Raw genomic sequence first — 114,806 nt, 5'->3', positions numbered from 1 at the left:
CGGCGGGGCGCCGGTCGCCCCGGCACGCGAGGTGTGGCGGGCGCTCTGCAGCCGCTGGCACCTGTTCGCCGGCACGGCCTCCGGGTACTGGCTGCGCAGCGAGCTGGCCGAGCTGTTCGGGATCGCCGAGGAGCCGAGTGCGGCGAACGCCGACGAGCTGTTCGACCGCGTCCAGGCCATCCTCGCCACCGACGGGTTCCGCCCGCGCGCGCTGTTCGAGCGGTTCGGGATCGAGGTGCTCGCCACGACGGACGACCCCATGGACGACCTCGCCCACCACGAGACGCTCGCGGCGGACCCGGCCTTCCCAGGGCGCGTGGTCCCGACCTTCCGGCCGGACGCCTACCTCAACCCGCACGCGCCCGGATTCGCGGGCCGGGTCGAGCGGCTCGCGTCGTGGAACGGCTCCGCGCCGTCCAGCTTCGCCGGCTACCTCGACGCGCTCGCCGGACGCCGGCGCTTCTTCGTCGATCACGGCGCGGTGTCCGCCGACCACGGCGTCCTCCAGCCGCTGACGGTCGACCTGGAGGCCGCGGAGGCGGCTGCGCTGTTCGAGCGCGCGCTGCGCGGCGACCTCAGCCCGGCCGAGGCGGCGGTCTTCCAGGGCCACATGCTGCTGCAGATGGCCCGGATGAGCGTGGAGGACGGGATGGTCATGACCGTTCACCCCGGCGTCTTCCGCAACCACCACACCGCGACCTTCGCCGGGTTCGGACCGGACACCGGGCACGACATCCCCGTCGCGACGCGGTACACGGAGGGGCTGCGGCCGCTGCTGGAGAAGTACGGCGACGACCCGGACTTCCACCTCGTGCTGTTCACGGTGGACGAGTCGACCGCTTCCCGCGAGCTGGCGCCGCTCGCCGGCTTCTACCCGAGCGTGTACATCGGCGCCCCGTGGTGGTTCCTCGACGCGCCGGACGCCGTGCTGCGGTTCCGCGCGGCGACGACGGAGACGGCCGGCTTCTACCGCGGGTCCGGCTTCATCGACGACACCCGCGCGTTCCTCTCCATCCCGGCGCGGCACGACATGTCGCGCCGGCTGGACGCGGCGTTCCTCGGCCGGCTGGTGCGCGAGGGCCGCGTCGAGCGCGCGGCCGCCGAGCGCATCATCGTGGACCTGGTGACGACGATCCCACGACGGGTGTTCAAGCTGTGAGCATGTACTCTGGCACGCTGACCCGCCTCTCCCGCGCGGCGCTGGACGGGGCGGACGGGGTGGTGCGCCCGAAGCCGGAGGTGCGCATCGTGCACCTCGGGCTCGGCGCCTTCCACCGTGCCCACCAGGCCTGGTACACCGCGGCGGTCGACCCGGCGGGCGAGTGGGGCATCGCCGCGTTCACCGGCCGGACCCCGGACGCGGCGCTCGAGCTTGCGCCGCAGGACGGGCTCTTCACGCTGGTGGTTCGCTCGCCGGCCGAGGACGAGGTCTCGGTCGTGCGGAGCATCGCCGAGGCCTCGGACGGGGCGGACCTCGCCCGGCTCGTGGCGCGCGTCCGCGCCCCGCGTACTGCGGTCGTCACGCTCACCATCACCGAGCCCGGCTACCGGCTGACGCCGGACGGACGCCCGCGTCTCGACGACGGCGCGGTGGTAGCCGACATCGAGCGCCTGCGGCAGGCGTTCGCGTCCGCCGACGACCTCGCCCGCACGGTCGACGGACCCGTCACCGCGCTCGGCCGGCTCCTGCTGGCCCTCGAAGCCCGCCGGCGTGCGGGATCGGGCCCGCTCGCCGTGGTCCCGTGCGACAACATCCCCGGCAACGGCCGGTTCGTCGCGCGCGGCCTGGACGGGCTCGCCCGCCAGGTGAGCGACGAGACCGCGGACTGGATCGCCGCCACGGTGTCGTTCGTGTCGACGTCGGTCGACCGGATCACGCCGCGGACCACCGAGGACGACATCCGGGGCGCCGCACGACTCACCGGCTGGGACGACCACGCCGTCGTCGTGACCGAGCCGTTCACGGACTGGGTGCTGTGCGGCGACTTCCCGGCCGGCCGGCCCGCCTGGGAGGACGCCGGCGCGCGGTTCGTGGCCGACATCGAGCCGTTCGAGCAGCGGAAGCTGCGCCTGCTGAACGGAGCGCACAGCCTGCTCGCGTACGCGGGCCTCTCCCGCGGGTATCGCACGGTCGCCCAGGCGGTTGCCGATCCGGCGCTGCGTGCCAGGGTGGAGGCGTACTGGAACGAGTCCGTGCGGCACCTGCCCGCCGAGGGCCTGGACCTCCGCGGCTACCGGGACGCGCTGATCGAGCGGTTCGCGAACGCCCGTATCGAGCACAACCTCGAGCAGATCGCCGCCGAGGCGGTGGCGAAGCTGCGGGTGCGCATCGTGGGCACCCTGCTCGCCGAGCGCGCGGCGGGCCGCAGCGGCTCCGCGTGCGTGTACGCGCTCGCGGCTTGGGTCGCGCTCGTCCGCTCCGGTCGCGCGCTGGTCGACGCGGAGTCCGCGGCGATCTCCGAGGCCCGCGCGAGCGCCGACGCGACCTCCCGCCTGCTCGCCCTGATCGACCCGCGACTGGCGGCCGATCCCGACATCGTGGCCGCGGTGGACGCCGCCAGAGCCGCATCTTTCCATCGAGGAGCACACCTATGAGAATCACCGATGCGGACGTCCTGGTCTCCAGCCCCGGCCGCAACTTCGTCACCCTGCGGATCACGACCGAGGACGGGTACACCGGCCTCGGCGACGCGACCCTGAACGGGCGGGAGCTCGCGGTCGCCGCCTATCTGAGCGAGCACGTGGTGCCGTTGCTGATCGGCCGGGACGCGCACGCGATCGAGGACACCTGGCAGTACCTGTACCGCGGCGCGTACTGGCGGCGCGGGCCGGTGACCATGGCCTCCATCGCAGCCGTGGACACCGCGCTGTGGGACATCAAGGCCAAGGTGGCCGGGCTCCCGCTCTACCAGCTCCTCGGCGGGAGGAGCCGGGTCGGGACGCTCTGCTATGGGCACGCGTCCGGTGCCGAGCTGCCCGAGCTGTTCGACTCCATCCGCGCGCACCTGGAGCAGGGCTACCGCGCCATCCGCATCCAGACCGGCATCCCCGGACTGTCGTCGGTCTACGGCGTGGCGTCGTCCGCGAACGCGGGCGCCGGCGCCGGCGGCACGACCTCCCGCTACGACCACGAGCCCGCGCGCCGCAGCGCCGTTCCGGTGGAGGAGCAGTGGGACACCCGCGCCTACCTGCGCCACATTCCCGGTGTCTTCGAGGCGGTGCGGAACGAGTTCGGGCCGGAGCTGCCGCTGCTGCACGACGCGCACCACCGGTTGACGCCGATCCAGGCGGCGAAGCTGGGCAAGTCGCTGGAGCCGTACGACCTGTTCTGGCTGGAGGACGTCACGCCGGCCGAGAACCAGGCGGTGCTGCGCCGGGTCCGCGAGCACACCACGACGCCGCTGGCGATCGGCGAGGTGTTCAACACGATCTGGGACTACCGCGAGCTGTTCGAGGAGCAGCTGATCGACTACGTCCGTTCTCCAGTCACCCACGCCGGCGGGATCACCGGCCTGCGGCGGATCTTCGACTACGCGGCCGTCTATCAGATCAAGTCCGGTGTGCACGGCCCGACCGACGTGTCCCCGGTCGGTCTGGCGGCGGCGGTGCACCTGGGCGTCGCCATCCCGAACTTCGGCATCCAGGAGTACATGAAGCACAGTGCCGACACGCACGAGGTCTTCCGCCCCACCTACGCGTTCGAGGACGGCATGCTCATCCCCGGCGAGACCCCCGGCCTCGGCGTCGACTACGACGACCTCGTCGCGGACTCCTTCCCGTACCAGCCCGCCTACCTCCCGGTGAACCGCCTCCTCGACGGCTCCATGCACGACTGGTGACCGCCAGCAGCCATCGCTTCCTCACTTTCTCCCGCTCTTACCCGGCGTGTTGCGGGAGAAACTGAGGAACGGATGGCTGGTCAGGGGGTGAGGGTGCCGGGGGAGAGGGCGAGCGTCCATTCGACGACGTCGGCGACGAAGCGTGCTTGCGCGGGGTTGCTGAGGTCGCCGGTGCTGTTGACGTAGGAGCCGCTTCCGTCGACGGCGATCAGGATGCGGATGCTCGCCCACTCGGGGTCGACCTCGGCGAACACGCCGGCGTCGATCCCTTCCTGCACGATGGCGCGCAACCGGGAGCGGTCGAGGGCGTCCTGCTCCTGGAGGGTCGCCTCCAGGGACGGCGTGAAACGCGAGAGGTGGCGCGCGTTCAGCCACAAGCGGGCCAGCGGCCAGGAGGCCCCGGACTCGATGTGCTGCACGAAGTGCGCGAGCCGCTCCAGTGGGGGGCCCTCGGTCGGGAAGAAGCGCTCGCGCTCGATAGTGGCCGCGCGCGCGAAGGCCTCGTCCACGAGGTCCTCGGCGGCGGGGAAGTAGTGCGAGATCAGGCCGGGCCGCACGCCGAGCCGGGCCGCGACGGCGCGGAGGGTGATCCGCTCCAGGCCCTCCTCGATCGCGATCTCGGCCGCTGCTCCGAGGATCTCCTCGCGGCGCTCCTCGGCGGGTTTGCGCGAGCGGGGACTCGTGGCCGCCTGCTGTGCTCCCGGCTGCGAGGGTGCCTTCTCGGACGTCGCTCTTGACTCCATGTCTCCCATGCTATTGAATGACTGACCAATAGCCAATTGGGCACATGACCAATAGCAATGGAGCTGAGTCGAGAGGAACGCCATGACCGGAGAACGGATCGGCGCCGAAGAATTCGTGGATGTGTCCACCCAACCCGAGACCCGCGGGATCGAGGTGATCGGCGACGCCGACCGGCACGGCCGGGCCCGCGACCTGTTCTGGGTCTGGGCGGCGCCGGGCGTGAGCATCCTCAACTTCACGATCGGCGCGACGCTGATCCTTCTCGGCCTGGAGATCTGGCAGGCCGTCCTCGTGATCCTGGTCGCCGCGCTGCTCTGGGTGTTCCCGGGCATCATCGCGGCGAGCGGCCCGGCCTCCGGCACCTCGGGCTCGGTGGTGACCCGCGCCATGTACGGGATCATCGGCAACAAGCTGTTCGTCGCCTTCGTCGGCTGGTTCATCGGCGCGGTCTTCCTCGCGCTGACCTGGCTGGCGTCCTCCTTCATGGGCGCGGACCTGCTGCGGAGGGTCGGGCTGAGCGACCCTGTCTGGGTGCCGATCGGCGTGACGATCGTGGTCTCCGCGGTGACGATCGCCGTCGCGATCTTCGGGCACGCGCTCATCCTGCGCATCTACCCCGTCATGGCGGTGCTGTTGTTCGTGATCTTCGTGGGCGTCTCGCTGTTCATCCTGCCGACGGTGAACTGGGGCTACACGGCCGCGCACCCGTTGAGCGGGATCGCGCTCTGGTCGGCGATCACCGTCGGGTTCACGATCCTCGCCTCCTCGCCGCTGTCGTTCATCAACAGCCCGGACCTCGCCCGCTACCTGCCGCGGTCGACCAAGGCGTCGCACATCGCCGCGGCGACAGCGCTCGGCGGCGCCCTCCCGTTCGTGGTGTTCACGATCGTCGGCGTCCTGCTGGCGACCGGGCTGAAGTCGGGCGCCTTCGACGCCGGGATCGACGTCGCGCTGTTCGACCTGCTCCCGGGCTGGATGGGGCCGCTGCTGGTCATCGGCGTGATCGTGAACACGATCGCGCTCAACGCGATGACCGCCTACTCGTCGAGCATGTCGCTGCAGGCGATCGGGTTCAAACTCAAGCGCATCCCGGCCGCGATCATCGTCGGCGTCGTCGGGACGGCGCTGACCATCTACCTGGTGCTGTCGTCCAGCCTGCTGGAGGCCGCCAACCTGCTCCTGCAGTTCCTGGTCGTGGTCTCGGGACCGGCAATGGCGATCTTCGTGGTCGATGTGATCCGCCGCCGTAACGTCTACGACGGCCTCGACCTGTTCGACGACCGGCGCGGAGGGCGGTTCTGGTACACCGGCGGCTGGAGCGTCCCGGGCATCGCCGCGCTGGTGTTCGGCGGGATCGCGACGGCGCTGTGCCTGTCGACCGACGTCTGGACGGGCGCCGTCTCAGGCGCCATCGGCCATATCGACCTGTCGGTTCCTGTCGGGATGACCGTGAGCGCTGTGATCTACGCACTGTTGAGCCGCACCCGGCTCGGAGAGGAGGGCCGGCTGTGACCGACCAGACCCTGACCACGCTGTACCGCAACGGCCGCGTCTTCACCGCGGACGCGGACCCGGACTCCGCCTGGGCGAACGCATTCGCCGTGACCGGCGACACGATCACCTGGGTGGGGGAGGACTCCGCCGTTCCCACCGCCGACCGGACGGTCGACCTCCAGGGCCGCCTCGTTCTCCCCGGGATCACCGACGCCCACACCCACCTGCTGATGATGGGAGCCGCGCTCGGCGAGGTCTACCTGACTGGCGCGCGCGACCTCGACGGCATCCTGCGGCTGCTGGTGGAGGCCCGCGCGGCCCAGCCCGACGCGACGGTCCTTCGCGGGCGGGGCTGGCTGTTCGACGCGATCCCGGACGGGGCGCCGACCGCGGCGATGATCGACGCGGTCCTGCCGGACATCCCCGTGTATCTGGACGCCAACGACTACCACTCGTGCTGGGTGAACACCGCGGCGCTCGCGGAGCTCGGCATCACGCGCGACACCCCCGATCCGATCGGCGGCGAGATCGTGCGCGACGCGGACGGCGAGCCGACCGGCCTCCTGCTGGAGACGGCCGCGACGCAGTACGCCTGGGCGCAGCGCGACGAGGCCACCACCGACGCCGACCGCGACGAGCACGTCGAGCGCACGATCGACGCCTACCTCGCGACCGGGGTCGCCGGGGTGGTCGACATGGCGTTCGACGAGTTCGGCCTGGCCGCGCTGAAGCGCGCGCAGGAGCGGCGCGGCGGAGAGCTCCCGCTGCGGGTCGCCGCGCACTGGCTGATCACGAACACCGGCGACGACGCGGCGAACCTCGCGCAGGTCGAGCGCGCCGCGCAACTCGCCGCCGAGCCCGCGACGCCGTGGCTGCGCGTGGTCGGCATCAAGCTCATCCTGGACGGCGTGATCGACGCCTGCACCGCGGCGATGCGGCAGCCGTACGCGGACGGGAGCAACGCCGACCCGATCTGGCCGCTGGAGCGGCTCGCGCCGGTCGTCGCGGCGGCGGACGCGGCCGGCCTCCAGATCGCCCAGCACGCGATCGGCGACTACGCGAGCCAGCTCGCGCTCGACGCGCTGGAGAAGGCCGTCGCGGCCAACGGCGACCGTCCGCGCCGGCACCGCATCGAGCACCTCGAGTACGCGGCGCCGGGGACGGCGGAGCGGATGGCGCGTCTCGGTGTCACGGCGTCGATGCAGCCGGTGCACTCCGACCCCGCGATCTTCGCGAACTGGGCCGAGATGCTGGGCGACGAGCGGATCGACCGCGCCTTTCCGTGGCCGGAGTACGAGGAGGCGGGCGCGCTGCTGGCGTTCTCGACCGACTCGCCAACGGCGCCGCACCAGGCGCTCGCGAACCTCTACGTGGCCTCCACCCGCGCATCCGCGCTGGATCCGTCCGTCCCTGCGGTGCACCCGCAGTACGCGCTGCCGCTGGCGCGCGCGGTCGCCCACGCGACCCGGGACGCCGCGGCCTCGGTGGGTGACGGCGAGTGGCGCGGGCGGATCGCGCCGGGGTACGCGGCCGACCTCGCCGTCCTCGACTCGGACGTGTTCGCGGAGGGCCCCGCATCGCTGCTCCGGGCCCGTGTCGTCGAGACGATCGTGGCGGGACGGACGGTGTTCGCGGCCTAGTGGGCCGCCCGTTCGAGAGACGGTCACTTGCCTTTTCCGCTCCCGGGCGGAGAATCGCGGCATGACGAGCGAACACGACAAGCGCACCCAGGGTGCGGGTCTGCAGGACGAGGCCGTGGCACTCGAGCACGCCGCCGAGCGGCTCAGCGACCGATTCCCGGAGGTTCCCAAGGAGGAGATCGACCAGTTGGTCGAGGAGCGCTACGAGCAGTACGAGGACGCGCCGATCCGCGACTTCGTGCCCGTGCTGGTCGAGCACGACGTCCGCACGGAGCTGGTCGCGGAGACCGGCGAGGTCGACTAGCGGCGGTCGGGTCTTGCCGCGTGCGGTGAGGGGGTTTCAGGATGGCGGCGTCCGACCCACTCACTGACACGAAGGAAGAGCAATGGCCGCACAACGCACGATCGTCCTCGTTCACGGTGCCTTCGCCGACGCGTCCGGATTCGCCGGGCTGATCGGCGACCTGGAGGCGTCCGGCCACACGGTGGTCGCACCGCCGAACCCGCTCCGCAGCCTCCTCATCGACTCGGACACCCTCGCCCGTGTCGTCGGAGCGATCGACGGGCCCGTCGTGCTCGTCGGCCACTCCTACGGCGGCGCCGTGATCTCGCAGGCGTCGGCCGGCCTGAGCAACGTGGAGGCGCTCGTCTACCTGGCCGCCTTCGCCCTCGACGCCGGCGAGAGCTGCGTGAGCGCGCAGGAGCCGTTCCCGGCGCCGCTGCTCGCGACCGAGAACCAGCCGACCCCGTACGACGCGGTCGGCTCGCCCGGCGGACCGGAGGTCTACGTGAAGAAGGAGCGCTTCCGCGAGGTCTTCTGCGGCGACTCCTCGGAGGAGGCCGCGGCCGTGATGTACGCCACCCAGCGCCCGCTCGCCGTCGCCTCGCTCACCCAGAACGCGACCGCCGCCGGCTGGAAGAACATCCCGAGCTGGTTCGTGGTGTCCGACCACGACAACGCCATCTCGCCGAAGGCGGAGGAGTTCTACGCCGAGCGGATGAAGGCGACGACCTCGCACGTCGACGGGTCGCACACGGCGTTCATCCCGAGGCACGCCGAGATCGCGGAGGTGATCCGGGCGGCCGCGGCGAGCTGAGCGCCGCGCTCAGATCTCGACGTCGCTGCCCATCGTGACCGTCCGCAGCGCCGGCAGCCCGAACCGGGCTGCCGGGTTGGCGGCGTTGTGGGCGAGCGCGATGAACAGCGAGCGCCGCCACGGCACCATGTTGTCCTTCCGGGTGATCCGGATCGCCCCGCGTGAGATGAAGTACGAGGCCTGCTTGAAGTTCGCGGAGTCGAGCGGCAGGACGCCCTCCCTGACCGCGGCGCGGAGGGCGCGCGGGATGTCGGGGTCGTCGGAGAAGCCGAACGTGATGTGGAGGAACTCGACGCCGTCGTCGGCGTAGCCGAGCGGGTCGTACTCGAAGGCGTCCGCCGGCGGCACGTGCGGCACCTGCGCGGTGCTCACCCCCACGATGATGACGTGTTCGTGGAGCACGTGGTTGTGCTTGACGTTGGCCCGCAGCGCCAGCGGGGTCGTGGCCTTGTTCGGGTGCGGGAAGATCGCGATGCCCGGCACCCGCGGCAGGTTCTTCTTGCGGATCTCCTCGATGAACTCCGCCATTGAGCCCTCTTTCCTCAGCCGGTCGGCCTGGACGAGCTGACGTCCGCGCCGCCAGGTCGTCATCACGAGGATGACGACGCCGGCGATCAGCAGCGGCACCCAGCCGCCGTTGATGATCTTGGAGAGGTTGCCGGCCAGGAAGCTGACCTCCAGTCCGCCGAAGGCGACGGCCGCGAGCACGATCTTCCACGGCGCCCAGTGCCAGAGCGGCCGGGCCACGAGCAGCAGCAGCACCGTGTCCACGACCAGCGCGCCGGTCACCGAGATGCCGTACGCCGTCGACAGCCGGTCGGACGAGCCGAACGAGAGCATGACCGCCATGACGCCGATGAACAGCAGGAGGTTGACGGCCGGCAGGTAGATCTGGCCGCCCTCGTGCTGGGAGGTCTGCTTGACGGTCAGCGGCGGCAGGAGGCCGAGCTGCACGGCCTGGCGGGAGAGCGAGTACGCGCCCGAGATGACCGCCTGGCTCGCGATCACCGTCGCCGCGGTTGCCAGGATGACGACGGGGAGCCGGCCCCACTCCGGGATGAGCAGGAAGAACGGGTTCGCCCGCGCCGCCGGATCGTGCAGCACCAGGGCGGCCTGGCCGAGATAGTTGAGGGTGAGCGCGGGGAACACCAGGAAGAACCACGCCCGGCTGATCGGCGCTCGCCCGAAGTGGCCCATGTCGGCGTAGAGGGCCTCCGCGCCGGTGATGACGAGGACCACCGCGCCGAGCGCGACGAACGCGACGAGCGGCTTGCTGACCAGGAAGGCGATGGCGTAGGTCGGCGAGAGGCCGAGCAGCACGGCCGGGTACTGGATGACCATCGCGAGCCCGGCCACACCGATGACGGCGAACCACAGCACCATGACCGGGCCGAACAGCACGCCGACCCTCCCGGTGCCGAACTTCTGCACCACGAACAGCGCGATCAGGATCACGGCGGCGATCGGGATCACCAGGTGCGAGATCGCCGGTACGGTGACGTGGAGGCCCTCCACTGCGGACAGCACCGAGATCGCGGGGGTGATGATCGAGTCCCCATAGAAGAGGGAGACGCCGACGATGCCGACCACGAGGAGGGTGCCGGCCTTGCCCGCGTTGCTCGCATAGAGGCGCTGCGCCAGCGCGGCCAGGGCCATCACGCCGCCCTCGCCATCGTTGTCGGCGCGCATCAGGATGCCGATGTACTTGATCGAGACGATGATCGTCACGCTCCAGAAGATGAGCGAGATGACCCCGAAGACATCGTCCTGCTGCGCGCGGACCGCGCCGTTGTCGAGCAGGAAGACCGTTTTCAGCGCGTAGAGCGGACTCGTTCCGATGTCGCCGAAGACGACGCCGAGCGCGGCAAGCGCCGCCCCGAACACGAGCCGTTGACGGTGGTCGGGCCGGGCGGGCGGAGGAGTCCGCTCAGCCAGCTTCTGCGCTGAATGCTCGTGGTTCTGGTGCACGCCGGTCACGCTACCCCCGTTGCGTCGCGCAGTGACCAGCCGACTCGCTGGGGGTTCCGATGCCGCGCGAGTGGTTGTCTGAGAGAGTTCGCAGAAAGCGTTCATCGAGTGGTCGGCGGCGGTTCACCGCGGGGATGCCCGGTGCTTCGAGGCTCTCCCCTGTCCGGGGGCCGACTCGGCGATAACAGGAGGATCTCGATGCGCTCCAGAACCCGAAAGCTCTCTCTGATCGCCGTCGGCGTCGTCGCCGCGACGTTCCTCGGCACAGCCGCCGCCGTCGCCGCGCCCGCCATCGACGACGGCTGGCCGTACGGCTCAGCCGGCGCAGCCAAGCACGACAACACATACACGCTCGCCGCCGTGGGCGATATCGCGTGCGAGCCGAACGACAGCGACAACGCGGCCAACCCGGCCGGCCTCAAGTGCGGCAGCCCGAGCCTCGGCGGCTACGCCGCGGAGTTCGCCACCGCGAAGCAGGCGGACGCGATGAAGCCGGACGCCGTGGCCCTCCTCGGCGACGAGCAGTACCAGGTGGGCAAGCTCAGCGACTTCGAGGGCTCCTTCGAGCAGGCCTGGGGCGGCCTGAAGTTCCTGGAGAAGCCTGCGCCCGGCAACCACGAGTACTACTCGTACACGAAGAAGGGCGACAACGAGCCCGGCCAGAACGGCAACGGCTACTTCGCCTACTTCAACGGCCACGACCAGACCGGCGCCCCGAACACCTCGGGCCAGGCCGGCGCCGACACCGCCGCGAACCAGGGCTGGTACTCGTACAACCTCGGCAACTGGCACATCGTCTCGCTGAACGTCGAGTGCAACTCCCCGGCGTTCGGCAACGACTGCTCGACCACCGACGGCGGCCTCCTCGCCCAGGAGACCACCTGGCTGGCGAGCGACCTGAAGAGCAACCAGCAGCAGTGCACGATCGCCTACTGGCACCAGCCGACGTTCAGCGCGACCACGGCCTCCACCGCCACAGTCGGCGCCTCGGACCCGGGGGCGGGAGGCCAGGAGGGCCTGGTCGCCGACACCTGGTGGAAGCTGCTCTACGCCGACCACGCCACCCTGGTGCTGAACGGCCACGAGCACGCCTACGCCCACCTCAAGCCGATGAACCCGGCCGGCCAGTACGACCCGAAGCGCGGCATCCCGGAGTTCATCGTCGGCACCGGCGGCGAGGCGCTCGACACCCTGGCGAAGAACGCGGACGGCAGCTACGCCAACGCGAACGTGCTCACCGGCTTCGACCAGGGTTACGGCACGCTGAAGCTCACGCTCAAGCAGCACGGCTACTCGTACTCTTACGCGCCTGCGCTCGCGGGTGCGGGCCAGCCGGCGTCGGCGCTGAACTACTCCGACAGTGGGGCGGGGGAGTGCAACCGCTGACGGTGCTCCTTCCTTCGATTCTCAAAGACGGCTTCTGAAAGAACCCTCAGACAGCCCGTTCTATCCCTGAGTGCGGGGTGGGGAATAGGTTTTCACTCGGGCCGTCGCGACGGAGCGGCGGCGGGACAAGGGAGCACCATGAAACGTTCGTCGTTCGTCTCACTCAGCCTCGCTATCGCCGGAGCCGCAGCGCTCGCGGTGGCAGTGACGGCACCGGCGTCCGCGGCCACACCCAGTGCCGCAACCCCCGACACCAGCGGCGTCTACAGCGTCCACCCGATCGTCGAGAAGGCCGGACTCTCCACCAGCGCCGTCACACCCTCTCTGACGCCGGCCCAGTGCCTGGCGCAGACCGCCGGTCGGGTCGCCTGCCAGACCCCGAGCAGCATCCGGGCCGCGTACGACATCCCGGCCACGATCAACGGCGTCCCCGCGGGCACCGGGCAGACCGTGGTCATCGTCGACGCGTTCGGCAGCCCGACGGTCCAGTCGGACCTCGCGACCTTCTCCGGCGCGTTCGGGCTCCCGACGCCGAACCTGACGGTCTACTACCCGGGCGGCAAGCCGACCTGGACCGGCAAGAAGACGCAGACGGGCTGGGCGGAGGAGACCTCCCTCGACGTCCAGTGGGCGCACGCGGTGGCGCCGGGCGCGAACATCGCGCTCGTGGTGGCGGCGAACGACCGTGGGGCGACGATCGACAACGCGATCAAGTACGCCGTGGACAACAAGCTCGGCAACGTGCTCTCGATGAGTTTCGGCAACGCCGACAACCTGATCGCGTCGCCGAACGCCAATAACGGCCAGAGCAGCCAGGGCGCGAAGGCGTTCGCCGCGGGTGCGGCGCAAGGGATGTCGCTCTTCGCCTCCTCCGGCGACACCGGCTCAGACAACGGCGCCGGCTTCGCGAACTACGCGTTCCCGGCCTCCGACCCGAACGTGACCTCGGTCGGCGGCACCAACCTGTGGGTGGGCAGCGGGCTGAACCAGCCGCGCGAGACGGTCTGGGGCGACTACGCGAACTGCCCGCTGACCTGCGCCTTCGGCGTGGTCGGTGAGACCGGCGGCGCGCCGAGCCTGTTCACGGCGAAGGGCGGCTCCGACGTGGCGTACAACGCCAGCGTCTACACCGGAGTGCTCACGTACCTCGGGTTCCTGGGCGGCGCGAACAACGGCCTCTACTTCTTCGGAGGCACGTCGGCGGGCTCGCCGCAGTGGGCTGCCCTGACGGCGGACACCATCCAGGCGGTCGGCCACACGGTCGGCAACGTCGGCCAGCAGGCGCAGAGCTGGGCGTCGAAGGGCCTGCTCCACGACGTGACGGTCGGCGCCAACACGACCCCGACGTACAGCGGCGGCTACTCGGCGACGACGGGCTGGGACCGCCCGACCGGCTGGGGCACGCCCGACGTGAACGGGATCATCGCGGCGCTCAAGTGAGAGGGTGACCTGCGCGCCTGGCGCGTGACGGCGGCCCCGGTGTCCAGTGGATGCCGGGGCCGTCGCACGCGATCACGCGTGGGCCAGCGCATACCACGGTCATTGCTGGAGGCCAACGGTCTTCCTGCCGACCGGGTGCCGACGTACCGTCTACACCGATTGGCGCGAACCGCGCCGGAGACGGAGCCCCCCATGAACGACGACCTGACGTCCGACCCGCAGCCGCTCTCCGCGGAGGAGCTCGCAGCAGAAGCAGCGACGCCCCTTCCCGACAAGGAGGTGGCCTCCATCCTCGACCTGAACGCCGACCTGAACCTCGGGCTCGGCCTGGTCGCCCCGGTCGACCTGGGCGTGGCGGCCAACGCCAACGTCGCGGCACCCATCGAGGCATCGGCCGGCGCCAACGTGCTGTCCGCCGGCTCGACGGCCGTCGCGGGCGCCGACCAGAGCGCCGGCATCCACCAGGGCATCGCCGCGGACGCGGTCGCCAACTCGCACCAGGTGAGCAACATGGCTCCGTCGGCCGACACGGCGACGCCGACGCCGACCCCGGCCGCGACGCCTGGCTCGATCACCGACGGCAACCTTCTCAACGTGAACATCAACGCGGCCGCCGACGCCCACATCGCCGCCCCGATCAACGGTGCGGTCGCCGCGAACGCGAACGTCGCGGCTCCGATCGACGCGAGCGTGTCGGCGAACATCGGCTCGATCGACAGCCAGGCGGCCGCCGTCTCGCACCAGGACGCCGCGATCGACCAGAACATCACCGGCTCGGCGGATGCCACCGCGGGGCAGCAGTCGAACATCGGACAGTCTCCGACGCAGCCGTAACGCACTGTCGTGACGATCGCATCGAAGCCGACGGCCGAACACGACGGGCCGGCGCAGCAGGACACTCCTGCTGCGCCGGCGACCGCCGACCGCTCCACCGAGGTGCTGGCGCGCGCCCAGGGCGTCCAGCTCATCGGCGCCATGCGCGGGTCGGGGTACCGCGAGCCGCCCTCGCTCGCCCGCCGCGGCGACGGTCAGGTGCTGCAGCTCACGCCGCTGCTCTTCGCGATCCTCGACGAGGTGGACGGCACGCGTGACATCGGTGCGATCGCGGATCGCGTCAGCGAGCGCATCGGCCGGGCCATCCGGCCGGAGGATGTCGCGCAGCTGGTCGACTCCTCGCTGCGCCCGCTGGGCCTCCTCACCCGGGCGGACGGCGGCGAGCCGGAGGTCAAGCGGTCGTCACCCCTGCTCGGCCTGCGGCTGCGGAAGGAGATCACCGATCCCGACCGCACCCGGCGCCTGACTGCGCCGTTCGCGCGACTGTTCCATCCGCTCGTCGTCGTGCCCGTGATCTGCCTGTTCGTGGCGGCGTGCTGGTGGCTGCTGATGGTGCAGGGGCTGGCAGCGGCGACGTACCACGCGTTCCAGGACCCCGGGGTCCTCCTGCTGATCGTCGCCGTCACCGTGCTCTCGGCCGGCTTCCACGAGTTCGGCCACGCCGCCGCGGCACGCTACGGCGGCGCGACGCCCGGCCGGATGGGGATGGGTCTGTACCTGTTCTGGCCGGCGTTCTTCACCGACGTCACCGACTCGTACCGGCTCGGCCGCGTCGGCCGCGTCCGCACCGACCTCGGCGGCCTGTACTTCAACGCGATCGTCGCCGTCGCCATCGTGGGCGTCTGGTTCGCGACGCGCTGGGATGCGCTGCTGCTCGTGGTGCTCACCCAGCTCCTCCAGATGGTCCACCAGCTCCTTCCGACCGTGCGGTTCGACGGCTACCACGTCCTGGCGGATCTGACCGGTGTGCCGGACCTCTTCCAGCGCATCGGCCCGACCCTGCTCGGCCTTCTGCCCTGGCGCTGGCGGCTTCCGGAGTCGCGGACGCTTCGGCCGTGGGCCCGCGCGGTCGTCAGCGTCTGGGTGCTCGTCGTCGTCCCGATGCTGCTGTTCTCGCTGGTGGCGATGGTGCTCACGCTTCCCCGGGTGATCGGCACCGCGTGGGCCGCCCTGACGGAGCGCGGCCACGCGCTCGCGCTGGAGTTCGGCCGCGGCGACGTCGCGGCCGGGGCGGCGCAGCTCGTGCTCATGCTCGCCACGGCTCTGCCGATCCTCGGCACCCTCTACATCCTGTTCCGGCTCGCCCGGACCGGCCTCGTGAAGCTCTGGACGGGCACGCGCGGGCGGCCGGTGCGCCGCGGCGTCGCGGCCGCGCTGGTGCTGGCGATGGTCGGCGGCCTCGCCTTCGCCTGGTGGCCGGCGCCGCAGTCCTACCGGCCCATCCAGCCCTACGAGCGCGGAACGCTGAGCGACATCCTCGCACCCGCCACGTTCCAATCCGGCCTCCCGTCCGGGCAGCTCTCCGCCGGGTCGACGGGCGCCGTGCAGACGATCTGGCCGGGCGGCGGCGCGAAACCGACCGCCGACCACCCGCAGCTCGCGATGGTCCTGGTCCCGCGCGACGGCCGGTCGCCGTCCTGGGTCTTCCCGTTCAACAAGCCCACCCCGCCGCGGCCCGGCGACAACCAGGCTCTGGCGGTGAACACGACCAACGGCTCAACCCTGTACGACGTGGCCTTCGCGCTGGTCTGGGTGACCGGCGGCCAGTCGGCCCTGAACACCAACTCGGCGTACGCCTTCGCGCACTGCTCCGGCTGCACGACCGTCGCCGTGGCCTTCCAGGTGGTGATGATCGTCGGGGAGACGCACGTGGTGGTCCCGCAGAACCTGTCGGTGGCCGCGAACTACGGGTGTATCGATTGCGTGACCGCCGCCCTGGCGAACCAGCTCGTGCTCACCGTGGGAAGCCAGCCCGACGCCGCGACGATGAGCAAGATCGCCGCGCTCTGGGCGAAGATCATGGCCTTCTCGCACAACCTCCAGGGGCTCGGGCTGGACCAGGTGCAATCGCAACTGCTCGTGTTCGAGCAGGAGCTGAAGGACATCGTCGCGCACGATCCGGCCGCCGTTCACGTCCCGAGCGGTGGGGCGACCTCCCTGCCGACGCCGGTTCCGGTGCCCGTGCCCACCGGCTCGGACGCGCCGGGGAGCACCCCCGGCCCGACCGTGAACCCCGTGCCCGCCCCGGCACCGGCACCCGCGCCGACGGGCACGCCGGCGCCTCAGCCGACGGACACGCCGACGCCGACGCCGACGCCGGTCCCGACCGCCACGCCCTGAGGCGCGACCGGTCCGGACCGGTCGGCACGAATCGCAGCTCCGTTCTTAGGTTGAAAAGAGACGTAAGTTTGTCTTAGACTAACCATGACGTCGGGGCCTCGCGCCCGTTCCTCCCCGTAAAGCTGCGGGCGAGGGCACAAACCGTCGCGTCGATCACCCGATCGTTCGGGTCTCGCGTATGCCGCTCTCGCCACTGAGGTTCCGCCTCCTCGTCACCTCCCTCCTCGCCGTGTCCTTCCTCGGGGCGCTCGACAACACCGTCGTGAGCACCGCGATCGCGACGGTCGCCGGTCAGCTCGGGGCGCTCGAGCACATGAGCTGGATCGTCGTCGGCTACACGCTCGCCAGCACGGTCCTGCTGCCGATCCTCGGCAAGCTCGGCGACCGGATCGGGCCGCGCGCGGTCTTCCTCGGCTCGGTGACCGTGTTCGTCCTCGCGTCGGTGGCGTGCGGCTTCGCGAACGGCATCGTCTGGCTGATCGTCGCCCGCGTCGTCCAGGGGATGAGCTCGGCCGGCCTCCAGCTCATGTCGCAGACGATCATCGCGGAGACCACGACCCCGCGACAGCGGCCGAAATTCATGGCGATCATCGGGGCCGCCTTCCCGATCGCGATCCTCATCGGACCGGTGCTCGGCGGCATCATCACCGACACCTGGGGCTGGCCGTGGGTGTTCTGGATCAACGCCCCGGTCGGCATCACCGCGCTCGCCCTCGCGATCGTCGCCATCCCGCACCTCGAGCCTGTGCGGCGGGGAGGCTTCGACATCGCCGGGTCGATCGCGCTCACCGTCGGGCTGGTGGCGCTCGTGCTCGCCGTCACCTGGGTGGGCGATCCGGCGCAGGCGACGTCGGCGTTCATCGCCTTCGTCGTCGCTGCCGTCGCGCTCGCCGTGTTCTTCGTCGTCGAGCTCCGGGCCGCCGAACCGCTCGTGGACCTCTCCCACTTCGCCGACCGCACGGTCGCCGCGGGCACCGTCATCTCGGCCATCGTCGGCATCGGGCTGTTCTCGATCACCTCCTACCTGCCCACCTACTTCCAGATGGCGTACCGGACGAGCGCGACGGTCTCCGGGCTGGTGCCGATCGCGACGGTGTTCGGGATGCTGGTGAGCAACCTCGCATCCGGCTGGATGGTCAGCCGCACCGGCCACTACCGGGTGTACCCGCTGGCCGGCACGGCGCTCGGCGCGGCCGGCCTCGGCGCGATGGCGCTGCTGCCGGCCGGTGCGCCGCTCTGGGCGCCCACCCTCGCGATGGCGGTCGTCGGCCTCGGGACGGGCTCCTTCATGAGCCTCATCGTCGCGGTCGTGCAGAGCGCGGTGCCGCGCGCGGAGACCGGCTCGATCACGGCGAGCGTGAACCTCGTGCGCCAGGTCGGCGCGACGGTCGCGACGGCGTTGATCGGCGGCCTCATCGGCGCCGGCGTGGCCGCGATGCTGCCGGCCGGGCTCGACGCCGCGACCCTGACACCCGCCATCGCCCACGCGCACAGCCCCGGCCTCCAGCAGGGGATCGCCCGGGTCTACCACAGCGTCTTCGTCCCGATCTTCGTGGCGCTCGCCGCGACCTACCTCCTCGGAGTGGTCGCGTCGATCCTGCTGCCGAACCGCCGACTGTCCGACGACCCCGGCGCGCTGCGCGGCGCCGCGACCGAGTCCATCCCCGCCGGAACCACCTGAGAGACCGCAGGAGAGCACCATGACCCCCTCCCCGACGAACACCGTCCCCACCATCGCCGTCGTCGGCAGCGGCCCGATCGGCTCCGCGTACGCGCGGCTGCTGCTCGAAACCGTCCCGGACGCCCGCGTCGTCATGTTCGAGGCCGGCCCGCAGCTCACCGCGGTCGCGGGCGAGAACGTGCGCAACATCCCGGACCCGCTGGAGAAGGAGCGCGCCCGCGAGCTGTCGCAGGGGCCCCAGGCCGGAGCTTTCCGCGCGTCGCTCGGCATCCCGTCGTCCGTGGTCGTGGAGGGCATGTTCACCGCGCGCGGCGGGACGCACCTGCTCGACTTCGGCGGCGAGGGCTCGGCGCACACGCCGAGCTTCCCGGCCGCGGCGGCCTCCACCAACGTCGGCGGCATGGGCGCGCACTGGACGTGCGCGACGCCGAGCCCGTCGTTCAGCGAGCGCATCCCGTTCATCCCCGACGCGGAGTGGGAGGAGCTGATCGCGGAGGCCGCCCGGCTGCTGCACGTGCAGACCGCCGCCTTCGCCGACTCGGAGATCGGCGCGGCGATCCGCTCGCTGCTGGCGGAGGAGTTCGGCGACGAGCTGCCGGAGGGCTACGGCCCGAGCACGCTCCCGGTCTCGGGCGACCCGCAGCCGGACGGGACGATGCGCTGGGCCGGAGCCGACGTCGTGCTCGGCCCGCTGCTCGACCCGGAGAGCGGCCTGGCCGACCGGTTCGAGCTGCGCGACCTCTCGCTCGTCCGTCGCGTCGACCATGAGGGCGGCCGCGTCACCGGCGTCACCGTGGAAGACCTGCGCAGCCACGAGGTCTACACGGTGGAGGCCGACCTCGTCGTCGTGGCGGCCGACGCCTTCCGCTCGCCGCAACTGCTCTGGGCGTCCGGCATCCGCCCGCGCGCGCTCGGGCACTACCTGACCGAGCACCCGGTCGTGATCTCGACCGTCGCCCTCGACCCCGCCGGCATGGCCCGGTATGCGACGGAGGAGGACCTCGACCGCGAGCTCGCCCGCCGCGCGCTCAACCCGGCCGACCCGGTCGCCGCCGTGAACCGCATCCCGTTCTCCGAACCCGGCCACCCGTTCTCGCTGCAGGTGATGTACGCGGAGAACCCGCCGTTCCAGCTCGACCCCGAGCACCCGGCCGCGGGCAACCGCTGGGGCTACGTGAACATGGGCTACGGGATGCGCAAGCAGCCGCGGTTCGAGGACGCCGTGACCTTCGACGACGCCGAGCCCGACTACCGCGGTTTCCCGAACCTGACGATCGACTACGCCCTCACCGACGGCGAGCAGGCCGAGATCGCGGATGCGACCGAACGCCTGCGCCGCGCCGGGAACGCGCTGGGCACGTTCATCGCGGAGCCGCGCCTGCTGCCGAACGGGTCCAGCCTCCACTACCAGGGCACCATGCGGATGGGCGCGGAGGACGACGGCACCTCGGTGGCCGACCCGTACTCCCGGGTGTGGGGCTACCAGAACCTCGTCGTCGGCGGCAACGCGCTGATCCCCACCGCCACGACCATGAATCCCACCCTGATGAGCGTCGCCATCGCCGTCCGCGGCGCACGGGAGGCCGCAGCGCGGCTCACCGCGGAGGCGTCCGCGGAGGCGGCGCGGAACTGACCGGACCCAGCACCACCGAAACGAGGATCGAATGCTCGAAGAACAGTTGATACAGACCTCCGGCTTCCGCAACGTCGGGCCGGAGGGTGCGCGCACCGGATTCCAGCTCCGCGTCCGCAGCCCCTACTACCGCGGGCTCTGGGCGAACCTCATCGAGAAGCCGACGGTGACCGTCGACGGCGAGCGGTTCGGCGGCGACGACATCCGCTGGACGCTGCCGACCGGCCACGACAGTGTGGCGGAGTTCTCGTTCGCCGAGCTGCAGGAGTCGCCCGACGCCCGCTGGCCGCTCGGCCACGCCGCGGTGCTGACCGTCCCGCGCGCGGGCGGGCTCGCCCGTGGCATCCACGACGTCGCCCTCGAACTCCGGCTGCGGATGTCGTACATCCCGGAGGAACTGCAGCCCTCGATCTGGACCGCGTCGCGGAAGGCGGTGATCGTGCTGTGACCACCGACGATCTGCCCTTCGGCCTCGGCGTCTCGCTGTACTCGTACACCGACGACATCGGCGTGACCATGACCGTCGAGGAGTGCATCGAGGACGTCGCCGACCTCGGCGCGACCGGCCTCGAGATCCTCGGCGAGGGCCACGTCGAGGACTACCCGAACCCGTCCACCGCCTGGATCGACGCCTGGTTCGCCCGCAACGAGCGGCTCGGGCTCACGCCGACGCTGTACGGCTCGTGGCTCGACACCCGGCGCTTCCCGGGCCGCGGCATGACGGTCCAGGAAGGCGCGGCGCAGCTCGAACTCGACCTCCGCCTCGCCTCCACCCTCGGCTTCTCGTTCGTGCGCCCGAAGATCGGCGTCATCTCCGAGGACCTGCGGGTCGACCCGATCTGGCAGGAGGCCGTGGAGCGCAACCTCCAACTCGCCGCCGACCTCGACATCGTGATCTGCCCGGAGATCCACTGGCCGACCATCATCAAATCGCCCGTCGTGGAGGAGTACATCGCCTTCAAGGAGCGCACCGGCTCGGAGCACTTCGGCCTCCTCATCGACACCGGCGTGTTCGAGCTGTCGCCGTACCCGCGCCGGGGCGGGAGCGCGTCCTTCCGGATGGGCGACGGCACGGCCCGGCCGCCGGTGGTGCCGTTCGTTCCGGTCTCCGACCTGGCCGATGTGATGGAGCACACGGTGTACTTCCAGGCCAAGTTCTACGAGGTGGACGACGACCTGGTCGACCACTACATCCCCTGGCGGGAGATCCTCGACGTGGTCGTGGACTCCGGCTACAGCGGCTGGCTGTCCAGCGAGTACGAGGGCCACCACGAGCCCTATCGCGCGCCCGACCAGCTCCGCCGCCAGCACGCCCTCCTCCGTACCATCGCCGCCGAACGCGCGGCCGCCGCCGACCCGGCGCTCGCAGACAGGAACTGACCATGCCCAACGGACTCATCGACGACGCGAGCCTGCGCATCCACCCCGAAGGCCTCGCGCTCGCCCTCACCATCCCCTGGTACCGCAGCCTGTGGCTCTCGTCGGTCAGCACGCTCCGGCTGACGCTCGACGGTGCGGAGGTGCCGGAGGAGGACCTGACGTTCGAGCTGGACGGCGTGCGCTACGCGATCGCCGACCTGCCGCAGCAGAGCGACGTGCTCTGGTACCTGCAGTCGCACCCGCTGCTGATCGTGCGGCGCGAGGCGGCCGTCGCCCTCGGCGAGACGCACGAGGTCGAGCTGCACGGCGAGCTGCGCCTGCCGTACATGCAGATCGCGCCGGGCCAGGACGGCGGCCCGGGCGTCTACGTGCCCAACGTCGTCCACCAGCGGCTGACGCTCACCGCGACCGACCACGACGCCGAGCCGCCCGCACTCGTCACCGACGTGCCGCGCGCGCCGGAGGCCACCGACGCCGACCCCTTCCAGCTCGGGCTCACGCTGTACTCCGCGAGCGCCGAGTTCCGCGCCGGCTGGTTCGACTTCGACGGGCTGCTCGACCGGGTGGCGGAGCTGGGGATCGGCCCCGGCATCGAGATCGTGGCCTCCCAGGTGCTGCCGACCTACCCGGCGGTCTCGGACGCGTTCGTCGCGACCTGGCGGGAGGCCTTCGACCGCCATGGCTTCGACGCCAGCTCGTTCGGGGCGAACCTCGACATGGGCCGGCGCCGCGACCGCGACATGACGCCGGACGAGGAGTTCGAGTTCAGCGACCTGCTGTTCCGCGGCGCCAAGAAGCTCGGCTTCCCGCTCGTGCGCATCCAGTCGGCGAAGCCGGACCTGCTGCGCCGCCTGCTGCCGGTCGCGGAAGAGCTCGACCTGAAGTTGGCGTACGAGATCCACGCGCCGATGGGACCGAACTCCCCGGAGATCGTGAGGGTGCGCGACGTCTACGCCGAGCTGGACTCGCCGCTGCTCGGCTTCGTCGCCGACTTCTCCTCCACCATGCACGCCATGTCGCCCACGCTGCTGCGCGCCGTGCGGCGGGCCGGGCTCGGCGACGAGGAAGTGCGGCGCCTCCAGGAGATCTGGGCGACCGACGCCTCCATGCGCGACCGCCAGCAGGAGTTCATCGGCTACCTGAACAGCCGCAGCTTCGACCCGGGACGGCTGGGCTCGTTCGCCCACCTCGCCTTCAACATGCACGGCCACGTCGACCCGCACGAGTGGTCGGACATCATGCCGCAGATCCTGCACGTGCACGCCAAGTTCTACGACATCGACGAACACGGCCAGGAGCCGGCGATCGACTACCCGGAGCTGGTGAAGGTGTTCGTGGAGGGCGGCTACCGCGGCTACTGGTCGAGCGAGTGGGAGGGCCACGCGTTCGCCGAGCTGGGGGAGGTCGACCCGCTGCTGCTCGTCCGCAAACAGCACGACCTCATCCGGTCGAGCATGCGGGCGCTGGCGCCGGCGGCCGGGTAAGGGGTGCGCGTGACGGACACCGAGCCCGACCTCCGCACCCTGCCGCTGCCGGAGGCGCTCGCCTGGCTGCGCGCGCACGGCGAGCCCGCCGACCCGCGAACCGACATCGACACCGCGTCGCTGAAGCGGCGGTTCCCGCGCCTCGCCCACGTGCGGACGCGCGACCTCGTCGTGACGGCGCCGAGCGGCCCGCAGCCGGCCCGCCTCTACCGCGACGACACCGTGCCGCACGCCGGCGCTGCGCTGGTGTGGGTGCACGGTGGCGCCTTCATCGGCGGGTACCTCGACATGCCGGAGTCCAACTGGGTGGCGCTGGAGCTCGCAGCCCGGGGCATCCCGGTGCTCGCGGTCGACTACGTGAAGTGCCTCGGCGACGTGCACTTCCCGGCGCCCTCGGACGACGTGCTCGCCGCGTGGCGGTACGCCCGGGCGAACAGTGCGGAGCTGCTGGGCGTCGAGTCGGGGACCCTGCTGCTCGGCGGCGCGAGCGCGGGAGGCAACCTCGCGGCCGGGGCGGTCGCGCGGCTGCGCGACTCGGGCGCGGCGCTGCCCGCCGGGCTCGTGCTGGTCTATCCGGCGCTCGACCCGGACGGCAGCCATCCCGGCGCCGTGCCCGATCCGACTTCGCCGGCCGCGCAGCTCTCGCTCAACTTCGCGGGTTCGGAGGCGCGGCTGCACGATCCGCACGCGTTCCCCGGCCTCGGCTCGGTCGGCGGCTTCCCGCCGACGCTCGTGGTCGTGTGCGAACAGGACGGGCTCCGGCCGTCCGGTGAGGCGTTCGCCGCGCGGCTGGCGAACGCGGGGCGCGACGCGACGCTCCACGTCGAGCCGGACGCCGACCACGCCCACATCAACGAGCCGTCGCATCCGGGAGCGGCGCGCACCCTCGACGCCATCGCGGGCTGGATCGCCAACCGCTGGTGACCGTGCCCCTCCGCCTCAGCTGTTGTCGCCCGCCCCCACGATGCGCCCGGCCTCCTCGAACAGCGACCGCATCCAGGTGTGCTCCGGGTCGTGGCTGTGCACCGGATGCCACCACAGTGCGTTCACGATCGGGGTCGGCTCGAACGGGAGGCCGACGGTGCGGACGGCGGCCGCGCGCTTCGCGAGGGGGACGAGGGCCGAGTGGATGATGCCGACCCGGCGGGTGCCCGCGATGAAGTGCGGGATGGCGAGGAAGCTCTCGACCACGACCTCCACATTCGGCTCCACCCCGAGTTGCTGCACCTGTCGCTCCGCCGACGTGAAGGCCGACCGGGACTGGTAGTTCATCACCCAGGGGAGCTTCGACATCTCCTCGCGGGACAGGGCGTCGCCGACCTCGTCGTTGCCTTCGGCCACGATCGCGACCCAGTCGTCCTGCCAGAGGTCCACGAACGGCAGCTCGGTGAGGAAGCCGTGCGGGATGACCATGCCGTCCACCGAACGCAGCCGGTTCGTGGCGTCCTCGACCACCGTCGGGTTGTGCAGCATGAACCGGAAGTGCACGCCGGGCGCCTGCGCGGCGGCGAGCTCGGAGACGACCCGGCCGATGGTGGTGAAGCCGTAGTCGGAGCCGTAGATGGAGAACTGGCGAACCGACTCGGACGGGTCCCAGGTCGCCTGGCTCTCGAAGACGCGGCGGGCGGCGTCCAGGGCGATCGTGGTGTGGTCGGCGAGCCGCAGGGCCAGCGGGGTGAGTTCGTACGTGTTGCCGCGACGGGCGAGGATGGGGTCGTTGAAGTGGATCCGCAGCCGGGCGAGCGAGGCGCTGAGGGCGGGCTGGCTGAGCCGCAGCCGCTCGGCGGCACGGGTCACGCTCCGCTCGGTCAGGAGGGCGTCCAGCGCGATCAGCAGGTTGAGGTCGAGGCGCGACATCAACGGGTAATCGGTCACGACGATGTGATCCTTTCCTACGCGGATCCGGGCGATCTCACTATAACCACGCGGACTTCGGGCGGGACCGCGTCGCCCGTCTCGATCGCGTATCGACCGAGCTTATGTCTGGGATAAGCAGAACTACCGTTGTTTATCTGCTATAGCGCTGCGAGACTCGAAAACGCCCCCGAGGCCGACGACACAGCCGAAAGCCTCACCCGACAACGAAGTCTCAGAAGAGGTCAACCCATGACGCAATCACGAGGGAGCCGACGAGTTCGGCTCGCCTGGCTCGCCGTCCCCGTCGCCACCGGACTCCTGCTCGCCGGGTGCTCCAGCACGGGGGCGTCGTCCGGCAAGGAGCCGCAGACCATCACCTTCGCCTACGGCGCGACCAACGACCAGGACAAGGCGGCCTACGACGGCATCGCCAAGTCGTTCGAGAGCCAGAACAAGGGCGTGACGGTCACCACCCAGAACCTCCCGACCGAGAGCTACGCGGCGACGATGGGCACCCGAGTGCAGGGCGGCAACGCGCCCGACACGTTCTACGCCGAGGGCGGCACCGGTCAGGCCGACTCGGTGATCCCGTTCGCCAAGTCCGGTCTCGTGCTCCCGCTCACCGACCCCGGGATCACCTCGAAGATCCCGGACTCGGCCAAGAGCCTGTGGACGTACAACGGCAAGACGTACGGCGTCCCGCTCGGCACGCAGCTCAACGGCGTGATCTACAACGACGAGCTGGCCAAGTCGGTCGGCGTGAACATCGACGCGAACACCAGCCTCGACGACATCATCGCCCAGTGCGGCAAGGCCAGGGCGGCCGGCAAGACCATCTACGGCCTGGCCGGATCGACCTTCGCCAACAACGGCATCCTCGCGGTCGCCCTGGCCACCTCCACCGTCTACGGCCCGAACAAGAACTGGAACGCCGACCGCGCCAAGAACAAGGTGACCTTCGCCGGCACCAAGGGCTGGACCACCGCGCTCGAGTCCATCAAGAAGATGTACGACGCGGGCTGCTTCCAGGACGGCGCGACCAGCGCCGGCTTCGACGCCCTGACCAACGGCGCCTCCTCCGGCAAGATCCTCGGCTTCTTCGCCCCGAGCGCCGCGGCCCAGCAGATCATGCAGGCCGCCGGCGGTCACGTGAAGCTCGTCGCCCTCCCGGTCGGCGCGCCGAAGGGCACCAAGACGTACCTGTCGCTCAGCTCGGACCAGGGCGTCACGGCCAGCGCCAAGACGAAGAGCCCGACCCTCGCGTCGGACTTCCTGAAGTACATCGTCTCGGACAAGGGCCAGGAGGCCTACTCGAAGTCGGTCGGCACCATCCCGGTGAACGTGAGCGCGTCCTCCACCCTGCTGCCGCAGTACGCGGGCATCAAGGACGAGATGGCGAAGAACGACACCCGCGGATACGCTCCGACCGAATGGCCGAACGCCAAGATCTACACCGACCTCGGCAACGGGGTGCAGGGCATCCTGACCGGTCAGATGACCGTCAAGCAGGTGCTCCAGCAGCTGGACACCGACTGGGGTTGATCCACCTGGCGCGGGCGGCCGGTCCCTGAGCACGGGGCCGGCCGCCCGAACCCGGTTGAAAGGAACGAATCGATGACGACGCAGTCAGAGGTGCGGAGAATGACCAAGACGCAGACGAAGGCGCAGAGCCCGAGCCGGAGCGAGAGCCCGGCCCAGGTGCAGGCCCCCCGCCGTGTCCCTGGCGGGAAGTCGTACCGCGTACGGCTCGGGAGCTGGTGGTGGGCGCTCCCCGCCCTGGTGCTGATGCTGGTCGTGATCTACGCGACGACCATCGCGGGAGGCTTCTTCGCCTTCACGAACTGGTCGGGCCTCGGCCCGTTCGACTTCGTCGGCGTGGCGAACTTCGTCAAGATCTTCCAGACCCCCGAGCTGATCGGGTCGCTCTGGAACACGCTGTTCCTGGCGTTCGGCTTCCTGGTCCTCACCAACGTCTTCGGCCTGCTCTTCGCCCTCGCCCTCAACCGCTCGCTGAAGTCCCGCTACGTGCTTCGGACGCTGATCTTCATGCCGGTGGTGGTCAGCCCGATTGCGGTCTCGTACATCTGGAAGTTCATCTTCGACTACAACGGCCCGCTGAACCAGGCGATGACCGCGGTCGGCCTCCCCAAGCAGAACTGGCTCGCCGACCCGGCGCTCGCCATCTGGTGCGTGCTGATCGTGCTGGTCTGGCAGAACATCGGCTTCGTCATGGTGATCTACCTGGCCGGCCTCGCCACCGTCCCCATCGAGATGGAGGAGGCGGCGGCCCTCGACGGCGCCGGCCCGTTCAAGCGGTTCCGGTACGTCGTCCTCCCTCAGATCCAGCCGTCGGTCGCGATCGCGACGACGCTGACGCTCATCCAGGGCCTGCGGGTCTTCGACCAGGTGGTCGCCCTCACCGGCGGCGGACCGGCCGGCGCGACCCAGACTCTGGCGCTGGAGGTCTACCAGACGGCGTTCACGTACCAGCAGTTCGGCTTCGGTGCGGCGCTCGCCCTCGTGCTGAGCCTCCTGATCCTCATCTTCTCCGTCGCGCAGCAGTACCTGACGCGCGATCGCTCCCTCAAGGAGGCGTGACCCGTGTTCCGGTACACCAAGAAGACCCTCACGATCGAGATCATCACCCTGGTCGCCGCGGCGATCATGCTGCTGCCGTTCTGGATCCTGCTCGTTGGCTCGCTGAAGACGCTGCCCGACATCCTCAGCTCGGCCGCCGTCGCGCCGCCGACCAGCCCGACGTTCGACAACTTCATCAAGCTGCTGTCGCCCGACTCGAGCTCGTCGGGGAACATCTGGGCGGGCCTGCTGTCGAGCGTCATCATCACGACGGGCAGCATCATCCTGCTGGTCGGGCTCGGCTCGGTCGCCGCCTACGGGATCGCGCGATCGACGAGCCGGTGGAGCCGTCGCGCGTTCTACCTGTTCCTCGTTGCGATCATCCTGCCCACGCAGCTCGGCACGCTGCCGCTCTACATCGGCGCGCGGACGGTCGGACTGGTCGGCAACCCGTGGGGCATGATCCTCATCTACACCGGGATGCTGCTGCCGCTGTCGGTCTTCCTCTACGCGAACTTCTTCCGCAACCTGACGCCGGAGTACGAGGAGGCCGCGATCATCGACGGCGCGAACCGGTACCAGGTGTTCCGCAAGGTCGTCTTCCCGCTGATGTCCCCGGCGACCGGCACCGTGGCGATCCTCGCCGGGCTCATCGTCTGGAACGACTTCTTCACCTCGCTGATCTTCCTGAACGGCACGCCCTGGCAGACCCTCCCCGTGGTCATGTACAGCTATGTCGGCTCGCTGGTCTCGCAGTGGAACCTGATCTTCGCGATCGTCATCGTGTCGATGATCCCGATCCTCGCCTTCTACGCCTTCGCACAGAAGAAGTTCATCCAGGGCTACGCCGGCGGGCTCAAGGGCTGACACGATGACCGACGCTCCACGGTCCGCCGCCGACCTCGGGGACGGGACCTTCCGCAACCCCGTGCTGCCCGGCGACCGGCCCGATCCCGCGGTCCTCCGCGTCGGCGACCAGTACTACCTGACGTACTCGTCATTCGACGCGTCGCCCGGGCTGACGATCTGGCGCTCGCCGGACCTCGTCAACTGGACGTTCGTGACCTGTGCGCTGGAGCAGCCCCTGACGACCGTGCTCGCACCCGACTTCATCGAGCACGACGGCCGGTTCTCCCTCTACATCCCGTTCATCCCGAGCGCCTGGTCTGACGCGATCGCCGAGCCCCAGATCTGGGTGACCCACGCCGACAGCCCGGAGGGACCGTGGAGCGAGCCGGTCTTCACCGGTGTCTCCGGCGGGATCGACCCCGGGCACGCGGTGGGGGAGGACGGCGAGCGCTACCTCTTCGTCAACGGCATCCGCCGCTGCCGGCTGAGCCCGGACGGCCTGCGCGCCGTGACCCCGCTGGAGCAGGTCTACGACGGCTGGCGGTACCCGGACGAGTGGATCACCGAAGCGTACGCCCTGGAGGGCCCGAAGCTGTTCCGCCGCGGTGACTGGTTCTACCTGGTCAGCGCGGTCGGCGGCACGGGAGGCCCCGCCACCGGCCACATGGTGATCGTCGCGCGGTCGCGCTCCATCCACGGTCCGTGGGAGGACGCCCCGGGCAACCCGATCGCGCGCACCTGGTCGGCCGCGGAGGCGTGGTGGTCGCGCGGGCACGCGACGATCCTCGACGCCCCGGACGGGTCGTGGTGGATGGTGTCGCACGGCTACGCGAACGGCTACCGCACGCTCGGGCGGCAGGCGCTGCTGGAGCCGATCACGTGGACGGAGGACGGCTGGCCCGTGGCCGGCGCCCCCGATCTCGGCGCGCCGCTGGCGAAGCCGGCCGCGGCCTCCCGTCCTGTCGCGGTCCCGGCGCCGTCCGACGACTTCGACGCCCCCGCCTGGGGCGAGCGCTGGGTCTTCGACAACCCGGCCCCCGACGAGCAGGACCGCGCGCGCTTCGCCGACGGCCTCGTGCTCCGCGGGAAAGGCTCGTCGCCCTCCGACAGCTCGCCGCTGACCACCTGGGCGATGGACGAGGCCTACGAGGTCGAGGTGGCGGTCGAGGTGCGTGGCGGGGCGACGGGAGGGCTGCTCCTCTACTTCAACGACCGCCTGTTCTACGGGATGGGCTGGGACGGCGCCGCGCTGCCGAGCTACGCCGGCGGCATCCGCACGCACTGGCGCGAGCCCGTGTCGCCCGGCGAGGTCGTCGAGCTCCGCCTTCGCAACGACCGTCACATCGTGACCGGCTGGCACCGTCGTCCCGGCGAGCAGTGGACGCGGCACGGCGTCCGCTACGACACCTCCGGTGCGCACTCGGCCACGGTCAACGACCTCAAGAGCCTCCGCCCCGCGCTGTTCGCCGCGGGCGACGGGGAGGCCGTCTTCCACCGTTTCCGGTATCGGACGATCGACGGGGAGGCGCGATGACGGTCGATATCGAGTCCCTGATCGCGCGGATGACCTGGGAGCAGAAGCTCCTGCAGCTCCAGATCGTCTGGCGGCCCGACGCTGCCGAACGGGAGGCGCTGCTCCGGCGCGGCATCGGCTCGACGTTCTGGCCGCCGAGCGCTGAGGAGACGAACGCCGCCCAGCGGATCGCGGTGGAGGAGACCGGGCTGGGCATCCCGCTGCTGGTCGGCCTCGACGTCATCCATGGGCAGTTCACGATCTTCCCGACGCCGCTGGCGCAGGCCGCGAGCTTCGACCCGGCGGTCGCCGAGCTCGACGCCCGCGTCTCGGCGACCGAGGCACGCTCGGCCGGAGTGAACTGGACGTTCTCGCCGATGGCCGACGTGACCCGCGACCCGCGCTGGGGGCGCGTGGTCGAGGGCTTCGGCGAAGACCCGTACCTCTCGTCCGTCTTCACCGTCGCGAAAGTGGCCGGCTACCAGGGCCGGGACCTGGCGGCGGGCGACGCGCTCGCCGCCTGCCTCAAGCACTTCGTGGCGTACGGCGCGGCGGAGGCCGGACGGGACTACAACACCACCGACATGTCTGGCCGCCGCCTCCGCGAGACGTATCTCGAGACGTTCCGGGCGGGCGTGGAGGGCGGCGCCGCGACCGTGATGGCGGCCTTCAACGCGCTCAACGGCATCCCGATGCACGCCAACCGGGAGTTGCTGACCGGCATCCTGAAGGACGAGTGGGGCTTCGAGGGCGTGGTCGTGGGCGACGCCGACGGTGTGGCCCAGCTCGTGAACCACGGCACCGTCGCCGACGAGCGCGGCGCGGTGATCGCCGCGATCGAGGCGGGCGTCGACATCGTCATGGGCGGCTCCCTGCTGGTGGACGCCGACGGCGCAGCGCTCGTCGCGCCCGGCGAGCTGTCGGTCGCGCGGGTGGACGACGCGGTGCGCCGGGTGCTCCGTCTCAAGCAGCGGCTCGGGCTGTTCGAGCACCCGTACACTGCGGCCGCGGCGCCCTCGGATGCGTCCGAGCGCTACCGCTCGCTCGCCCGTCAGGCCGCGGAGCGCTGCACCGTCCTGCTGACGAACGGCGGCGCGCTCCCGCTGCCGGCGTCGGGCCGCGTCCTGCTCGCCGGCCCCCACGCGCGCAGCCTCGACCACCTCGGCGCGTGGGTGCAGCACTTCGCCTCGCCCGTGCGGGAGACCCTGGCCGACGCGCTCGCGGCGGAGCTGCCGGGTATCGACTGGGACGCCGTCGACGGCTGCGGGTTCTTCGACGCGACCGAGGACGCGCTCGCGGAGGCCGTGAAGCACGCCGCCGACGCCGACCTGGTCGTCGTCGCCGTGGGCGAGCCGAGCCGCCTCTCCGGCGAGGCGAGCTCGCGCTCCGACATCGCGCTCCCGGAGGCGCAGCGCCGGCTGATCTATGCGCTGGCGGACGCCGGGGCGCGCGTGGTCGTGGTGCTCGCGACCGGCCGTCCGCTGGTCGTCGAGGACTGGGTCGAGCGCGTCGACGCGCTCCTCTGCGTCTGGCACCTCGGCTCGGAGGCGCCTGCGGCGATCGCCGCGACCCTCTCGGGCCGGGTGAACCCCGGCGGGCGCGTGCCGATGACCTTCCCGCGCGCCGTCGGCCAGGTGCCCATCCACTACGACCACGAACGGACCGCCCGGCCGCCGCGGACCGGCGGTGCGCTGCTCGCCGGCGGCCCGATGGCCGAGCTCACCGGACCGAACAACACCGACGACTACTACACGTCCAAGTTCCTCGACCTCCCGCTCGGCCCCCGCTTCGACTTCGGGCACGGCCTCAGCTACACGACCTTCGAGCTCGACGGATTCGCGCTGTCCCGCGCCGTCGTGAGCGCCGACGAGCTGGAGGCCGGGATCGAGGCGAACATCACCGTGCGGAACACGGGCGAGAAGGCCGGCGACGACGTGGTGATGCTGTTCGTCACCGACGAGGTCGCCTCCGTCAGCCAGCCCGTCCGTCGCCTGCGCGGCTTCAGCCGCGTGACGCTGCAGCCGGGGGAGTCCACCCGAGTCGGCTTCCGGATCGACGGCGACGACCTCCGCTTCTGGGCCGACGGCGAGCACCGCGTCCTGGAGCCCGGCGACTTCGCCGTCACCGTCGGCGACGGCACGACCGAGCAGCGGCTGACCCTGCGATTGGAGCACACCGCATGACCCTCGACCGCCTCCGCGACGCCGTCGCCGGCGCCGTCCCCAACGCGATCATGCCGCTGTTCTGGCAGAAGGGCGCACCCGTCGAGGTCGTCCGCGAGGAGATGGAGCGGATCGGCGACGCCGGGATCGGCGCCGTCATCCTGGAGGCGCGCCCGCATCCGGAATTCCTCGGCGACGGCTGGTGGCGCGACGTGGACGCCGTCCTCGAGATCGCACGCCGCCGCGGCATGAAGGTGTGGTTCTTCGACGACGACACCTTCCCGACCGGGCACGCCGGGGGTGCGGTGGAGTCCGCGCCGGCGGAGCTGCGCCGGCGCTTCCTCAGCGAGCGGCACACCGACGCGGTCGGCCCGGCGCGCGGCGCCTCCTTCATCGTGGAGCGGCGCAAGTTCTGGGGACCGGAGGCCGCACAGGAGCCCGGCGAGCTGATCCGCGTGCTGGCCTACCCCCGCGCCGAGGACTCGGACGAACTGATCGGCGACGCTGTCGACCTGACCGACCGGATCGCGGACGGCGTGCTGCACTGGGACATCCCGGACGGCTGGTGGCGCGTCTTCTTCCTGTCGGTCGGCGAGGGCGGCAGCGAGCCGCACGCACACCACATCGACTACCTCGACGGCGCCTCGACGCAGTTGCTCGTGGACACGGTGTACGAGGCCATCCACGCGCGCTACTCCGCCGAGTTCGGCGAGACGATCGCCGGATTCTTCAGCGACGAGCCGGGCCTCTACAACGACCCGGACACCTTCGACTTCGGCTCGGCGCTCGGCAAGGCGGTCCCGCTGCCCTGGAACGAGCTGCTCGCCGAGCGGCTCTCCGGGCGTCTCGGCGCCGACGCCGCCACGCTCCTCCCGCTGCTCTGGTGGCCCGCCCAGGGCCGCGAACGGGAGGTCCGCTACGCGTACATGGACACCGTCTCCCGGCTGTACTCGGAGAACTTCAGCCGGCGCCTCGGCGACTGGTGCCACGACCACGGTGTGGAGTACATCGGCCACGTGATCGAGGACAACGGCGCGCACGCACGCCTCGGGCCGGGCGCCGGGCACTACTTCCGCGCGATGGCCGGGCAGGACATGGCGGGCGTCGACATCATCGGCGGCCAGGTCGTCCCCGGCTTCTCCCGCGGGCCGTTCGGCAACCTGTCCGGCGCGGCAGCGGGGGAGTTCTTCCACTTCGGCCTGGCCAAGCTCGCGTCGTCGGCCGCGCACCTCGACCCGCTCAAGCAGGGCAGGTCGCTGTGCGAGACGATCGGCGCCTACGGCTGGTACGCCGGCCTCCGGCTGTTCACCTGGCTCACCAACCACCTCCTGGTGCGCGGGGTCACGCACGTCGTGCCGCACGCGTTCTCGCCGGCGCCGTTCCCCGACCTGGACTGCCCGCCGCACTTCTACGCGCGGGGCCAGAACCCGCAGTACCCGTACCAGCACCTGCTCAGCGCCTACACGAACCGGCTCAGCCACCTGCTGCAGGGCGGCACGCACGTCGCGCCGTTCGCGGTGCTGTACCACGCCGACGCGGAGTGGCTCGGCGACGCGATGCCCTCCGAGCACCCGCTCCGCCTGCTGATGGAGGCCCAGCTCGACGCCGACATCGTGCCCGCCGACGCGCTCCCCGGCGCCGGCGTGGACGGCTCGAAGCTGGCGCTGGGCGCGGAGACGTACGACGCGCTGATCGTCCCTGGCAGCTCGTTCGTGCCGGAGCACGTCGCGCGCGAGCTGCTGCGGCTGGACGACGCCGGGGTCCCTGTGGTGTTCGTCGGGTCGGTGCCGGAGGTGTCCGGCGGCGGCGATCCCGGCGCGCTGCGGATCCGGTTCCGGCACGTGTCGCAGAAGCGTCTCGTGGACGCGGCGGCCGGGATGACCGACCGCGCCGTGCGGCTCGAGCGGTCCGCGCCCTCGCTGCGCGTGCTGCGCCGCGACCTCGGGGACGCCGACGCGATCATGCTCGTCAACGAGTCCGTGCGGGACACCGTGCGCACGGGAGCCACCCTCCCGCGTGCCGGCGAGGTCGTCGCGTTCGACGCCTTCACCGGGAGACTGATGGCGGTGCCGAGCACGACCGGCCGCGGCGCCACGTGGGTGGACCTCGACCTCGCGCCCGGCGCCGCGACCGTGCTGCTGGTGGGGTCGCCGGCCGCGTGGCAGGGCCTCCCGGTCGAGCCGGCCGGCGAGCGGGGCGCGACGGTGGAGGTCGCGCCCGCCTGGTCGGTCGCGCTCGCGCCCGCCGGTGGGCCCGGGTTCGCCGACTGGCGGACCCTCGGCGACCTGCGGCCGCTGAGCGACCCCGACCTGCTCCCGCGGTTCAGCGGCACGGCCCGCTACACCGCGACGTTCGACGCGGCCGCCGCCGACGGCCCGCACACGCTCGACCTCGGCGCGGTCTTCGAACTGGCGACCGTGCGGCTCAACGGCGTCGACCTCGGCAGTCGGATCGCACCGCCGTACGTCTTCGAGGTGCCGGAGGGCGTGCTCGCCGCGACCAACACCCTGGAGGTGGAGGTGACCGACACGCTGGCCAAAGCCCAGCCCGACTTCTTCTCCGCCTTCGCGCAGCAGGACCCGAGCGGACTGCTCGGGCCGGTCACGCTCGCCTCCCGGAAGGAGCCGGCATGACCGACCGCCGCGTCGCCTTCGAGCACTTCTGCGACATCTTCTACACGCGCAAGCGCGTCGCCGAGGCCTTCGCCTTCCTGGTCGCCGACGACTACCGACAGCACAACCCGAACATCCCGGACGGCCCCGCGGCCGCGGTCGCGGCGCTGACCCCGAAGTTCGACGGCAGCCCGGAGGCGCGCTTCGAGGTCCAGCGGATCCTCGTCGACGGCGACCTCGCGATGGTGCACGTCAAGGCTTCCCGACCCGGCGCTGCGGACGCCGCGGTCGCGGATATCTACCGATTCGAGGGCGACCGGATCGTCGAGCACTGGGACGTGCTGCAGCAGGTCCCCGTGCATGCCGCCCACGACCACCCGATGTTCTGAACAGGAGAACCATGTACCAGCTCGCACCCAACATCGAACTGCTCTTCACCGAGGCCGGCGACTACCACGACCGTGTGCGCGCGGCCGCGGCGGCGGGCTTCACCGCGGTGGAGATGTGGGGCCCGACCGGCGTCGACGCGCCGGCGACGCCGAAGGACCTCCCCGCGCTCAAGGCCGCGCTCGAGGAGACCGGCACGGCCCTCACCGCCCAGCTCGCCGAGCCGCGCACCCAGTTCATGATCCCGCCGTGGGACCACTCCGAGTTCTACCGCAAGCTGGACGAGGGCGTCGCGATCGCGCAGGACCTCGGCTGCCCGCGGATCGTCGTCGGCAGCGGCACGGGCTTCGGCGGCTGGAAGCGCCAGGTGCAGCTCGACAAGCTGATCGAGATCTACCAGAAGGCGATCGCGCAGATCGACGGGTCCGGCATCACGCTGGCACTGGAGCCGGTCAACGTCCGCGTCGACCACCCGGGCTCGCTGCTCGACCGCACGGCGGAGGCCGTCTACGTCGCGCGCGGCGTCGACTCCCCGTTCTTCGGCGTGCTCTACGACATCTACCACTCGGCCGTCGAGGGGGAGGACATGGCGGCGGAGCTGGCGAACGCGGGCGACCTGATCGCCTATGTGCAGCTCGCCGACGCCCCGGGTCGGGGCGAGCCGGGCACGGGCGACCTCGACTGGGCGGAGCGACTGGGCATCCTGCGGGCCTCCGGCTACGACGGCCCGATCGGCCTCGAGTACTACCCGACCCGGGAGTCGGCGGTCTCCGTCGCGCTCATCCGCGAACTGGCGGCGGCGGCATGAGCCGGTATCCCGAGGCGGTCGACGTCGCGATCGTCGGCAGCGGCCCGACCGGCGCGGCCTACGCGCGCATCCTCAGCGAGGAGGCGCCGGGCGCGACGATCGCGCTGTTCGAGGTCGGCCCGACGGTCTCCGACCCGCCGGGCGCGCACGTCAAGAACATCGAGGACGCCGCTGCGCGGGCCGACGCCCAGGAGCGCTCCGAAGGTCCGGGCGCCGGAGCCGACACCGTGAGCTCGCCCGGCGCGGTGACCGCCGGCCAGCGCCGCGCCCGGCCGGGGACCTACCTGCTGGACGAGGGGTTCCAGGAGCCCGGGGAGGACGGCATGCCCGTCGTCGCGTTCTCCAGCAACGTCGGCGGGATGGGCGCGCACTGGACGGGCGCCTGCCCGCGGCCGGGCGACAGCGAGCGGATCGCGTTCCTGCCCGACCTCGACGCTCTCCTGGACGAGGCCGACCGGCTGCTCGGCGTCACCACCGACGCCTTCGACGGCGCGCCCTTCACCGCCCTCGTGCGCGAGCGCCTCGCGGCGGCCGTGGACGACGGGAGGCCGGCCGCCCGGCGCGTGCAGCGGATGCCCCTCGCGGTCCACCGCCGCGGCGACGGCCGCCTGGTGTGGTCCGGGTCGGATGTGGTGTTCGGCGACGCGACCCGCGCCAACGAGCGCTTCACGCTGTACGACGACTCGCTCGTCACCCGGGTGCTGCTGGAGGACGGCCGCGCCGCGGGAGTCGAGGTCCGCGACCGGCGCACCGGCGACCTCCACACCATCCGGGCACGTTTCGTCGTGGTCGCGGCCGACGCGCTCCGCACGCCGCAGGTGCTGTGGGCCAGCGGCATCCGGCCTGCCGCACTCGGCCGGATGCTCAACGACCAGACGCAGATCGTCTACGCCACCCGCATCCGGGACGCCGCGACGGTGGCGGCTGCGGCGGCGGAGGGGACGACCCCCGGCGGCTTCGGAGCGGACGAGATGATCGATGGCTCGATCAGCGAGCAGAGCGGTGTGAGCTGGGTGCCGTACACCGAGGACGTGCCGTTCCACGGCCAGGTCATGCAGCTCGACGCCTCGCCGATTCCGCTCGCCGACGACGACCCGGTCGTGCCGGGCTCGATCGTCGGCCTCGGCCTGTTCTGCGCCAAGGACCTGCAGTGGGACGACCGGGTGGAGTTCCGCGATGACGAGCGCGACTGGTACGGGATGCCCGCGATGCGCATCCACTATCGGCTCACCGACCGCGACCGCGCGGCGATCGAACGCGCGCAGGACGAGATCGTGGCGCTCGCGAAGGCTGTCGGCGACCCGATCGGCGACCGGCCGTTCACCATGCCCCTCGGCGCCTCCCTGCACTACCAGGGCAGCGTGCGGATGGGGGAGACCGACGACGGCCGCAGCGTGTGCGGCCCGGACAGCGAGGTGTGGGACGCCCCCGGCGTCTTCGTCGCGGGCAACGGCGTCATCCCGACCGCCACCGCCTGCAACCCGACGCTGACCTCGGTCGCGCTCGCGGTCAAGGGCGCACGCCGGATCGCCCAGGAGCTCGCCCGCTGATTCCGGCGCAGCTCTTGCCTTACGCAGCAAATCGACATTAGTGTGTAGAAACACGGAATAAGTAGTCAAGGAGGACTTCGTGATCCCCGATCGCATCATCGAGCAGGGAACGCTCAGGACCACCGGCACGCGTGCCGCGGTCGACGTGCGCATCCCCTGGTACCGTGCGCTCCCGGCGTCCTGCATCGCAGGCGCCTCGCTGTCCATCGACGGCGTGCCCGCTCCGGCCGAGACCCTCCGCTGGGAGCTCAACGGCCGCGAGCGCACCTTCGACGAGATGAAGGACGACACCGAGTCCTGGTGGTTCCCGCTCGACTCCGCGGTGCTCTCCGGCGATCTGCCGGTCGCGGCCGACGGCCGCGAGCACGAGGTCTCGGTCGACCTCACCGTGTACATCCCGTACATCGTCATCGGCGACGACGAGGTGCTCCACATCGAGGAGCACGACACCAAGACCATGACGGCGGTGACGGCATGAACGACGCAGCCACGAACCTCGGATCGCCGATCCAAGGAGTGACCCTCTACAGCTTCACGCGCGCCTTCCACGGCCGCGAGTACGACCTCGAGGGCCTGATCCGCAAGGTCGCCGCCGAGGGCTACGGCCCGGGCCTGGAGATCATCGGCTTCTCCAGCTTCCGCGGCTTCCCCGCGATCGACGACGCCTTCGCCGGCCGCTTCCGCGAGCTGGTCGCCGAGCTCGGGCTGGTGACGACCTCCCTCGCGATCAACGCCGACATCGGCATCCACCGCGACCGGCTGCTGAACCAGGACGAGCTGATCGAGTACATGCGCCGCCAGATCGAGGCGGCCGCCAAGCTCGGCTTCCCGATCGCCCGCGTGCAGATCTCGATCACCCCCGACTCGATGGCCGCGCTGGCGCCGATCGCGGAGCAGTACGGAGTAACGCTCGCGCTCGAGGTGCACGCCGACCAGTACGCGTCGCACCCGCGCATCCTGGCCCTCCGCGACCGCTACGAGGAGGTCGGCTCGCCGTTCCTCGGCTTCACCGCCGACTGGGGCGCGACGACCGTCGGCTTCGCGCCGTCGCTGCTGGAGGCCTACCGCCGCCGCGGCGCCACGGACGAGCTGCTCGGCAAGGTCGTCGACCTGTGGAACGAGTTCTACGAGGCCGGCCCGCCCGCGGACCAGGCCGACCACGGCCAGCGCTTCGGCCGCTTCATCGCTCTGGCCGCCCAGAACGGCCGTCCGGACCTCGGCATCGACTTCGGAATCAACGGCACCGGACTGTTCGGCCCGGCGCGCGTGGACGACTGGCTGGAGATCATGCCCTGGATCAAGCACGTGCACGGCAAGTTCTTCGGCATCGACGAACACGGCGAAGAGCCGTCGGTGCCGGTGCGCGACCTCATCGCGCTGCTGGTGCGGAACGGCTACAACGGTGCGATCTCCAGCGAGTACGAGGGCTGGCACTGGAACTACTGGCAGTCGCCGTTCGAGATCATCCGCGACGAGCAGGCCGTGCAGCGCTCGGCCGCGCAGGACGCGGGCAGCCGGATGGTCACCGACGCAGCGGAGGCGCGCCGTCAGCTCGCCCAGTGGCTGCCGAGCACCGAGGGAGCGAAGGCATGAGCGACACGACCAACGACGGCATCGCGGGAACCGGTATCGAGCTGGGCACCACGCTCTACTCGATGACCAGCGAGTTCGCCGCCGGCCTCTACACGCCGGAGACCCTGATCGCGGCGGTGGCCGAGAACGGGATCGGCCCCGGCGTGGAGTTCAACATCGCCCAGCTGCTGCGCACCTACCCCGATGTCGACGCCGAGTTCGTGAAGCTCTGGTTCGACTCCCTCGAGAAGTACGGCCTCGAACCGAGCGCGGTCGGCACCAACCTCGACATGGGCCGCCGCAAGGACCGCGACATTACGCCGGACGAGGAGCACGACTTCCTCGCCCGACAGTTGAAGACCGCGCACACCCTCGGCTTCAAGCGCGTCGTCATCCGCTCCGCCGGCCGCGAGCTGCTGCGCAGCCTCCTGCCGCTCGCCGAGAAGTACGACCAGCGGCTCGGCTACGAGATCCACGCGCCGCAGGGCCCGAACGACCCCAAGGTCGTCGGCATCCGCGAGCTGTACGACGAGCTCGGCAGCGACCGGCTCGGTTTCACCGCCGACTTCTCCTCGACCATGCACAGCCTGTCGCCGACCCTGCTGGCGCAGCTCGCGAAGATGGGGATGGACGAGAAGCACTTCGCGGTCATGGACGAGATCTGGCATGAGCCGACCCCGATGCACGTGCGCAACCAGAAGTTCGAGGACTACCTCACCGGCGAGGGCGTGGACCCGGTCGGCTTCGGCCCCTTCACCCGGTTGGCGTTCAATATGCACGGCCTGGTCCCGCCGGAGGAGTGGCTGGACATCATGCCGCAGATCTTCCATGTGCACGCCAAGTTCTACGACATCGACGCCGACGGGCAGGAGCCGGCGATGGACCTCCCGCGCATCGTGCGCCAGTTCGTCCAGGGCGGCTACCGGGGGTTCCTCTCCAGCGAGTGGGAGGGCCACGCCTTCCAGGACCTCGGCGAGGCCGACCCGATCGACCTCGTGAAGAAGCAGCACGCGCTCATGCGGCGCACGATCGAGGACGCCGTCGCCGGCGTCCCGGCCTGAGCGAGGGAGCCGAGCATCATGTCAGAGACCGTCGCCGAGGTGACTCTCTCGGAGCTCGCCGCCGAGGTCGCACGTCTGCGCGAGGAGGTCGCGGCCGCTCAGCGCCTCGCCCGCCGTGCCGCCGACCGCGGCGAGATCGAGAACCTGTTCGACCGCTACATGTACCTGCACAACGCCTTCCAGGACGAGCGGATCATCCCGCTCTGGGTGAAGGAGGGCACGGAGGGCATCCGCGCCCGGTACACCAACGCCGGCCAGTACACGACCTGGGAGAGTGTCACCCGCTACCACCGCGGCCGTCCGTCGCCCGAGGGCAAGCTCATCCTGCACGCCACGACCACGCCCGTGATCGAAGTCGCGGGCGACGGCGAGACCGCCAAGGGCGTCTGGATCATGTCCGGCACGGAGTCCGGCCTGACCGACCCGGAGGTCGCCAAGGACAGCCCCGACTTCATGTACTCGCCCGGCGAGGTGCAAGGCAAGAAGGTCTGGGCGCACTGGGTCTGGTGCAAGTACGCCATCGACTTCCTGCGCCAGGACGGCGAGTGGAAGATCTGGAAGTTCCGTTGCTACGAGCTCGCCCGCGCGCCGTTCGAGGAGAACTGGGTGAGCTTCGGCGAGAAGAACCAGGCCGCCTTCGACCTCGACCTGATGTACTTCGGCGACGACGGCAAGCCCGTGTTCATGCCGCCGGCGGACGAGCCGGCGCCGAGCGAGAACCACCCGTACAGCCCGTCGACCGTGCAGAAGCTCGAGCCGGAGCCTCCGGCGCCGCACGACACGTTCACCGACACGTTCAAGTAGGAGGACCCGATGGCCACTCACAACTCCCTGTTCTCCGAGAAGGACGTCCGGCGCACCGACGACGGCATCGCGGTCTCGGTCCAGCTCCCCTGGTACCGCAGCCTCTGGCTGTCCGCCGTGGACGACGTCGCGGCGAGCGTCAACGGCGTGCCGATCCCGCGCGACGACCTCCGGTTCGTGCTCAACGGCCGCAGCTACCGTGTCGAGGAACTGCCGCACCAGTCCGAGACACTCTGGTTCGTCGCCGACCGGCCGGACATCGTGATCCCGCTGGGCCACGCGCCCGTGGTGGGCGAGAAGCTGACCGTGGAGGTCGTGCTCACGATGCGCCTGCTCTACATGCAGATCATGCCGGGCGTCGACGGCGGCCCCGGCCGCTACGTGACCAACCGCGTCCCGGTCGAGCGCGAGCTGGTGCTCGCATGACCGCAGGTCATCAGAGCGGGCACCCGTTGCGTGTGGCCATGATCGGCTACGGCTTCATGGGGGCCGCGCACTCGGTCGGCTGGCGGCAGGCGCCGCGCGCGTTCGACCTCCCGGAGGCCGTGGAACTCGCCGTAGTCGTCGGCCGCAACGAGCAGGCGGTCGCTCGCGCCGCTGCAAAGTGGGGTTGGGCCGAGCACGCGACCGACTTGCGCGAGGTGATCGCGCGCGACGACATCGACCTGGTCGACATCGTGACGCCCGGCGACTCGCACGCCGAGATCGCGATCGCGGCGCTGGAGGCCGGCAAGCACGTGCTGTGCGAGAAGCCGCTCGCGAACAGCGTCGAGGAGGCCGAGGCGATGGCGGCCGCAGCCGAGCGGGCGGCCGAGCGCGGCGTTCGCGCGATGGTCGGGTTCACCTACCGGCGCGTGCCGGCGGCCTCGCTGATGCAGGACCTCATCGCGCGCGGCACCATCGGCGAGGTGCGGCAGGTCCGCGCCGCCTACCGCCAGGACTGGCTGGTCGACCCGTCCGTTCCGCTCGGCTGGCGCCTCCAGAAGGAGCACGCCGGATCGGGCGCACTGGGCGACATCGGCGCGCACATCGTGGACTTGACCCAGTTCGTGACCGGGGAGCGCGTGACGCGGGTGTCCGGAACTGTCGAGACGATCGTCCGGCAGCGTCCCGTGCTGGGGGAGCGGTCGGGCTTCACCGGCAGCGCCACCGGGGAGCTCGGCGACGTGACCGTGGACGACGCGGCGATCTTCACCGGCCGGCTCGACGGCGGCGCGCTCGTGTCGTTCGAGGCCACCCGGTTCGCGACCGGCCGCAAGAACGCGCTCACCATCGAGGTCTCCGGCACGGACGGCGCGCTCGCGTTCGATCTGGAACGGCTGAACGAGCTGCGCTACTACGACCGCACGGCGCCCGCCGAGCTGCAGGGCTTCACGACCATCCTGGTCACCGAGCCCGAGCACCCCTACGTGTCGGCCTGGTGGCCGCCCGGGCACATGCTCGGTTACGAGCACGGCTTCTCGCACCAGGTGGTCGATTTCGTGACCGCCATCGCGCACGGCACCGAACTCGACCCGAGCTTCGCCGACGGCCTGGCCGTTCAGCGCGTGCTCGCCGCCGTGGAGCAGAGCGCGGCGAAGGACTCCGCCTGGGTCGCGGTCGGGGCCGGCGCCGCGGTTCCGGCGAGCGTGTAGAGGAGACGACGATGACCCGACCGATCACCCTGTTCACCGGCCAGTGGGCCGACCTGCCGTTCGAGGAGGTGGCCAGGCTCGCCGGCGAGTGGGGCTACGACGGCCTGGAGATCGCCTGCTGGGGCGACCACCTGGACGTCTCGCGCTGGGACGACGCCGACTACGTCCAGTCCCGCCGCGACATCCTGGACCGCAACGGCCTGAAAGTGTGGACCATCTCCAACCACCTCGCCGGCCAGGCCGTCTGCGACGACCCGATCGACGAACGCCACCGCGACATCCTGAACGACCGGGTGTGGGGCGACGGCGACCCCGAGGGCGTGCGACAGCGCGCCGCAGAGGAGCTCAAGCTGACCGCCCGGATGGCCGCCGCCCTCGGCGTGAAGACCGTGACCGGCTTCACCGGTTCGTCCATCTGGAAGGCCGTCGCGATGTTCCCGCCCGCCTCCGACGAGTGGATCGCCGCCGGCTACCGCGACTTCGCCGACCGCTTCCACCCCATCCTCGACGTGTTCGAGGAGGTCGGGGTGCGGTTCGCGCTGGAGGTGCACCCGTCCGAGATCGCCTACGACTACTGGACCGCCAAGGCCACGCTGGAGGCCATCGGCCAACGGGAGAGCTTCGGCATCAACTTCGACCCGTCGCACTTCATGTGGCAGCAGCTCGACCCGGTGGCGTTCGTGCTCGACTTCGCCGACCACATCTTCCACGTGCACGTGAAGGAGTCGGTCACCAACCTCGACGGCCGCAACGGCGTCCTCGGCTCGCACCTGCCGTGGGCGAACCCGCGTCGCGGCTGGACGTTCGTGTCCACCGCGCACGGCGAGGTGCCGTGGGAGCCGATCTTCCGCGCCCTCAACTTCATCGGCTACACCGGCCCGACCTCGGTGGAGTGGGAGGACGCCGGCATGGACCGCCTGCAGGGCGCACCGGAGGCCATCGCGTTCGTGCGCGAGCTCAACGCGATCACCCCGCCCGCGGCGGCCTTCGACGCCGCGTTCTCCACGAAAGCGGACTGATGGCCGAGGTTCCCGCTCCGAACGATCAGCTCGACGTGCTCCTCCTCTCCGGTCACATGACCCGCGAGCACGACAACGAGCACCGCAGCTTCCGCCTCCACAACCAGTGGATCACCACCCTGCTGGAGGACACCGGCCGGTTCCGCGTCCGGGTCGTGGAGGATCCGCGCGGGCTCGGCGCCGGGATCATCGACAAGTACGACGTGGTCGTCGTCGTCTTCGAGGGCCGCGACGGCTACCACGACAAGGCCGTCGGCTTCGGCCCGGAGACCGACGCCGCGCTGCTACGGTTCGTGCACGACCACGGCAAGGGCATCGTCTGGTTCCACGGCTCGGCCGCGCAGGAGGACGACTGGGGCTATCCCGACGAGTACAACACGATGCGCGGCTCGCGCCTGACGGTCGCCGGCGGCCTCCGCCCGCGGCCCTGGGGCGAGGCGCAGCTCGACACGGTCGAGCCGCGGCACGCGATCACCGACGGCATCAGCGCCCGCTGGACGGTCACCGGCGACGACATCCTCACCGGCGTGGAACTCCTCGACGGCGCCCAGGTGCTGCTCACCACCTACGACGACCTGGAGTCGTACGAGAAGGCGCCGGTCTGGCCGATGTCGCACTACCCGGTCGCCATCCCGCCCGAGGGCATCGCCGCCCTCCCCGGCATGAACACGAACCAGCCGATCGCCTGGATCAACGAGTACGGCGCCGGCCGCTCCTTCACCATCACCATCGGCCACGACATCGACACCTTCCGCCGCATCGAATTCATCCGGATGTTCCCGCGGGGGTGGAGTGGGCGGCGACGGGGGAGGTCACGCTGAGCGGGCCGGACCGGAGAGGGGAGCGGCGGTTCCTGCCGTGGCCGTATTACGGCGGGGCGGGGTAGGGCAGCGGCTCCAGAGTTCGAGGAACTCCCATTCCTCGGGCACGCCCAAGGAAGCGACAGTGAGCACCTCCGAACTCGGAAACTCGCTCAGCAGCTCTGCCAGTCTTGCGACCTGCTGGTCCACCGACAGCCACGGCTTGTTGTACGCGACCATGACTCTCCCCCACAAAGAAAATCAGCCCGCGCCTTTCGGCCACGGGCTGATCATGATGAGGCGAGACTAGCACGAAGAGCTGACACCCCCGCGCTACGCGACCCCCTTCACCCGCTCGATCGTCGGCCGCCCGTCCGCGAACCACCGCGGGAACGTCACCTCGAACAGTTCCTCGATCGCCAGTTCCGCGCCGCCGCGCAGCGGCTCCCGCTCGTCGCCGATCGAGCGGACGATCGACAGGTCCCGCGTCGCCAGCGGCAGTGACAGCTCGTACACGCGTTGGCGCACTTCCGCGAGGAAGATCTCGCCCGCCGACGACACGGCGCCGCCGACCACGATCACACCGGGGTTGAACATGTTGACCAGGGCTGCGATGGACTCCCCGATCAGTCGGGCCGAACGCTGCACCAGGGAGATCGCGAGCGCGTCGCCGTCCTGCGCTGCGATCGACACCGCTTCCGGGGTGAGCGCCTCGCCGCGCTCGACCAGGCCGGCGAGGACACCGCCTGCGCCTTCGTCGATCGCGAGCTGCGCGTCGCGCATGATCGCCCAGCCGGAGGCCTCCGCCTCCAGGCAGCCGACCTTGCCGCAGCGGCACACCGCGGTGGAGTCGCGCACGCGCACGTGGCCGATGTCGCCGGCGGCGCCGTTCGCGCCGCGGTGGATGCGGCCGTGCGAGACCAGCCCTGCTCCGATGCCGCTGCCGACCTTGCAGTAGATCAGGTCGACGTTGTCGTCGCGGCGGTGGCTGCGCTCCGTCAAGGCCAGCAGGTTCACGTCGTTGTCCACCCACACCGGGGCCTCGAAGCGCTGCTCGAAGCGGCGGCGCACGTCGAAGCCGTTCCAGCCCGGCATGATGGGCGGCGCGACGGGGGAGCCGGTCTCGAAGTCGACCGGGCCGGGGACGCCGACGGCGACCGCCCAGACCGGGCGCGGCTCCTGCGCCGCCAGGAGCTCGTCGATCATCCCGAGCGCGCGGTCGATCGTCTCCGCGGGGCCGCGGCCGATGTCCCACGCGCAGTGCGCCTCGGCCTGTACCTCGCCGTCGAGGGAGGCCAGGCCGACCCGGATGTGGAGGGCGCCGAGCGCGCAGATCACGATGGTGCCCCGGTCGGAGCGGAAGCGGAGGGTCCGCGGCGCCCGGCCGCCCGAGGAGGGGCCGTAGTCGCCGTCCTCAAGGAAGCCCATCTCGATCGCAGCCTCGACCCGCTGGGCCACGACGCCGCGGCCGAGCCCGGTCAGCCGGCCGATCTCGGGGCGGGTGTCGGCCTCCCCGGTGCGGACGAGGTTGACGACGCGCAGCAGGCTCATGACCTCGTCGGTCTGCGCGCCGAATCGGAGTGCGGAATCCCTAGCCATGCTCGATTCTGACACAAGCTGGGCCTGTGAAGGGTAGAACGCGGGCCTACTTGAGCGCATGCGACCACCGTCTTGCGTCGCACAACGACTGAAGAGCAACCGATGCCGACCTAGGAAATCAGTCTCATCGATTCCCGGCATAGCCGATACGCGGTTCCCTGATGCCGACGCGATCTCGATAGTAGAGACCGGGCAATCACATTCGCCCTGTCTGGAAAGGATCAAGGATGATCAAGCTTCTCTCCCACCTGTCGTATGTGGAGATCACGTCCCCGGATGTCGAGGCGTCCGTGAAGTTCTACGAGGAACACGTCGGGCTCACCGTGGTCGACCGCATCGACGGGTCGGTGTACCTCCGCTGCTGGGGCGACTACTACGCCTACTCGCTCGTCGTCTCGCCCGGCCCGCAGCCGACCCTCGTGACGATGGCCTGGCGCACCTCCAGCCCGGAGGCGCTCGAGGAGGCCGCGGCCCGCGTGGAGGCCGCCGGCGTCCAGGGCGAGTGGATCGACGACCTCCACGCCATCGGCCGGGCCTACCGCTTCACCGGCCCGTGGGGGCACTCGATGACGCTGCACTGGGACGTCACCCGCCACCAGGCGCCCGGCCACGTCGCCTCGATCTACCCGGACCGCCCGGAGAAGCGCAGCAAGGTCGCCGGCGCCCCGCGCCAGCTCGACCACGTGACGATCGCGACCAGCGAGGTGGACGCGTTCGCGCAGTGGTACAACGACGTGCTCGGCTTCCGCATCATGGCCCGCACCGTGCTCGACGAGGCGCCGATCTCGATCTTCTCCGTGCTCACCACGAACGAGAAGTCGCACGACCTCGGCGTCGTCCTCGACGGCTCCACCGCCGCCGGCCGGGTCAACCACTACGCGTTCTGGGTCGACACCTACGAGGAGCTGCTGATCGCCGCAGACACCCTGATGGAGAACGGCGTCCCCATCGAGTACGGCCCCTCCATCCACGGCATCGGCGAGCAGACCTTCCTCTACTACCGCGAGCCGTCCACCCTCCGCATCGAGCTGAACACCGGCGGCTATCGCAACTACGTGCCCGACTGGCAGCCGAACACCTGGAAGCCGTCGCTGGGATCGAGCAACTTCTACCGCAACGGCGCCATGCCGATGTCGATGACGGAGTCCTTCCCGCCCGCGGACGGCCCGAGCGCGACCGAGGAGGGCGTGCCGGACGAGATCAAGGAGGCGCTGCTCAACCCGTACGCCGTGCAGGGTCGCGGCTGAGATGACGGCGCCGAGCGAGCGTCCGGCGGACCTGGACCGGCTCGACCCGGAGGCGGAGATCGCCTCCCGGGCCGAGGCCTACCGCAACTGGGGCCGCTGGGGCGAGGACGACGTGCTGGGCACGCTCAACTTCATCGACGCGTCCACGCGGACGAGGGCGGCCGCTCTCGTCCGCGACGGCGTCACGGTCTCCCTGTCCCAGTCGTTCGACATGAACGGCCCGCAGAAGGGCTGGCGGCGACGCACCAATCCGGTGCACACGATGCTGGACACCGGCACGGACGCCGAGCGCGGCAACCAGGGCTTCCCGCACGGCCTCGGCGGCGCGGACGATGTGATCGCGATGCCGCTGCAGTGCTCCACGCAGTGGGACGGCCTCGGCCACATCTTCGACCACGGCTACGCCTGGAACGGACGCCGCGCGGGCGACGTCGTGACGAGCGACGGCGACCTGGTGACCGGGATCGAGCACGCGGCGGACGTCATCGTGTCGCGAGGCGTACTGCTGGATGTCGGTCGGCACCTCCGACCGGAGACCGGGGAGTTGGAGGACGGCTACGCGATCACCGCCGACGACCTCCGCTCCTGCGTGGAGGCGCAGGGCGCGACAAGCGCGGTGCGCACCGGAGACATCGTCCTGGTGCGCACCGGCCAGCTCGCCCGCGCCCGCCGCGACGGCTGGGGCGAGTACGCGGGCGGCCCGGCTCCGGGCCTCTCCCTGACCACCGCCGGCTGGCTGCACGACACCGAGATCGCTGCGATCGCCACCGACACCTGGGGCTTCGAGGTGCGTCCGAACGAGTTCGACGTCCCGGCCTTCCAGCCGTTGCACCAGGTCGTCATCCCGAACCTGGGGCTCACCATCGGCGAGATGTGGGACCTGGAGGCGCTCGCGGACGAGTGCCTGCGGCTCGGGAGATACGATTTCCTCCTCTCGGCGCCGCCGCTGCCGATCACGGCGGCCGTCGGCTCGCCGGTCAACCCCATCGCGCTGCTGTAGCGTCTCGCCCGCAGCACGCATACGCATCCCGCAGAACAGAGAGGTTCTCCCACATGACCGCTGTCAGCACGGTCGCGATCGCCGGAAGCGGCGTCGCGGGCCTGGCCACCGCCATTCAGCTCGCCAAGGCCGGAGTCCGGGTCGACGTCTTCGAGTCCAAGCCGGAGCTCAGCGCCCTCGGTTCCGGCATCACGCTGCAGGGCAACGCCCTGCGCGCGTTCGGGACGCTCGGCGTCTGGGACGACGTGCAGGCGATGGGCTACTTCTTCGAGGGCCTGACGCTGCGGGCGCCCGGGCCGGACGCCCCGGTCGTGGCCGAGCTGCCGGAAGTGAAGACCGGCGGACCGGACTACCCGGCGACCGGCGGGATGTACCGCCCCGACCTCGCACGCATCCTGCTCGACCACGCGGAGGCGGCGGGCGCGACGGTCCGCTTCGGGGCGAAGGTGACCGGCGTCTCGGAGAACGCCGACGGTGTCGCGGTCGAGGTCGACGGCTCCCCGGTCGGGACCTACGACCTCCTGATCGGCGCCGACGGCCTCAACTCGGCCGTCCGCGAGCTGATCGGCATCGAGACCCGGCCGCAGCCGACCGGCATGGGCATCTGGCGCTCGTTCGTCTCCCGCCCGGCCTCAGTCGAGCGCAGCGAGCTGTACTACGGCGGCCCGGTCTACATCGCGGGCTACACGCCCACCGGTGAGGACACCATGTACGCCTTCCTGGTCGAGCCTGCGCAGGAGCGTGTCGGTCTCACCGACGAGGAGGCGGTCGCGATCATGCTGGAGGAGTCCCAGGCCTACGGCGGCCCCTGGAACGACATCCGCGCCGACCTGAAGGCCGGTGCGCACGTCAACTACACCTGGTTCACGCAGCACGTCGTCCCGGCGCCGTGGAACCGCGGCCGCTCGGTCGTCATCGGCGACGCCGCGCACAGCTGCCCTCCGACCATCGCGCAGGGGGCGGCGCAGGCGCTGGAGGACGCGCTCGTGCTGACCGAGCTGCTACTCGCCGCCGACACCGTCGACGACGCGCTCTGGGACGCGTTCCACGCTCGCCGGGTGCCGCGCGCCCAGGCCGTCGTGGACGCCTCCGTGCAGCTCGGGCAGTGGCAGATCGACCACGACCGGGAGGCCGACGCCCCCGGGCTCATCTTCGGGATCGCCCACCGGATGGCAGAGCCGGCATGAGGATCGCCCGGTGGACCGCCCCGACCGGTGCCGTCGCCGAAGGGTTCGTCGCCGAGGGTTTCGTCATCGGGGACCGGGTGATCCCGTTCCCGGACGGCTTGACCGTCGCCGACGTGCTCGCGCGCGGGCTGGACGAGGCGCACCGACTGTTCGCGACGGTCCGCGACGAGGGCGGCGCGCCGCTCGCCGGCGTGCGTCTGCTCGCGCCGCTCGTGCCCGCGGCGATCCGCGACTTCGTGGCCTTCGAGGAGCACGTGGAGGGCGTCAGCGCGTCGGTCGACGGGAAGAGCGAAGTGGTGCCCGAGTGGTACCAGGCGCCGACGTTCTACTTCACCAACCCGCACACCGTGCTCGGCCCGGGGGAGGCCGTGCGGCCTCCCGTCACGGCCCGGCTCGACTTCGAGCTGGAGGTCGCGGCCGTGGTCGGCGGCGCCGGCGGCGCGAACCTGACCGCTGCCGATGCGGCGTCCGCGATCTTCGGCTACACGATCATGAACGACTGGTCTGCGCGTGACCTGCAGTCGCGCGAGATGAAGGTGCGCCTCGGCCCGGCCAAGGGCAAGGACTTCGGCACCAGCCTCGGGCCGTGGATCGTCACCGCCGACGAGCTCGAGCCGTACCTCGACGACGACGGCTTCCTCGCCGTCCGCGCCGAGGTCTTCGTGAACGACGAGCGGATCGGGCACGACCTCGTGTCGAACATGGGCTGGCCGTTCCCCGAGCTGATCGCCTACGCCTCCCGCAACTCGCGCGTGGTCCCCGGCGACGTCCTCGGCTCGGGGACGACCGGGAACGGCGGCTGCCTGGCCGAGCTGTGGGGGCGCCGCGGAGAGCTCACGCCGCCGCCCCTGACCGAGGGCGACACCGTGCGGATGGTCGTGGAGGGCATCGGCGAGCTGCTCGGGCCGGTCGGGGCCGCCGTCCCCGCGCCCGAGCTGCCGGCTGCGCGCGTGCGCTCCCGCGCCCGGACGCGGCAAGAACGGGTCGCGCTGTGACCTCCGCCGCCGGATGGGGTGCGGGCCTCGACGGGACGACCGTCGTCGTCACCGGCGCGGCCGGCGGCCAGGGCGCGGCGGAGGCCGACCTGTTGGCCGAGCTGGGTGCGACCGTCGTCGCGACCGACGTGGTCGACCCCGACGGCGCGCTCGCCGCGGGGATCGACTTCCGCCGTCTCGACGTGACCGACGAGGGCGCCTGGGCGGAGCTCGCCGCCGACCTCGCGCACACGCTCGCGGGAGCACCTCTGCGCGGCCTCATCAACAACGCCGGCGTCACCCATCGTGCGGGGATCGCCGCGACCGAGCGCGCGGACTGGGATCGCGTCCTCGCCATCAACCTCACCGGTCCGATGCTCGGGATGCGCGCGCTCGCGCCGCTGATGGGTGCCGGCTCGTCCATCGTCAACGTCGGCTCCGTCGCCGGGCTGACCGGGCATTACACCGCCGCCTATACGGCCTCCAAGTGGGGCCTCCGCGGTCTCTCCCGGGTCGCCGCCACCGAGTTCGGGCCGCGCGGCATCCGGGTGAACACCATCCATCCCGGTTTCATCGAGACACCGATGACCGCCAACGCGCCGGACGCGATGCGCGAGGCGCAACTCGACCTCACACCCCTCGAACGCCTCGGCCGGCCCGCCGATGTCGCCGGCGTCGCCGTGTTCCTGCTCTCGGACGCGGCCGCCTATCTGACCGGCGTCGACCTCCCCGTCGACGGAGGGTTCGCCTCCACGGCCGGGGCCAAGCACCTCGCCGACCGCATCGCGAGCGGCGCGACGATCACGACGACCTAAGGAGTCCTCCCGTGTTCATGTACTTCCCCACCAACTACGTCTGGAGTCTCGCGGTCGTCGCGACGCTCAACAACGGCGGCTTCCTCGACGAGGTGGACCGGGCGTGCAAGCCGGTCCTGCTGGCCTCGCAGAACGGCGACGACGCCGGCACCGCGGAGCTCTACGCGGCCTGGGCGGCCGTGGCCGACCGGCTCGTCGCCAAAGCCGCCGCCGACGAGGCCGCCGGCCGCCGGATCGGCGCGGGGGAGACCTACTACCGCGCGTCGCTCTACACGTCCCAGGCCGAGCGCCTGCAGTCGCCCCGCTGGGAGGGCCGCAACGCCGCCTACCAGAAGTCGATCGACCTCCTGCTGAAGCACGTCGAGCTCAGCCGTGTCCCGCTCACCCGCGTCGAGGTGCCCTACGAGGACTCCTCGCTGCCCGGCTACTTCTATCGGGCACCCGGCGACGGACCGCATCCCGTGATCGTCCAGTGGAACGGCCTCGACTCGACCAAGGAGATGATGTACTACTCCGGCTTCCCGCGGATGCTCGCGGAGCGCGGCATCTCCACCCTGATGATCGACACCCCCGGCTCGGGCGAAGCCCTGCGCCTGCGCGGCCTCACCGCCCGTCACGACACCGAAGTCTGGGCAGCGGCGATCGTCGACTGGATCGAGGCGAACGCCGGAGAACTGGATGCCGACCCCGATCGCGTCGGCATCGTCGGCTGGTCGCTCGGCGGCTACTACGCTCCGCGCGCCGCCGCGTTCGAGAAGCGCCTGAGGCTCGCCGTCGCCTGGGGTGCGAACCACGACTGGGCCGCAGTCCAGGAGGCCCGGCGCAACCGCGAGGGCGAGAACCCGGTGCCCCACTATTGGGACCACGTCTTCTGGGTCTGGGGCGTCGACTCGATGGACGCCTTCATCGAGAAGACCGCCGACATGCACCTCAACGGTGTGGCCGAGCAGATCACCGTGCCCCTGTTGATCACGCACGGTGCGGGGGACCGCCAGATCCCGGTCCGCTACGCCCACGAGACCTACGAGCAGGCGGTCAACAGCCCGCGCCGCGAGCTGCGCGTCTTCGACGACCCGGAGGGCGGAACCGAGCACATCTCCATCGACAACATGCCGTATGTCGCGGGGATCATCGCGGACTGGATCGCGGAGACGTTCGCCACCCTCGACGGCTCGGCGGTGTCGGATTCCGCAGCGTCTGTGCAGCCGTTGGAGCGCTTGGGCCGCTAGCCTCCAGCCATGACCTTCCGCGACCTCGCAGCCTTCCGCGCCCTGCACCACGGCGACCGGCCGCTCCTGCTGCCGAACGCCTGGGACGCCGGCTCCGCCATCGCCTTCGCCGCCGCCGGCTTCCCCGCGGTCGGCACGACCAGCTTCGGCGTGAACGCGTCCGCCGGCCGCCCCGACGCCGGCAGCGCCAGCCGGGACGCCACGGTCGCGCTCGTGCGCCGGATCGCCGCCCTCGACGTCTTCGTCACCGCCGACATCGAGGACGGTTACAGCGACGACCCGGAGGAGGTCGCCGCGTTCGTCGCCGGGCTGGCCGCGGACGGCGTGATCGGGGTGAACCTGGAGGATTCCGCGGAGGGCCGGCTGGTCGATCCGGCGCTCCCCGCGGCGAAGATCGCAGCGGTCAAACGGCTGGCCGCCGGCGTGTTCGTCAACGCGCGCGTCGACTCCTTCTGGTTCCACGAGGACGACACGGTGGAGGCCGTGGCGTCCCGGGCCGAGCGCTACGCCGACGCCGGAGCCGACGGGATCTTCGTCCCCGGCGTCACCGATCCCGCCACCATCGAGCGGCTCGCCGCCGTGATCCCGCTGCCGCTGAACGTCCTGGTGGTCCCGGGCCTCGGGCTGGACGACCTTCAGGTCCTCGGCGTCCGCAGGGTCAGCACGGGCTCGCTGCCGTACCGGGTGGCCATCGACGCGGCGGTGGACGCCGCGGAGGCCGTGCGCGACGGGCGCGACGTGCCCGTGGCGACGTCGTACGCGGAGTCGCAGCAACGACTGATCGCGTTCGCCGAGCGCGCGGACGCCGCCCGGCCCTCCGGCACCGCTCGGTAGGGCGGGTAGGGGTGGCGTCCAGCGCCGACCCCAGCACCGAACCCAGCACCGAACCCAGGAGAGCGCCCTCACGAACAGCAGCCACGTCATCTTGGCGAACGGGATGAACTTCCCCGACGCGCTCAGAGCCTCGGCCTGGGCGGGCAAGACGTCGTCGCTGCTGTTCATCACCACCTCGTCGTGCACCTGCGGCCGCCCCTCCGCAGACGGCGCGCACCGGCTAGGGTGTGCCGTGACGGGCGAGGAGGGCGGATGCGCGCGGCGGACTGGGTGAGGCGGCACGACCCCGACTTCGCCGCACTGCGCCGTGCCGGCCGGGCCGCGATCGTCATGCCGCTCCTCTTCGCTTTCGGGAGCCTCGTCCTCCACGACGGGCAGGTCGCCACCTTCGCCGCGTTCGGTTCGTTCGCGATGCTGTTGCTGGTCGACTTCAGCGGGCCGCTCGTCGACCGGGTGCAGGCCCAGCTCGCGCTCGCGGTGGCGGGCGCGGTGCTCGTCTGCCTCGGGACCCTCGCGTCGCGGCCGGTCTGGCTCTCCGCCGTCGCGATGGCCGTCGTGGCGTTCGCCGTGCTGTTCGCGGGCTCCGTGAGCTCGGTCACCGCCTCGGCGAGCACCTCCCTGCTGCTGGCGTTCATCCTGCCCGTCACCCTCCCCGGGACGGTCGCCTCGATCGGGCCGCGCCTGCTCGGCTGGGGGATCGCGGCCGCCGTCGCGGTCGTCGCGATCGTCGTGCTCTGGCCCGCTCCGGCCCGGGAGCCGCTGCGCGGGCCCGCCGTCGACGCCTGCCGGGCGCTCGCGGCGCGGCTGCGCGCCGAGGCCGCGGCGATGCTCCGGGCCGGGAGCCCGGACCTCGCGGAGGAGCGCGATCGGGCCATCGCGGAGGCCGACGCGGCGGTCGGCGCCCTGCACACCGCGTTCCTGCGCACGCCGTACCGGCCGACCGGCCTGAGCACCTCCGCACGCACGATCGTGCGGCTGGTGGACGAGCTGAACTGGCTGAACTCGGTGATCGCGCAGTTCGACCACGTCAAGATCACCGCCGCCACACCCGGACCCGTGCACGTCGCCGCGTTCGAGGTGAAGAGCACGGCGGCGGCAGTGCTGGAGGAGGGAGCCGGTCTCCTCGCGCAGCACGCCGGCGACCCTGCCGCGCTGGACTCCGCGCTCGCCCTCCTGACGGAGGCGCGCACCGGCGTGGAGGCCGCCACGATGAGCCTCCCGGTCGGCCCCGATCCGGACGGCGGGCGCCTGGTCGCCGAGGAGGTCGTGACGGCGCTCGACCCCGGCTTCCGCGCGCAGGAGCTCGCCCAGGCGGTCGAGACGGTGGCCGGCAACATCGCGCTCACGGCGCGAGCCGAGCGGCGCACGTGGTGGCAGCGCCTGCTGGGTCGCCAGCCCGGCGACCTGGCGGGGCCGGTCGCCGCCGCGGCCGAGCGGGCGAGCGGCTTCCTCGGCTGGAACTCGGTGTGGCTGCGCAACAGCATCCGCGGCGCCATCGCGCTCGGGCTGGCCGTGCTGCTCGCCAACCTCACCGGCGTGCAGCACTCGTTCTGGGTCGTGCTCGGCACGCTCTCCGTGCTCCGCTCGAACGCGCTGAGCACCGGCCAGACCGTGCTGCGCGGCGTGGTCGGCACCGCCGTCGGCGTGCTGCTCGGCGCGCTCGCGATGCTCGTCATCGGCGACAACCGCGTCGTGATCTGGGTGCTCCTGCCGATCGCCATCCTGGTGGCGGGCGTCGCGCCCGCGGCGATCTCGTTCGCGGCGGGGCAGGCGGCGTTCACCATCCTGCTGGTGCTGCTGTTCAACCTCATCGCGCCGTCCGGCTGGACGGTCGGCCTGATCCGCATCGAGGACATCGCGCTCGGCTGCGCGGTCAGCCTGGTGGTCGGGCTGCTGTTCTGGCCGCGGGGAGCGGCGGCGTCGCTCCGCCAGGCGCTGGCGGAGGCGTATCGCGAGAGCGTGCGCTACCTCGGCGCGACGGTCGCCTTCGGGCTGGGACGCTGCGACGCGAACGCGACCGAGCAGCCCGAGCTGCGGCAGCAGGCGCTCCGGGCTGCCGCCGCCGCGCGCCGGCTCGACGACGCGTTCCGCACCTACCTGGGGGAGCGCGGCAGCAAGCAGCGCCCGCTCGCCGAGGTGTCGGCGTCGGTCGGCGGCGTCGCCGGCGTCCGGCTGGCGAGCGACGCCATCCTCGACCTCTGGCGCCGGCAGGAGGCCCCCGAGAAGGCGGGCGCCGAGACCGCCGCCGAGAACGCCGACAAGGGGCGCGCGGACGCACGCCTGCCGCTGGAGGCCTCCCTCGCCCGGCTCGACGGCTGGTACCAGCAGCTCGCGGCGAGCCTCGTGGCGGGCGAGCCGCTCCCCGCGCCCCTGCAGCCAGACCCGGAGGACCGGCGCCGGCTGGCCGACGTCGTCGCGGACGACCTCGGCGACGACTCCGGCCACATCGTCGCACGGGCCGTTCGGATCATCTGGACCGGCGACTACCTCGACGTCGTGCGCCGCCTGGAGTCGGTGATCGTCGGTCCGGTGGACGCCCTCGGCGACGACCTGGTGGCCGGGAGGCGCGGCCCCGGCTCACGGCTGCGGTGACCGGGCGTCCCGGTCTCCAGCCCACGATCCGGCACGAGTGTCAGGGCTGACGCGCGTGTAGCCGCGCAGGGTGGCGCGGCGTTACGGTGTGCGCGACGTCGACCGGCCCGGTCGCGGGGGAGCGGAAGGTGATCGCGATGAGCATCAGAGATCGGGTCCGGCCCGCGTTCGGCGGCCTCAGCGCACCGGCGCGGCTCACGGTCGAGGGCGCCGGGATCGTGGTCGGCGCGGTCACGTTCGTGCTCTCCGGCGTCGTCGCCTTGCTCGCGTTCTGGGGGCACACCCTCCCGATCGCCGGTCCGGGCTCCGTCGGCCAGTTCGTCGCGATCGCGGCCGGGGTGATCGCCTTCCTCGCCTATGTCGCCGGACGGCTGTGGCGGCGGGAGGGCCTGACCCCGTTCCAGCTCACGGCAGCCCAAGGCGCCCCGACGCACCGCGCGACCGGTACCGACATCTTCGACACCGTCGCCATCGCGCTCGCCCACGGCATCCTCGCCCTGCTCGGCTGGCTGGTGCTCGGCGCGGTGCTCGCCGAGGGGTTCCAGGACGCCACGGTCTACTTCCTCTCGGCGACCGTCCTCGCCGCAGCCGCCGCCGGGGTGACCGCCTACGCCGTGTTCCTCTCGGCCGCCGGGATGGACCTGATGCGGCTCTCCACCGTGCTGGCCGCGTTCGCGGTGGTGGGCATTCTCGCGTCGATGCTCAGCGCGCCCGACCCGCACTGGTGGATGAAGCACCTGAGCGCCCTCGGGATGTCGCAGAGCATCTCGTCGCTGACGTTCAACCTCACGCTCATCGTGACGGGCGTGATCGTGACCGCGATCGCGCGCTACGCCACCGATGCCCGCGGGATCGCCGACCCGAAGCGGCACTCGGCGGTGCTGCGCGTGCGCGTCGGGCTCATCCTGATCGGCGTGCTGCTGGCGTGCGTCGGCATCTTCACGCTGAACATCTCGATCCTCCTCCACAACGTCTCGGCGGTCGGGATGGTCCTCGTCTTCGCGCTCGTCGTCTTCTGGGTCCGCGCCGCCCTGCCGACCGCGCCGCGGGCGTTCTTCGTGCTCGGCTACGTGTTCTTCGCGACGATCGTGGTGGTCCTGGTGCTCTTCGCCGTCGGGTACTACGTGCTCACGGCCGCGGAGCTGGTGGCGGGCGTCCTCGTCTTCGGCTGGCTCATCGTGTACCTGCGGGTGACCGGAGCCGCGACGGCGGAGGCGCGCGCGCAGCAGCAGCAGAACGTACATGTCGTCGAGGGGTGATCCGACTCTTCGACAGCGTGTACAGGATGGGGCGTCCCGTGCCCGCCTAGCATCCTCGTGAACCCCGATGGAGGAGTGATAGCCATGAACAGCATCGAACGTGACGTGGTCATCGTCGGCGCTGGAGCCTCCGGCCTCACGGCCGCGACGGAACTGAAGAAGGCCGGCCTGAGCGTCGCCGTGCTGGAGGCCCGCGACCGCGTGGGCGGCCGGCTTTGGACGAACGACATCGACGGCGCCACCCTGGAGATCGGCGGCCAGTGGGTCTCGCCCGACCAGGACGCGCTGATCGGCACCCTGGAGGAGCTGGGGCTGGAGACCTACTCCCGCTACCGCGAGGGCATCAACATCTACCTCGGCGAGAACGGCGCTCGCCGCACGTTCGAGGGCGAGATCTTCCCCGTCGCCCCGGCGACCGAGCAGGAGATCGTCGGCCTGATCGAGCGGCTCGACGCCCTCGTCGCCGAGATCGACCCCGACCGGCCGTGGGAGCACCCGCAGGCCAAGGAGCTGGACGAGATCTCGTTCCGCCGCTGGCTGGAGACCCAGACCGACGACGAGGAGGCCCGCCGCAACATCGGCATGTTCATCGCGGGCGCCATGCTCACCAAGCCCGCGCACGCCTTCTCCGCGCTGCAGGCCCTGCTCATGGCCGCCAGCGCCGGCAGCTTCAGCAACCTGGTCGACGCCGACTTCATCCTCGACAAGCGGGTGAAGGGCGGCCTCCAGCAGGTGCCGCTGCTGCTCGCCGAGCGCCTGGGCGACGACGTCCACCTGAACGCGCCGGTGCGCACCCTCCGCTGGGACGCCGAGGGCACGGGATCCGGCGTCACCGCGATCACCGACGACCTGGAGGTGCACGCCCGCTTCGCGATCCTGGCCGTGCCGCCGGTGCTGATCAGCCGCATCTCCTACGAGCCGCCGCTGCCCCGCCGTCAGCAGCAGCTCCACCAGCACCTCTCGATGGGCTTCGTCATCAAGGTGCACGCCGTCTACGAGACGCCGTTCTGGCGCGACCTCGGCTACAGCGGCACCGCCTTCAGCCCGTACGAGCTGGTGCACGAGGCCTACGACAACAGCTACGACGGCGACCCGCGCGGCACCCTGGTCGGCTTCGTCTCCGACGAGGCGGCCGACGACGTGTTCCGGCTGAGCCCGGAGGAGCGCAAGGCGCGCATCCTCGAGTCGCTGTCGCACTACTACGGCGCGCAGGCGCTGAGCCCGGTCGTGTACTACGAGAGCGACTGGGGCAGCGAGGAGTGGACCCGCGGCGCCTACGCCGCCAGCTTCGACATGGGCGGCCTGGCGCGCTACGGCGCGGACCTGCGCACGCCGGTCGGCCCCATCCATTTCTCCTGCAGCGACATGGCGGGCAAGGGCTACCAGCACGTGGACGGCGCCATCCGGGTCGGCCGCGAGACGGCGGCGGCGATCGTGGCGGCGCTCCAGCCCGCCGGGAGCTGACCGGACCGCGGGCTGCTCGCAGCCCCCGAAGACCGCGCGCGGCCAGTCGTGGATGGCCGCGCGCACCACTCCGGCCGGCCGGGACGCGCACCGTCGTGGGATGCGCGTCCCGGCCGCCGGGAACACCGCTAATGCATGCATAGCATCGAGAATTCTGTGAAATCTCTCATGGGGCATGTAGGGTCTAATCACGAGCACCGTGAAGCATCCGGTGGCTCAGTGGCAGACGGAACGCGGGAACGGGTACTCGCCTCCGTCGCAACGCCATGCTGCTCCTAGTGCAGCCATTCGATGCCCCCAGTCGGGTCGGGTTCCGCTGGGGGCATCACCCGTTTTTCGGGTGAGGTCGAACCGCGGGGAGCGAAAGAATGTGATGGTGCTTGCGGTTTCGGCAGCGGTGAAGCAAAGTCTCCTCGATGGGTTCCGCGGATGCGGTGTCCACTGGGCCGCTGGGTGGTGGCCGCATCAACGAGGGAGCCGGATCGTGACGGGTCAGCCGATGGGTGCGTCGCGCGTCACGCTGACGTGGGGCGGCGCCGCCCTCGTGCTCGCGACGGTTGTCCCGAGCGTGGCGGAGTTGGTCTGGGTGTTCCCGCCGCCGGGAACGTCGTGGCTATACGTCGCGGACACGCCCGGACTCGGCGCGGCGTCCGCTGTCGTCCTGATCATCGCGTTCGTCGTACTGGCCTTCGGCGTCCGCGGTGAGGGCGGCATCGCCGGGTCATCTCGGGTCGGGAGGGCAGCTCTCGTGGTCTTTGCCCTGACAAGCGTCATGTCGTTCGGGTACGTCTCGATGAACCTGACCGTGGTCGCCGTGAATGAGGGACAGATGGCGGTCGCGAGCATCCTGCTCTGGGCTCGGGCGCTCGTCCACGTGGTCGCCCTCGTCGTCGCCGCCCTCGCCGTCTTCCGGGCAGGAGTGCTCACCGGCCCGGACCGCTGGGCGCTTCCGATCCTCGCAGTGCTGCTGATCGGCACGCTGGTGTTGAGCCGGATACCTCTCCCGGTCGCGACCGGCGCCTCGATTTGGGGGCTGGTCGCCTTCCAACTCGGGCTGCTGTTGACCGGTGTGCTTTTCTTCGTCCAGGGTCTGCGCTCGCCGCGTGTACTCTGGGCGCCGGCCGTCCCCGCGGGCTAGAGCGCCCGGATCGTCCACCCCGCCGACGCCGACTCCCCGGGCGCCAGCACGAGGAGGTCCGTCCCCGAGTTGAACGCGTCGGGCGGGCAGGTCATCGGCTCGACCGCCAAACCGAGGCGGTTGAGCTCCGGGATGTCGCGGTCGGCGGTGTGAACCTGCACCCAGGGGCACGCGGCGTCCCAGGTCATCGCGACGCCGGTGCCCTCCGGGGCGATCAGCGAGACCGTGGCGGTGCCGTCGGCGTCGCGGCGCAGTTCGGTGAAGGCGTGGTCGATGAAGGTGTTCGCGATCGGGCGCGCGGCGCGGAAGTCGAAGGGGCCGCCCATCACGTCGGCGAGGCCCACGGGGATGAGCCGGTCCTCGGTGACCGTCAGCACGCGGTCGGCGGGGAGGTCCAGCGTCCAGTCGTCCACTCGGCCCTCGCCCGCCACCAGGTACGGGTGCGGCCCGGTTCCCCACGGCGCCGCCGAGGTGCCGGTGTTGGTGCCGGTGACGGTGGTGTGGAGGCCGTCCTCGTCCAGCTCGAATGCGACCGCGACGTCCACGCGGTGCGGGTAGCCCTCCTGCGCCTCGATCGTGGCGGACAGGGTCACACTGCTGGGGGAGCGGTCGATGGCGGTGAAGTCGAGCCAGGTGGCGAGGCCGTGCAGGGCGTGGCCGCGCTTCGGCTCCGTCAGCGCGAGCTGCCGCTCGACGCCCTCGAACGTGTACCGGCCGTCGACGACCCGGTTCGGCCACGGCGCCAGCGTCGCGCCGCGGAACGCCGGCCGCACCTCGTCGGCGTCGAAGGGGACCACCAGGGGCCTGCCGTCGAACTCCAGCGTGCGCAGGGAGGCGCCGACCGACGCGATGGTCGCGTGGTAGTCGCCCGCGGTCAGACCGAAGTGGGTGCCGGAGATCGGAATGTTCATCCGCCCATTCTGGCGGCAACCCGCCGCCGACCTGAACCGGCAGGTTGTGATGTGGGCGAAACGTGGGGAAATCTGCGGGAAACCGGCGCTCGGTAGCGTCCTGCCATGGGTGATCTGTTCGGCGGGTACGGCACGCAGGCCGCGCGGCGCCGGCGCGGACGCACCGCGCCGTTCGACGAGATGTTCGCCGGTGTCCGCGGCCCGGTCGCCGAGCGCACCCGTCCCGCCTACCGCGAGCTGTTCGCGGCGCTGGCCGCGCTGACGCAGGAGGAGCTCCGCGGCCGCACCGACGCGCTCGCCAGCTCCTACCTCGCCCAGGGAGTCACCTTCGACTTCGCCGGGGAGGAGCGGCCCTTCCCGCTGGACGCCGTCCCGCGCGTCATCGAGCAGTCCGAGTGGTCGCTCATCGAGAGCGGCGTGAAGCAGCGCGTCCGGGCGCTGGAGGCCTTCCTCAGCGACGTCTACGGCGCCCAGAACGCGGTCCGCGACGGCGTCATCCCGGCCGGCCTGATCACCTCCTCGGCGCACTTCCACCGGGCCGCGGCCGGGGTGGAGAGCGCCAACGGCGTGCGCGTGCACGTCTCCGGCATCGACCTGATCCGCGACGAGCAGGGCGGCTGGCGGGTGCTGGAGGACAACGTCCGGGTGCCGAGCGGCGTCTCCTACGTCATCTCCAACCGCCGGGTGATGGCGCAGACCCTCCCCGAGTTGTTCACCTCGATGCGCGTGCGGCCGGTCGGCGACTACCCGCACCGGCTGCTGCAGGCGCTGAAGGCCAGCGCGCCGGGCGGCATGGAAAACCCGAACGTCGTCGTCCTCACCCCCGGCGTCTACAACTCCGCGTACTTCGAGCACACCCTGCTCGCCCGGCTGATGGGGGTGGAGCTGGTGGAGGGCCGCGACCTGTTCTGCTCCGCCGGCACGGTGTGGATGCGGACCACCTCGGGGCCACGGCGCGTCGACGTGATCTACCGCCGCATCGACGACGACTTCCTCGACCCGCTGCAGTTCCGGGTCGACTCGGTGCTCGGGACGCCGGGCCTGATGCTCGCCGCCCGGCTCGGCACCGTGACGATCGCCAACGCGGTCGGCAACGGCGTCGCCGACGACAAGCTCGTCTACACCTACCTGCCCGACCTGATCCGCTACTACCTGGCCGAGGACCCGATCCTCCCGAACGTCGACACCTGGCGGCTGGAGGAGCCGGACGCCCTGGCCGAGGTGCTCGACCGGCTGGACGAACTGGTCGTCAAACCGGTCGACGGCTCCGGCGGCAAGGGGCTGGTGATCGGACCCGACGCCGACCGCAAGGAACTGGCCCGGCTGCGGGCGCTGCTCGTCGCCGACCCGCGCGGCTGGATCGCGCAACCGGTCGTGCAGCTCTCCACGATCCCCACGCTCGTGGGCGACGGGTTGCGGCCGCGGCACGTCGACCTGCGGCCGTTCGCGGTGAACGACGGGCGCGACGTCTGGGTGCTGCCGGGCGGGCTCACACGCGTCGCGCTCGCGGAGGGACAGCTCGTCGTGAACAGCAGCCAGGGCGGCGGGTCGAAGGACACCTGGGTGATCGGGATGGCGGCGTCCGGCGACAGTGCCGGGGTTCAGGAGGCGCCCGAACCCCGTGACCTGCCCGGCCTCGTCGCCGACCAGGCCGCGGCGCCTCCGCTGCCCGCGCCGGACCACTCCAGCGCCGACGCCCCGCGGACGGATCAGCAGCAACAGCAGCAGCAGCAGGCCGCGGCGCGCGGCCGAGAGGAGCGGGCGTGATGCTCAGCCGGATCGCCTCCTCCCTGTTCTGGATCGGCCGCTACGTCGAGCGCAGCGACGGCACCGCGCGCATCCTCGACGTGCACCTGCAGCTCCTGCTGGAGGACCCGTGGATCGACGAGGACACCGCCTGCCGGTCGCTGCTCGGCGTGATGGGCTCCGCCGAGGTGCCCGGTCCGATCGCCCGCGAGGACGTGCTGCGCCTGCTCGCCGTCGACCGCGGCACGCCGGCCTCCATCGCCTACTCGCTGGGCGCCGCGCGGGAGAACGCCCGCCGCGCCAGGGAGATCGTCTCGACCGAGCTGTGGGAGTGCCTGAACACCACGGCCGCGCGGGTGCCGCGGCGGGTGACGAGCGACAAGGTGCACGAGTTCTTCACCTGGGTGCGCGACCGCACGGCGCTCGCGGTCGGGATCATGGACTCCGGCGCCAGCCGCGACGAGGCCTGGCACTTCTTCACGCTGGGCCGCAGCCTGGAGCGGGCCGACATGACCGCGCGACTGCTCGCGACCCGCTCGCTGACCGAGGCCAGCGGCCCGAGCTGGACGACCATCCTGCGTTCCTGCGGCGCGTACGAGGCGTACCTGCGGACCTACCGAGGCGTCCCCTCCACCCGGAACGCCGCCGAGTTCCTGCTGCACGACCGGCTGTTCCCGCGGTCGATCCTCTACGCGATCACCTGCGCCGTGGCGAGCCTGCACGACATCGAGCCGCGGAACGAGCGCGCGGGGGTGTCCGACCGCGCCGCGCGGCTGCTCGGCCAGGTGCAGAGCGAGCTGGAGTTCCGTCCGGTCGCGGAGGTGCTCGACGACCTCCCCGCGCACATGGCCGTCATCCAGGAGGCGACCAGCGCGGCGACGTCCGCGATCACCCGGCGCTACTTCCCGGAGAGCACGGCGCCGAGCTGGACGGGGGAGCGCGGATGAAGCGGCTGCGGGTGACCCACTCGACCGGTTACCGGTACGGGGCGGAGGTGTCGGCCTCCTACAACGAGGCGCGGATGCTGCCGGTCTCCGGCGAACGGCAGCTCGTGCTGCACAGCGCGGTCGACGTGCAGCCGGTGTCGTCGCACCACCAGTACACCGACTACTGGGGCACGCGCGTGCTGGCCTTCGACGTGCTGAACCCGCACCGCGAGCTGACCATCACGGCGAGCAGCCTGGTGGAGGTGCTGGACGCCGAGCACCCGCAGGACCCGCTCGGCTGGGAGGCGCTCGCCGAGGCCGTCGCGCGGTCGGGGGAGTGCGTGCAGCAGCTCCGGCAGACGCCGCTGACCGAGCCACCGGCGTCGCTGGTCGAGTTGGCGGTGTCGGCAGCAGGCGCGGCCGGCGACCCGTGCTCCGCCGCGCACGCCATCGTCGCCGAGGTGGGGGAGACGATGGCCTACGAGAGCGGCGTCACCGGCGTGCGGACCACCGCGAAGGAGGCCTGGGAGTCGCGCGGCGGCGTCTGCCAGGACATCGCGCACGTCGCGATCGGGGCGCTCCGCTCGGCCGGCATCCCGGCCCGGTACGTGTCCGGCTACCTGCACCCGCAGGCCGATGCGGCGGTCGGGGAGACCGTGGTCGGGGAGTCGCACGCCTGGGTCGAGTGGTTCTGCGGCGGCTGGCACGGCTACGACCCGACCAACGGCATCGAGATCGGCGACCGGCACGTGCGGGTGGGCCACGGTCGCGACTACGCCGACGTGGCCCCGCTGCGCGGCGTGTACTCCGGCGCCGCCGGCTCGGAGCTCTTCGTCTCCGTCTCCATCACCCGCGAGGCCTGACCCCGCCCCTGGCCACCCGCCGAGTACGCGAGAAATCAGGCCGAGACGCTCGAGTACGCGGATTGTTCGCGTACTCGGCGGGTTGTGGGTAGCGTGGCGGGATGCGGATCGCAGTGCTGTTCGGCGGCTCCAGCGAGGAGCGGGATGTCTCGATCGCGAGCGCGGCGCCGGTGGTGCGCGCGCTCCGCGGGCTCGGCCACGACGTGCTGGCCGTCGACACGGCCTCCGGCGCCCTCGACGCGGCCGCCGAGACGCGCGTGCTGACGGGCGCGGTGGGCGTCGCGCCTCCCGAGTCGACGGCGCTGGCCCGGCTGGCCGGCGCCGGGAGCGCGCTGCGGCTGCCCGCGGAGGTCGCCGGCGTCGACCTGGTGTTCCTCGCGCTGCACGGCGGCTCGGGGGAGAACGGAGAGCTGCAGGCGCTCCTGCAGCTCGCCGGCATCCCGTACACCGGCTCCGGCCCGCTCGGCAGCGGGCTCGCGATGGACAAGGAGCTCACCAAGCGCGTGCTCGTCCAGGCCGGCGTGCGCACGCCCGACTGGGTGCTGGACCCGCTCGAGCCCGGCGCCGCGGCGGCGCAGCTCGGGCTCCCGGTCGTGGTGAAGCCGAACGCGCAGGGCTCGACGGTCGGGCTGAGCATCGTGCGCGACCCCGACGAGCTGGACGCGGCGGTCGAGCGCGCGGCGGCGTTCGGCTCCGTGCTCTTCGAGCGTTTCGTCCCGGGCCGCGAGTTGACGGTCGGCGTGCTCGGCGACGAGGCGCTCGCCGTGGGGGAGATCGCGGTCGACCCGGATTCTGCGTTCACGTACGGCGACAAGTACCAGCCGGGCGCGGTGGCGGAGACGTTCCCCGCCGACGTGCCGGCCGAGGTCGCGGCGGAGGCCAGGGCCGCGGCGCTGACCGCGCACCGGGCGCTGCGCCTGAGCGGCTACAGCCGCACCGACTTCCGCCTCGACCGCGACGGCGCGCTGTGGACGATCGAGGTGAACTCGCTGCCCGGCCTGACGGCGACCAGTCTGCTGCCGCAGTCCGCGGCGGCCGTCGGGATCGGCTACGCAGAACTGTGCCGCCGGATCTGCGACCTGGCGCTGAGCTGAGCCTTCCGCGTTTTCACAAAGTCTCGTTACCTGAACGACCTGTAACGATCAGCCCGGGCGGGGTTGCCTCCCGCATCCCGTGGGTTTGAATGGAAACATGCGCAGTGTCGGTTGGTCGTTGTTCGGGTTCGCGTTCGTCGTGGCTGCCGTCGCGCTCGGAGCCCTGACCACCCCGGCCGTCGACCACGGCCTCGCCACCGTCGCGGTCACCCACCACGCGGGCTTCACCCGCCGCCAGTGGGTGGACCTCGCCGTCGCCGCGCTCTTCTTCATCGCGGCCGCCGCGGCCGCCGGCGCGCTGATCGTCACCCGCCTGCGCGCGGCCTCCCACGCCGCTCACGCGGTGCCCGCCGACGCGCTGGTCCCGTCCGAGAGCTGACCCGCCGGCGTCCCGGCTCCGCGACTCCACAGGGGTCGCAACACGCCGCTACGCGCGCCGCATAACGGCATGTCGCGCCCCCTGTCCCGCGCATCCGCCTGGCACAACACGCCGTGTGGAGGCTGCGCTGCGCGGCGTGTCCTGCCAGGTCGTTGGAGGGGCTGGCCGGGCCTACTCCGCTGCGCGGAGCGCTGCGTAGAGGTCGGCACGCGCGGCGAAGCCGCCGAGGTCGCGGCCGAGCAGCCGCTCGGCGTCCGCGACGCGCGCCCGCAGCGTGTGCCGGTGCATCCCGAGCCGCCGCGCGGCCACGTCGTAGACACCGTCGGCGTCCAGCCAGGTCCGCAGGATGCCGGGGAGGGCCGGGTCGGCCTCCGCCAGCGGCGCGAGGGCCGTCGCCGCGACGGCGCGGGCGTCCGGCGTCTGCAGCAGGGCGAGCATCCCGGCCGCGGCCACGTCGTCGAAGGAGGGCACGGGCTCGTCTCGGGTCGAGCGCCGGGCGGCGACTCCCGCCTGTGTCACGCCCGACGCGAGCGCCCCGAACCCGACGGGAGCGGACGAGCCGCCGCGCAGCTCGAACCGCTCCGCCACCTCCGCGATCGTCTCCTGCGACGCCCCGAGCGCAACGAGATCCTGCCCGTCGCGCGCGAAGAAGCCGTCGCCACCGGCCTCCAGCCAGTCCGCCGCCGCGGCGGCGGCCGCGCCGTGCAGCACGGTCACGCGCGCCGGCTGGTCGGGCAGCGCGCCGAGCACCGGCTCGGCCACGGCCTCCGCCAGCGCGACGTCCCCGGCCAGCAGCGCCCGCCACACCGCCGTGCGGAGCCGCGCCCGCGCCGCGTCGGTCGCGCGGCTCTGCTCGAGCGCCAGGCCGGCGAGCGCGACGACGCCCGTCACCACCTGCTGCGCCGCCTGGTCGAGCCCGTCGGAGCCGATCGCGAGCACACCGCGCAACCGCCCCGCCGCGCCCAGGGTCTGCAGCGTGAAGGGCCCGGCGTCCGTCCCCGCCGTCCCCGCCGCCCGGCGACGGCTGCGCAGCAGCGGCTCGGCGGCGGCCGTCAGCACAGCCCGCGCCGCGGCGTCCAGGGACCCGGACGGCGAGAGCCGGTCCAGCGTGCCGTCCGCACCGATCAGCGCGACCGGCCGGTCGATCTGGCGGGCCAGCTCGGCGAGCACGGCGCCGAGCGCGTCCGGCCGCAGCGCCGCGAGCGAGATCGCACGGGAGGCCCGCAGCGCCCAGGTGTTGCGGGCGTAGGCGTCGGCGGCGACCCGATCCGCGACGAACCGGGCCACCGCGATGAACGGCGTCCGGTACGGCACCTCGAACAGCGGGAGACCGTGCCGGGCGCAGGCGGCGACCAGCGGCTCCGGGGTGTCGCGCACGACCTCCGTCCCGAACCCCAGCCCCGCGATCCCGTGCTCCACGAGCCGCCCCACGTAGGGGTCGACATCCTCCGGCGTCCCGGTCACCAGCAGCACCTGGCCGGGCGAGAGGAACGGCGTCGGATCGGGGAGGTCGGAGCTGTGCGCCCACGACAGCGGGGCATCGAGTTCGCCGACGTTGCCCGGGGTGAGCAGTCGCAGGCCGAGCTCCGGCCGGGCGAGGAGCTGGGCGAGGGTCGCGGGCATCGGGGCACTCCATCTGCCAGGGTGTCGATTCCTGACGTTCGAATTGTACGACCCGTCCAGGCGCCGACGTCGCCCTGCTCCTTACGATGCCGCCATGACCATCGTTTCTCCCGCCTCCGCAGCCATCGTCGGCGGACCCTCGCTCCCGCAGGAGCGCCGGCTCGTCACCCCCATCCCCGGCCCCGAGTCGCGTAAGCGCGCCGAGCGCAAGGCCCAGGCCGTCGCCGCCGGCGTCGGCGCCACCATCCCCGTGTTCACCGTCGCAGCGGGCGGGGGTGTGCTCGTCGACGTCGACGGCAACTCCCTCATCGACTTCGGCTCCGGCATCGCCGTCACCGGTGTCGGCAACGCCGCCCCTCGCGTCGTCGAGGCCGTGACCGCCCAGGTCGCAGCCTTCACCCACACCTGCTTCACCGTCGCCCCGTACGACTCCTACGTCGACGTCGCGGAGGCCCTCAACCGCCTCACGCCCGGCGACTTCGCCAAGCGCAGCGCGCTCTTCAACTCCGGTGCGGAGGCTGTCGAGAACGCGGTCAAGATCGCCCGCCACTACACCGGCAAGCAGGCCGTCGTCGCCTTCGACCACGCCTACCACGGCCGCACCAACCTCACGATGGGCCTCACCGCCAAGAACCAGCCGTACAAGAACGGCTTCGGCCCGTTCGCGCCCGAGATCTACCGTGCGCCGCTCAGCTACCCGCTGCGCGACGGCGGCCTCTCCGGCGCCGAGGCGGCCAAGCGCGCCATCAGCATGATCGAGAAGCAGATCGGCGCCTCCAACCTCGCCGCTGTCATCATCGAGCCGATCCAGGGCGAGGGCGGCTTCATCGTCCCCGCCGACGGCTTCCTCCCGGCCCTGCAGGCCTGGGCGAACGAGAACGGCGTCGTCTTCATCGCCGACGAGGTGCAGACCGGCTTCGCCCGCACCGGCACCATGTTCGCCTCCGAGCAGTTCGGCATCGTGCCCGACCTGATCGTCACCGCCAAGGGCATCGCCGGCGGCCTCCCGCTGTCCGCAGTCACCGGCCGCGCCGAGATCATGGACGCGCCGCAGGTCGGCGGCCTCGGCGGCACCTACGGCGGCAACCCGCTCGCCTGCGTGGCCGCGCTCGCCGCGATCGAGACCTACGAGCAGGAGGACCTGGCCGCGCGCGCCCGCGCCATCGGCGAGATCCTGTTCGAGAAGCTCGGCGCCCTCCGCGACGCCGACCCGCGCGTCGCCGAGGTGCGCGGCAAGGGCGCCATGGTCGCCATCGAGCTGGTCGACGCCGAGACCGGCGAGCCGGACGCCGCGCTGACCTCCAAGGTCGCCGCCGCCGCCCACGCGGCCGGCGTCGTGCTGCTCACCTGCGGCACCTACGGCAACGTGATCCGCTTCCTCCCGCCGCTCAGCATCCCGGACCACCTCCTCATCGAGGGGCTGGACGTCGTCGCGGAGGCGGTGGCCAACGCATGAGCGCCGTCGACACCGTGACCACCGGAACCGCCGAGTTCACCGCCAAGGAGGCCGACCTCCTCGCCCGCGTCCCCGACGGCCTGTTCATCGGCGGCGCCTGGGAGCAGGGCACCCGCCCGCAGATCCAGGTGCAGGACCCGGCCACCGGCCGCGTCATCAAGCGCATCGCCAACGCGACCCCCGACGACGGCATCCGCGCCCTGGACGCCGCCGTCGCCGCGCAGGACGCCTGGGCCGCGACCGCACCGCGTGTCCGCGCCGAGATCCTGCGCCGCGCGTTCGACCTGCTGCAGGAGCGCCGCGACGACTTCGCGCTGCTGATGACGCTGGAGATGGGCAAGCCGCTGGCCGAGGCCAACGGCGAGGTCACCTACGGCGGCGAGTTCCTGCGCTGGTTCTCTGAGGAGGCGGTGCGCATCGCCGGCCGCTACGGGCAGAACCCCGAGGGCACCGGCACGATGGTCGTCTCGCAGCGACCGGTCGGGCCGAGCTTCTTCATCACGCCGTGGAACTTCCCGCTGGCGATGGCGACGCGGAAGATCGCTCCCGCGCTCGCCGCCGGCTGCACCGTCGTGGTGAAGCCGGCAGAGCTGACCCCGCTGACCACGCTGTTCTTCGCACAGCTCCTGGCCGACGCGGGCGTGCCCGCCGGTGTCGTCAACGTCGTGCAGACGAACACGTCCGGCGCCGTCTCCGCCCCGATCATCGCGGACCCGCGCCTCCGCAAGCTGTCGTTCACCGGCTCGACGCCGGTCGGCCGCGCCCTGCTCGCGCAGGCCGGCCAGAACGTGCTGCGCACCTCCATGGAGCTCGGCGGCAACGCCCCGTTCGTCGTCTTCGAGGACGCCGACCTGGACAAGGCCGTCGAGGGCGCGATGCTCGCGAAGTTCCGCAACATCGGCCAGGCCTGCACCGCCGCGAACCGCTTCATCGTCCACGAGGACGTCGCAGAGGAGTTCGCCCGCCGCGTCACCGAGAAGGTCGACGCCCTGAAGATCGGCCCCGGCACCGAGCCCGGCGTCACCATCGGCCCGCTCATCGACGACCGCGCGGTCGCCTCGATGACCGCGCTCGTGGGCGACGCCGTGTCCCGCGGCGCCCGGGTCCTCAGCGGCGGAAAGGCCCCAGAGGGCGACGGCTTCTTCTTCGAGCCGACCGTGCTCGTGGACGTGCAGCCCGGCAGCGACATCCTCCGCGAGGAGATCTTCGGCCCGATCCTGGCGATCACGACCTTCTCCACCGAGGAGGAGGCCGTGGCGCGCGCGAACGAGACCGAGTACGGTCTGGTCGGCTACGTGTTCACCCAGGACCTCGCGCGCGGCCAGCGCATGATCGACCGCGTGGACACCGGGATGATGGGCCTCAACACCGGGCTCGTCTCCAACGCAGCGGCCCCGTTCGGCGGCGTCAAGCAGTCGGGCCTCGGCCGTGAGGGCGGGCTCGAAGGCATCCACGAGTACCTGAGCACGAAGTACACGCTCATCCCCGCCTGACCCGGCGGCACGGGCGGCCCGCGGACGACCGCGGGCCGCCCGAACCAGCACCACCCGAGCCTCCCCACCCCTGAGGCGCCCATCCCGAACCTCCTGCACCACCCGAGCCGGAAGAAGCAGACCATGACCACCACTCAGCGCATCCTCGTCGGATACGAGGCCACCCCGTCCGGAGACGACGCCCTCGCCGCCGGAGCCGCGCTGGCCGCCTCCCTCGGGGCGGACCTCGACGTGGTCCTGGTCATGCCGGACACCTCCCGGCGCGGAAACGTGCCGAACGACCCGGCCTACGACGCCCTCCTGCGCGACACCGCGGAGGGCTGGCTGGCGGACGCGCGCACTCGCGTCCCGTCGTCGGTCGCCTTCAGCGGGCGGGTCGTCTTCGGCGACTCGCTCGCAGAGGGCCTGCTCACCGCCGCGGAGGAGCTCGGCGCCACGCTGATCGTGGTCGGCGCGGCGCGCGGCGGCCTGCTCGGCCGCTTCACCGTCGGCTCGGTCGCGGGGGCGCTGCTGCACGCCTCGCCGATCCCGGTGCTGCTCGCACCCGAGGGCTGGCGCGACCACGCCCCGCGGCTCACCCGCGTGACCAGCATGGTCGGCACGCGAGCGGGCGCAGCCGACGTGCTGACGACCGGCGAGCGGCTCTCCGCCGCTGCCGGCGTCCCCCTGCGGCTGGTCTCCCTGCTCGCCCTCGACCTTCCGGGCGACGCGGCCGCTCCCAAGCAGACCGTCGGCGAGCACCACGCCGCCGCCGTGCTGGAGGAGGCCAGCGCGGCCACCGGCGTCGTCGCGACGGCCGTCGTCGCCAAGGGCGACAACATCCAGCACGCGGTGGCGCGCCTCGACTGGGAGCCTGGAGAGATCGTCGTCGTAGGCTCCAGCCGCCTCGCACAGCCCAGCCGGCTGTTCCTCGGCTCCACCGCGGCCGCGATGCTGCGCGAGCTGCCCGTGCCGATGGTCGTGGTGCCGCGGACGGAGTGAGGCAGGGGAGGGAACCTGCGACTCCTCTCAATAGATTCTTTGTAAGGCGAGGCTTACCTTACAATCGATTGCGGCCGGCCTGCCGGTTCGATGTCAACAGCCTCCACGAAGGATCTTCATGTCTCCCATGGGTGTCGCCGCTCTCGGCGCCGTCGCCGGTCTCACCATCTTCCTCGGCCTGCCGATCGGCCGGCTGCGCTCGAACGCGGTCGGCCTGAAGGCCGCGCTGAACGCGCTGGCGACCGGCATCCTGATCTTCCTGCTGTGGGACGTGCTGTCGCAGGCGTGGGAGCCCGTGGACAAGGCGCTGTCGTCGCACCAGATCGGCCCGGCGCTCGGGCAGGGTCTGCTGATGGCCGCGTGCATCGGAGTCGGCCTGCTCAGCCTCACCTACGTCGACCGGTACATGAAGCGGCGCGCGCTGGCGCTGGCGTCGCCGATCCGGCCCGAGGCCGGCCCGGACGGGTCGCCGGCCGCACCCGGCGCCCAGCCGTACGGCTCGAACCAGCCGCACGGCGGCGCGGGCATGGGCGCGGTGGGCACCGCCACCGGCGTCGCGATCGTCGCCGCAACCGAGCTCGAGTCCCGCGCCGGCGCCCGCCGCCTGGCGCTCACCATCGCGATCGGCATCGGGCTCCACAACTTCGCCGAGGGTCTCGCGATCGGCACCGCCGCCGCGCAGGGCGAGCTCGCTTTCGCCGTCCTGCTCATCATCGGCTTCGGCCTCCACAACGCCACCGAGGGCTTCGGGATCGTGGCGCCGCTGAGCGGCAGCCGGCCGTCCTGGGGCTACCTCGCGCTGCTCGGGCTGATCGGCGGCGGCCCCACCTTCCTCGGCACCGTCATCGGCCAGGCGTTCCACAGCGACGTCGTCTCCATCGCGTTCCTCGGGCTCGCGGCCGGCTCCATCCTCTACGTCGTCATCGAGCTGCTCGCCGTCGCCCGCCGCACCGGGATGAAGACCCTGGTCGCGTGGTGCATCTTCGCCGGGATCGTCGCCGGCTTCGCGACCGACGCCATCGTGACGGCCGCGGGAGCCTGAACCCGCGCGGCAGATTCGTTAGGCTCGGGAAAGTGCCGAGTGAGGAGGGCCGCATGCGCCAGGTCGTCGATTTCGTGAACGTGTCCACGGAGGGACTGGAGTCGAGCCCCGTCGCGCCCGCGCTCGCCGGCCTCCGCGCCAACGAGTCCCGCTACTTCAAGAACAAGTACGACCACGACTTCGCGACCGCGCCGGCCGCCGAGGAGCGGGAGGCCCTCGATTGGGTCAGCCGCATCCTCGCCGACGAGCGCGGCATCGTGATCGCCTCGCCGGCCCTCGAGGTCACCTCGTTCGAGGTGGACGGCATCCGGATGGCCTACGTGTTCTACGAGTCGGGCCTGTCGATCAACGTCATGTACACGATCGCCGACGCGGGCAAGCGCGCGGTCGGCTTCAAGCTGTCCGACGGCATGGAGGTGCCGGAGGAGCTCGCGTCGTTCAAGTTCGCCCGTCAGAAGTCGAAGCTCGCGGGGACGATCCGCGGCTCCTACTTCGTCATCAAGGGCACGTACTGAGGCGGCACGGGCTCACGCCAGCGGGGTCACCTCCGCTGCCAGCTCACGCTTGACGTCGTGCTCGATGAGCACCGGGATGAAGTCGCGCACGGGCGCGCCGGTGTAGTCGAGGTGCCGCCGGTGCACCAGGTCGGCGATGCGGTCCCGAGGGACCTGGGGAAATCGCTCCGCGAGCCGATCGACGGCGTGGTCGACGGCGACCTCTTCGTCGGTGGGGGCGGCGGGGATGGGGGCCTCGTCACTCATGGCGTGATTATCGCTCGCATGACAGGGTGGGGGCTATGGATGAAATCGAGGTAGTGGTCGTCCGCGTCTTCACCGACGAACGCGGCGCCAACGGCAACGAGCTGGGCATCGTCACCAGCTCACCCGCGACGGCCGGGCGGGAGCAGGACATCGCGGCCGCCTTGGGCTTCAGCGAGACGGTCTTCGTCGACGCGCTGGACTCGGCGGGCGGCATCGCGACGATCCGCATCTTCACCCCCGCCTCGGAACTCCCGTTCGCGGGCCACCCAAGCGTCGGGACGGCGTGGTGGCTGGCCCACGAGCGCACGCCGGTCGGCGCCCTCGCCGAGAAGGCGGGTGACGTCGCGGTCTCCGTCGACCTCGACGGCGACTGGGCCGCGATCGACGCCCGCGCCGCCTGGACCCCCGATTTCACCTGGCTGCCGCTGGACTCCCCGGCGGCGGTCGAAGACCTCGACCCGTTCGCGTTCACCGAGGGCCAGCACTACGCCTACGCGTGGATCGACGAGGAGGCGGGGACGCTGCGCGCCCGGATGTTCGCCCCGGCGATGGGCATCGTGGAGGACGAGGCCACCGGCGCGGCGGCCGTCGCCCTCACCGCGAAGCTCGACCGGCCGCTGCGGATCGTGCAGGGCGAGGGCTCCGAGCTGGCCACCGAGCCGCTCGACGGCGGGCTCGTCCGCGTGGGCGGGACGGTGGTGTACGACCGCACCATCGACGCGACGCTGTGAGCGGGCAGAATTTCGCGGTCGAACTGATCCCGGTCGGCGAGCCGGGCGACGGTCCCGAAGGCGACGGGCTCGTCGGCGTTGCGGCGACCGACGACGGTGCGGTGTGGCTCACGTTCAGCGAGACGGGCAAGGTCGGGCGTCGCGCCCCGGACGGCGCGCTGGCCTTCCTGGAGCTCGGATCCGATGCGAGGCCGGTCGGCGTCCGCGCGGCGACGGAGGACACCGTCTGGGTCGTCGACCGAACCGGTGACCGCCTGCTGCACCTCGGCCCGGGGGTCCGCGTCGTCGGCGAACTCGCGGTTCCGTCGCCCGGCGCCCTCCCGCTCGACGTCGTGACGCTGCCCGACGGAACGACCTGGTTCACCGAGCAGTTCGGCGAGGCGCTCGGCCGCATCGACATCCTCGGCCGCGTCGAAGAGTATCCGGTCGGCTCCGAGCGGGCCCCCTCCGGGATCGCGTCGTCGGGCGACAGCGTCTGGTTCTCGCTCCAGGGCCACCGTCCGGCGCTCGGCCACGTGCGCGGCGGCGACGCCGCGATCGAGTTCGTGGAGCTGCCGCTCGGCTCCGGCCCGCTCGGCGTCACGGTCGCGGAGGACGGCGCGGTCTGGACGGCCCTGCACGCGGCGGACGCCCTGGCCCGCGTCGCCCGCGACCGCACGCTGACCCTGCTCCCGCTGGAGGAGGGCGCCGCGCCGTTCACCGTCGCCGCTGCCCCGGACGGCGCCGTCTGGTCATCGCTCTGGGGCTCCGACGCGCTGCTGCGCATCGCCCCCGACGGCACCGAGCAGCGGATCGCCCTACCCGAAGGCTCCGCCCCCCGCGGCCTCACCGTCGCCCCCGACGGCACCCTCTGGGCCGCCCTCACCTCCGGCACCCTGGCCCACGTCAACCCCGCCCCCTGACCAGGCCTCTGGCCCGACGGCGTGGTGGGGGCGGCCCTGGAGTCTCGCGCATTCGCGCGAGTTGCGGTCCAAGTATAAAATTCTTCACCCTAAATGCGGATGCTATGATCGGAAATATCAACATGTAGCTGCCGGGCTGTGAGCCCGGTCCTGATAGCGAGGATTTCCCGATGAGCAGTCACGATCGCGAGAGCCGCGAAGGAGCAACGGGCGAGCCTCGCGCGTACGCGGGTGCTTCGCGTCGCTCAGTCGTCCACGCAGCGGTGTGGGGGGCGCCGGCGATCGCCCTTTCGGCTTCCAGCCCGGCCGCCGCGGCGTCGATGCCGGATGAGCCGGCCGCGGGTTGGGCCTGGATCGACGCCACTGCGTCCCCCAGGATCATTGTCGGGACTGCAGGGTTCACTCACTGGATCCGGAACTTCCAGCTCAGCGTCAGCCCGCCCCACGTCGCGACGTGGGTCGGCGGCAACAGCTCTGTCGAGCCGACAGTGGGGGGCGGTGGATTCGAGGTCGGCCACGTCCTCTCCCCGGTGGAGGGGGGCACTTGCACGATCACCGCGCGCGCAGTCAGCTATGGGGAATACGGGGGCACGACGGTCTATGCCACCGCCACCTCGACGGTGTACGTGGAGCCCGCGAACGCCGGGACGATCGAACTGTTCGAGCCGGATTACTCGAATGTGGCGAAGAGCAATCGCGCGGACGGCTTCGCAGAGCTCAGTGGCACTCTGGCACTCAACGAGGGCGCTGAATTCCCGGAATTCGTCTCGTGGGATGCCTTGGAACCGAACGCGGCAGATCCGATCAGGGAGGGTCGGCGGACGCTTGTGGACCCGGACACGGGTGCATTCACCATCATCCTGCCTGCAGACGGCTTCCCTTCGATGTACCCGTTCTGGGCCGGGAACCGAATCGCAGTGTGGGCGCGGGGATTCGGATCTGCACAATCCGTCTGGCTGCGCTTCGTTTAGATTCGATTCTCGACACACGGATGCGCGGTTCCCTCGGTGTGGTCGAGCACGCCGGCAGCAGCGAACGGAGGAGCCCGCGGCCAATCCCGGCCGCGGGCTCCTCCATTAGCGTCAGCGGATCGGGACGGCTACTCGCCGACCCCCACGAACTCCGCCGCCTCGTCCGGGTCGGCCACGTCCGACTCCAGCCGCGCGCGCAGCGCCGCGCCGAGGCCCGCGTCCACGTACGTCCAGTACTGGATCGCCCGCTCGCGGATGTCCTCCCGCGTCACCCCGCCGACCGCGCCCGCGATCGTGTCAAGGAACCGCTCCTTCGCCGCGTCGTCGTACACCTCGCGGTAGAGGGTTCCGGCCTGGCCGAAGTCGTCGTCCTCCGCGTGCAGCGTCGCCGCCGCCCGCACCAGCGCGCCGTCCGACTCCCACGAGCCCTCGCCGGCCGCCCCCGCGTCCGCGGCCGGGCCGCCGAACGAGTTCGGCGCGTACACCGGAGCCGAAGCCGGCTTGAAGCCGTGCTGCGCGGCGCCGTCCTGCGAGTAGTTGTGCACCGGCGCGACCGGGGCGTTCACCGGCAGCTCGTTGTAGTTGGTGCCGACGCGGTAGCGCTGCGCGTCCGGGTAGGAGAACACGCGCGCCATCAGCATCTTGTCCGGGCTGATGTCGATGCCCGGGACGGTGTTGGCGGGGGAGAACGCCGCCTGCTCGATCTGCGCGAAGAAGTTCTCCGGGTTCTCGTTCAGCGTGTGGATGCCGACCGGGATGAGCGGGTAGTCGCTGTGCGGCCACACCTTGGTCAGGTCGAACGGGTTGAACCGGTAAGTCTTGGCGTCCTCGTACGGCATCACCTGCACGCTCACCTTCCACGCCGGGAAGTGCCCGCGCTCGATCGCCTCGTAGAGGTCGCGGCGGTAGTAGTCCGCGTCCTCACCCGCGATCTGCTGCGCCTCGGCGCCGTGCATCTCCTCGTTGCCCTGCAGCGCGTGGAAGTGGTACTTCACCCAGAACCGCTCACCGGCCGCGTTGATCCACTGGTAGGTGTGCGAGCCGTAGCCGGGCATCGTCCGCCACGAGCGCGGGAGGCCGCGGTCGCCCATCAGATAGGTGACCTGGTGAGCCGACTCCGGCGACAGGGTCCAGAAGTCCCACTGCATGTCGGCGTCGCGCAGGCCGGAGCCCGGGAGCCGCTTCTGCGAGTGGATGAAGTCGGGGAACTTGATGCCGTCGCGGATGAAGAACACCGGGGTGTTGTTGCCGACGATGTCGTAGTTGCCCTCGGTGGTGTAGAACTTCACCGAGAAGCCGCGGACGTCGCGCCAGGTGTCGGGGGAGCCCTGCTCGCCCGCGACCGACGAGAAGCGCTGCAGCGTGCGCGTCGTGGTGCCGGGCTGGAAGACCGCGGCCTTCGTGTACGCGCTCACGTCGCCGGTCACGACGAACTCGCCGAACGCGCCGCCGCCCTTCGCGTGCACGATCCGCTCGGGGATGCGCTCGCGGTTGAACTGCGCGAGCTTCTCCACGAGGTACCGGTCGTGGAGCGCGGTCGCCCCGTCCCGTCCCGACGTCAGCGAGTGCGCGTCGCTGGCGACCGGGGTGCCGGTCTGGGTGGTCGTGTGGTTCTCCGTCATGGTTCTCCTAACCTCATTCGGCGTGCGACGGGGCTTTCGCCGCGCGCTCCTGGCAGGACGGGCACAGCCCCCAGAAGGTGACCTCCGCCATCTCGACCGCGTACCCGGCCGCCCCCGAGGGGTGCAGGCAGGGGGCGTGGCCGACGACGCACTCCACATCCGCCACCGCGCCGCACGAGGTGCACACGACGTGGTGGTGGTTGTCGCCGACGCGCCGCTCGTACAGCGCGGGCGAGTGGGCGGGTTCGATCCGCCGCAGCAGGCCGGCCGTCGTGAGGTCGCCGAGGACGTTGTGGACGTTCTGGATCGAGGTGCCGGGCAGTGCGGGCAGCACTGCGCGGTACACCGATTCGGCGTCCACGTGGGGATGCGCGTCGAGCGCGCGCAGGACGGCGAGCCGCCCCTGCGTCACGCGCAGGCCCGACGCGCGCAGGGCGCCTTCGAGCTGTGCGGTGTCCATGCGTGCCACGCTACCCGTTCTCTTTTGAGCAACTCAAAACAAGGTGCATCCCGGGAGTGGCGCGGGCGTCCTCTAATCTTGCATGAGAAGTTTCAAGGCGGAGGGTGGCTCAGGGTGACGCGCGGATTCCAGGTGGACGCTCTCGGAGCGCGGCTGCGCGTCTCGCTGACGGGGATGCCGGAGTCCGACGCCGAACGGCTCCGGGAGCAGTGGCGACGCCTGGCGTGCGAGGGCGACGTGACGGGCACGGTGACCGTGGCGGCCGACGCGGGTGGCGGCGCGGACGCCGGCGCGGACGGCGGCGCCGACGTCCGTGCCGATGTCACTGGCCGGGACCTCGACGAGGTGGGCGTCGCCCTCCGCCGCGCCATCAACCGGCGCGCGATCGAGGCGAACCGCGGCGACCTGGCGATGTTCCACGCGGCGGGTCTCGCCGATCCCGCGACGGGTGATGTCATCGCGCTCGTGGGGCCGTCCGGCGCCGGCAAATCGACCGCCGCCGCGACGCTCGGGAGGACGCTGGGCTATGTCTCGGATGAAACAGTCGCCGTCACGCCCTCCGGTGAGGTGCTCGCCTTCCCGCTGCCGCTCGCGCACAAGCGGTCGGAGACGCGCGGCCGTCATGTCGTCGGCCCCGACGAGCTCGGGCTGGTGCGGCCCGGCCCGAAGCTCCGGCTGGCGCGGATCGCCCTCCTCGTCCGCAGCCAGGAGGCGACGACGCCGATGGTCGAGACCGTCGGGCTGCGGGAGGTCCTCGGCGACCTGGCCGAGCAGGTCAACTACTTCAGCTCGCTGCCGCGACCGCTGAGCCTGCTCGACGGACTGGTCCGGCGGTGCGGGGGCGTGCAGGTGATCGGCTATCGCGAGGCCGCCGATCTCGTGGAGCCGGTCCGTGAGCTGCTGCGCGGCGGCACGGACCCCGGTCGGACGGACGCCGGCGCCACCTACAGCCGCGCGGAGGTGGACGACTGGATCGACCTCGGCGGGGAGGCGGTCGTGCACGCGCGGGGCACGATCACCCGGCTGACTCCCGTCTCCTCACTCGTGTGGAGGCTGCTCGAGGTCCCGCTGACGCTGCCCCGGCTCGTCGCGGAAGCCGAGCGCGCGTTCGGCCCGGCGCCGGACGGGGGCAGCGCGGACGCGATCCGGGCCGTGCTCGGCGAGCTCGCCGACGCCGGCCTCGTGCGGCCGGCCCGCGCCGCCCGTCACCTCGCGCGGGACTGAAGCCGCGTCTCCTCGATGTCGAGCATCGACTGCGCCTCGCTGAGGATGCGCGACGGGTAGGCGCCGCGCGCCCGTTCCAGGTGCAGCCGGTCGCGCTCGGCGTCCACCACCGCCAGCCGCAGCGTGCGGTACACGTGGTGCGGCCGACCCTCCGGCGGGGTGTCCTGGAGCACGATGCGCTCCCACGCGGCCTCGGCGCGCAGGTACGTGGTCTGGCGCACGCGCTCCACGACCTCCGGGTCGACCGGTGCGCTGGTGCCCGCCGCGACCTCCGGCTCGTCCAGGACGGAGAGGCCGGCCTCGCTGAGGTCGTCGAGGAGCTTGGCGAGCAGCCTCCTGTCGTCCTTGACGTCGATGCCCTGCAGCCCCAGCACGCGGATCAGCCACGGCAGGGTGCCGCCCTGCACGACGAGGCTGACGAAGGCGACCGTGAACGCGATCAGGATGAGCTGCGGGCGATACGGGATGTCGGCGGGCAGCGACTGCGCCGCCGCCAGCGTGACGACGCCGCGCATCCCCGACCAGCCGAGGACGACCCCGCCCTTCCAGTCGATGGCCTCCTGGCGGAACTCCTCCAGGTCGCTGCGGTGCCGCACGTAGCGCAGCTCGGCGCGCCGCTTGCGCTGGGCCTGCCAGCGGTAGCGCACCGGATGGTCGCGGAAGTAGCTGATCAGCAGCCACTCCCGCAGCACTTGCTTCTCGGCGCGTTCGCCGCGTCTTCGGAGGGCGAAGATGAGCGGGCCGATCAGGATGTAGCGGATGACGACGAGCGAGGCCATCGCGATGAGGCCGATGCCGACCGCGTCCCACACGCTGAGGATCTCGGGGTGCTCCACGTCGGAGATGAGCGTTCGCAGCTCCAGCCCGATGAGTAGGAAGACGCCGTTCTCGAGCAGGAACTGGATGGTGTGCCAGTTGATCCGGTCGCTGATCCGCGCCTGCGCGCTGAAGTGCCGCGGCGCCGCGTGGCCGGTGTAGAGGCCGGTGACGACGACGGCGAGCACGCCGGAGCCGTGCAGCGCCTCCGTGGGGGCGAACGCGGCGAACGGCACGACGACCGACAGCGCCGTGTCGAGCACCGGGTCGGTGAGCTTCGAACGCACCCACACCGTGACGAAGCCGACCGCCAGGCCGACCACGAGGGCGATGATGACCGCGGAGAAGAAGTCGAGCACGCCGGCGAGCGGGGTGGCCAGGGTGCCGACCGCGGCCGCGAGGGCCGTGCGCAGCAGTACCAGGGCGGTGGCGTCGTTGACCAGGCCCTCGCCCTCCAACACGGTCAGCAGACGCGGCGGGAGGCCGAGCTTGCGGCCGATGGAGGTCGCCGCGACCGCGTCGGGCGGGCTGATGATCGCGCCGAGGGCGATGGCCGCGGCGAGGTTGAGGTCCGGCAGCATCGTGTAGAGGACGAAACCGGAGGCGAAGGCCGTGACGACGACGAGGAAGATCGACAGCCCCGCGATCGGCGCCAGGTTGCGGCGGAAGTCGGTGAGCGGGACGCTGATCGCCGCCGCGTACAGGATCGGTGGCAGCAGCCCGTCGAGGATGATCTCCGGCGGCACCTCGATCTCCGGCATCCCGGGCAGCACCGAGAGGGTGACGCCGACGATCACGAGGATGATGGGCGCGGCGACGCCGAGTTTGCGGGCGAAAGCGGCTACGCCGACGATCACCGCGACGGCGATCACCGCATAGACACCGAGCTCCATGTCTTCCAGCCTACGGAAGATTTCAGACGTCTGAGAACACGTTCAGACAGTGAGTGCCCGATGGGTGGTGCTCGGCGCGGCTCAGCGGGCGCGGAGGCCGTCGATCGCCATGGCGACGACGCGGTCGCGCTGCGCGTCGTCGTCGAACGCGACGCCGGCGATGCCGGAGACCATGCGGATCACGTCGCCGATGGTGGCGTCGGTGCGCAGCTCGCCGGCCTCCTGCGCGCGGCGGACCAGCGGCTCGCCCGCATCATAGAGCGACGTGCGGCAGCTCGCGAGGACGGGGGAGTCCTTGTTGAGGCCCTCCAGCAGGGCCTTCTTGGTGCCGACGTAGAGCAGGAAGCGGCGCAGCCAGGCCTGCACGGCGTCCCACGGCTCCAGGGAGGCGGCGTCGTCGGCGGCCCGGATCGCGGCCTCGACCTCTTCGACGTAGACCGCCTCGACCAGGGCGTCCCGGGTGGGGAAGTTGCGGTACAGCGTGCCGATGCCCACGCCGGCGCGGCGGGCGATGTCCTCGAGGGAGGCCCCGGCGCCGTCCTCCGCGAACGCGTCGCGCGCGGCGGCGAGCAGGGCGTCGAAGTTGCGGCGCGCGTCCGCGCGCTGCGGGCGCGCGATGAGGGGGCGCGCGGTGGCGGTGTCGGTGGCGGCGACGTCTGTGCCGGTCACGAGGGTGGTCCTTCCGGGTGGCGAAAACTGAGGGTTGCGAAGCGGAGGCACCCTCCGGTAATCTCTTCCTGTAACCGGAGGCTCCCTCCGAACGGAGCCTGCCTCCAATTCTAACTCCTTTTCAGCAGAGATTCACCCGGTCGACCACACGTCGGCCTCCCTTCGAGAACGGAAGACGTACCCCAATGTCTCGATCCCGTCCCTCCGCCACCTTCGCCGTCCTGGCGCTCAGCGTGGCCTCCTTCGCGACCCTCCAGTCGCTCGTCGTCCCCGTCCTGCCGGTGATCCAGCAGGACCTCCACACCACCACCGCCGGCGTCACCTGGACCATGACCGCGTGGCTGATCGCCGCCGCCGTCGCCACGCCCCTGCTGGGCCGCGTCGGCGACCTGGTCGGCAAGCGCCGGGTGTTCGTCCTGGCGCTGCTGGCCGTCGCCCTCGGCAGCGTGATCGCGGCCGTCGCGCCCTCCATCGGCGTCCTCATCGCAGGCCGCGTCGTCCAGGGCATGGGTGGGGCGATGTTCCCGCTCGCGTTCGGCATCATCCGCGACGAGTTCCCGCCGCACCGCCTCCCGTCGGCCATCGGCGCGATCGCCTCGATCATCGCGGTCGGCAGCGGCCTCGGCACCGTGCTGGCGGGCCCGCTCGCCGCCGCCCTGAGCTGGCGCGGCCTGTTCCTCATCCCGGTCGCGCTGACCGTCACCGCCGCGGTGCTCGCCCTCGTGATCGTCCCCGAGTCGCCCACCCGCGCGACCGGCGGCGTCAACCCGTGGTCGGCCGTACTGCTCTCGGGCTGGCTGATCGCCCTCCTGCTGCCGCTCAGCACGGGCGCGCAGTGGGGCTGGTCGTCGCCGGTCGTGATCGGGCTGTTCGCGCTCGCCGCAGTGCTGCTCGCCGCCTGGGTCGTCGTGGAGCTGCGCTCGCGGCACCCGCTGGTGGACATGCGGCTCATGCGCGAGCCGGGCGTCTGGTCGATGAACGCCGCGGCGGTCTTCATCGGGGCCGCCATGTTCGCGGTCTTCGCCTTCTTCCCGCGCTTCGTGCAGACCCCGGTCTCCACCGGATACGGCCTCGGCGCGACCGTCGCGGAGTCCGGTCTGCTGATGCTGCCCATGCTCGTGACGATGGCCGTGACCGGTTTCCTGAGCGGACCGCTGGAGCGCTGGCTCGGCTTCCGCACCCAGATCGTGATCGCGGCGACCGTGATGGCGGCGGCGAGCTTGTCACTGGCCTTCCTGCACGGCTCGCTGGCCGCTGTCGCCACGGCGTCCGGGGTGTTCGGCGTCGGCCTGGGACTGATCTACGCCGCGATCACGAGCGTGGTCGTGCAGAGCGTGCCGGCCACCCAGACCGGCGTGGCCAGCGGGATGAACGCCAACCTCCGCACCGTCGGCTCGGCCATCGGCGCCGCGGTGATGACCGCGCTCGTCACCGGGACGCTCGGCCCCGACGGCCTGCCGGCGGAGACCGGCTACACCGAAGGATTCGCGACGGCGGGAGTGCTGGCGTTCGGCGCGGCGGCGGTGACGGTCGCGGCGTTCGTGGTGCAGGCGCGGGCGAGGCGCAGCGTGGCGAGGGTGGACCTGGCGCCGGCCGACCTGGCGCCGGCCGAACCGGCGCCGGGCGAACCGGCCGACATGCCGGCCGACCTGGTGCCGGCCGACGTGCCGGCCGTGGCCGGGCTGGCCGGGCTGGCCAGGCGCGAGGCGGGCGCCCGCGGCGCGGCGGAGCCGCTCCGCGTCGCGGGCGCGAGCCCGCTCGCCGCTGCCGCCGCTGTCGAGGCGGCCGAGATGGCGCGGCTCGTCGAGAAGGTCGAGGACCGCCAGCCGGAGGCCGCCGCCCCCGCGGCGTAGGTCCGTATCTCCGGAGACTCCCGCTTCGCTGTCGGGAAATCGACCGTAACTCCGGAGACCCGCGCCAGCACGGCGCGGGTCTCCGGAGTTGATGGCGTGGTCACTGACTCCGGAGACCCGGTTGCCGCGGTCCCGGATCTCCGTACGAACGGTCACTGCAACGGCGTGTCACGCCCCGGTTCCGGAGTTGTCCTCCATCAGGCGCGGGCGGCCGCCTCGCTGCGCCAGCGGGCGAGCAACAGCCACGGGTCGCCGACCCGCAGCGCCGCGACATGCGCCAGGAGGCCGGCGTCCGTCTCGAACCACTCGGTCCCGGGGATGCGCAACGCAGCGAACTCGACGTGCCGCCGGTGCTCGAGGGTACGGTCCCCGCGCTCGAAGGCGAGCACCTCATCGTGGGGGAGGCTCGCGAACCGCTGCGCCGGGTTCGCCGAGGTGCCGATCTTGATCCGGTCGCGGTAGCGCAGGTAGTAGACGACGTCCACCCGCGCGGCGGCGCCCTCCGGAGCCGTCTCTCCCACCTGCCACTCGCACACGGCGCACAGCCAGCCGGACGGGTACCGCACGCCGAGCCGGGAGCCGCAGAACGCGCACGGCGACGGCAGCAGGTCGGTCTGGCCGAACTCGCCCTCCACCCACTCGTGCGCCTCCAGAAGGTGCGCGAGGCACAGCGGGAGCGGCGCCCCGGGATGGGCGGGTGCTGCGCACAGTGCGCATGGCTCGGTCACGCGGCGACGGTACCGCGCGCCGCCGACACCCGGTGCGTCACCCTCGCTCATCCCACACCCTCACCCGCTGCGCCAGCTTTCGTGACGGCGTGTTGCGCGGGTGAAACACAGGGTCACGCCGGCTCGACCGCGCTTGCGTCCGGCCCGCATCCTGGGCTGCATCCCGTCCCCCCACCCGATGCGTTCCCAGGAGTCCTCATGCGTTCCCGTTCCCTCCGCACCCTCGCCGGCGCGGCCGTCGCGCTCACCGGTGTGCTCGCGCTCGCCGCGTGCGCCGGGCCGTCCAACGCCGCGACCGGCGGCCAGAAGGTCGACGGCGGCACCATCGTCTACGCCCACCAGCAGGAGCCCGCCTGCGTCTTCGGCGGCTGGATCGAGCAGGCCTACCTCTCATACCAGGTGCTCGACAACCTCACCTCGCTCGACGAGACCCACAAGGTCGTGCCGTGGCTCGCCACCGCGTGGAAGCAGTCCACCGACGGGCTCACCTGGACCTTCACCCTGAAGAAGGGGGTGAAGTTCACCGACGGGACGCCGCTCACCGCCGCAGCGGTCGCCTACAACTTCGACTACTGGGTGAAGGGCGGCAACAGCACCGCCAAGGTCTGGCTCGACGGTTACTACAAGGACGCCAAGGCCGTCGACGACCAGACCCTCCAGATCGACCTGTCCCACCCCTACCCACGGCTCGCCGACAACCTCAGCCAGGGCTACTTCGGCATCCAGTCGCAGCATGCGCTGGAGACCCGCACGAAGGAGCAGAACTGCGAGGACCCGATCGGCTCCGGCGCGTTCACGGTCGACAAGTGGAACCGGGGCCAGGACATCATCCTGAAGAAGAACAAGGACTACACGTCCCCGCCCGCGAACGCGAAGCACACCGGCCCGGCCTACGTCGACACGATCGACTGGAAGTTCGTCGCCGACCCGACCACCCGCGTCGCGGCGCTCCAGGGCGGCCAGGTCGACGCGATCTACGACGTGCCCTCCGTGCAGTGGAGCGTGCTGAAGTCCGGCGGCTACCAGCTCGACAAGTTCGTGACCCCTGGCCGGCCGCAGCAGATCTCGTTCAACACGGCGAAGGGCCCGTTCACCGACGAGCAGGTGCGCCAGGCGTTCGCCTACAGCCTGGACCGTCCGCAGATCGTGAACACGATCGGCCGCGGCGTCATCCCGTCCGAGGGCAACGGCGGCGTCAGCCAAGCGACCCCCGGCTACAGCCAGAAGGCAGCGAACTGGTACACGCAGGACGCGAAGAAGGCGAACGCCCTCCTCGACGCCGCCGGGTGGAGCCAGAAGAACTCCGACGGCGTGCGGGAGAAGAACGGTCAGCCGCTGACCGTGCGGCTTCCCTACGGCGCCGGCTCGATCATCAACGCCGACGGCGCCGCCATCCTGCAGGGGGTGAAGGAGCAGGCGAGCAAGGTCGGCTTCGACGTGAAGCTCATCCCCGTCCCGCAGAGCGAGTTCTTCTCCGGCAAGTACTCCGGACCGGACGCCTACGACCTCCAGGCCGGGTACTGGACGAGCGTCACGGCGGGCATCCTCTACATCAACTGGAGGCCGTCCACCGCCGCCGACCCGAACTACAGCAACAGCGCCTTCTACAACGACCCGGTGCTCGCGCAGTACATCCTCGACGGCAACTCCGCCGCGACCGTCGAGCAGCAGAACGCCGACTACCAGAAGGCGCAGGACTACATCGCCCAGCACGCGCTGTCCATCGGCGTCTACGACCGGCTGAGCACGCTGGCCGTCTCGCCCAAGCTCCACGACGTCTGGCAGGAGCACGCACAGGGAGGACCGACGTTCTATGACGCGTATCTCACCAAGTGAGCCGCTGGCCCCGCTCGCAGGCGCGGAGGCGGAGGCCGCAGCCGGTGGCGCGGCGGTCATCACGACCGTCCGCCCCCGGCGCGGCCGGGCCGTCGGCGTCACCCTCCTGAAGAAGGTGGGCGCGGCGGTCGTGGTGCTCTGGGGTGCGGCGACCGTGGCGTTCTTCGCCCAGCTCGCCCTTCCCGGTGACCGTGCGACGACCATCCTCAACATCCGCGCCGGCCAGGTGCAGCTCCGCACCCCTGCCGAGCTGGAGCAGATCCGCGCCCAGTACGGCCTCACCCGTCCGGTCATCCTTCAGTACCTCGACTACCTGCGCGGTCTGGTCGCGGGTGACTTCGGGACGTCGTACCAGCAGTATCGCCCGGTCACCGCGATCATCGGCGAGCAGCTCGGGAACACCGTCACCCTCTCGCTGGCCGCGATCGCCGTGGCCTGGGCGATCATGGTCGTCTGGGTCACCCTCACCGCCGGGCGCGGTCCGCGGGTGGGCGCGTTCGGCTCGACGGTGGACGTCGTCACCGCGGGCCTCCCGGCCTACTGGCTCGGCATCATCCTGCTGCTGGTGTTCGGGCTGGGGCTGCGCTGGTTCCCGATCATCAGCGGCTCGTCGCCCAACGGGATCGTGCTGCCCGCGCTGACCCTCGCCATCCCGCTCGCCGGCTTCATGGCGCAGAGCGTGCGCACGGAGTTCGAGCGCTCGCTCGACCAGCCGTTCGTGCTGTCGGCCCGGATGCGCGGGATGGGGGAGTGGGGAATCCGCCTGCGGCACGTCCTCCGGCACGCCGTCATCCCCGCGGTCACCCTCTCGGGCTGGGCGCTCGGGGCGACGCTGTCCGGCGCGGTGATCGTGGAGTCGATCTTCTCGCGGCCCGGCATCGGCTCGGTGCTGGTCACCGCGGTCAACTCCCAGGACCTGCCGGTCGTCACCGGCATCGTCACCCTCGTCGCCGTGGTCTACGTGGTGGCGAACCTCATCGTGGACGTCGTCTACACGGTGATCGACCCCCGGTTGGAGCTGTCATGACCTCCGTACCCACGCCCTCGCAGAAGGCCGCGCGACCCGCCCCCGCGGCCTCGACCACCGCGCAGTCGCAGCCGCCTAGACGCCGGGGCGCCGACACCATCACGCGACTCACCCGCGCCCCGTGGGGTCTCTACCTGGCGATCGCCTTCGCCGTCCTGCTCCTCGTCGCGGTGATCGCCCCGCAGCTCCTCACGACTCACCTGCCGACTGCCGACGACTACGGGGCCGCCCTCCAGCCGCCGAGCTGGGCGCACCCGTTCGGCACGGACGAGTCGCGCCGCGACCTCTACACGCGCATCGTCTGGGGCGCCCGCGACTCCCTGACCATCGGCGTGGGCGCCGCGGCGGTGAGCATCGGGCTGGCGCTGATCCTCGGCACGCTCGCGGCACTCGGCGTCAAGCCGGTCGCTGTCGTGATCGACCGGTTCGTGGAGATCCTGTTCGCGTTCCCCGCCCTGCTGCTCGCGCTGCTGCTCATCGCGATCGCGGGGCCGAGCGCGGCCACGCAGGTCTTCGCGGTCGGCGTCGGCACGGCGCCGGGCTACGCGCGGATGATCCGCGGGCAGATCCTCGGCGCGCGGAACTCGGCCTACGTGGAGGCCGCCACGGCGCTCGGGCACTCGCGCTGGCGGATCGTGCGCGCGCACATCCTCCCGAACGCGCTGCGTCCGCTTGTCGCAGTGTTCGCGCTCTCGATCGGACAGTCGATCGTGTGGGCGTCGAGCCTGTCGTTCCTCGGGCTGGGGGTCGCCCCGCCGGCGTCCGAGTGGGGCGCGCTGCTCGACGCGGGACGCGCCTACCTCACCACGGCCTGGTGGCTGGTCGTCATCCCGGGCCTCGTCATCGTCGCGGTCGCGCTGGCCGCGACCACCATCGGCCGTCACATCCAGGCACGCCTGGAGAAAGGGGAACGATCGTGAGCATCGCAGAGCAGAGCACCGGAGTCCCCACCACGGGAGTCCCCACCACCGGCGTCGACCCCGCCGGCGACCTCGCCCGCCTCGACTGGCCCGCCGCGCGCCTGCGCGTCCGCAACCTCCGCACCGGGTTCACGGTGGACGGCGTCCACCGCCCCATCGTCGCGGGCGTCTCCTTCGACCTCCTGCCCGGGCAGTGCGTCGCGATCGTCGGCGAGTCCGGCTCGGGCAAGTCGGTCACGGCGCGCAGCCTGGTCGGACTCGCCGGACGGGGCGCCACCGTGGAGGCCGACCAGCTCGAGCTTCATCACGAGGACGCCCGCGCTTTCACCCCGCGGCAGTGGCGTCGCGTCCGCGGCCGGGACGTCGGTTTCGTGCTGCAGGACGCCCTGGTCTCCCTCGACCCGCTGCGCCCGGTCGGCGCGGAGATCGCCGAGGCCCTGCGCCTGCACGGCTGGGGCGACCGGGCCACGCGGAAGGCCCGCGTGACGGAGCTCCTGGAGAGTGTCGGCGTCCCCTCACCGGACGTGCGGGCGCGGCAGCGTCCCGACCAGCTCTCCGGCGGCCTCCGCCAACGCGCGCTGATCGCCTCCGCGATCGCCCTCGACCCCGACATCGTGATCGCCGACGAGCCGACCACCGCCCTGGACGTCACCGTGCAGGCGCAGGTGCTCGCCCAGTTGGAGGACATGAAGGAGCGCGGCGCCTCCCTCATCCTGATCAGCCACGACCTGTCCGTCGTCGCCCGCCTGGCCGACCACATCCTCGTCATGCGCGGCGGCGAGGTGCTGGAGCAGGGCCCCGCCGAGCGCGTGCTCGCCGCGCCCGAGCACGAGTACACCCGGGCGCTCATCGCGGCGGTCCCCGGCGAGGCCACGCGCGGACGCGCGCTCACCCCGGGCTCACCCGCTCCGTCACCCCGTCCGCCCCTCGGCGAGCCGGTGCTGGAGGCGTACGACCTGGTCAAGCGCTTCCACACCTCCGACGGAACCGTCACCCGCGCGGTCGACGGCGTCTCCTTCACCCTCCGCGCCGGCGAGACGCTCGGCATCGTGGGGGAGTCCGGCTCGGGCAAGAGCACGACCGCCAAGCTCGCCCTCGGCCTCGAACGGCTCGACGGCGGCGACGTGCGCCTCCTCGGCCAGGAGTGGTCGGCGCTGCCCGAGTCGCGCCGCCGCGTGCTGCGCCGCCGCATCTCGGTCGTCTACCAGGACCCGCTGAGCTCGTTCGACCCGCGCTGGAACGTCGAGCGCATCCTGCTCGACGCCCTCCGCTCGGAGCGCTTCGCCGACGGTGCCGCGCGCGACGCCCGCGTGCGGGAGCTCCTCGACCAGGTCGGACTGGGCGAGGAGGTGCTGCCCCGCTTCCCGCTGCGGCTCTCCGGCGGCCAGCGCCAGCGCGTCGCCATCGCGCGCGCCCTCGCGCCTCGGCCCGACGTGATCGTGCTCGACGAGGCGGTGTCGGCGCTCGACGTGACCATCCAGGCGCAGATCCTCGACCTCCTCGTCGCTCTGCAGCGGGAGTCCGGCGTCGCCTACCTCTTCATCTCGCACGACCTCGGCGTCATCAGCCACCTGAGTGACCGCGTGCTGGTGATGAAGGACGGCCGTGTCGTGGAGGAGGGGACGGCCGAGGACGTCTTCGAGCGCCCGCAGCAGACGTACACTCGTGACCTGATCGCCGCGATCCCGGAGTTCGCTCCGGGCGGCCCCCGAACCACCCCGGAAGGCGACGCATGACCACCGAACCCAAGCAGCTCTTCGTCAACCTGTTCGAGATGGCGTGCGTGAGCCACATCACCCACGGCCTCTGGCCGCTGCCGGGCAACAACCGCGAGCGCTTCGCCGACCTCGACTACTGGCTGGAGCTCGCCCGGCTGCTGGAGCACGGCGGCTTCGACGGCATCTTCCTGGCCGACGTGATCGGGGCGTACGACGTGTTCCGCGGCGGCCCGGAGACGGCGCTGCGGGAGGGCCTGCAGAGCCCGAACCTCGACCCGCTGCTGCTCGTGCCGGCGATGGCGGCCGTCACCGACCGGCTCGGCTTCGGGGTGACGTTCTCGACCACGTACGAGCCGCCGTTCGCGTTCGCCCGCCGGATGTCGACCCTCGACCACCTCACCAAGGGCCGGATCGGGTGGAACATCGTGACCTCCTACCTCCCGAACGCCGCCCGCAACTTCGGGCTGGACGACGAGGTGCCGCACGACGAGCGCTACCGCCGCGCGGAGGAGTACCTGGACGTGCTCTACAAGCTGTGGGAGGGCTCCTGGGACGACGACGCCGTCATCGCCGACCGGCAGGCGGGCGTCTTCACCGACCCCGCGAAGGTGCGCTACATCGACCACGTCGGCGAGCGACACCGGGTGGCCGGGCCGCACATCGTGCACCCGTCGCCGCAGCGCACGCCCGTGCTGTTCCAGGCCACCGGCTCGCCGGCCGGGATCGAGTTCGCCGGCCGGCACGCCGAGGTCGTCTTCACGGGAGGCCGCACCAGCGAGGAGTTCCGCCGCAACGCCGACGGGATGCGCGACGCCGCCGAGCGCCACGACCGGCGCCGCGACGACGTGAAGTTCATCGCTATGGCCGGCGTGATCGTCGGTCGCACCACCGAGGAGGCCGAGGACAAGTGGCGGCTGTACCAGCAGCACTCGAGCCTCGACGGCATCCTCGCCCACAGCAGCCTGCCGGTGGACCTGACGGCGTTCCCGCGCGACATCACGGTGCGGGAGGCGCTGGCGCGCGCGGAGTTCCCGGCCGAGCGGGTGCCGTTCCTGCCGCTGGATCGCACCGTGGGCCAGGCCCTGGACTTCATCAAGAACGGTCGCGACGACCGATTCCTGGTGGTCGGCGACCCGAAGACGGTGGCCGACGAGATCGAGCGCTGGCTGGACGAGGACGGCCTGGACGGGATCAACCTCCGGCAGTACCACTCGTTCGAGACGGCGCGCGACTTCGCCGAGCTGGTCGTCCCGGAGCTGCGCCGCCGTGGCCGGCTGCCGCAGGAGGGGGAGCGGTCGGGGACGCTGCGCGAGCGGCTGTTCGGCGACGGGCACAACCGGCTCCCGGAGCGGCACCCGGCGACGCGGTACCGCGGCGGGGCGAACCTGCATCCGGAGGCGGTGGGCGCCGTCCGCTGAGTTCGACGGCGGGATGCGCCGATGATTGCGTGAGCGCACGCTAGGTTGTAAAAATGCGTGCGATGGGGGCGTTCTGGCTGCGGCGAGCCCGCGCGCAGGCCGGCACTCTCGTCGCGACCGGGCTCGTCGTGGTCGTGGTGGCCGCGCTGGCGGCGGTGATGACCGGACTCGCCTTCCGCTCGCCGACCTCCGCCGTCCACGCCACCCTCGCCGCGGAGCCCGCCGCCGTCACGTCGGTGGCCCTCGAGTCGAGCGCGCTGTCCGACGTGGGCGCCCAGGACGCGGAGGTCCGGCGCACGCTGGCGAAGCGGCTCGCCGGCCTCCCGGTGACCGTAGCCTCCTCGTTCTCGGCGCCGTCCGTCCCGGTCGAGGGAGGCCGCAGTGCGCTGCTGCTGGTCGCGGGCGACGGCCTCCGGGAGCGCGTCACGATGACGCAAGGCCGCTGGCCCGGTGGCGGCTCCGCGGAGGCCGCCGTCGACGCCGCCTTCGCCCGCGCCCACTCCGTCGCGGTGGGCGACCGGGTGACGATGCCCGGCCCGTCCGCGCCGGTGACCGTCACCGTCACGGGCGTCTGGCGCGCGACCGATCCCGCGGCCCCCGCCTGGCTCGGCCTCACCTCCGGCGGCGGTCGCATCGTCGTCTCCGCCGCGACGGCCGCGAACGCGACCGATGGCCTGGTCGGACGTTGGGTGCTCACTCCGGACGCGCGCCGCACCTCCGCCGCCGACCTCCCGCGATTGCACGGCGCGCTCGGGGGCGCGGCCAGTGAGCTCAGCGGCGACTCGGCCGCGGGCGCCAGCCCGTTCTCGACCAGCGGCGACGGGGCCGCGACGGTCGCAGCCATGCAGCGGTCGGTCGTCGCGCTGCACGCGGTCATCCCGGTGCCGCTCGCCGTCCTGGCGGCGTGCTCGGCCATCGCGCTCGTCCTGCTCGCGCAGCTCCTCGCCGGGGCGCGCCGGGTGGAGACCCGGCTGCTGCGCTCGCGTGGCGTGACCATCCCGGCCCTCGCGCGGGCGACAGCCGTGGAGGCCGGACTGGTCGCGCTGGCGGCCACCGTCGTCGGGACGCTCGCCGCGCAGCTCGTCCTTCTCGCGACGGTCGGTCCGCCGTCCAGCGCGCTCGACCTTCTGCTGCCGCCGGTGCTGACCGTCGTGGTCGCCATCGCCGCGACGACCCTGACCGTCGTCTTCTCGGCTCGCGCGGCCTCCGACTCGCCCGGTGCCGTGGAGGCCGGACGCGGCCGCACCGCCGTCTCCGCCGGGCTCACCGTGCTCGCCGTCGTCGTCGCCGCCGTCACCCTGTGGCGGTTCGTGGCGTTCGGGCCGGCGGTCGGCGGCGGTGTGGACGCGGTCGACCCGACCGGGGTGGTCGCGCCCGCCGCGGTGCTCTGCGCGATCGCGCTGGTCGGCCTCCTGCTGTTCGGCCCGGCGTCGGCCGCCGTCGAGCGGGTGGCCGGCCGGGGCCGCGGCGTCGCGGGGGTCCTTCCGGCGCGCCAGGTGGGGCGCGGGGTCGCGCTGTTCGCGGGGCCGGTCGCGCTGATCGTGCTCGCGGTCGGATCGCTGACCTTCGCCGCCGGGTACGCGGGCACGTTCGGGGGCTTCCTGCGCGACTCGGCGCTGCTGGTCAACGGCGCGGCGGTGCGCGCCGACCTGGGCGTGGGCGGGAACCCGCGCGGCCCGGGGGACGTGTCCGGCGCCGCGCGCCTCGGGCGGCTGCCCGGGGTCACCGCGGCATCGCCGGCGATCGTCGACAGCGGGACGGTCGGGGACACCGACGTGGCCGTTGTGGCCGCGAACTCCGCGGACCTGCCCGCGCTGCTCCCCGTCGGCGGCTACCTGCTCGACACCGCGACGTTGTCCCGGCAGCTCACCCCGAAGGACGCGCTCGACGGTGCGCGCCTCCCCTCGGGTGCGCGCGAGCTCCGCGCGACCGTGTCCGCGAGCGCGGGAGCCGGCGCCGCCGGTGTCGTGGGGGCGACCGCGTGGCTCGCGACGACCACCGACGAGGTCGTGCCGGTGACCGCCGCGCCCGGGCCGGACGGGTCCGTCGCCTTCGTGCTGCCGTCCGGAGCAGTCCAGCTGGTCGCCGTGGACGCGGACGTGGAGTCCACGGCCGGCGCTGACGACGTGACAGTGACGGTGAGCGGGCTGCCGACCGGCGGCGCGCGCTGGGTGAATGCGGCCGCCGCTTTCGGCTCGGCCAGTCCTTTCCGCGCAGCTCCCTCGGGAGCCGCATCTTCCGGAACCGCCCCGTTCGGAACCGTCCGCGCGGCCTCCCTCACCGGCGACGCCAGCGTGCGGTTCGTCCCGCCCGGGGAGGCCGTCCTCCCGCTCGCGGTCACGACCGCGCTGGCGGGGGACGACTCCCTCCAGCTCGGCCAGCGCATCGAGGTGCACAGCTCCGCCGGCGACGTGCAGGGCACGGTCGCGGCGATCGTGCCCGCGCTGCCCGGGACGACGTCCGAGCGGGCGGTGTTCGCCGACCTGCCCGCGCTCACCGCGGTGCTGCTGCGGTCGTCCGCCTCCGTGCCCCGCGCCACCTCCGTCTGGCTCGCGGCCGGCGACCCGGACGCTGTGGCGGGCGCGGTGCGGTCGGCCGTCGGCACGGAGGCGACGGTGACCACCGCGTCGGGAGCGTTCGTCGCGCGGTTCCTCGGCGGCGCGGTCGTCAGCACCTGGCTCGGCGCCGCCGGCTCTGCGCTGCTCGCGGTCGCCGCTGTCGCCGCGGCGATCACGGCCGCGTTGCGGCGCCGCCGCGGGGAGGTGGTCGTGCTGCGCGCGGTCGGCCTGTCCGGGCGCCAGCAGGCTTGGGCACGCCGGCTGGAGGTCGTCGGCGTCGCGTGCGCGGCCGGCGTCTTCGGCCTCCTGGGCGGGATCGTCGTGGTGCTGCTCGTGGGGAACACGCTGGCCCGGCTCTCGGTCGTGACCGCTCCCGCGACGCTGTCGGTGCAGGGGCGGGTGGACCCGGTCGGGATGGCCGTCGGCGCGCTCGCGCTGGCCGCTGCGCTCGCCGTGGCGGTGTGGGGGTACGGGGTCGCGGTGCGCCGGCAGGCCGCCGACACCGCGTTCCGAGAGGAGACGCGGTGATGGCGCACACCTCCCGGCTCTCCGACGCCGGCCTCGCCCTCCGGGCGCTCCGCGCCTTCCGCGGCGGCCTGCTCCTCCTCGCGCTCGTCACCGTCGTCGCCGCGACGGCCCTCTGTGCCTGGCCGCGCGTCTCCAGCGAACTCCTGACCAGCGAGCTGCAGCACGAGGTCGCTCAGGCGGGCGCGGGCGGCCGGGACGTGACCACCTCCATCCGGACCGGCTCCTTCACCGCCGGTCCGGCTCTCGACGCGAGCGCGGTGTGGCGTGACCTCCCCGGTATCGCGGACACCGTGCGGCAGGGGATGAAGCCGCCGCTGCGGGCAGTGGTCGGTCACGGCGACAGCGCGCAGCAGAGCTACGACGTCACGATCGCGGCTCCTGCCGGGGCCGCGAGCAACAGCCGCTTCTCGGTCGGCGTGGAGGCCTACCGGGGGCTCCGCGACCAGGCGAGACTGGTGAGCGGCGCCTGGCCGAGTCCGGTCGCAGCGCAGGCCGGCGGCGGCTCGCCGGTAGAGGTCGTGCTGACCCCCGCGGCCGCCGAGCTCCTCGGCTGGACGGTCGGCACCACCCGTGCGATCGGCACGCAGCCCGCGCTGACGCTGAAGCTCTCCGGCCTCGTGGAGCCCACGGACGCGGGCAGCGACTTCTGGAACCTCGACGCCGTCCGCGCGCGCGGACACTTCGTGGACGCCGGCGACGCGGGCAAGCAGTTCGGCGCCGTCGTCTGGCTGGACCCCGACTCGTGGCCACGTGTCGCACCGGCCTTCGAGGGCAGCGTCGCCTCCCTCTGGTTCCCGGTCGCGCCCGGCAGTCTCCGGGTGGAGGACCTCCCGGCCGTCCGCGGCGCGCTCGGCAGCTTCCTGGCCCTCCCTCCCGTCGCCCGGGTCGGCGACGTGCCGGTGCCGTTGACCTTCGCGACCAGCCTCCCGACCCCGCTGGACGCGTTCCAGTCCCGCGCGCAGCCCGCGAACACGCTCTTCGCCCTCCTCGCCGCCGGACCGCTCGCGGTGGCCCTGACCGTGCTGGCGCTCGGCGCCCGGCTCGTCGTGCTGCGGCGGAGGGAGGCGCTCGCGCTGATGGCGGCCCGTGGCGCGTCCCCATGGCGGCTGCGCGGGAGCCTCGCGCTCGACGGTGCGCTCGCGTCCGTCCCGGCCGCGGTCGTCGGCCTCTGGATCGCGCTCGCCGTGACCCCGGACGCCTCGCCCATGCTGCTGCCCGTGCTGCTCGCCGTCGTCTGCGCCCTCGCGCCGCCGCTCGCTCTCGTGCTCGCCGCGGGCACCCTCGTCCCGCGTCCGGTCTCGACCCCCGCGCGGTCGCGGTGGGCGTGGGTCGTGGAGGTGATCGTGCTCGGGCTCGCGGCGCTCAGCGTCGTGCTGCTCGCCCGCCGCGGGTTGTCGTCGCCGGGCGGCGGGTTGGAGGTCGACCCGCTCGCCGCGCTCACCCCGGTCCTCGTCGCGCTCGCCGCGTGCGTCCTCGTGCTGCGGGTGACCGTCGTGCCGCTCGCCTGGCTGACCGGCGCGCTGCGGCGCGGCCGGGGAGCCGTCGCCTTCCTCGGGGCGGCCGGCTCGCTCGGCGCAGCGGGAGGCCGTGGACGCGCCCACCTGCTCTGGCCGGTCTTCGCCCTCATCGCCGGCGCGAGCATCGCGCTGTTCTCGGTCAGCGTCCTCGCCACGGCACGCGACGGCCTCGACCAGGGCGCCCGCGCCCGCGTCGGCTCCGACCTGTCGCTGACCGCGGCCTCCACCCTCTCCACGAAGCAACTCGGCGACGTGAGACACCTCCCCGGCGTCGCCGCCACCGCGACCGTCGACTGGGCGGGCGGCGTGGCGATCAGCGCCGCCGGAACGGGGGAGGTCGTCTCCGGCTACCTCGTCGACCCGAAGCAGTTGGCGGCCGTCCAGCGCGACCTCCCCGCCTCCGCCAGACTCTCGACGCTGCTCACCGGCGGCCTCCCCGGCCGGACGGGTGCGGTGCTCGGCGGCTGGGAGAGCCGCATCCCGGTCACCAGCGCGTTGATCGTCGGGCAGGGCACCAATGTGCACCTGGCCGTGACCGAGCTGGACTTCGCGCCAGGCGTCTACGTGCGCGACACCCGCTGGGCGATCATCGACCGCACCACGCTGCCGCACTCCAGCGAGCTCGCGGGGTCGCCGCAGACGGTGCTGGTCGCGCTCGCTCCGGGCGCCGACGCCGCGGCCGTGCATGCCGCGCTGGCCCGGATCGGCGGGAAGGGAGCGCTCATCGGCGACGCGATCGCCGAGCGCGCCGCCCTGCACGCGTCCCCGCTCGTCGCCGGCACCGAGGCGGTCGCGCTGCTCTCGATCGCGCTCACGGTGCTGCTCTGCGTCGCCGCGCTGCTGCTGACCCTCGTGATGAACACCGCCGCCCGCGTCCGGCTCGTCGCCACGCTGCGCACGGTCGGCTTCAGCGTACGCCAGACCGCGGGCGTGCTGGCCTGGGAGCTCGGGCCGGTGCTCGTGGTGGGGCTGATCGCCGGGACGGTCGCGGGACTGCTGCTCCCCGGCGTGGTGCTCGGGCCGCTCGATCTGCGCGGCTTCACCGGCAGCCCGGTGCAGCCGGCGATCGTGCGGGACCCGTGGCTCACCGCCGCGGCGCTCGCCGGGTTCACGGCCGTGGCGGCGCTCGCGACGTTCGTGGCGCTGGCCGGGGCGCGCAGGTCCTCCCCGGCGGCAGTGCTGCGCGCCGCGGGCGACCTGCCGACGACAGGAGGACAATGACCGGGATGACCACCCCGCACCCCGACGCCGCCATCCGCTGCGCCGACCTCGTGCGCATCTTCACCGCCGACGGCGTGGAGGTCCAGGCGCTGCAGGGCCTCACCCTCAGCGTCGACAGCGGCGAGCTCGTCGCCATCGTCGGCGCATCCGGCTCCGGCAAGTCGACCCTGCTCGGCATCCTCTCGGGCCTCGACAAGCCGACCGCCGGCCAGGTCTCCGTCGCCGGCCGCGACCTCCTGGCCCTGTCGACGCGCGAGCGGGTGGACTACCGCCGCCGCACGGTCGGCTTCGTCTGGCAGCAGACCTCCCGCAACCTCCTCGGCTACCTGACCGCCCGCGAGAACCTCGCGCTCGCGATGTCGCTGGCCAAGACCCCCGACCGCGAGCGCCGCTCCGCCGACCTCCTGGAGCTGCTGGAGGTCGCCCACTGCGCCGACCGCCGCCCGAACGAGCTGTCCGGCGGCGAGCAGCAGCGCGTCGCCATCGCCGTCGGGCTGGCCAACGAGCCGCGCGTCCTCCTCGCCGACGAGCCGACCGGCGAGCTCGACGAGGCCACCAGCGCCGACGTGCTGGAGGCGATGCGCGGCGTCAACCGCGAGCTGGGCGTCACCACGTTGATCGTCACCCACGACCCGACCGTGTCCGACCACGTCGCCCGCACCGTCCAGATCCGCGACGGACGCACGTCCACCGAGGTCCTGCGCCGCACCGGTCTCACCGCGGAGGGCGACGAGCACACCGTCGCGGAGGAGTACGCGGTGCTCGACCGCGTCGGCCGCCTCCAGCTTCCGCAGGAGTACCTGACGACCCTCGGGATGCGCGAGCGCGTCCGGCTGGCGCTCGAAGCCGACCACGTCGGGGTGTGGCCGCACGCGCCGCAGCCCGCTGCCGGCCGAACCGACCAGCGCGACCCGGAACCGAACCAGAGCGAGGAGGCCGCGTCATGACCAGCCTGGACACGGAGAACGAGCGCGCCAGGACCGAGCGCGCCGGGACAGAGGGCACTGGGACCGAGCGCACCGATACCGAGGGCACTGCGGGCGCTCCCGCGGGCCCCCTCCTCGTCGCCGAAGCCGTCAGCCGGGTCTTCGACACCGCCGCCGGTCCCGTGGTCGCGCTCGCCGACGCGACCCTGGAGGTCCATCCCGGCGAGCTGGTCGTCGTCAAGGGCCGCTCGGGCTCCGGCAAGACCACGCTGCTCAACGTGCTGAGCGGACTCGACCGTCCCACCGCCGGCGCCGTCGTGGTCGCCGGCGTGGACGTCGCGACCGCCGACGAGGCCGCCCTCGTGCGGCTCCGCCAGCGCGGCGTGGGGTTCGTCTTCCAGTCGTTCGGCCTCATCCCGGTGCTGTCGGCGGCCGAGAACGTGGAGGTGCCGCTCCGCCTCCTGGGCGTCGACCCGGCCGAACGGGATGCGCGCGTCGCCGAGCTGCTCGACCGCGTCGGCCTCGCCGCGCACGCCCGCCAGCGCCCGACCGAGCTGTCGGGGGGCCAGCAGCAACGCGTCGGGATCGCCCGTGCGCTCGCCGCCGACCCGCCGCTGCTGTTCGCCGACGAGCCGACCGGCCAGCTCGACAGTGCGACCGGCCGCCAGATCATGGACCTCCTGGTCGGCCTCGTGCACGGCAGCGGTGTCGCCGCCGTCGTGACGACCCACGACCCGCTCCTGATGGCCCGCGCCGACCGTGTGCTGGAACTGCACGACGGCCGTCTGGGACCGGTGGCGAAGCGCCGCGGCCGTCACGCCGCGGGCTGAACCTCGCGCGTCAGTCCAGGTGGTCGAGGTAGCGCAGGATGATGCCCTCGCGCAGTGCCCACGGACACACCTCGAGCACGGGCACGTCGAACGCGCGCATCGCCTCCCGCAGCACCACCCCGCCCGCCACGATCTGGAACGTCCGGTCCGCCGTGATCCCCGGCAGCGCGGTGCGGGCGTCGGCCGGGAGCTGCGCCAGCCGCGGCACCCAGTCGGCGAGCTCCGAACGGCGCAGGAGGCTGCGCTCCGTTCCGCCCGGCCCGCTCGCGGTCGAACCGGCCAGGCGGGCGAGCGAGCGGATGGTCTTGGAGGTGCCGATCACGTGCGCGGGCCCGGTGTCGGCGAAGCGTCCGACGGCGTCGGCGAGCGTCGCCCTGGCATGGTCGCGCAGCGCGGTGAGCTGGTCGGCGGTCGGCGGGTCCTGGTGCAGGAACCCGATGGTGCTGCGACCGGCGCCGAGCGGCAGGGACACCGCGGTGTCCGGGTACTCGTCCACGCCCGCGGCGATCTCCAGCGAGCCGCCGCCGATGTCCATCAGGAGGATGGATCCGGCCGACCAGCCCGACCACCGGTGCACGGCGAGGAAGGTGAGTCGTGCCTCGTCCTCGCCGGAGAGCACCTGGAGGTCGACGCCCGTCTCCTCGAGGATGCGCGCGAGGATCGCGGGTCCGTTGGCGGCCTCTCGGATCGCCGAGGTCGCGAACGGCAGCAGCTCCTCGATGCCCTCCGCCCGCCCTACCTCCACCGCTGAGCGGATGGCCTCCAGGATCGCCGTCTCGCCCTCCGCGCTGATCGAGCCGTCCTCCGTGATGTAGCGCATGAGGCGCAGCACGGACTTGTGCGTGGCCGCGGGGAGGGGGCGGGCGCCCGGGTGCGCGTCGACGACGAGAAGATGGACGGTGTTCGATCCCACATCGAGGACTCCGAGTCGCATAGTCAGACAGTAGTGGCCGCGGGAGGCCGCGGGCGACGCGCCGATCCGGGGCCCGACACGCGGCCTCGGAGGGGCGACACGCCGTGCGGATGTACCCAGTTCGGAGGGGGCGATGTCGGTGGTGCCGCGTATTCTCGGGGTTGTGGGATGAGGTCCCGAAAAAATCCCCCAAACACTACATGTAGTGGAATGACAATCGTGTCATTCGGGTTATATAGTGGGTAAACACCGCGAGACACGCGAGTGACAAGACTTCAGGGGAGGCCATCATGGACTACGAAAACGACACCGTCGGCGGATACGCGGTTCCGGTCGACCCGATGGACCTGCTGCAGTGCGACAGCTGCCAGTGATCCGCTGACCACAGCTTCGAGAACCCCGGCGCCGAGTGCGCCGGGGTTCTCCTTTTTCTGCCGGGAGCGGGTTTTCGGGGGAGCGTGGAGCGCCTGCGTAGAATCGACGGGTGCCAGTGAATCCAGAGCTCGTGGGGCGCAGCTTCCCGCCCACCCCGCCGTATCTCGTCGGCCGTGAGAAGGTGCGCGAGTTCGCGTCCGCCGTGCTCGCGACGGATCCGATCAGCTTCGACGTGGCGGCCGCGCAGGCCGCCGGTCACGCCGACCTCGTCGCACCGCCGACCTTCCCCGTCGTCGTGCAGCAGCTCACGCTCGACCAGCTCCTCGCCGACCCGGAGGCGGGCATCGACTTCAGCCGGGTCGTCCACGGCGACCAGCGGTTCACGTTCTCGCGTCCCGTCATCGCGGGGGACGAGCTCACGGCCACACTGACCGTCACCGCGGTCAAGTCGCTCGGCGCGCACAGCATGGTCACCGCCGAGTCGGTGATCGTCGACGGCTCCGGCGAGCACGTCGTCACCTCCGTTTCCACTCTGGTCGTGCGAGGAGACGAGTGATGGCCGCCCCCGACTTCGACGCCCTGACCGTCGGCGACGTCGTCGCCGAGCGCTCGTTCGACCTCAGCCGCGACGCCCTCGTCCGCTACGCGGGCGCTTCGGGCGACTTCAACCCGATCCACTACCGCGACGATGTCGCGACCTCGGTGGGGCTGCCCGGCGTGATCGCGCACGGCATGCTCACGATGGGGCTCGCCGTGCAGCCGGTGGTCGACTGGGCCGGCGACCCGGCGCGCGTCGTGGACTATCAGGTGCGCTTCACCCGCCCGGTGGTCGTGGACCCAGCTGAGGGCGCGAGCGTGCACGTGACGGCCAAGGTCGGGCAGCTCGACACCGAGGCCAGGGTCGCACGCATCGACCTCACGACGACCTTCAACTCCGAGACCGTGCTCGGCAAGGCGCAGGTACGCGTCTCGCTGGCGTGAACGACGAGATGACCGCGAGCGACGGAGTGACCCCGAACGACGAGTCCAGCACCGGCGACCGGCTGACCACCGGCGACGGGCTGACCACCGGCGACGGGCTGACCACCCGCGACGGGCTCGGCACGACTCCGCCCCTGTCGGAGTTCACGACGATGCGGGTGGGTGGTGTCCCGCAGGCGCTGATCGCTCCAGCCGACACGGACGCGCTCGTCGCGGCCGCCCGGGAGGTCTGGGCGTCGGGCGAGGACTGGCTGCTGCTCGGCGGCGGCTCCAACACGGTCGCGAGCGACGAGGGCTTCGACGGCACCGTGATCCGTGTGGTGACCCGCGGGGTCGAGCGCCTCGACGCGCCGGAGGGCCGGGTGCGCCTGCGGGTGCAGGCGGGCGAGCCGTGGGACGACGTCGTCGCGTTGACCGTGCGGAACGGCTGGTCCGGCGTCGAGGCGCTGTCCGGCATCCCCGGCTCGACCGGCGCCGCGCCGGTGCAGAACATCGGGGCGTACGGCCAGGAGCTCGAGTCGGCGCTGCTCGGCGTCGACTTCCTGGACGCGGGCACGGGCGAGGTCCGTCGCCTGTCGCGCGCGGACCTCGAACTGGGCTACCGCACCTCCATCTTGAAGCGCGGCCTGCTCGGCGTGGTGCTCACGGTGGACCTGGAGCTCGCGGACAACTCGGTGCCAGGCGGCGTCGGTGCGCCGCTGAGCGCCCCGGTCGCGTACGCGCAGCTCGCCGAATCGCTCGGCGTGCCGCTCGGGTCGCGGGTGCCGGTGGCGGAGCTGCGCCGCGCCGTGCTCGCGCTGCGCGCCTCGAAGGGGATGGTGCTCGACCCGGCCGACCCGGACTCGGTCAGCGCGGGGAGCTTCTTCACCAATCCGATCGTCTCGGAGTCGTTCGCACGCAGCCTGCCGGCGAACGCGCCTCGCTGGCCCGTCACACCTCCGGAGCCGGACGTCGTCATCGGCCTCCCCGCCGGCGGGGTGCACCCGCTGGACATCCCGCCGCTCGCGGACGGCCCCTACGACGTCAAGCTCTCGGCCGCCTGGCTGATCGAGAACGCCGGAATCCGCCGTGGGTTCTCGCTCCCGGGCTCGGGCGCCGCCATCTCGTCGAAGCACACCCTCGCGATCGTCAACCGCGGCCACGCGACCGCGGCGGACATCGGCCAGCTCGCCTCTTTCATCCAGGCGCGGGTGCAGGCGGAGTTCGGCGTGCTGCTGCGCCCGGAGCCGGTCCTGGTCGGGCTGACGCTGTAACCGCATCGGTCACGCCCGCAGCGCCGCCGCGAACGGCAGCACCGCGCCCGCACCCGCCCGACGCAGCTCGCGCCCGGCCACGGTGACGGTCCACCGGCTGTCGATGAGATCGTCGACGAGCAGCACCGGCGCGCCGGCGGGGACGTCGAGGCCGGACGCGTCGAACCGGTCCCAGACTCCCGCGAGCCGGTAGGTGCTGTTGCCGCCCGGGCCTCCCGACGGCCCGCCGCCGCGGAGCGCGAGGGCGCCGAGGTAGGGGAGCCGCCCGATCTGGGCCAGCCCGCGCGCGAGGCCCTCGGTGAATCGCGGTCGGCCCCGGGACGGCACGGCCACCACGGCGGCCGGCCGCTCCGCCCAGTCCCAGTCCGCGAGCACCTGCACGCACGCCTTCAGGACCTCCGGAGGGCACTCGCCGTCCGGTGCGTCGGCGTCGAGCAGCCGGCGCAGCCGTCCGCCCCAGCCGAGATCGGTGAGCCGGGCGAGCACGCGGCCGGGCTCGACCTGCTCGCTCGGGGCGATCTTGCCCCGCATGGGCACGCCGAGGCTGTCGGCGCCGGTCGGCCACAGCTTGCGCGGTTCGACCGGGACGCCCACCCGGTCGAGCTCGGTCGCGATCGTCTGCCGGGTGTCCGTCGCCACTCCCGCCGGGTACCAGTCGCCGGCACAGCGATCGCAGCGGCCGCACGGCCCGGCGTCGGGGTCATCGAGTTGCCGTTGCAGGAACTCCATCCGGCATCCGGGAGTGCTCTCGTAGTCGAGCATCGCCTGCTGCTCGGCCTCCCGCGCCGCCGCGATGCGCTCGTAGCGGTCGCGGTCGTACGTCCACGGCCGGCCCGTCGCCACCCAGCCGCCCGGCACGCGGCGCACCGCGCCGTCGACATCGAGCACCTTGAGCAGCAGTTCGAGCGTGGACGAGCGCAGGTCGACCCGGCTCTCCAGCACCCGCGTCGACTGCACTCGGTCGCTCAGCGCGTCGAGCAGGGCCGTCGCCTTCTCCTCGGTGGGCATCGCCGCCGTCGCGAAGTACCGCCAGATCGCGCGGTCCTCCGGACCCGGCAGCAGCAGCACGTCCGCCGACTCGGTGGCGCGTCCGGCACGGCCGACCTGCTGGTAGTAGGCCACCGGGGAGGACGGCGCCCCGAGGTGCACCACGAATCCCAGGTCGGGCTTGTCGAAGCCCATCCCGAGAGCGCTGGTCGCGATGAGGGCCTTGACCTCGTTGCGTTTCAGCCGCCCCTCGAGCTCCTCCCGTTCGGCCGGGTCGGTCTGACCGGTGTACGCGGCGACATCGTGACCTGCCCGGCGGAGCACGCGCGCCGTGTCCTCCGCCGCCGACACGGTGAGGGCGTAGACGATCCCACTGCCCGGGAGGTCGGCCAGATGCCCGGCGAGCCAGGCCAGGCGCGCCGTCGCGTCCTCGAGCGCGAGGACGCCGAGCCGCAGTGACCGGCGCGCCAGCGGGCCGCGGATGGTGCGCACCGCCGTCGGGAGCGAGGAGCCGTGGAGCTGCTCCTCGACGTCGGCCACCACCCGCCGATTCGCGGTCGCCGTCGTCGCCAGCACCGGGATGCCCTCCGGCAGGGCGGCGACGAGGTCGCGGAGCCGCCGGTAGTCGGGCCGGAAGTCATGGCCCCAGTCGGAGATGCAGTGGGCCTCGTCGATGACGAGCAGCCCGCAACGGGCGACGAGGGCCGGGAGCTGCTGATCGCGGAAGTCCGGATTGTTCAGCCGCTCCGGTGAGACGAGGAGGACGTCCACGGTGTCGTCGCGCAGGCGGGCGGCCACGTCGTCCCACTCGTGCCGGTTGGCCGAGTTGATCGAGAGCGCGCGCACACCTGCCCGGGCCGCCGCCTCCACTTGGTCGCGCATGAGCGCCAGGAGGGGGGACACGAGGATGGTCGGCCCGGCGCCCCGCTCGCGCAGCAGCATCGTCGCGACGAAGTACACCGCGGACTTGCCCCACCCGGTCCGCTGGACGACCAACGCCCTGCTGCGATCGTCGACCAGGGCGGAGACCGCCTCGAACTGGCCGTCGTGGAACGCCGCGTCAGGGCGGCCGACGAGTGCGCGGAGGCGGCTCAGTGCCCGGTCGCGGGTGGCCTCGGGGGCGGTGTCCGTTGTGGTCATGCAGCAATCGTTCCAGACGGCGCCGACGTCGCGACCGTCGCCAGGGAATCTGTGGAAAGGTCGCAGGATCGGCGAACTGTGGAGGAGCGGGCGCATCCCCGGCCTGCGCGCCGGCACCGGGTGATCGAGCAGATGAAAAGGTGGAGGCGGCTCGGGATGCCCGCGCGGATCGCTCCCGATCGGCGCCGGACGCGCGCCTACAGTTTCCGGGTGTCCACTCGTTCCCGTATCCGCGCACAGGGCCCGCTGCGCCCGTTCGAACTGCGGCTCCGTCTTCCCAACGGCTCCTCCGCCGTCGTGGTGATGGACGCGCGCAACGTGGGGGAGGCGCTCGACATGGCCCGCAACGCGCTCGGCGACGTCCAGGTCATCGAGTCGCGGTGAGCCGTCGTCCGTGACAGCCGACTCCGCGGGCCCCGGTCCGCTCCACGTGATGCACGTGGTCGACAGCATGGGGCACGGCGGAGCTCAGCAGGTCGTCGTCGACCTCGCCAACTGGCTGGCCGTCGACGAAGGCGTCACCGTGTCGGTGTTCGGTGCGGGAGGTCTGGCCGCCGCCCGGTTGGCTCCCCCCGTCCGCTTCGTCGAGCACGAGAGCGCCGGGTTCGTTTCGCAAACCATGCGACTCCTGCGCGCGGCACGGCGGACGCGGCCGGATGTCCTCCACGCCCACCAGCGCCGGGAGGCCCTGCAATCGCTCATCGTGGGGCGGCTCCTCGGCATCCCGGTCGTGGAGCACGCGCACACGCGGCTGCCGAGCGTGCGCCCGCGCGTCCTGTCCTTCCGCAGCCGCGTCGTCTTCGCGGTCGGTCCCACCGTGGCCGAGATGGTCGTCGACGATGCGGGCCGGCCCGCCGCTCGAGTGGTGATCGTCGGGAACGCCCCCGCTCAGCGGCCCGGTGCACCGGCCGCGGTCGCGAACGAGGTCGCCGTTCCGCTGCGGCTGCTCGCGGTCGGCCGGATGGTCGAGCAGAAGGACCCGCTGCGGTTCGTCCGCGTCGTCGCGGAGCTCGCGAGCGGGCGGCCGGTCGAGGCGACGTGGGCCGGCGATGGAGAGCTGCTGGCGGACGCGCGGTCGGCGGCGATCGAACGGGGCGCGCCGGTCGACTTCGCCGGCCAGGTCGACGACGTCCCGGCACGGCTGGACGCCGCGCACTTCCTGCTGATGACCTCCCGCTGGGAGGGCACCCCGCTCGCCGTGCTCGAGGCCTTCGACCGGCGCCGCCCGGTCGTCGCGACGGCGTCGGCGGCGAACGGCCTCCTCGACGACGGTCGCGGGTATGAAGTGCCCGACGACGCCACGGACGCGGAGTTCGCGGCCGTCGTCGCGCGGGCGGCGGACGACACCGCGGCCCGCGCCGCCGTGATCGAGCGGGCCAAGAGCTGGGCCGACACCGAAGCCGCCCCCGAGCGCGTCTTCGGCCCGGTGCTGGAGGCCTACCGGCGACTCACGACGCCGGCCCTGCGCTCGTGAGCCCGCTGCTGCTGTTCGGCGGGGCGGTCGCGATCCTCGCGGTCGTCCTCCTCATGATCGCGGTGCCGCCGCGGCTGATCCGCGGTGTCGCGGTGTCGTTCACGGTGGTGGCGGCGTCGTTCGGGCTCGCGAACATCGCGCCAGACTCGGTGCGTCCGCCTGTCGCGATGGCCGCCATCGGCGTCCTGGTGCTCGCGCTCGTCCGCTCGCGGGCGGTCGCCTCCGGGGGTGTCCGCTTCTGGGCGGTGGCGTCGTGGTGGGCATACATCTCGCTGGGGGTGCTGCTCACCGGAAGCTACGGCACGAACCGCATCGTGCTGTACTTCGGGCTGGCGACGCTGGCGGCGTACGTCGCCTCCTCGCTCGGCCGCGACGAACTCAGGATGGTGTACGCCGCGATCGCCGTTCTGGCCGCGATCCAGGTCGGTCTGGCGTTCGTGGAGATCCTCGTCCTGCCGGTGCCGATCTGGGGGTACTCGGGGGGCATCCGGTACAACCCGTTCACCAACGACGCCTTCGCCCGCGCCCAGAGCACGTTCGGGCATCCTATCCTCTTCGCGGTCTACGTCGGGATCGCGTTGATCGTCGCGTGGTCGAATCCGGCTCGCTGGTCGCAGAAGTGGAGACTCGTCAACCTGACGGTCGCGACGGTGGGCCTTGGACTGTCGGGAACGCGCAGCGCTGTCGCGGCCGTCGCCGTCGGCGTGCTGGTGCACGTCGCGCTGAACAGGTCGTTGACGTCCTGGCTGCGCTCCGTCGTCGTTGTGGGAGCGGTGGTCGTCGTGCTGCTGAACATCGACATCGGAATCGGCACCATCGTCGCCAACCTGCTCGACTCGGGTTCGTGGACCCACCGGCTCGGCGCGCTCGAGTCCGTCCGTGCCCTCCTGGGCCGGCCCCCGCTGGAGGCCTGGTTCGGCAACGGGTTCGGAAGCGAAGCCATCCTGTACGATCGCGGCCTCATGCAGCAGACCTTCCTCCGGGCGGTCGACAACATGCTCGTCTACGCGCTGGGCACCCTGGGGATCGTGGGCGTGATCGCCCTCCTCGGGTTCTGGGTCGTCGCGTTCTGCTTCGCCGACCGCACCATCAAGGCGGTTCTCGCGATGCTGTTCGCGATGTTCTTCTCGTTCGACCTGTTCACCTGGATGAACGCGGGAGTCATCACCAGCCTGATGATCGCCCTCCCGCGGGCGGACAGGCCCGCTCCGGGCGTCGTCCCGAACGCGGGCACGGCGCTGGCGCTCCGGGCCTAGCCTGTCAGCGGCCGGTGCGGAGCTCCTTGCGTGTGGAGCGACGGGTCGTCGCCGCGTCGGCGCCCCTCGGCCCGTCGTCGCTCGGCCGCTTCTCCGCGTCGCCCGCGCTGCCCGGGTCGCCCGCGGCGATCGCCGTGCTCTCGTTCGACGTGTAGTAGTCGTTGCGGTAGTAGCCGTAGTCGTGCGAGTCGACGCCGTTCGGCGGGATCTTATTGAGGACCGCGCCGAGGACCTTGCCGTTGACGCGCGTGACCGAGCGGTAGGCCTTCTGGAGCTGCTCGGCGGTGACCTGCTTGGCGCCCACCGTGATCACGACGCCGTCGGCGATGGTGCCGAGGATGGCCGCGTCCGTCACCGACAGCAGCGGGGGCGCGTCGAGGATCACGGTTGCGACGCCGGACAGCGCGCCGATCAGCTCGCGCATCGTCCGTGAGCCGAGCAGCTCGCTCGGGTTCGGCGGCACGCGGCCGGCGCCGAGCACCCGCAGGTGTTCGCTCGCGGTCGGAGCCTGGAGGGCGTCGCTGAGCGCGACCCGGCCGCTGAGCACGTCCGTGAGGCCGACACCGCCGCGGAGGTTGAACAGGGTCGACTGCATCGGGCGGCGAAGATCGCAGTCGATGATGACGACGTTCGCGTTGCCGGAGGCGATGGCGTCGGCCAGGTTCGCCGTCAGCGTGGACTTGCCCTCGCCGGGGATCGAGCTGGTCACCACGATGACCTTCGGCGGGTTGTCGACGTCGATGTAGCTCAGGTTGGTGCGCAGCTCGCGGAGGGACTCCGAGATCGCGAAGAGCTGCACCGAGTCGGCCGACTCTTCGTGCTCGACGATGCGCTTGCGGTCGGAGAGGGCGGGGCTGGCCGGGACGGTCCCGATCACCGGGGCCTCCAGGAGGCGCTCGATCTGGTCGACCGACCGGATGCGGCGGTCGAAGTACTGGCGGAGCAGCGCGTAGACCAGGGCGAGCGCGCAGCCGGCGAGGAGGGCGAGCACGAGTGCCGTCTGGATGTTGGGCGACGACGGGAAGTACGGCGGCCGCGCGTTCGCCAGGGAGACGAAGGCGACCGGCGGCTCGCCGATCGATCCTTCCTGCGCCTCCAGGGTCTTCACCTGGTCCGTGAGCGCGGTCGTCCACGCGTTGGCCAGCTTCGCCGCGCCTTCCGGGGTGCTCGCGCTCGCGGTGATCTCGATGATGGCCGTGTCCGCCGGCAGCGTCGCGGTGACGTTCGCGAGCAGGTTCGAGACGGAGCGGTCCGTGCCGAGGATCTCTTGCGCGCGCTTGGCCACCGCGTCCGACGTGGCCACGCGCACGTAGGTCTCGGCGCGCGACTTGGCGAGGCTCTCGCCCGCGAGCGCCATCGACAGGCTCTCGCCCGACGCCGACTGGGTGAGTCCGGTTGCCGTGGACTGGTAGACGCGAGGCTGCAGCGCGGTGAACCCCGCGACGAGACCGATCGTCGCCAGCACGATGATCGCCTCGCCGAGCCAGTAGCGCCTGACCATCCGCACGAGGTCGCGCAGGTCCCTGCCCTTCGACTGGTTCTCCGTGGTGTCCGTCGGCGAGGTCATGTCACAATTCCATTCCGGCGTCGTCGGCCTGTTCGTGGTCGGGTGCGGGGTGCGTGGGCTCGAGCAGCCGGAGCCGGAGCAGCTCGTCGATCAGCGACCGGCAGTCGGCGCGAGCCGACTCCGGATGGTCGGGGTACGCGGCGAGCACGCGCTCGACGATCGCGTCGTCCGTCGCGTGCCCGTCGAACGCCTGCCAGAGTCGGCCGGAGGTCCCGTTGAGGACGAATTGCCGGAAATCCGAGACGTCGGCCACGGCCCAGCGTCCCGCCGTCGTCTCGACCCACACGATGGAACGGGCGTGCCGGTGCACCCTGGCCGAGGATTCACCCGCGACATCACCCACCGTGCCGGCGTGCATCAGGTCCGCCACTCGAGGACCCCCGCGTCAACGAGGACGTCGATTGTGCCGCGCAGGGCCACGTCGTCGCCGGGCATCGCGCCGTGGACCGCGCGCAGGCGGTCGAGGATGTCCTCCTCCGCCCGCGCCGCTCCGGCCTCCAGCCACAGCGTCTTCGCTACCCCGGCGAGCACGCGGATCTCGCTTCCGTGGGCGAGGACCAGCAGCTCGGCGTGCTCCAGGGCCTCGTCCGCCCTCGTGCGGATCAGGCCGGGGGACGTGCCCTCGTCGCGGTCGCAGGCGACGTTCGAGAACGCCAGTTCATCGGCGGCCAGCCGCGGCGAGACCGGTGGTCCGGAGGCCGGGTCGAGGTCGCGGACGTCGGCGTAGCTGAGCTGCTCGATCCCCCCGACGTGCCGGATCAGCTCCGCGAGAGCGCCGAGCGGCCCCGGGTGGTGCTCCAGCGCCGAAAGCTGAGGGACGAGCGCCTCCAGGCTCTCGACGAGGTCGAGACGTCGGGACCGGGGCCGCCTCGGGCCACCCGCTTCGCGGTTCAGGACGATCACCCGGTCCACGTCGTGCGCGACGTCGCCGACGCGGAGCCCGAGCGCCGAGGGGGCGAGCTGCGCCTTGGCCGGCCCTCCGCGCTCGACCGAGAGAGGCTTCGGGTAGGGGAGGACGCGGCCGTCGGCGCCGACGAGAGCCATCTCGTCCGTCAGGTACCCGTGCGGGCCGGCGAGCCGGGTGATCGCGGTGGTCTTCCCCGCCCCGGACGGTCCGACCAGCAGGATCGCGCGGCCATCGGCGCGGACGGCAGCAGCAGCGTGGAACAGCAGCCCCCGTCCCGTGCTCAAGTCGATGAACGCGCGTGTGATCACGGCGCTGGCCTGGGCGAGACCGATGGCCAGCGAGTCAGGCGTGTCCGTGGGGGAGTCGAGGATGACGTCGGCGTCGGTCTCGGCTCGCGGGTCGAGGAGCAGGTGCGCCCACGCGTCGGCGAAGGCCGCGGCGAGGGCACCCGCTCTCGCGCCGGTGACCGTGACCCGTACCGCCCTGCCGAGTGCGCCGACGGCGAAGTCGGCTTCCGCGTCGTGCGGGCCGGTCGGGTCGGCGGACATGGGTCTCCTCACGGGGGCGGTCGGGTCAAGGCGGAAGGTCCCAGTATCGACGCGGGCGCAACCGAGGGCGCGCCGCGGACCTCCCGTTCGGCGGGGGCGGTGAACGGGTGATGTTCTCTCCGGGCGATGCAGCACGCGGTGGATTCGTCGGGTGAAGAACGGAGTGCGGAAGAGCGCCGTCGTCCCCCTGCCGGGCGAGCGCCGAGGTCGACCGGGTGATCCTGGCCGTCTGCATCCGCGTGCGCGGCGACCCCGCCGCGCCGTCGACCGAGGGGAGTCCTGATGCTCGGGAGCGGGTTCTCCGTCCTTTTCGTGTGCACCGGCAACATCTGCCGGTCGGCGATGGCCGAGCGACTCCTGGCGGCGCGACTGCCTCCCGCCACCGGCGGAGCGGGGGACGGCGTCGTCGTCCGGAGCGCGGGAACGCGCGCCGTCGTCGGACGGGCGATCTCGTCGCAGACGCGGCCCCGCGTCCGTGCGTTCGGCGGCGACCCGGACGGATTCGTGGCCACCCAGCTCACCGAGGCGACGATCGCCGGCGCCGACCTCGTCCTCGCCCTCACGCAGGAGCACGCGACGCGGGTCACCGCGCTCGACCCGGCCGCGTTCTCCCGGACGTTCACGCTGCGGGAGTTCGCCCGCGCGGTCGAGGACTTCGCGGGGGAGGGCGATCCGGGCGATCCGCGGCGGTGGCGCGAGCTCACCGACCGGGCCGTGGACGCCCGCCGCCGTGGCCTGCTCCCGCCGCGCGCGGACGACGACATCGAGGACCCCTACGGCCGACCGGACGAGGCGTTCGACGAGATGGCGCGCCGGCTCGTCCCGGCCATCGACGTCCTGGCCGGCCGGCAGGCGCCCTCGTGACGACGCCCGGCGACGGACGCGAGTCCCTGTTCCCGGAGGGATTCGGGCTCGCTGAAGCATCCGCGGAGCCCGAAGGCTCCGAGGCCACAGGGCTCACGGAGTCCGGGCGCAGGCAGCGGCGGCGTCGCGGCCAACGCAGACGGCGGCGACGCCTCTGGCTCTGGATCACCGCGGCCGTCCTCGTGATCGTGCTCCCTGTCACCCTCCTCGGCGGGTACCTGCTCTGGCTGGGGTCGTCCTTCGACGACACGGTCACACGCATCCCGAACGCGTTCCCGGACAAGGCGGGGCGGCCGCCGGCCGTCGCGGGGGCGACCAACATCCTGCTCATCGGCTCGGATTCGCGCGACGGGTTGCACGACCCGATGTCGGGCACGGTGGGGAACGAGAGGTCAGACACGCTCATGCTGGTCGACATCCCCGCGGACCGGTCGGGGGTCGTCATCGTCTCGCTGATGCGCGACCTCTGGGTCCCGATCCCCGGCCACGGCGAGGACAAGCTCAACGCCGCCTACGCGTGGGGCGGCGTCCCGCTGACGGTCCAGACGGTCGAAGGCCTGCTGGGAGCCCGGATCGATCACGTGATGGTCGTCGACTTCGGCGGGTTCGGCACGCTCTCGACGGCTCTGGGCGGGGTGAAGGTCTGGTCGGACCGGGCGTTCACCTCCAAGAACATGCCGGGCTACAGCTTCGAGAAGGGCGCGAACACGCTCGAGGGGGAGGCGGCCCTCGCCTTCGTCCGCGAGCGGTACTCGTTCCCGGACTCCGACTATCAGCGGGTGCGCAACCAGCAGGCGTTCGTCCGCGGAATGCTTCAGGGCTTCATCAGCGCGGGGACACTGGCGGATCCCGGCCGGACGCAGTCCGCGATCATCACGCTCGCGCGCTATCTGGCAGTGGATGACGGGCTGACCGCGTCGACGGCGGCGTCGCTCGCGCTCGGCTTCGGCGGTCTGAAGCCCGACGCGATCCACACGTTCACTCTGCCCACCGCCGGGACCGGGACGTCCCCCGGCGGCCAGTCGATCGTGCTCGTCAACGAGACGCGCGTCGGCGTCCTGAGAAAGGCGCTCGCCGCCGACGACGTCATACCGACCCTGAAGAGCGGCGCCCTCGGCGACGGGAGGAACTGATGGTCCGCACCGACTCGCAGAGCCCGCAGACGGTCGCCGGGCGGTTGCGCGCGGCCCGCTCGCTGCTCCTGGCGGACGCCCTGGTCATCGGCGGCGTCCTCGCCACCGCGCACGTGATCCGTTTCGGGAGCCGCAACGACCCCTTCCAGATCGGGCCGCTCGACACCTCGTACGTGATGGTCTCGATCCTGATCGGGCTGAGCTGGCTCGCCATCCTGGCCGCCCTCAACGGGTACGAGTCCTGGCCGAAGCGCCTCAACGGCCCCGCGTACGGGCCACCGGTCCGCGCGACCGTCTCGCTCGTCGCCCTCCTCGCGGTCGCCTCGCTCGTCCTGCAGCTCGACCTCTCGCGCGCCTACCTCGCGTTCGCCATGCCGTTCGGCCTGCTCGGCCTGCTCGCCGTGCGCTTCGTCTGCCGGTGGTGGATCTACGCGCACCGCGCGCGCGGGCGCTACATCCGCCGCGCGCTCGTCGTCGGCTCCCCGGAGCGCGTCGCGGGGCTCGCCGCCGTCTTCGCGGAGCGGGCGGCGCCTGTCGCGGTCGACGTCGTCGCGACGACCGGCGTCGAGAACGCGCGCGGCCCCTATCTGCGTGAGCTCGTGCAGCGGCACCGTGTCGACATCATCGTCCTCACCGAGGAGCGCGACGGCGCGAACGTGCGTCAGCTCCTCTGGGACGTGGAGGGCGCGGGCGCCGTCGTCTGGCTCTCCATCGACGTGCCGGAGCTCGCCGCGCCGCGCGCCGAGTACTTCCCGATCGACCGGCTCCCCATCGTGGAGGTCGCGCCGGCCGATCGCTCGATCACGCGCCGCCGGGCGAAGCGCGTGTTCGACATTGTGCTGAGCTCCCTCGCGCTGGCGCTGCTCCTGCCGGTCATCGTCGTGTGCGTGGTCGTGATCCGGCTCGACAGCCCGGGGCCGGCGTTCTTCCGGCAGGCGCGGGTGGGCCGCGACGGTCAGGCCTTCGGCATCGTGAAGCTCCGCACCATGCGGGTGAACGCGGAGGAGGAGGTCGCGGACCTGCAGCACAGGAACGAGGGCGCGGGCCCGCTGTTCAAGATCAAGGACGACCCGCGGGTCACCCGCGTCGGCCGGTTCCTGCGCCGCACGTCGATCGACGAGCTGCCGCAGCTCTGGAACGTGCTCAAGGGCGAGATGAGCCTCGTCGGGCCGCGGCCGGGGCTGCCGTCCGAGGTGGCGGAGTACGACAGGGACAGCCACCGACGGCTCATCGTCAAGCCGGGCATGACCGGGCTCTGGCAGGTGAGCGGGCGCTCCGACCTGTCCTGGGAGCAGGGCGTGCGGCTCGACCTCTTCTACGTGGAGAACTGGTCGGTGGCCGGCGACCTCCGGATCCTGTTCCAGACGGTTGGCGTGGTGCTGCGCCCGAACGGGGCGTACTGACACCGGCCGACCGGCCTCAGGGACGTCTCCGGCCGCTCGCGCGCAGCACCGCGAGCGCCTGCGGGAGGGCCTTCGCGCCACGGAACCAGCGGCGGAGGTAGCGGCCCGCGAGCTGGGCCGGCCCGAGCTTCGTCGCGGTCGTCTCCTTGACGAACGCGGAGGCCGGCGGGAAGAGCGCGAGGCGCAGCTTGGTGAGGCGCTCCCGCGGGGCCGCCTGCTTCCAGAGCATCGCCCGCCGCTGGGACGGTTCGGGGAACTCCGTGCGCAGCCGCCACTCGGCAGAGGCCTCGCCCCAGTCGTACTCCGCCTCGAACGGCTTCAGCCGCTCCAGGAACGGTCGGGCGGGGGCGAGCGCGCCGAGCTGGTCCGCGCGCTCGAGCAGCAGTGTGACGTCCAGGTCGGAGCAGCGCCGGACGAGGAAGTCGAGTTCCTCGCGGTGCCGCCGGGAGAAGCGCGACCGGATCGCGTGGACGGCGCCGATCATGATCGCGTCGACGAGGCCCGGGATGCAGACCGGCTGGTTGCCGCACCACATGGTCGTGCGCTGCGCCCAGATGGGCTCGAAGATGCCGCCTTCTGCCTCGAGACCCGGGTAGCGGAAGTGGACGTCGATGTCGGCGCCCCACTCGGGGTGATACATGCTCGCGCTGTGCACGGGGAAGGCGTCCGTGTCGGGGTCGCTGGGGCGCCGGTGCCAGCCGCGCGTCCCGAGCTCGGCGAGGAGGCGGCCGTGGTCGTCGTGGTCCACGAGGACGTCCACGTCGCTGCTGATGTGGGCGGGACGGAGCCCGTACTGGTCGGCGGCGATCCCTTTGATGACGACCAGCCGGACGCCGATCGTGGCGGCCAGCCGGCACACGGCGGCGGTGAGCAGCAGCGTCGGGTCGGGGACCGCGGGAGGAGCGGGCGGGCGTCCGGACAGTTTCACCATGTTTTTCACTCCAGGTCTGCCGTTCGGCGGTCGTCAGGGGCTGCCGGCGCGGCCGGTCCCGTCCGGTGTCGCCCGGGAATCCGCGGCGCCCGCGCGCGACGGCACGGCCGAATGCGGCTGTTCACCACCCATAGTCACCGGACCGGTGCGCCGCCGAGGGGCGCGCTGCGGCGCGGATCGGCCACGCCCGCGCCCGGCGGCACTGCGGCCATCGGGCGGAGAGGTGAGCGCTCAGGTGATCCTCACGAACCGTCCCCGCGTGATTCCGGGAATGGTGCGAATCGGCCCGTCCGGTATCCGCCTAACTGGAGTCCTGCGGTCGCCGCTTCCGGTACGGGTACCCGGAGCCGCGCCGCCAGTGGGTGGCCCAACGTCGCTGCGTCCCAGCGGGCGACGAGTCCACCCCGGGTGCCGGTGGCTCATTCGGGTTGAGCGGCCGGCACCCCTTCTTCGTCGGTCAGACCTGGCGGCGCCGGCGGTTGCGCTGTGCGGCGCCGATCGCGGCGAGAAGCGCCGAGACGACGATGACGATTCCGAGCGCGGCGACCCACACGGCGAAGGCCGCGCCGGGCGTGAGCGTCGCGAGCCACACGGTGACGCCGGCGAGGCGTGTCGGCGAGGAGACGACCACCAGGACGGTGGCGGCGAGCAGGATGATCAGGATGCCCCAGACGATGCCTCCCCAGCGCACGGGCGGTGGGCCGGACGGCGCCGGCCGAGCTGGGAAAGCGTAGGCGGCGTCCGAGAGCCAGGGCTCGGCGGGGGAGGAGATCGGCGTCGTGGGTGCCGTCGCCGTGTCGGACTCGGTGGGGATCACCAGGGTCTCCGCCTCGTCGGACTCGGCGGCGGCCGGTGTCGACGTGGGCGCCGTCGCGTTCGCGTCGTCCGTGGGCTGGTCGGCGTTCGTGGGCTGGTCGGCGTTCGTGGA

At 72.1% G+C, this 114,806-nt stretch carries 97 protein-coding genes (2 of these 97 cut by a window edge); 78 read left to right on the top strand and 19 right to left on the bottom strand.

Annotated features, from left to right (window positions below):
• The 3 genes in view from uxaC to manD are tightly spaced (at most 2 nt apart) and all read left to right on the top strand, a layout consistent with a single transcriptional unit that may run on beyond the window.
• Window positions 1-1,159, top strand: the 3' portion of a protein-coding gene (gene uxaC, locus ABIA36_RS04750) for a glucuronate isomerase (protein ID WP_369961120.1). Its footprint begins 251 nt before the window's first position; only the last 1,159 of its 1,410 coding nucleotides appear in the window; the start codon falls outside the window, past its left edge; its stop codon occupies window positions 1,157-1,159.
• A 2-nt stretch (window positions 1,160-1,161) separates the two neighbouring features.
• Window positions 1,162-2,595, top strand: a complete 1,434-nt coding sequence (locus ABIA36_RS04745) for a mannitol dehydrogenase family protein (protein WP_369961119.1) — start codon at window positions 1,162-1,164, stop codon at window positions 2,593-2,595.
• Window positions 2,592-3,839: a D-mannonate dehydratase ManD gene (gene manD, locus ABIA36_RS04740; protein WP_369961118.1), complete on the top strand. Its 1,248-nt coding sequence runs from the start codon at window positions 2,592-2,594 to the stop codon at window positions 3,837-3,839. Before ABIA36_RS04745 ends, manD begins: the two co-directional genes overlap by 4 nt.
• A gap of 80 nt (window positions 3,840-3,919) precedes the next feature.
• Here the strand turns inward: manD and ABIA36_RS04735 are convergent, their stop codons facing one another.
• Window positions 3,920-4,582 carry a TetR/AcrR family transcriptional regulator gene (locus ABIA36_RS04735; RefSeq protein ID WP_369961117.1) on the bottom strand — a complete coding sequence of 221 codons (663 nt, stop codon included), beginning with the start codon at window positions 4,580-4,582 and terminating at the stop codon, window positions 3,920-3,922.
• Window positions 4,583-4,664: 82 nt separating this feature from the next.
• On the opposite strand from ABIA36_RS04735, the gene ABIA36_RS04730 reads away from it, so the two are divergent.
• The 4 genes from ABIA36_RS04730 to ABIA36_RS04715 all read left to right on the top strand — a co-directional run bounded on the left by ABIA36_RS04730 (window position 4,665) and on the right by ABIA36_RS04715 (window position 8,814).
• Entirely contained in the window at window positions 4,665-6,095 is a 1,431-nt protein-coding gene (locus ABIA36_RS04730; protein ID WP_369961116.1) for a cytosine permease, read from the top strand.
• Window positions 6,092-7,717 carry an amidohydrolase gene (locus ABIA36_RS04725; RefSeq protein WP_369961115.1) on the top strand — a complete coding sequence of 542 codons (1,626 nt, stop codon included), beginning with the start codon at window positions 6,092-6,094 and terminating at the stop codon, window positions 7,715-7,717. Before ABIA36_RS04730 ends, ABIA36_RS04725 begins: the two co-directional genes overlap by 4 nt.
• Before the next feature lie 61 nt (window positions 7,718-7,778).
• Entirely contained in the window at window positions 7,779-8,021 is a 243-nt protein-coding gene (locus ABIA36_RS04720; protein WP_369961114.1) for a three-helix bundle dimerization domain-containing protein, read from the top strand.
• 82 nt (window positions 8,022-8,103) lie between these two features.
• Window positions 8,104-8,814: an alpha/beta fold hydrolase gene (locus ABIA36_RS04715; RefSeq protein ID WP_369961113.1), complete on the top strand. Its 711-nt coding sequence runs from the start codon at window positions 8,104-8,106 to the stop codon at window positions 8,812-8,814.
• Between the two features lie 9 nt (window positions 8,815-8,823).
• On the opposite strand, the gene ABIA36_RS04710 is transcribed toward ABIA36_RS04715, so the two are convergent.
• Window positions 8,824-10,791, bottom strand: a complete 1,968-nt coding sequence (locus tag ABIA36_RS04710) for a potassium transporter Kup (RefSeq protein WP_369961112.1) — start codon at window positions 10,789-10,791, stop codon at window positions 8,824-8,826.
• 189 nt (window positions 10,792-10,980) lie between these two features.
• On the opposite strand from ABIA36_RS04710, the gene ABIA36_RS04705 reads away from it, so the two are divergent.
• The 10 genes from ABIA36_RS04705 (at window position 10,981) to ABIA36_RS04660 (ending at window position 23,884) form a co-directional block, all read left to right on the top strand.
• The gene (locus ABIA36_RS04705; protein ID WP_369961111.1) at window positions 10,981-12,168 is read left to right on the top strand and encodes a metallophosphoesterase; all 1,188 of its coding nucleotides are present in this window, start codon (window positions 10,981-10,983) and stop codon (window positions 12,166-12,168) included.
• Between the two features lie 138 nt (window positions 12,169-12,306).
• The gene (locus ABIA36_RS04700) at window positions 12,307-13,608 is read left to right on the top strand and encodes a hypothetical protein (protein ID WP_369961110.1); all 1,302 of its coding nucleotides are present in this window, start codon (window positions 12,307-12,309) and stop codon (window positions 13,606-13,608) included.
• Between the two features lie 192 nt (window positions 13,609-13,800).
• A complete protein-coding gene (locus tag ABIA36_RS04695) occupies window positions 13,801-14,442 on the top strand; it encodes a peptidoglycan-binding protein (protein WP_369961109.1) in 642 nt (213 codons plus the stop codon).
• A gap of 9 nt (window positions 14,443-14,451) precedes the next feature.
• Window positions 14,452-16,782, top strand: coding sequence for a hypothetical protein (locus ABIA36_RS04690; RefSeq protein WP_369961108.1), 2,331 nt, complete (start codon window positions 14,452-14,454; stop codon window positions 16,780-16,782).
• A gap of 178 nt (window positions 16,783-16,960) precedes the next feature.
• Complete coding sequence (locus ABIA36_RS04685) at window positions 16,961-18,463, top strand: MFS transporter (protein WP_369961107.1); 1,503 nt, start codon at window positions 16,961-16,963, stop codon at window positions 18,461-18,463.
• Window positions 18,464-18,482: 19 nt separating this feature from the next.
• On the top strand, window positions 18,483-20,096 hold the full coding sequence (locus tag ABIA36_RS04680; RefSeq protein WP_369961106.1) for a GMC oxidoreductase: 1,614 nt from the start codon (window positions 18,483-18,485) through the stop codon (window positions 20,094-20,096).
• A 31-nt stretch (window positions 20,097-20,127) separates the two neighbouring features.
• Window positions 20,128-20,544 (top strand): DUF6379 domain-containing protein, encoded by a 417-nt coding sequence (locus ABIA36_RS04675; RefSeq protein ID WP_369961105.1) that lies wholly within the window; start codon window positions 20,128-20,130, stop codon window positions 20,542-20,544.
• Window positions 20,541-21,476, top strand: coding sequence for a sugar phosphate isomerase/epimerase family protein (locus ABIA36_RS04670; protein WP_369961104.1), 936 nt, complete (start codon window positions 20,541-20,543; stop codon window positions 21,474-21,476). The genes ABIA36_RS04675 and ABIA36_RS04670 overlap by 4 nt, the downstream gene beginning before the upstream one ends.
• 2 nt (window positions 21,477-21,478) lie before the next feature.
• The gene (locus tag ABIA36_RS04665; RefSeq protein ID WP_369961103.1) at window positions 21,479-22,960 is read left to right on the top strand and encodes a DUF6379 domain-containing protein; all 1,482 of its coding nucleotides are present in this window, start codon (window positions 21,479-21,481) and stop codon (window positions 22,958-22,960) included.
• Between the two features lie 9 nt (window positions 22,961-22,969).
• Window positions 22,970-23,884: an alpha/beta hydrolase gene (locus ABIA36_RS04660; protein ID WP_369961102.1), complete on the top strand. Its 915-nt coding sequence runs from the start codon at window positions 22,970-22,972 to the stop codon at window positions 23,882-23,884.
• Window positions 23,885-23,899: 15 nt separating this feature from the next.
• Here the strand turns inward: ABIA36_RS04660 and ABIA36_RS04655 are convergent, their stop codons facing one another.
• Entirely contained in the window at window positions 23,900-24,835 is a 936-nt protein-coding gene (locus tag ABIA36_RS04655; RefSeq protein ID WP_369961101.1) for a LysR family transcriptional regulator, read from the bottom strand.
• A 231-nt stretch (window positions 24,836-25,066) separates the two neighbouring features.
• On the opposite strand from ABIA36_RS04655, the gene ABIA36_RS04650 reads away from it, so the two are divergent.
• From ABIA36_RS04650 to ABIA36_RS04570, 17 genes are all read left to right on the top strand, one after another.
• On the top strand, window positions 25,067-26,359 hold the full coding sequence (locus ABIA36_RS04650; protein ID WP_369961100.1) for an ABC transporter substrate-binding protein: 1,293 nt from the start codon (window positions 25,067-25,069) through the stop codon (window positions 26,357-26,359).
• 99 nt (window positions 26,360-26,458) lie between these two features.
• Complete coding sequence (locus ABIA36_RS04645) at window positions 26,459-27,415, top strand: carbohydrate ABC transporter permease (protein WP_369961099.1); 957 nt, start codon at window positions 26,459-26,461, stop codon at window positions 27,413-27,415.
• A 3-nt stretch (window positions 27,416-27,418) separates the two neighbouring features.
• The gene (locus ABIA36_RS04640) at window positions 27,419-28,261 is read left to right on the top strand and encodes a carbohydrate ABC transporter permease (RefSeq protein WP_369961098.1); all 843 of its coding nucleotides are present in this window, start codon (window positions 27,419-27,421) and stop codon (window positions 28,259-28,261) included.
• Window positions 28,262-28,265: 4 nt separating this feature from the next.
• Window positions 28,266-29,777: a family 43 glycosylhydrolase gene (locus tag ABIA36_RS04635; RefSeq protein WP_369961097.1), complete on the top strand. Its 1,512-nt coding sequence runs from the start codon at window positions 28,266-28,268 to the stop codon at window positions 29,775-29,777.
• Window positions 29,774-31,939, top strand: coding sequence for a glycoside hydrolase family 3 N-terminal domain-containing protein (locus ABIA36_RS04630; RefSeq protein ID WP_369961096.1), 2,166 nt, complete (start codon window positions 29,774-29,776; stop codon window positions 31,937-31,939). The genes ABIA36_RS04635 and ABIA36_RS04630 overlap by 4 nt, the downstream gene beginning before the upstream one ends.
• Complete coding sequence (locus ABIA36_RS04625) at window positions 31,936-34,551, top strand: hypothetical protein (protein ID WP_369961095.1); 2,616 nt, start codon at window positions 31,936-31,938, stop codon at window positions 34,549-34,551. The genes ABIA36_RS04630 and ABIA36_RS04625 overlap by 4 nt, the downstream gene beginning before the upstream one ends.
• On the top strand, window positions 34,548-34,919 hold the full coding sequence (locus ABIA36_RS04620; RefSeq protein ID WP_369961094.1) for a nuclear transport factor 2 family protein: 372 nt from the start codon (window positions 34,548-34,550) through the stop codon (window positions 34,917-34,919). Before ABIA36_RS04625 ends, ABIA36_RS04620 begins: the two co-directional genes overlap by 4 nt.
• A gap of 11 nt (window positions 34,920-34,930) precedes the next feature.
• A complete protein-coding gene (locus tag ABIA36_RS04615; protein WP_369961093.1) occupies window positions 34,931-35,725 on the top strand; it encodes a TIM barrel protein in 795 nt (264 codons plus the stop codon).
• Window positions 35,722-37,275 carry a GMC oxidoreductase gene (locus ABIA36_RS04610; protein WP_369961092.1) on the top strand — a complete coding sequence of 518 codons (1,554 nt, stop codon included), beginning with the start codon at window positions 35,722-35,724 and terminating at the stop codon, window positions 37,273-37,275. Before ABIA36_RS04615 ends, ABIA36_RS04610 begins: the two co-directional genes overlap by 4 nt.
• A 79-nt stretch (window positions 37,276-37,354) precedes the next feature.
• Window positions 37,355-37,753: a DUF6379 domain-containing protein gene (locus ABIA36_RS04605; protein WP_369961091.1), complete on the top strand. Its 399-nt coding sequence runs from the start codon at window positions 37,355-37,357 to the stop codon at window positions 37,751-37,753.
• The gene (locus ABIA36_RS04600) at window positions 37,750-38,868 is read left to right on the top strand and encodes a sugar phosphate isomerase/epimerase family protein (RefSeq protein ID WP_369961090.1); all 1,119 of its coding nucleotides are present in this window, start codon (window positions 37,750-37,752) and stop codon (window positions 38,866-38,868) included. The genes ABIA36_RS04605 and ABIA36_RS04600 overlap by 4 nt, the downstream gene beginning before the upstream one ends.
• Window positions 38,865-39,908, top strand: coding sequence for a sugar phosphate isomerase/epimerase family protein (locus ABIA36_RS04595; protein ID WP_369961089.1), 1,044 nt, complete (start codon window positions 38,865-38,867; stop codon window positions 39,906-39,908). The genes ABIA36_RS04600 and ABIA36_RS04595 overlap by 4 nt, the downstream gene beginning before the upstream one ends.
• 18 nt (window positions 39,909-39,926) lie before the next feature.
• Window positions 39,927-40,712, top strand: a complete 786-nt coding sequence (locus tag ABIA36_RS04590; RefSeq protein ID WP_369961088.1) for a nuclear transport factor 2 family protein — start codon at window positions 39,927-39,929, stop codon at window positions 40,710-40,712.
• Between the two features lie 9 nt (window positions 40,713-40,721).
• Complete coding sequence (locus ABIA36_RS04585; RefSeq protein ID WP_369961087.1) at window positions 40,722-41,138, top strand: DUF6379 domain-containing protein; 417 nt, start codon at window positions 40,722-40,724, stop codon at window positions 41,136-41,138.
• A gap of 38 nt (window positions 41,139-41,176) precedes the next feature.
• Complete coding sequence (locus ABIA36_RS04580; RefSeq protein WP_369962079.1) at window positions 41,177-42,346, top strand: Gfo/Idh/MocA family protein; 1,170 nt, start codon at window positions 41,177-41,179, stop codon at window positions 42,344-42,346.
• An 11-nt stretch (window positions 42,347-42,357) separates the two neighbouring features.
• A complete protein-coding gene (locus tag ABIA36_RS04575) occupies window positions 42,358-43,365 on the top strand; it encodes a sugar phosphate isomerase/epimerase family protein (RefSeq protein WP_369961086.1) in 1,008 nt (335 codons plus the stop codon).
• Window positions 43,365-44,186, top strand: coding sequence for a ThuA domain-containing protein (locus ABIA36_RS04570; RefSeq protein WP_369961085.1), 822 nt, complete (start codon window positions 43,365-43,367; stop codon window positions 44,184-44,186). Before ABIA36_RS04575 ends, ABIA36_RS04570 begins: the two co-directional genes overlap by 1 nt.
• Before the next feature lie 312 nt (window positions 44,187-44,498).
• Here ABIA36_RS04570 and ABIA36_RS04565 read toward each other — a convergent pair whose 3' ends face one another.
• Window positions 44,499-45,764: an ROK family protein gene (locus tag ABIA36_RS04565; RefSeq protein WP_369961083.1), complete on the bottom strand. Its 1,266-nt coding sequence runs from the start codon at window positions 45,762-45,764 to the stop codon at window positions 44,499-44,501.
• Between the two features lie 227 nt (window positions 45,765-45,991).
• Between ABIA36_RS04565 and ABIA36_RS04560 the strand changes: the two genes are divergently transcribed.
• From ABIA36_RS04560 to ABIA36_RS04510, 11 genes are all read left to right on the top strand, one after another.
• A complete protein-coding gene (locus ABIA36_RS04560) occupies window positions 45,992-47,011 on the top strand; it encodes a VOC family protein (protein ID WP_369961082.1) in 1,020 nt (339 codons plus the stop codon).
• Between the two features lies 1 nt (window position 47,012).
• Window positions 47,013-48,011, top strand: coding sequence for a cyclase family protein (locus ABIA36_RS04555; protein ID WP_369961081.1), 999 nt, complete (start codon window positions 47,013-47,015; stop codon window positions 48,009-48,011).
• A 53-nt stretch (window positions 48,012-48,064) separates the two neighbouring features.
• Window positions 48,065-49,198, top strand: coding sequence for an FAD-dependent monooxygenase (locus ABIA36_RS04550; protein WP_369961080.1), 1,134 nt, complete (start codon window positions 48,065-48,067; stop codon window positions 49,196-49,198).
• Entirely contained in the window at window positions 49,195-50,193 is a 999-nt protein-coding gene (locus ABIA36_RS04545) for a fumarylacetoacetate hydrolase family protein (RefSeq protein WP_369961079.1), read from the top strand. The genes ABIA36_RS04550 and ABIA36_RS04545 overlap by 4 nt, the downstream gene beginning before the upstream one ends.
• Window positions 50,190-50,987 carry an SDR family NAD(P)-dependent oxidoreductase gene (locus tag ABIA36_RS04540; protein WP_369961078.1) on the top strand — a complete coding sequence of 266 codons (798 nt, stop codon included), beginning with the start codon at window positions 50,190-50,192 and terminating at the stop codon, window positions 50,985-50,987. The genes ABIA36_RS04545 and ABIA36_RS04540 overlap by 4 nt, the downstream gene beginning before the upstream one ends.
• Before the next feature lie 17 nt (window positions 50,988-51,004).
• A complete protein-coding gene (locus tag ABIA36_RS04535) occupies window positions 51,005-52,216 on the top strand; it encodes an alpha/beta hydrolase family protein (RefSeq protein ID WP_369962078.1) in 1,212 nt (403 codons plus the stop codon).
• Between the two features lie 9 nt (window positions 52,217-52,225).
• Entirely contained in the window at window positions 52,226-53,050 is an 825-nt protein-coding gene (locus ABIA36_RS04530; RefSeq protein WP_369961077.1) for an isocitrate lyase/phosphoenolpyruvate mutase family protein, read from the top strand.
• A gap of 252 nt (window positions 53,051-53,302) precedes the next feature.
• The gene (locus ABIA36_RS04525; protein WP_369961076.1) at window positions 53,303-55,642 is read left to right on the top strand and encodes an FUSC family protein; all 2,340 of its coding nucleotides are present in this window, start codon (window positions 53,303-53,305) and stop codon (window positions 55,640-55,642) included.
• 137 nt (window positions 55,643-55,779) lie between these two features.
• A complete protein-coding gene (locus tag ABIA36_RS04520) occupies window positions 55,780-56,901 on the top strand; it encodes a hypothetical protein (RefSeq protein WP_369961075.1) in 1,122 nt (373 codons plus the stop codon).
• A gap of 84 nt (window positions 56,902-56,985) precedes the next feature.
• The gene (locus ABIA36_RS04515) at window positions 56,986-58,365 is read left to right on the top strand and encodes a flavin monoamine oxidase family protein (RefSeq protein ID WP_369961074.1); all 1,380 of its coding nucleotides are present in this window, start codon (window positions 56,986-56,988) and stop codon (window positions 58,363-58,365) included.
• Window positions 58,366-58,849: 484 nt separating this feature from the next.
• Entirely contained in the window at window positions 58,850-59,503 is a 654-nt protein-coding gene (locus tag ABIA36_RS04510; RefSeq protein ID WP_369961073.1) for a hypothetical protein, read from the top strand.
• Here the strand turns inward: ABIA36_RS04510 and ABIA36_RS04505 are convergent.
• Window positions 59,500-60,414 (bottom strand): aldose 1-epimerase family protein, encoded by a 915-nt coding sequence (locus ABIA36_RS04505; protein ID WP_369961072.1) that lies wholly within the window; start codon window positions 60,412-60,414, stop codon window positions 59,500-59,502. The genes ABIA36_RS04510 and ABIA36_RS04505 overlap by 4 nt on opposite strands.
• Window positions 60,415-60,519: 105 nt before the next feature.
• On the opposite strand from ABIA36_RS04505, the gene ABIA36_RS04500 reads away from it, so the two are divergent.
• The 5 genes from ABIA36_RS04500 to ABIA36_RS04480 all read left to right on the top strand — a co-directional run bounded on the left by ABIA36_RS04500 (window position 60,520) and on the right by ABIA36_RS04480 (window position 65,422).
• Window positions 60,520-62,181, top strand: a complete 1,662-nt coding sequence (locus ABIA36_RS04500) for a circularly permuted type 2 ATP-grasp protein (RefSeq protein ID WP_369961071.1) — start codon at window positions 60,520-60,522, stop codon at window positions 62,179-62,181.
• Window positions 62,181-63,107 carry an alpha-E domain-containing protein gene (locus ABIA36_RS04495; RefSeq protein ID WP_369962077.1) on the top strand — a complete coding sequence of 309 codons (927 nt, stop codon included), beginning with the start codon at window positions 62,181-62,183 and terminating at the stop codon, window positions 63,105-63,107. The genes ABIA36_RS04500 and ABIA36_RS04495 overlap by 1 nt, the downstream gene beginning before the upstream one ends.
• Entirely contained in the window at window positions 63,104-63,949 is an 846-nt protein-coding gene (locus ABIA36_RS04490) for a transglutaminase N-terminal domain-containing protein (RefSeq protein ID WP_369961070.1), read from the top strand. Before ABIA36_RS04495 ends, ABIA36_RS04490 begins: the two co-directional genes overlap by 4 nt.
• 101 nt (window positions 63,950-64,050) lie before the next feature.
• The gene (locus ABIA36_RS04485; RefSeq protein WP_369961069.1) at window positions 64,051-65,043 is read left to right on the top strand and encodes a D-alanine--D-alanine ligase; all 993 of its coding nucleotides are present in this window, start codon (window positions 64,051-64,053) and stop codon (window positions 65,041-65,043) included.
• A gap of 97 nt (window positions 65,044-65,140) precedes the next feature.
• Window positions 65,141-65,422 carry a hypothetical protein gene (locus ABIA36_RS04480; protein WP_369961068.1) on the top strand — a complete coding sequence of 94 codons (282 nt, stop codon included), beginning with the start codon at window positions 65,141-65,143 and terminating at the stop codon, window positions 65,420-65,422.
• A gap of 171 nt (window positions 65,423-65,593) precedes the next feature.
• Here ABIA36_RS04480 and ABIA36_RS04475 read toward each other — a convergent pair whose 3' ends face one another.
• Window positions 65,594-67,045 carry a PucR family transcriptional regulator gene (locus tag ABIA36_RS04475; protein ID WP_369961067.1) on the bottom strand — a complete coding sequence of 484 codons (1,452 nt, stop codon included), beginning with the start codon at window positions 67,043-67,045 and terminating at the stop codon, window positions 65,594-65,596.
• Between the two features lie 94 nt (window positions 67,046-67,139).
• Here ABIA36_RS04475 and gabT point away from each other — a divergent pair, with 94 nt between their 5' ends.
• The 5 genes from gabT to ABIA36_RS04450 all read left to right on the top strand — a co-directional run bounded on the left by gabT (window position 67,140) and on the right by ABIA36_RS04450 (window position 72,532).
• A complete protein-coding gene (gabT, locus tag ABIA36_RS04470) occupies window positions 67,140-68,501 on the top strand; it encodes a 4-aminobutyrate--2-oxoglutarate transaminase (protein WP_369961066.1) in 1,362 nt (453 codons plus the stop codon).
• Window positions 68,498-69,994 (top strand): NAD-dependent succinate-semialdehyde dehydrogenase, encoded by a 1,497-nt coding sequence (locus ABIA36_RS04465; protein WP_369961065.1) that lies wholly within the window; start codon window positions 68,498-68,500, stop codon window positions 69,992-69,994. The genes gabT and ABIA36_RS04465 overlap by 4 nt, the downstream gene beginning before the upstream one ends.
• A gap of 123 nt (window positions 69,995-70,117) precedes the next feature.
• A complete protein-coding gene (locus ABIA36_RS04460; RefSeq protein ID WP_369961064.1) occupies window positions 70,118-70,975 on the top strand; it encodes a universal stress protein in 858 nt (285 codons plus the stop codon).
• A 118-nt stretch (window positions 70,976-71,093) separates the two neighbouring features.
• Complete coding sequence (locus tag ABIA36_RS04455) at window positions 71,094-72,017, top strand: ZIP family metal transporter (protein WP_369961063.1); 924 nt, start codon at window positions 71,094-71,096, stop codon at window positions 72,015-72,017.
• A gap of 53 nt (window positions 72,018-72,070) precedes the next feature.
• The gene (locus tag ABIA36_RS04450) at window positions 72,071-72,532 is read left to right on the top strand and encodes a phage tail protein (protein ID WP_369961062.1); all 462 of its coding nucleotides are present in this window, start codon (window positions 72,071-72,073) and stop codon (window positions 72,530-72,532) included.
• A gap of 12 nt (window positions 72,533-72,544) precedes the next feature.
• Here ABIA36_RS04450 and ABIA36_RS04445 read toward each other — a convergent pair whose 3' ends face one another.
• On the bottom strand, window positions 72,545-72,778 hold the full coding sequence (locus ABIA36_RS04445; RefSeq protein ID WP_369961061.1) for a three-helix bundle dimerization domain-containing protein: 234 nt from the start codon (window positions 72,776-72,778) through the stop codon (window positions 72,545-72,547).
• Between the two features lie 35 nt (window positions 72,779-72,813).
• Between ABIA36_RS04445 and ABIA36_RS04440 the strand changes: the two genes are divergently transcribed.
• The 3 genes from ABIA36_RS04440 (at window position 72,814) to ABIA36_RS04430 (ending at window position 75,382) form a co-directional block, all read left to right on the top strand.
• Window positions 72,814-73,509, top strand: coding sequence for a PhzF family phenazine biosynthesis protein (locus ABIA36_RS04440; protein WP_369961060.1), 696 nt, complete (start codon window positions 72,814-72,816; stop codon window positions 73,507-73,509).
• The gene (locus ABIA36_RS04435; protein ID WP_369961059.1) at window positions 73,506-74,411 is read left to right on the top strand and encodes a hypothetical protein; all 906 of its coding nucleotides are present in this window, start codon (window positions 73,506-73,508) and stop codon (window positions 74,409-74,411) included. The genes ABIA36_RS04440 and ABIA36_RS04435 overlap by 4 nt, the downstream gene beginning before the upstream one ends.
• A 170-nt stretch (window positions 74,412-74,581) precedes the next feature.
• On the top strand, window positions 74,582-75,382 hold the full coding sequence (locus ABIA36_RS04430) for a hypothetical protein (protein ID WP_369961058.1): 801 nt from the start codon (window positions 74,582-74,584) through the stop codon (window positions 75,380-75,382).
• Between the two features lie 128 nt (window positions 75,383-75,510).
• On the opposite strand, the gene ABIA36_RS04425 is transcribed toward ABIA36_RS04430, so the two are convergent.
• A complete protein-coding gene (locus ABIA36_RS04425) occupies window positions 75,511-77,004 on the bottom strand; it encodes a catalase (protein WP_369961057.1) in 1,494 nt (497 codons plus the stop codon).
• Window positions 77,005-77,017: 13 nt separating this feature from the next.
• Window positions 77,018-77,464: a Fur family transcriptional regulator gene (locus ABIA36_RS04420; RefSeq protein WP_369961056.1), complete on the bottom strand. Its 447-nt coding sequence runs from the start codon at window positions 77,462-77,464 to the stop codon at window positions 77,018-77,020.
• A 114-nt stretch (window positions 77,465-77,578) separates the two neighbouring features.
• Here ABIA36_RS04420 and ABIA36_RS04415 point away from each other — a divergent pair, with 114 nt between their 5' ends.
• Window positions 77,579-78,688, top strand: coding sequence for a hypothetical protein (locus ABIA36_RS04415; protein WP_369961055.1), 1,110 nt, complete (start codon window positions 77,579-77,581; stop codon window positions 78,686-78,688).
• Here ABIA36_RS04415 and ABIA36_RS04410 read toward each other — a convergent pair.
• Together ABIA36_RS04410 and ABIA36_RS04405 are read right to left on the bottom strand one after the other, a co-directional pair.
• Complete coding sequence (locus ABIA36_RS04410) at window positions 78,670-80,397, bottom strand: cation:proton antiporter (protein ID WP_369961054.1); 1,728 nt, start codon at window positions 80,395-80,397, stop codon at window positions 78,670-78,672. The two genes, ABIA36_RS04415 and ABIA36_RS04410, sit on opposite strands and share 19 nt — an antisense overlap.
• A gap of 81 nt (window positions 80,398-80,478) precedes the next feature.
• Window positions 80,479-81,066, bottom strand: coding sequence for a TetR/AcrR family transcriptional regulator (locus ABIA36_RS04405; RefSeq protein WP_369961053.1), 588 nt, complete (start codon window positions 81,064-81,066; stop codon window positions 80,479-80,481).
• Window positions 81,067-81,251: 185 nt separating this feature from the next.
• On the opposite strand from ABIA36_RS04405, the gene ABIA36_RS04400 reads away from it, so the two are divergent.
• Entirely contained in the window at window positions 81,252-82,919 is a 1,668-nt protein-coding gene (locus ABIA36_RS04400) for an MFS transporter (RefSeq protein WP_369961052.1), read from the top strand.
• Between the two features lie 197 nt (window positions 82,920-83,116).
• Here ABIA36_RS04400 and ABIA36_RS04395 read toward each other — a convergent pair whose 3' ends face one another.
• Window positions 83,117-83,647: a GIY-YIG nuclease family protein gene (locus ABIA36_RS04395; RefSeq protein WP_369961050.1), complete on the bottom strand. Its 531-nt coding sequence runs from the start codon at window positions 83,645-83,647 to the stop codon at window positions 83,117-83,119.
• Between the two features lie 198 nt (window positions 83,648-83,845).
• On the opposite strand from ABIA36_RS04395, the gene ABIA36_RS04390 reads away from it, so the two are divergent.
• The 9 genes from ABIA36_RS04390 to ABIA36_RS04350 all read left to right on the top strand — a co-directional run bounded on the left by ABIA36_RS04390 (window position 83,846) and on the right by ABIA36_RS04350 (window position 98,146).
• Window positions 83,846-85,483, top strand: coding sequence for an ABC transporter substrate-binding protein (locus tag ABIA36_RS04390; protein ID WP_369961049.1), 1,638 nt, complete (start codon window positions 83,846-83,848; stop codon window positions 85,481-85,483).
• The gene (locus ABIA36_RS04385; RefSeq protein WP_369961048.1) at window positions 85,461-86,510 is read left to right on the top strand and encodes an ABC transporter permease; all 1,050 of its coding nucleotides are present in this window, start codon (window positions 85,461-85,463) and stop codon (window positions 86,508-86,510) included. Before ABIA36_RS04390 ends, ABIA36_RS04385 begins: the two co-directional genes overlap by 23 nt.
• Complete coding sequence (locus ABIA36_RS04380) at window positions 86,507-87,430, top strand: ABC transporter permease (RefSeq protein WP_369961047.1); 924 nt, start codon at window positions 86,507-86,509, stop codon at window positions 87,428-87,430. The genes ABIA36_RS04385 and ABIA36_RS04380 overlap by 4 nt, the downstream gene beginning before the upstream one ends.
• Before the next feature lie 134 nt (window positions 87,431-87,564).
• The gene (locus tag ABIA36_RS04375; protein ID WP_369962076.1) at window positions 87,565-89,166 is read left to right on the top strand and encodes a dipeptide ABC transporter ATP-binding protein; all 1,602 of its coding nucleotides are present in this window, start codon (window positions 87,565-87,567) and stop codon (window positions 89,164-89,166) included.
• Complete coding sequence (locus tag ABIA36_RS04370; protein WP_369961046.1) at window positions 89,163-90,566, top strand: LLM class flavin-dependent oxidoreductase; 1,404 nt, start codon at window positions 89,163-89,165, stop codon at window positions 90,564-90,566. Before ABIA36_RS04375 ends, ABIA36_RS04370 begins: the two co-directional genes overlap by 4 nt.
• 53 nt (window positions 90,567-90,619) lie before the next feature.
• A complete protein-coding gene (locus tag ABIA36_RS04365; protein ID WP_369961045.1) occupies window positions 90,620-93,652 on the top strand; it encodes an FtsX-like permease family protein in 3,033 nt (1,010 codons plus the stop codon).
• Window positions 93,652-96,390, top strand: coding sequence for an FtsX-like permease family protein (locus ABIA36_RS04360; RefSeq protein WP_369961044.1), 2,739 nt, complete (start codon window positions 93,652-93,654; stop codon window positions 96,388-96,390). Before ABIA36_RS04365 ends, ABIA36_RS04360 begins: the two co-directional genes overlap by 1 nt.
• Window positions 96,387-97,337 (top strand): ABC transporter ATP-binding protein, encoded by a 951-nt coding sequence (locus ABIA36_RS04355; protein ID WP_369961043.1) that lies wholly within the window; start codon window positions 96,387-96,389, stop codon window positions 97,335-97,337. The genes ABIA36_RS04360 and ABIA36_RS04355 overlap by 4 nt, the downstream gene beginning before the upstream one ends.
• Complete coding sequence (locus ABIA36_RS04350; RefSeq protein ID WP_369961042.1) at window positions 97,334-98,146, top strand: ABC transporter ATP-binding protein; 813 nt, start codon at window positions 97,334-97,336, stop codon at window positions 98,144-98,146. The genes ABIA36_RS04355 and ABIA36_RS04350 overlap by 4 nt, the downstream gene beginning before the upstream one ends.
• A 10-nt stretch (window positions 98,147-98,156) precedes the next feature.
• On the opposite strand, the gene ABIA36_RS04345 is transcribed toward ABIA36_RS04350, so the two are convergent.
• Window positions 98,157-99,080, bottom strand: a complete 924-nt coding sequence (locus ABIA36_RS04345; RefSeq protein WP_369961041.1) for a Ppx/GppA family phosphatase — start codon at window positions 99,078-99,080, stop codon at window positions 98,157-98,159.
• A gap of 463 nt (window positions 99,081-99,543) precedes the next feature.
• Between ABIA36_RS04345 and ABIA36_RS04340 the strand changes: the two genes are divergently transcribed.
• The 3 genes from ABIA36_RS04340 to ABIA36_RS04330 are packed head-to-tail and all read left to right on the top strand — an operon-like array spanning window position 99,544 to window position 101,668.
• A complete protein-coding gene (locus ABIA36_RS04340) occupies window positions 99,544-99,990 on the top strand; it encodes a MaoC family dehydratase N-terminal domain-containing protein (RefSeq protein ID WP_369961040.1) in 447 nt (148 codons plus the stop codon).
• Window positions 99,990-100,415 (top strand): MaoC family dehydratase, encoded by a 426-nt coding sequence (locus ABIA36_RS04335; protein WP_369961039.1) that lies wholly within the window; start codon window positions 99,990-99,992, stop codon window positions 100,413-100,415. Before ABIA36_RS04340 ends, ABIA36_RS04335 begins: the two co-directional genes overlap by 1 nt.
• The gene (locus tag ABIA36_RS04330) at window positions 100,412-101,668 is read left to right on the top strand and encodes a UDP-N-acetylmuramate dehydrogenase (protein ID WP_369961038.1); all 1,257 of its coding nucleotides are present in this window, start codon (window positions 100,412-100,414) and stop codon (window positions 101,666-101,668) included. The genes ABIA36_RS04335 and ABIA36_RS04330 overlap by 4 nt, the downstream gene beginning before the upstream one ends.
• Window positions 101,669-101,677: 9 nt before the next feature.
• Here ABIA36_RS04330 and ABIA36_RS04325 read toward each other — a convergent pair whose 3' ends face one another.
• Complete coding sequence (locus ABIA36_RS04325) at window positions 101,678-103,795, bottom strand: RecQ family ATP-dependent DNA helicase (protein WP_369961037.1); 2,118 nt, start codon at window positions 103,793-103,795, stop codon at window positions 101,678-101,680.
• A 210-nt stretch (window positions 103,796-104,005) separates the two neighbouring features.
• Here ABIA36_RS04325 and ABIA36_RS04320 point away from each other — a divergent pair, with 210 nt between their 5' ends.
• From ABIA36_RS04320 to ABIA36_RS04310, 3 genes are read left to right on the top strand one after another with little or no spacing between them, the layout of a single operon-like run.
• Entirely contained in the window at window positions 104,006-104,179 is a 174-nt protein-coding gene (locus tag ABIA36_RS04320) for a hypothetical protein (protein WP_369961036.1), read from the top strand.
• 10 nt (window positions 104,180-104,189) lie between these two features.
• On the top strand, window positions 104,190-105,269 hold the full coding sequence (locus ABIA36_RS04315) for a glycosyltransferase (protein WP_369961035.1): 1,080 nt from the start codon (window positions 104,190-104,192) through the stop codon (window positions 105,267-105,269).
• Complete coding sequence (locus ABIA36_RS04310) at window positions 105,266-106,525, top strand: hypothetical protein (RefSeq protein ID WP_369961033.1); 1,260 nt, start codon at window positions 105,266-105,268, stop codon at window positions 106,523-106,525. Before ABIA36_RS04315 ends, ABIA36_RS04310 begins: the two co-directional genes overlap by 4 nt.
• Window positions 106,526-106,529: 4 nt before the next feature.
• Here ABIA36_RS04310 and ABIA36_RS04305 read toward each other — a convergent pair whose 3' ends face one another.
• Genes ABIA36_RS04305 through ABIA36_RS04295 form a run of 3 tightly spaced genes read right to left on the bottom strand, consistent with a single transcriptional unit; the run spans window position 106,530 to window position 109,547 of the window.
• Window positions 106,530-108,092, bottom strand: coding sequence for a polysaccharide biosynthesis tyrosine autokinase (locus tag ABIA36_RS04305; RefSeq protein ID WP_369961032.1), 1,563 nt, complete (start codon window positions 108,090-108,092; stop codon window positions 106,530-106,532).
• A gap of 1 nt (window position 108,093) precedes the next feature.
• Window positions 108,094-108,462, bottom strand: coding sequence for a PqqD family protein (locus ABIA36_RS04300; protein WP_369961031.1), 369 nt, complete (start codon window positions 108,460-108,462; stop codon window positions 108,094-108,096).
• Window positions 108,450-109,547: a hypothetical protein gene (locus tag ABIA36_RS04295; RefSeq protein WP_369961030.1), complete on the bottom strand. Its 1,098-nt coding sequence runs from the start codon at window positions 109,545-109,547 to the stop codon at window positions 108,450-108,452. The genes ABIA36_RS04300 and ABIA36_RS04295 overlap by 13 nt, the downstream gene beginning before the upstream one ends.
• A 282-nt stretch (window positions 109,548-109,829) precedes the next feature.
• Here ABIA36_RS04295 and ABIA36_RS04290 point away from each other — a divergent pair, with 282 nt between their 5' ends.
• The 3 genes from ABIA36_RS04290 to ABIA36_RS04280 are packed head-to-tail and all read left to right on the top strand — an operon-like array spanning window position 109,830 to window position 112,947.
• Window positions 109,830-110,411 carry a low molecular weight phosphatase family protein gene (locus tag ABIA36_RS04290; RefSeq protein WP_369961029.1) on the top strand — a complete coding sequence of 194 codons (582 nt, stop codon included), beginning with the start codon at window positions 109,830-109,832 and terminating at the stop codon, window positions 110,409-110,411.
• Entirely contained in the window at window positions 110,408-111,544 is a 1,137-nt protein-coding gene (locus tag ABIA36_RS04285; RefSeq protein WP_369961028.1) for an LCP family protein, read from the top strand. Before ABIA36_RS04290 ends, ABIA36_RS04285 begins: the two co-directional genes overlap by 4 nt.
• Window positions 111,544-112,947: a sugar transferase gene (locus ABIA36_RS04280; protein WP_369961027.1), complete on the top strand. Its 1,404-nt coding sequence runs from the start codon at window positions 111,544-111,546 to the stop codon at window positions 112,945-112,947. The genes ABIA36_RS04285 and ABIA36_RS04280 overlap by 1 nt, the downstream gene beginning before the upstream one ends.
• A 16-nt stretch (window positions 112,948-112,963) precedes the next feature.
• On the opposite strand, the gene ABIA36_RS04275 is transcribed toward ABIA36_RS04280, so the two are convergent.
• On the bottom strand, window positions 112,964-113,878 hold the full coding sequence (locus ABIA36_RS04275) for a nucleotidyltransferase family protein (RefSeq protein WP_369961026.1): 915 nt from the start codon (window positions 113,876-113,878) through the stop codon (window positions 112,964-112,966).
• 457 nt (window positions 113,879-114,335) lie between these two features.
• A protein-coding gene (locus ABIA36_RS04270) for a hypothetical protein (protein ID WP_369961025.1) crosses the window boundary here: on the bottom strand, window positions 114,336-114,806 show its 3' portion. 24 nt of this gene lie beyond the right edge of the window; the window shows 471 of its 495 coding nt (coding positions 25-495); the start codon falls outside the window, past its right edge; the stop codon is at window positions 114,336-114,338.

The sequence above is a fragment of the Leifsonia sp. EB34 genome (assembly GCF_041260585.1).
In the GTDB taxonomy this organism is placed as follows: domain Bacteria; phylum Actinomycetota; class Actinomycetes; order Actinomycetales; family Microbacteriaceae; genus Leifsonia.
The sequence above is the reverse complement of the archived record's forward strand: the minus strand, read 5'-3'. Positions and strand labels throughout refer to the sequence as shown.

Excerpts from the sequence above, each read along its gene's own strand:
- ABIA36_RS04455 (WP_369961063.1), top strand. The coding sequence starts at position 71,094 with ATGTCTCCCATGGGTGTCGCCGCTCTCGGCGCCGTCGCCGGTCTCACC.
- ABIA36_RS04600 (WP_369961090.1), top strand. The coding sequence starts at position 37,750 with ATGAACGACGCAGCCACGAACCTCGGATCGCCGATCCAAGGAGTGACC.
- ABIA36_RS04450 (WP_369961062.1), top strand. The coding sequence starts at position 72,071 with ATGCGCCAGGTCGTCGATTTCGTGAACGTGTCCACGGAGGGACTGGAG.
- ABIA36_RS04525 (WP_369961076.1), top strand. The coding sequence starts at position 53,303 with ATGCGCGCGGCGGACTGGGTGAGGCGGCACGACCCCGACTTCGCCGCA.
- ABIA36_RS04530 (WP_369961077.1), top strand. The coding sequence starts at position 52,226 with ATGACCTTCCGCGACCTCGCAGCCTTCCGCGCCCTGCACCACGGCGAC.
- ABIA36_RS04305 (WP_369961032.1), bottom strand. The coding sequence starts at position 108,092 with ATGACCTCGCCGACGGACACCACGGAGAACCAGTCGAAGGGCAGGGAC.
- ABIA36_RS04515 (WP_369961074.1), top strand. The coding sequence starts at position 56,986 with ATGAACAGCATCGAACGTGACGTGGTCATCGTCGGCGCTGGAGCCTCC.
- ABIA36_RS04440 (WP_369961060.1), top strand. The coding sequence starts at position 72,814 with ATGGATGAAATCGAGGTAGTGGTCGTCCGCGTCTTCACCGACGAACGC.
- ABIA36_RS04735 (WP_369961117.1), bottom strand. The coding sequence starts at position 4,582 with ATGGAGTCAAGAGCGACGTCCGAGAAGGCACCCTCGCAGCCGGGAGCA.
- ABIA36_RS04385 (WP_369961048.1), top strand. The coding sequence starts at position 85,461 with ATGACGCGTATCTCACCAAGTGAGCCGCTGGCCCCGCTCGCAGGCGCG.
- ABIA36_RS04700 (WP_369961110.1), top strand. The coding sequence starts at position 12,307 with ATGAAACGTTCGTCGTTCGTCTCACTCAGCCTCGCTATCGCCGGAGCC.
- ABIA36_RS04490 (WP_369961070.1), top strand. The coding sequence starts at position 63,104 with ATGAAGCGGCTGCGGGTGACCCACTCGACCGGTTACCGGTACGGGGCG.
- ABIA36_RS04685 (WP_369961107.1), top strand. The coding sequence starts at position 16,961 with ATGCCGCTCTCGCCACTGAGGTTCCGCCTCCTCGTCACCTCCCTCCTC.
- ABIA36_RS04705 (WP_369961111.1), top strand. The coding sequence starts at position 10,981 with ATGCGCTCCAGAACCCGAAAGCTCTCTCTGATCGCCGTCGGCGTCGTC.
- ABIA36_RS04570 (WP_369961085.1), top strand. The coding sequence starts at position 43,365 with ATGGCCGAGGTTCCCGCTCCGAACGATCAGCTCGACGTGCTCCTCCTC.
- ABIA36_RS04345 (WP_369961041.1), bottom strand. The coding sequence starts at position 99,080 with ATGCGACTCGGAGTCCTCGATGTGGGATCGAACACCGTCCATCTTCTC.
- ABIA36_RS04635 (WP_369961097.1), top strand. The coding sequence starts at position 28,266 with ATGACCGACGCTCCACGGTCCGCCGCCGACCTCGGGGACGGGACCTTC.
- ABIA36_RS04695 (WP_369961109.1), top strand. The coding sequence starts at position 13,801 with ATGAACGACGACCTGACGTCCGACCCGCAGCCGCTCTCCGCGGAGGAG.
- ABIA36_RS04460 (WP_369961064.1), top strand. The coding sequence starts at position 70,118 with ATGACCACCACTCAGCGCATCCTCGTCGGATACGAGGCCACCCCGTCC.
- ABIA36_RS04590 (WP_369961088.1), top strand. The coding sequence starts at position 39,927 with ATGTCAGAGACCGTCGCCGAGGTGACTCTCTCGGAGCTCGCCGCCGAG.
- ABIA36_RS04730 (WP_369961116.1), top strand. The coding sequence starts at position 4,665 with ATGACCGGAGAACGGATCGGCGCCGAAGAATTCGTGGATGTGTCCACC.
- ABIA36_RS04360 (WP_369961044.1), top strand. The coding sequence starts at position 93,652 with ATGGCGCACACCTCCCGGCTCTCCGACGCCGGCCTCGCCCTCCGGGCG.
- ABIA36_RS04625 (WP_369961095.1), top strand. The coding sequence starts at position 31,936 with ATGACCCTCGACCGCCTCCGCGACGCCGTCGCCGGCGCCGTCCCCAAC.
- ABIA36_RS04280 (WP_369961027.1), top strand. The coding sequence starts at position 111,544 with ATGGTCCGCACCGACTCGCAGAGCCCGCAGACGGTCGCCGGGCGGTTG.
- ABIA36_RS04335 (WP_369961039.1), top strand. The coding sequence starts at position 99,990 with ATGGCCGCCCCCGACTTCGACGCCCTGACCGTCGGCGACGTCGTCGCC.
- ABIA36_RS04545 (WP_369961079.1), top strand. The coding sequence starts at position 49,195 with ATGAGGATCGCCCGGTGGACCGCCCCGACCGGTGCCGTCGCCGAAGGG.
- ABIA36_RS04400 (WP_369961052.1), top strand. The coding sequence starts at position 81,252 with ATGTCTCGATCCCGTCCCTCCGCCACCTTCGCCGTCCTGGCGCTCAGC.
- ABIA36_RS04475 (WP_369961067.1), bottom strand. The coding sequence starts at position 67,045 with ATGCCCGCGACCCTCGCCCAGCTCCTCGCCCGGCCGGAGCTCGGCCTG.
- ABIA36_RS04620 (WP_369961094.1), top strand. The coding sequence starts at position 34,548 with ATGACCGACCGCCGCGTCGCCTTCGAGCACTTCTGCGACATCTTCTAC.
- ABIA36_RS04680 (WP_369961106.1), top strand. The coding sequence starts at position 18,483 with ATGACCCCCTCCCCGACGAACACCGTCCCCACCATCGCCGTCGTCGGC.
- ABIA36_RS04390 (WP_369961049.1), top strand. The coding sequence starts at position 83,846 with ATGCGTTCCCGTTCCCTCCGCACCCTCGCCGGCGCGGCCGTCGCGCTC.
- ABIA36_RS04275 (WP_369961026.1), bottom strand. The coding sequence starts at position 113,878 with ATGGTGAAACTGTCCGGACGCCCGCCCGCTCCTCCCGCGGTCCCCGAC.
- ABIA36_RS04485 (WP_369961069.1), top strand. The coding sequence starts at position 64,051 with ATGCGGATCGCAGTGCTGTTCGGCGGCTCCAGCGAGGAGCGGGATGTC.
- ABIA36_RS04410 (WP_369961054.1), bottom strand. The coding sequence starts at position 80,397 with ATGGAGCTCGGTGTCTATGCGGTGATCGCCGTCGCGGTGATCGTCGGC.
- ABIA36_RS04290 (WP_369961029.1), top strand. The coding sequence starts at position 109,830 with ATGCTCGGGAGCGGGTTCTCCGTCCTTTTCGTGTGCACCGGCAACATC.
- ABIA36_RS04615 (WP_369961093.1), top strand. The coding sequence starts at position 34,931 with ATGTACCAGCTCGCACCCAACATCGAACTGCTCTTCACCGAGGCCGGC.
- ABIA36_RS04295 (WP_369961030.1), bottom strand. The coding sequence starts at position 109,547 with ATGTCCGCCGACCCGACCGGCCCGCACGACGCGGAAGCCGACTTCGCC.
- ABIA36_RS04465 (WP_369961065.1), top strand. The coding sequence starts at position 68,498 with ATGAGCGCCGTCGACACCGTGACCACCGGAACCGCCGAGTTCACCGCC.
- ABIA36_RS04420 (WP_369961056.1), bottom strand. The coding sequence starts at position 77,464 with ATGGACACCGCACAGCTCGAAGGCGCCCTGCGCGCGTCGGGCCTGCGC.
- ABIA36_RS04500 (WP_369961071.1), top strand. The coding sequence starts at position 60,520 with ATGGGTGATCTGTTCGGCGGGTACGGCACGCAGGCCGCGCGGCGCCGG.
- ABIA36_RS04535 (WP_369962078.1), top strand. The coding sequence starts at position 51,005 with ATGTACTTCCCCACCAACTACGTCTGGAGTCTCGCGGTCGTCGCGACG.
- ABIA36_RS04425 (WP_369961057.1), bottom strand. The coding sequence starts at position 77,004 with ATGACGGAGAACCACACGACCACCCAGACCGGCACCCCGGTCGCCAGC.
- ABIA36_RS04560 (WP_369961082.1), top strand. The coding sequence starts at position 45,992 with ATGATCAAGCTTCTCTCCCACCTGTCGTATGTGGAGATCACGTCCCCG.
- ABIA36_RS04550 (WP_369961080.1), top strand. The coding sequence starts at position 48,065 with ATGACCGCTGTCAGCACGGTCGCGATCGCCGGAAGCGGCGTCGCGGGC.
- ABIA36_RS04365 (WP_369961045.1), top strand. The coding sequence starts at position 90,620 with ATGCGTGCGATGGGGGCGTTCTGGCTGCGGCGAGCCCGCGCGCAGGCC.
- ABIA36_RS04720 (WP_369961114.1), top strand. The coding sequence starts at position 7,779 with ATGACGAGCGAACACGACAAGCGCACCCAGGGTGCGGGTCTGCAGGAC.
- ABIA36_RS04520 (WP_369961075.1), top strand. The coding sequence starts at position 55,780 with ATGAGCATCAGAGATCGGGTCCGGCCCGCGTTCGGCGGCCTCAGCGCA.
- ABIA36_RS04715 (WP_369961113.1), top strand. The coding sequence starts at position 8,104 with ATGGCCGCACAACGCACGATCGTCCTCGTTCACGGTGCCTTCGCCGAC.
- ABIA36_RS04430 (WP_369961058.1), top strand. The coding sequence starts at position 74,582 with ATGAGCAGTCACGATCGCGAGAGCCGCGAAGGAGCAACGGGCGAGCCT.
- ABIA36_RS04745 (WP_369961119.1), top strand. The coding sequence starts at position 1,162 with ATGTACTCTGGCACGCTGACCCGCCTCTCCCGCGCGGCGCTGGACGGG.
- ABIA36_RS04325 (WP_369961037.1), bottom strand. The coding sequence starts at position 103,795 with ATGACCACAACGGACACCGCCCCCGAGGCCACCCGCGACCGGGCACTG.
- ABIA36_RS04355 (WP_369961043.1), top strand. The coding sequence starts at position 96,387 with ATGACCGGGATGACCACCCCGCACCCCGACGCCGCCATCCGCTGCGCC.
- ABIA36_RS04555 (WP_369961081.1), top strand. The coding sequence starts at position 47,013 with ATGACGGCGCCGAGCGAGCGTCCGGCGGACCTGGACCGGCTCGACCCG.
- ABIA36_RS04480 (WP_369961068.1), top strand. The coding sequence starts at position 65,141 with ATGCGCAGTGTCGGTTGGTCGTTGTTCGGGTTCGCGTTCGTCGTGGCT.
- ABIA36_RS04505 (WP_369961072.1), bottom strand. The coding sequence starts at position 60,414 with ATGAACATTCCGATCTCCGGCACCCACTTCGGTCTGACCGCGGGCGAC.
- ABIA36_RS04585 (WP_369961087.1), top strand. The coding sequence starts at position 40,722 with ATGGCCACTCACAACTCCCTGTTCTCCGAGAAGGACGTCCGGCGCACC.
- ABIA36_RS04575 (WP_369961086.1), top strand. The coding sequence starts at position 42,358 with ATGACCCGACCGATCACCCTGTTCACCGGCCAGTGGGCCGACCTGCCG.
- manD (WP_369961118.1), top strand. The coding sequence starts at position 2,592 with ATGAGAATCACCGATGCGGACGTCCTGGTCTCCAGCCCCGGCCGCAAC.
- gabT (WP_369961066.1), top strand. The coding sequence starts at position 67,140 with ATGACCATCGTTTCTCCCGCCTCCGCAGCCATCGTCGGCGGACCCTCG.
- ABIA36_RS04665 (WP_369961103.1), top strand. The coding sequence starts at position 21,479 with ATGCCCAACGGACTCATCGACGACGCGAGCCTGCGCATCCACCCCGAA.
- ABIA36_RS04565 (WP_369961083.1), bottom strand. The coding sequence starts at position 45,764 with ATGGCTAGGGATTCCGCACTCCGATTCGGCGCGCAGACCGACGAGGTC.
- ABIA36_RS04380 (WP_369961047.1), top strand. The coding sequence starts at position 86,507 with ATGACCTCCGTACCCACGCCCTCGCAGAAGGCCGCGCGACCCGCCCCC.
- ABIA36_RS04595 (WP_369961089.1), top strand. The coding sequence starts at position 38,865 with ATGAGCGACACGACCAACGACGGCATCGCGGGAACCGGTATCGAGCTG.
- ABIA36_RS04580 (WP_369962079.1), top strand. The coding sequence starts at position 41,177 with ATGATCGGCTACGGCTTCATGGGGGCCGCGCACTCGGTCGGCTGGCGG.
- ABIA36_RS04495 (WP_369962077.1), top strand. The coding sequence starts at position 62,181 with ATGCTCAGCCGGATCGCCTCCTCCCTGTTCTGGATCGGCCGCTACGTC.
- ABIA36_RS04370 (WP_369961046.1), top strand. The coding sequence starts at position 89,163 with ATGACCACCGAACCCAAGCAGCTCTTCGTCAACCTGTTCGAGATGGCG.
- ABIA36_RS04645 (WP_369961099.1), top strand. The coding sequence starts at position 26,459 with ATGACCAAGACGCAGACGAAGGCGCAGAGCCCGAGCCGGAGCGAGAGC.
- ABIA36_RS04445 (WP_369961061.1), bottom strand. The coding sequence starts at position 72,778 with ATGAGTGACGAGGCCCCCATCCCCGCCGCCCCCACCGACGAAGAGGTC.
- ABIA36_RS04610 (WP_369961092.1), top strand. The coding sequence starts at position 35,722 with ATGAGCCGGTATCCCGAGGCGGTCGACGTCGCGATCGTCGGCAGCGGC.
- ABIA36_RS04650 (WP_369961100.1), top strand. The coding sequence starts at position 25,067 with ATGACGCAATCACGAGGGAGCCGACGAGTTCGGCTCGCCTGGCTCGCC.
- ABIA36_RS04630 (WP_369961096.1), top strand. The coding sequence starts at position 29,774 with ATGACGGTCGATATCGAGTCCCTGATCGCGCGGATGACCTGGGAGCAG.
- ABIA36_RS04675 (WP_369961105.1), top strand. The coding sequence starts at position 20,128 with ATGCTCGAAGAACAGTTGATACAGACCTCCGGCTTCCGCAACGTCGGG.
- ABIA36_RS04350 (WP_369961042.1), top strand. The coding sequence starts at position 97,334 with ATGACCAGCCTGGACACGGAGAACGAGCGCGCCAGGACCGAGCGCGCC.